The sequence below is a fragment of the Kitasatospora sp. NPDC023120 genome (assembly GCF_055560835.1).
The window spans coordinates 57672-173014 of sequence record NZ_JBVHHY010000008.1 but is presented as its reverse complement, the minus strand read 5'-3'; the positions used below and the strand labels follow the sequence as shown (position 1 = coordinate 173014).

Here is a 115343-nt window from a genome sequence, read left to right as displayed (position 1 = left end):
ATCTCCGCGTCCCGGGAGGCGTCGAGCGCGGCGAGGATCGCCTTCGCCACGGACTCCGGCTCGATCCAGCGGGCGGCCTCGTACTCCTTGCCCTCCTGCTGGTGCACCTTGGCCTGCATCGCGGTGGCGGTACGGCCCGGGTAGACCGAGGTGACCCGGACGCCGTTCGCGTGCTCCTCCTGGCGCAGCGAGTCGGCGAGCGCCTTGAGGCCGTGCTTGCTGGCCGCGTACGCCGACCAGTCGGCGTGGGCGGTGAGACCGGCACCGGAGTTGACGAAGACCACGTGCCCCTTGGTGAAGCGCAGCGAGGGCAGCAGGAGGCGGGTCAGCTCGGCGGGGGCGATCAGGTTGACGTTCAGCGTCTCCTGCCAGGCCTTCACCGGCAGCTCGCCGACCGTACCCAGCTCGACCACGCCCGCGACGTGCAGCAGCGAGTCGAGGGAGACGGGCAGCGCCTGGTGCCCGAAGGCCCAGGACAGCTTCGCCGGGTCCCCGAGGTCGCCGACGAGGGTCTTCGCCCCGGGGAAGCGCTCCCGCAGCTCGGCGGCGCGGCGGGCGTCGCGGGCCAGCAGCCAGAGTTCGTCCCCGCGCTCGGCGAGCTTCCCGGCCAGGACGGCGCCGATGCCGGAGCCGGCGCCGGTGATCAGATGTGCAGCCATGGGTTCGATCCTCTCAGGCCTTGAGCTGCGCAAACACCTCGGCGGGCGTGTCGGCGAAGGTGATCAGCTCGGTGAGCGGCCGGGGCAGGAAGCCCTCGGCGTCCATCCGCTCCAGCTGGGTCCGCAGGCCCGAGTAGAAGCCCTCGGTGTCCAGCACGACCACCGGCTTCTCGAACATCCCGTGCTTCTTGAGCTCCAGCACCTCGGTGACCTCGTCCATCGTGCCCAGCCCGCCGACCAGCACGACGATCGCGTCCGCGCGGGCCGCCAGCTCCGCCTTCCGCTCGGCGAGGTCGCGGGTCATCACCAGCTCGTCCGCGCCGACGTACCCCTTGTGCCGCAGCATCTCGACCATGATGCCGACCAGCTTCCCGCCGGCCGCCTTCACCCCGTCGGCGAGCAGGCCCATCAGCCCGGCGTTGGAACCGCCCCAGACGAGGGTGTGACCACCTTCGCCCAGGAGCCGCGCGAACTCCTCGGCGGGGGCGGAGTAGCGGTCGTCGAGCGAGTACGCGGAGCAGAAGACACAGATGTTCATAGTGCTGATTGGTCTATCACGTCCCACGGGTCGGTCTCACCGGCATTACGCGCTGCCACCGGCAGCCCCTACGCTGCTGCGCGTGCACCACCTTGAGATATCCGACCTGATCACGGCCGTGGACCCGCACGACGGCCGTCGGCTCCCGGTCCGTCGCGCCGAGGTCGTCCGGCAGCTGCGCGAGAACGGGGACGAACGCGCCGCCCGGATCGTCGGCGGGCTGCCCGTCGACCGGGAGGGCACGCTCGACCCCGACGCCGTCGACCGCCTGCTCGTCAGCGTGCACACCGAACTCCAGCGGCTGAGCGAGGAACTGAGCATCGGCAACCGCCTGGTCCACCTGCTCGGCCCGCTCTTCACCGCGATCCGGGCGGACGGCGGACACCCCGGGCCGTACCGCCTGGTCGACATCGGCTGCGGCCTCGGCTACCTGGTCCGCTGGCTCGCCGCCACCGGCGCCCTCGGCCCCGACGTCGAACTCGTCGGCGTCGACCTCAACGCCGCACTGGTCGGCGAAGCGGACCGCCTCGCCCAGGCGGAACGGCTCGACTGCCGCTTCGCCCACGGCAACGCCTTCGAACTGCCGGAAGCCGCAACGGTCTACGTCTCCACCGGAGTGCTGCACCACTTCAGCGCATCCGCGCTGCGGGTTCTTCCAGGCGCAGGCCGCCTCCCCCGCACTCGCCTTCTGCCACTACGACATCGCCGCGACCGGCCTCGCGCCCATCGGCGCCTGGGTCTTCCACCGCGCCCGGATGCGCCACCCCCTCGGCCGCCACGACGGCGTCGCCTCCGCCCTGCGCGCACACCCCGACGAGGTCCTCCTGCGGGCGGCATCGGTGCCCGGCATGCGCGCGCTGGTGTACGAACCGCGCGGCCGCTCCAACCCGTTCTGCACCACGCTGCGCCCGGTCCTCGGAGTACGCCCGCAGCTGGAGGCGCCGCTGCGCCAGGCCCTCGGACGGGCGTCGCGCCGGCTCGTCGGGTCCGAGCACCTGGGCGGGGCCGCGCGATGACGCCCGCGATACCGCTGCTGCTGCTCGGCCTGGTCGACTCGGCCTTCAGCGGCTTCCGTGCCTACACCGGACGCGACGCCCGCATCCGCAAGCACCGGCGCAACCTCCGGGCCGCGCTGCGCGGGCTGGCCGTCGGGGCCGCCCTGCTGCTCGCCCCCGCGTCGGCGGCCGGCCTCCTGCTGGCGGCGTCCTCCGACCCCGCGCAGACGTACGCCGCCCTGACCGCCGGCGGCTGGGGCTACCTGCTCCCGCCGGCCCTCTACGCCGCCGCCGTCCTGCTCTCCCTCGCCGCCTACTTCACCCTGCCGTTCCGCGCCGCCACCCTGGCGATGGTCATCGGCCTCGGCCCGCTCACGCTGCTGCGGCCGGTCGCCGTCGCCACCGCCTGCCTCGCCGCCCACCTCAACGGCGGCGGCACACCCGCCCTGCTGGTCGGCGTGGTCGCAGGCGCGGCGGTGCTCTGCGTCGAGCCCCTGGTCCACCGGCGCTGGTACCGCGAGGTGCAGTAGAGCCGGGCTCCGGAGCATCAGTCCTTGTACGGAACCAGCTTCGACAGGCTCAGCTCGAAGCCGAAGGGCTCCGGGATGGTGATCGCGTCGCCGAACTTCCGGTCGCTGCCGGCGTGTTGGACGGCGGCGCCTGCATGATCAGCGTGTCTCCGGACCATGCGATCCGGACGCCGTCCGGGGCGATCCGCTCCAGCTCCTCGATGAAGTCGCGGTGCTTCTCGTAGAAGGTCATGCCGTCCTCGCCGGAGGATGTGCCTCGGGCATCGTAGCCGCCGGGCTCGTCACGCGGGTGAACGCACGGCGGTAGGAGCGGGGTGGGACTCCTCGGCGGCGGACGAACTGTTCGCGCAGGACGGACGCGCTGCCGTAGCCCACCCGGCGGGCGACCTCCTCGACCGGCAGGTCCGTCGTCTCCAGCAGTTCCTCGGCGCCGCTCAGCCGCAGCTCCCGCAGCCAGGCGTGCGGGGTGGTGCCGGTGGCCGCGGCGAACCGGCGGGCGAAGGAACGCTTGCTCATCACCGCCCGCCGGGCCAACTCGGCCACCGGCAGCGGCTCGTGGAGGTGCTCGCGGGCCCAGGCCAGCACCTCGGCGAGGCGTTCGTCCTCGCCGTCCTCCGGGACGGGCGCCGCCAGGTACTGCGCCTGCCCGCCGTCCCGGTGCGACGGCAGCACCATGTCCCGGGCGATGTGGTTGGCCAGCGCCGTCCCGTGCTCCCGGCGGATCAGGTGCAGGCACAGGTCGAAGCCGGCGGCGGCGCCCGCGCCCGTGGTGATCCGCCCCTCGTCCAGGTAGAGCGCGTCGGGCTCGACCACCACACCGGGGTAGGTACGGGCCAGCAGGTCGGCGAACCGCCAGTGCGTGGTCGCCCGACGGCCGTCGAGCAGCCCGGCGGCGGCCAGCGCGAACGCGCCGACGCAGTGCGCCGCCACCCGCGCACCCCGCTCGTGGGCGGCCGACAGCGCGTCGAGCACGGCGGGCGGGGGCGGGGTGCGGAACTCCGCCCCCGGCAGGGCGAGCACCAGGTCCGCGGCGGCCAGCCGGTCGAGGTCGTGCTCGACCGTCAGCGGCACCCCGAGGTCGGTCGTGACGCTCCCCGGCCGGTCCGAACAGAGCGCGAAGTCGAAGCCCGGCGCCGCCTGCCCGTGCGGGCCGAACGTCTCGGCGACGATGCCCACGGCCAGCATGCCGACACCGGGCGGGACGTACGCGGCGACGGTGGTGAAAGGTGTCAGAGGTGCCATGGGTGGATGCTGGCACATTTCCTGCGATCAGTGGCATCCGTGCCACTCGTCGGGGGCCGCGCGGTTCGACAAGATCGAGACATGAACGACGCACCCCTCGGCCGCAGCGCCAAGTACCAGGTCCTGACCACCGGCTACGTCGGCTCCACCGGCCCCGGAGTCGCCGCCACCGTGTCCTACGTGGCGGACGCCGGACGCCACGTGATCTTCGACCCGGGCATGGTCGCCAGCCACGACGACATCCTCGGCCCGCTCGCCGAACTGGGCCTCGGTCCCGACGACATCACCGACGTGGTGCTCAGCCACCACCACCCCGACAACACCATGAACGTCGGCCTCTTCGGCAAGGCCCGGGTGCACGACCACAAGGTCGAGTACCAGGGCCACCACTGGACCAACCGGGACGCCGAGGGCTACCAGCTCACCCCCTCGCTGAAGCTCATCCGCACCCCCGGCCACAGCCACGAGGACATCACGCTGCTGGCCGGAACGGAGTCCGGTGTGGTCGCCTTCGCCGGCGACCTGTGGTGGCACCGGCACGGCCCCGCCGACGACCCGGTCGCCCCCGACCGCGAGGTCCTGCGCGCCTCCCGCCGCCGGGTGCTGGCCGCAGCCGACGTGATCGTCCCCGGCCACGGCGCCCCGTTCGGGTCCGGCGAAGACGCCCCGCTCTAACCGTGCCGGGCTTCAGCGAAGACCCCACCTGCCCGGCGGCCTGCTGGCCCAGCAGGCCGCCGGGCAGATCAAGGACCATCACGTCATGCCGCGCCGCGCCCTCCCAAGGGATCGCCGACCCGACGCGCCGGTATCCCCACGCCCGGGAGGACGCCTGGGCGGCCATTGCCTCCGGTCGGCTGTTCAGCAGGCTCCTCGCCGTAGGGCGGCTCCACGAACGCCTCGGCGAACACCTGCCTCAGCTGGCCTTCCAGCGCCGCCGTCTGTCCACCGTCCGATGATCGAATCATCATGATCACACCGTAGTCACCCACCTGCCGACCGCTCGTGCAGCACTGGACGGAGCAGGTCCAGGACGTGAGTCCAGCTGTACTTGTCGCGGCCGCCACCGGACTTCGGCTTGTGGGGCACGTAGTCACCGATCAGCACGCCCATCGACCGAAGGCGGGCCAGGCTCTCCGGGTAGGCCGGATGGGCAGCCTGAGCGGAGTTGACATAGGGCTGGACGGCTACAGGGATGCCGAACCCGTACGCCTCGCAGAGGATGCCGAGCGCGAGCGTGTCGGATATGCCTGCGGCCCACTTGTTGACTGTGTTGAACGTGGCCGGCGCAACGGCGATGGCGTCGGCCGGAGGCAACGGCTGCGGGATGTTCGGCGTGCGCCAGGCCGAGCGGATCGGATATCCGGTCTGGGCCTCAATGGCTTCCTGGTCTATGAAACCGAGGGCACTGGGCGTGGCGATCACACCAGTCCTCCAGCCTTCGGCATGGACGGCGGCAATCAGTTCACCGACGCCGTCGGCGATGCCTGAAGCGCAGACGACGATGTAGAGGAACGGCTCTCGATGCTCAGTCAAACCTGAACCCCAACTGCTCACAGAAACGGCGAAGTTCCGGGACGGTGCCGCGACGGTCGCGCGCCGCCATGTCACCGGCCAGCTCCAGCACACTGGGGCGGCGGCGAATGTCCTCCGACGCACAGCTCTCCGCGAGACGAAGCGCTCGGTACCCCTCGGCCAGTCTGCCTTGTTGGCTGTAGGCGCGTGCGGCATCCACCCAGAGTGCAGCCCGGCGCTCCGGGACGGGGATGCGGCGACGCATCAGGGGTTGGGCAGCCTCCAAGGCCACGCCCGCATCACCCAGAACGACAGCCGAGCTGACCGCGTGAAGTGCGACGTTGGTCGGGCTGAAGTTCGCCCAGGAATTCGGGTCGTCGAGATCGGCGTAGCGCGCGACATCCCGGGCCTCGGCAAGGAATTCCGCAGCCACTGCACGGTCTCCGCCCACGCTCGCCGCGGTCACACCACGGAGAAGCATGAGCCCGAATGCGGCGAGGTACCGGGGCGATCTCCGGTCATAGCTTCCGGCAAGTTGGTCAGCGGTATGGCGGATGAGGCCGATGGCCGCTGCCGCGTGCCGATCGCGAGCAAGGACATGCGCCTGAACGCGGATGCTCGAAGCCATCACGACAGGATCACCACTCCGCTCGGCCTCGGTCATGGCTCGACCGACCGCAAGCCAGGCATTCCCCTGATCACCAAGCTTGAGCAATAGGCTCACCGCAGTCTGGTAGGCCGTGGCAAGCATGCCCGAAAGAGCTTCGACGTCCCCTTGGGTTGACTGCTGGGCGTGCCGGAGGTCGGCGATCAACCGTGGCAGACCTACTTCGAGTTCAGCGTACTGGCAGGAGTAGAACTGCCCACGCGCTCGGGAAAGCTGAGCTGCAAGTGCGACCGGCGTCTGCGGCGGGCGGTCGGAGAAAGCCGGTCCAGGCAGCAGCGACTGAACCAGTTCCATCCCCACGCGCGGATGACCTGCGGGAGCCACCAGCGCGGCGACACTCGCGGCCAGGAAGTTCCGACGGTGCATGTCCTCCGTCCCGCTGTCCGAACCGATCGGGGATGCGAGGCCGAAGCTCGCCAGGGGGATGTCCAGCACGGCCGCGACAGCCCGCAAGACTTCCATGTCCTGGGTCCCCTTGCCACTCTCCAGCCGACTGATCTTCGACTGGTGATAGCCCAGCTCAGAGGCCACATCCGCCTGGGACCGGCCGCGGAGCACTCTTGCCCGGCGAATCACCTCGCCGGGCAAGAGTGCTGAGGTAGGTCCGTTGGTCGTGCGCGACCTGGCTTCTCCTGCTGGTGCTGATCACACCCGATATGCCGAGCGTAGCCGGGCGAAAACAGTTTGTGATGCGCGATCCGCATAAGTCATGCGCAGTGGGCTTGCGCCCAGCCACACGGCATCGAAGTGCAGTTGCCTATTCGTCAGCAGGCACGATCCCGGTCGCCAAGGAGAAGCGCTGATGACCCCCCTCTCGGACGTTGCGAGCAGCGCCATCGCGCTGTGGCCGGATCCGGGCGTCGGCGCCCGCCCGGACACCGGGCCGGCGAGTCTCTGCCTGCCCTACCAGCCCGAATCGGTGGGCGCGGCACGGCGGTTCGTCTGCGGGAAGTTGGCGGAGTGGGGGCTGAACGACCTGGTGGACGACGCCTCGCTGATCGTCAGCGAGCTGGTCACCAACTCCGTGAAGACCGGGTGCCAGACCCGTATGGTCGTCGCCGCTCGGCGGCCGAGTGACCGGGTCGTCCGCATCCTCGTCGGGGACGGGTCCCGTGTGATGCCCGTGATGATCCGGGCCGGGACGGCCGCGACCTCCGGGCGGGGGCTCGCCATGGTCCACCGGCTCACGCGCGGCCGCTGGGGCGTCACTCTTCTCCCGTTCGGAAAAGTCGTCCACGCCGACCTCTCGGTGGCCGCGACGGCCTGCGGGTGAACCAGCGTCCCGAACCCGAGCGCGATCCGCGACCGGCTCCCGACCCCGCCCGGGTCTGGGCCGCCGTCGGGGTGTCCGCCGCTGCCGGGCTGCACCTCCTCGCCGCGGCGCTGGTGCTGATCAAGCGCGCCCACTGACCCCCGCCCGCGCCGCCGGCCCGGCGGCGCGGGCGGGACCCCAACCCGTCTCCCCCTCACCGCGAAAGGAGCACCGGCCCGGCCGTCCGTGCCGGACGGCCGGGCTCGGAAGAGCACTACGCGGTGACGGCCGGGCGCTCGGTGGTGGCGATGGTGGCCGAGCCGACGACTCGGGTTCCGTCGTAGAGGACCACGGCCTGGCCGGGGGCGATGCCGCGGACCGGGGTGTCGAGCTGCACCCGGAGCTCGCCGTCGACCACCGACGCGGACACCGGCACCTCCTCGCCGTGGGCGCGGAGCTGGGCGGTGTAGCGGCCGTCGGCCAGGGGCTCGGTGCCGCACCAGCGGGGGCGGATGGCGGTGAGCCCGGTGACGTCCAGGCCCTCGACCGGGCCGACCGTCACGGTGTTGTTCACCGGGGAGATGTCCAGCACGTACCGTGGCTTGCCGTCCGCCGCCGGGCGGCCGATCCGCAGGCCCTTGCGCTGGCCGATGGTGAAGCCGTACGCGCCGTCGTGCTCGCCCAGCTTGGTGCCGTCGACGTCGAGGATGTCGCCGGTCGCCGTGCCGAGGTGCTTGGCGAGGAAGCCCTGGGTGTCGCCGTCCGCGATGAAGCAGATGTCGTGGCTGTCCGGCTTCTTCGCCACCGCGAGGCCCCGGCGCTCGGCCTCCTCGCGGATGGCTTCCTTGGTGGTGTCGCCGAGCGGGAAGAGGGAGTGGGCGAGCTGGTCCGCGTCGAGCACGCCCAGCACGTAGGACTGATCCTTCGCGGCGTCCACCGCCCGGTGAAGCTCGCGCGAGCCGTCCGGCAGGTCGACGATCCGGGCGTAGTGGCCGGTGCAGACGGCGTCGAAGCCGAGCGCGATCGCCTTGTCCAGCAGCGCGGCGAACTTGATCTTCTCGTTGCAGCGCAGGCACGGGTTGGGCGTACGGCCGGCCGCGTACTCGGCGACGAAGTCGTCGATGACGTCCTCGCGGAAGCGCTCGGCGAGGTCCCACACGTAGAACGGGATGCCGATCACGTCGGCCGCCCGCCAGGCGTCCCGGGAGTCCTCGATGGTGCAGCAGCCGCGCGCGCCCGTGCGGAAGGACTGCGGGTTGGCGGACAGCGCCAGGTGGACGCCGGTCACCTCGTGCCCCGCCTCGACGGCGCGGGCGGCGGCGACGGCGGAGTCGACTCCGCCGGACATCGCCGCGAGCACGCGCAGGCGGCCGGTGGACGGAGTGGTCGGGGCACCCGGGAAGTCAGTCATGATGCCAGTAAGCGTACGTGCTCGGTCGGCTGTTCCCCGAGCCGAGATCAGCGCCGCACCGACGCCAGCCCGGCGTTCCGCGCCCGCTGGACGACCGGCCCGATCGCCTCCGCGAGCGCCGTGACGTCCTCCCGCACCGAGGTGTGCCCGAGCGAGAAGCGCAGCGACGCGCGTGCCAGCAGCGGGTCGACGCCCATGGCGAGCAGCACGTGGCTGGGCTGCGGCACCCCGGCCGTGCACGCCGAGCCGGTCGAGCACTCGATGCCGGCCGCGTCGAGCAGCATCAGCAGCGCGTCGCCCTCGCAGCCGGGGAAGGAGAAGTGGGCGTTGGCGGGCAGTCGGCCCTCGGCGGACGGGTCGCCGTTGAGCACCGCGTCGGGCACGGCGGCGAGCACCGCCGAGACCAACGAGTCGCGCAGGGCCCCGAGCGTCACCGCGTGCTCCGCCCGCTTCGCCACGGCCACCGCGGCCGCGGCCGCGAAGCCGGCGGCACCGGGGGCGTCGAGGGTGCCGGAGCGGACGTCGCGCTCCTGGCCGCCGCCGTGCAGCAGCGGTACGGGCGTGGCGCCCCGGGAGAGCAGCAGCGCGCCGATGCCGAACGGGCCGCCGATCTTGTGCCCGGTGACGGTGAGTGCGGTGAGCCCCGACTCGGCGAAGGAGACCGGGACCTGACCGAGCGCCTGCACCGCGTCGGCGTGCATCGGGATGCCGTACTCGGCGGCCACGGCGGCGAGTTCGCGCACCGGCTGGACGGTGCCGACCTCGTTGTTGGCCCACATCACGGTGACCAGCGCCACCGACGCCGGATCCCGCTCGATGGCGGCGCGCAGCGCCGCCGGGTGCACCCGCCCGTACGCGTCCACCGGCAGGTAGTCGACCGAGGCGCCCTCGTGCTCGGAGAGCCAGTGCACCGCGTCCAGCACCGCGTGGTGCTCGACGGGGCTGCACAGCACCCGGGTGCGGGCCGGCTCGGCGTCCCGGCGGGCCCAGTAGAGGCCCTTGACGGCCAGGTTGTCGGACTCGGTGCCGCCGCCGGTGAACACGATCTCGCTCGGGCGGGCGCCCAGCGACTCGGCCAGCGACTCGCGGGACTCCTCGACCACCCGGCGGGCCCGGCGGCCGGCCGCGTGCAGGGCCGAGGCGTTGCCGACCACCCCCAGGTGCGCCGTCATCGCGGCGATCGCCTCGGGCAGCATCGGCGTGGTCGCCGCATGGTCCAGGTATGGCATAACCATCCGATTGTAGAGGGCGTCCGGGCACCACGATCCAGGCCTGCGCATCGATCCGGCCACCTCACCCGCACCCCGGCCGCGCACCGCCCTCACCCCCGCCCGGGTACCGGCGTCCGGCACTGGTTTGTACCACTGTGCCCCCCAGCGGTTAGCCTGGCGGACGTTTCTCAGCCGGATCCAGGGGGGCGCCATGTCGCAGTCGGTCGACCGCGCGCTGACCCTGCTCGACGCGCTCGGCGAGGCACCGCTCTCGCTGGAGCAGGCGGCGAGCAGCCTGGGCGTGCACAAGTCCACCGCGCTGCGGCTGCTGCGCACCCTGGAGGAGCGCGGCTTCGCCCGGCGCCAGCCCGACCTGCGCTACCGGCTCGGCGGCCGGGTGCTGTCGCTGGCCCACCGCGCGCTGGAGGACTTCGACGTGCGGCAGGTCGCCGCGCCGTACCTGGCCGCGCTCAACGCCCGCTGCGGCTACACCGTCCGGCTCGCCGTGCTGCACGACGGCGAGGTGCTGTACCTGGACGAGGTGGCCGGGCCGTCGGCGGCCGAGCCGTCCCGGATCGGGCGGCGCGCCCCGGTGACGGGTACGGCGGTCGGCCGGGTGCTGCTCGCCGGGCTGTCCGGAGACGGGCTGTCCGCGGACGGCGCCCCGGAGGAGCCCGAGCTGGTGGCGGTGCGCCGCCGGGGCTGGGCGGCGGAGTCCGCCGAGCACCGGGAGCCGGTGACCTGCGTGGCCGCGCCGGTCGCGGGCAGCGGCGGGCGGACGGTCGCGGCCTGCGCGCTGAGCGCCCCGGCCGGGCAGGTGCCCCCGGCCGAGCTGGCCCGGATGGTGCCGGAACTGCTGTGCACGGCGGAGGCGATCTCGCTGGCGTACGGCGGCTCGCCTACTCCTCGCTGGTGCGAGAACCGTTGCGGTGCCAGGCCCGCGGGGCGCGCCAGCCGTACTTCAGGGCGAGCATCCGCAGGCCGAAGGCGGTGAGCGCGGCGGCGGTGCCGGTCAGGCCGGTGAGCCGATCCGCGCCGATCAGCAGGGCGACCAGCGCGGCGCCGACCAGGGCCGGGACGGCGTAGATCTCGCGGTCCCAGCGCAGCAGCGAGGGGATCTCCCCGGCGAGCACGTCGCGGATCACGCCGCCGCCGGCCGCGGTCACCATGCCGAGGGCGATCGCGGCGACCGCGCCGAGCCCGTAGTCGTGCGCCTTGGCGGTGCCGGTGACGCAGAACAGTCCGAGCCCGAGGGCGTCCAGGGTCTGCACCGCGCGGTTGATCCGCTCGACCTCGGGGTGCAGGAAGAACACCACCAGCGCGGCGGCGAGCGGGGTCACGAAGTAGCCGAGGTTGGTGAAGGCGGCGACCGGGGTCGCCCCGATCACCAGGTCGCGCATCACCCCGCCGCCGAGGGCCGTGACCTCGGCCAGCACACAGATGCCGAAGATGTCCATGTTCTTGCGGACGGCGAGCAGGCCCCCGGAGAGGGCGAAGACGAAGATGCCGACGAGGTCCAGCGACTGCTGCACGTCGGAGGGGAAGATCTGCGAGGTCACCCCACAACTATGACCTGTGCGGAACCTTTCCCTCCGCGTATCCTCCCGGACCTTCGCACCCCCCCGGCCGCCCCGACCCGGCGCCACCCTTACCACACAGACTTGACGTGAGCACGGAATTTCGACATATTCGCGAAATTCTGCACGCCGCCTGATATCGGGAACGAATTCACGCCACCCTTTCCGGATTTCGCGCACCCTTTGCCCGGATTGGCTGATTTGGGAAATTGATCCCGGAAATTGACTCGTAGACGGACTCGAATGTCGGTGGTAGTTTCATTTCCATCGAGAGAAGCACTCGGGCTTCGAACACGAGAAACCGGAGAGGAGCCTTCCGTGCGTTACAACGACTGAAATCCCTGATGCCGCTTGTACCGGCATCCCTGCTGTCCATATGTCGACCGTCCGCGCCGATGGCCGGGCCATTGAAATCAGGTAGGTGAATTTCCATGCGTTACAACGACTAATTTTATCGCCCGAACCGAGGCAGTGCCCGGTATCGAAGGCGGAATTTGGCGCCGGACCCGGACCCGTCCGGGTCCGGCGCACGCTCTTGGGCCCAGCAGGAGCATGGGCCTCATAGGTCGGTTCAAGAATCCTAGGAATTGTCCATGAAACTCCCGGTTCGCTATGACCCTCTCGACAGTTCGACTCTCGCCGATCCCTATCCGGTCTACGCGGAGCTCCGCGCGTCGGAACCCGTGCACTGGCACGAGAAGATGCAGAGCTGGGTGCTGACCCGATACCGCGACTGCCAGCAGGTGCTGCAGAACCCGGAGGTCTTCGCGACGGACTGGCGGCGCGCCGGCGAGTCGGTCTCCGAGCCCTGGCTGAGCCTGCAGACCCTGGACCCGCCGGACCACGGCCCACTCCGCAGCCTCTTCATGAACGCCCTCCGCGCCCAGGACCTGGAGGCTGTCGGCGAGCACGGCGAGGCCCTCGTCGGGTCGCTGCTCGACGGCCTGGAGGGCAGGGCGGAGTTCGATCTCATGTCGGAGGTCGTCGAGCCGCTCGCGTTGGCGACCATTTCGGAGCTCATGGGCATCGACCAGCCGGACGTCAGGACCTTCGCCGCGATATCGGATGCCATCGTGCGGAGCATGGACGCCGGATTGGCGCCCGAGACCGCCGAGGACGGAATCGAGACCGGAGCAGAACTCAGGAAACTCGGCATCGAGGCGCGCGGCCGGCTCAGCGAAATGGTCGAGTCGTGGTTCACGGCCAACCCGAGCCCCGGTCTGCTGACCCATGTCGCCGGAAATCGCGACAATGTGGCCGTCGCCGATTCCTTCGTCCGGAACACGGTACGCGTGGTCTTCCAGTCCGGGTACAGCTCGATCGTCGCGGGTGCCGGAAATGCCATGCTGGCCCTGCTGGAGCACCCCGACAAATTCGAGGCGATGCGCAGCCCGGAGCTGCTGTCGAGCGGCTTCGACGAGCTCATGCGATATGACGCCTCGGTGCAGGGGACCAGCCGCATTGTCACCGAGCCCACCGCAATCGGAGACGTCCAGCTCAAGCGCGGTGATGTCGTCGTGGTGCTTTTCGGCGCGGCCAACCGCGATCCCGAGAAATTCCCCCGACCTGACGAGCTCATTCTGGACCGTACCCCGAATCAGCACATGGCATTCGGCCGGGGCCCGCACACCTGTGTCGGGAACCTGTTCACCCAGGTGACGTTGCAGGCGCTGATCAGGGCCGTTCTGCAGCGCCCCACGCGCCTGCGGATGGCCAGCGAGCCACTGCGCCAGCGCACCGCGACCATGCGTTACCTGGCCACGCTGCCGGTCACCTTCCAGACTGCCGGCCCCGCGTGACGGAAACGGATACGGCGGCTCCCCCGTCCCGGACGAGCGCCGCCAGGCTGGCCCTCGCCAAGGCGGTTCCTCCGGCCGGGCCGGTGCGAGGACTGACCCTTTCCACGTTCCTGACCACCCTCGGAGACGGCCTGTTCGTCACCGTCAGCGTGCTCTTCTTCACGCGGGTGGTGGGTCTGCGGACCGTGGACGTGGGCATCGGGCTCACGGTCGCCAGCCTGGCCGGCCTGCTCGCGGCCCTGCCGATCGGCCACCTCGCCGACCGCATCGGGCCGCGGCGAGTCCTGCTCGTCCTCACCGTCACCGCGGGGCCGGCGGTGCTGTGTTACCTGGCGGTCGGTTCGTTCTGGCCGTTCGCCGTCACGGCGTGCGCGGTCGGCATCGTGCAGCGGGGCTGCCGCACGGTCCTGCCCGCCCTGGTCGCCTTGATCGCCTCGTCCGAGGAGCGGGTGACCGCACGCGCGCACCAGCAGGTCGTGAGCAACATCGGGATCTCGCTGGGTGCGGGAGCCGCCGGCGCGGCCCTGTACCTGGACACCCGGGCCGCGTACCAGGCGTTGGTGGTCGGTGCGGCGCTGGCCTACGCGGGGTCAGCTCTCGTGCTGAACCGGATTCCCGTGCGGCAGCAGCCTCCCGCGCACATCGGGAAGCAGCCGCTCGGGGCAGCGCTCAAGGACCTCCGGTACCTGCGGTTCACCGGGCTGAACGCCGTGCTGTCACTGAACGGCGCCCTCATGGAGATCGCCCTTCCGCTGTGGCTGGTCACCCACACCAAGGCGCCCGCCTGGCTGTTCAGCGTCCTGATCGTGCTGAACACGGTTCTGGTGGTGTTCTTCCAGGTCCACATCAGCTCCAAGGGCAACGACACCACCCCGGGCCTGTGGGGACGGATCTCGCGCCTCGGCGGGTTCTTCCTCGGCTGCGCCTGCCTGTTGTACGGCGCCGCCGGATGGGGGAACGTCCTGGTCGCAACCGGCCTCCTCGGGCTGGGGATGATCGCCCACACCTGGGGGGAGATGTACCAGGTCTCCGGCGAATGGGGGCTCAGCTTCCAGCTCGCCCCCGAACACGCCACCGGCCAGTACCAGGGGGTCCTGGCCATCGGCCGTGGAGCCACCAATGTGGCCGCGCCCGTCGCGCTGGTCACGGTCGTCGGGGCCGGCCAGTACGGCTGGGCGGCGCTGGCGGCCGTCTTCCTCGCCGCCGGGCTCGCGATGCCCGCGGCGACCCGGCTGCCCGTCGGCGCGGATCCCGCACCTGATACCTGACATCCGATCGGACCTGCTGCGCCCCAACCGGGATGCGAGTCCCGGGCAGCACGATGCGCCGCACTGGAAGGCCGTTCTCGGCCGTCCGGTGCGGCGCATCGCTTCGTCGGAAGCTCGTCCACGGGTGGACGTGACGCCGGCCCTGCCCCGAGCAGCGCGCGGGGAGGCGCCGGTCGTTCCTCTCGCCCTGCTCGGGGCAGGCCTAGTCGTTCCCCTCCCCTGCTCGGGGCAGGACTAGTCGTTCCCCTCGCCCTGCTCGGGGAAGTGGCACGCCACCTGGTGCCCGGTCTTCAGCGCCGTCAGCGGCGGCTCCTGGCCGGCGCAGATGTCCTGTGCCTTCCAGCAGCGGGTGCGGAAGCGGCAGCCGCTGGGCGGGTTGATCGGGGACGGGACGTCGCCGGTGAGCAGGATCCGCTCGCGCCCGGCGCGCTGGCGGCGGCGCGGGTCGGGGACCGGCACGGCGGACATCAGCGCGTTGGTGTACGGGTGCATCGGGGTGCGGTAGAGCGAGTCCCGGTCGGCGATCTCCACGACCTTGCCGAGGTACATCACCGCGACCCGGTCCGAGACGTGCCGGACCACCGAGAGGTCGTGCGCGATGATCAGGTAGGTCAGGCCGAGTTCCTGCTGGAGGTCGTCCAGCAGGTTGACCACCTGCGCCTGGATCGAGACGTCCAGCGCCGAGACCGGCTCGTCCGCGACGATCATCTTCGGCTTCAGCGCGAGCGCCCGGGCGATGCCGATGCGCTGGCGCTGGCCGCCGGAGAACTCGTGCGGGTAGCGGTTGTAGTGCTCGGGGCTGAGGCCGCACAGCTCCAGCAGCTCCTGGACGGCCTTCTTGAGCCCGCCCTCCGGCACCGCGTTCTGCAGCTTGAACGGCGCGCCGACGATGGTGCCGACGGTGTGCCGCGGGTTCAGCGAGGAGTACGGGTCCTGGAAGATCATCTGGATGTCGCGGCGCAGCGGCCGCATCGCCCCGACGCTCAGGTGGGTGATGTCGGTGCCCTCGAACTCGATCTTCCCGCCGGTCGGTTCGTCGAGCCGGGTGACCAGTCGGCCCATGGTCGACTTGCCGCAGCCGGACTCGCCGACGACGCCGAGCGTCTCGCCGGCGTTGACGGTGAAGTCGATGCCGTCGACGGCCCGGACCGCGCCGGTCTGGCGTCGCAGCAGTCCGCTGCGGATCGGGAAGTGCCGGGTCAGGCCGGTCACCTTCAGCAGCGGCTCGCGGTCGGAGGCGGGTGCCGGCGACGGGATCGGTGCCGCCTGAGTGTCCGTCATCGGTTCTCTCCAGAAAAGTGGTACGAGGCCGGGCTCACAGCCGGGGCGCGATCTCTTCGGCGAAGATGCGGTGCCGCTCGTCGGCCGGCAGGTGGCAGGCCGCGAAGTGCCCGGGGGCGGCCTCGGCCAGCACCGGGACCTCGCTCGTGGAGCGCCCGTCGGTCAGGGCGGCGTACGGGCAGCGCGGGTGGAAGGCGCAGCCCGTCGGCACGTTGATCAGGCTGGGCGGGGTGCCCTTGACCGGGACGAGCCGGTCCTGCAGCTCCCGGTCCAGGCGCGGCATCGAACCCAACAGGCCCCAGGTGTAGGGGTGTTCGGGCGCGTCGAAGAGGGTCTCGGCGGGTCCGCGCTCGATGCACTTGCCGCCGTACATGACCAGGATGTCGTCGGCCAGCTCGGCGACGACCCCGAGGTCGTGGGTGATGATGATGACGGCGGAGCCGAACTCCTCCTGGAGGTCGCGGATGAGGTCCAGGATCTGCGCCTGGACGGTGACGTCCAGGGCGGTGGTGGGCTCGTCGGCGATCAGCAGCGAGGGGTCGTTGACCAGGGCCATGGCGATCATCGCGCGCTGGCGCATGCCGCCGGAGAACTGGTGCGGGTAGTCGTCCACCCGGCGGTCGGGCTGCGGGATGCCGACGCGGTCGAGCATCTCGATCGCGCGGGCCCGGGCCTGCTTCTTGTTCGCCTCGGGGTGGTGGACCCGGTAGGCCTCGACGATCTGCTGCCCCACCGTGTAGTAGGGGTGCATCGCGGTCAGCGGGTCCTGGAAGATCATCGCCAGTTCGCGGCCGCGCAGTTGGCGCACCCGGTCCGGGCCGGCCGCGATCAGGTCCTCGCCGTTCAGCCGGATCTCGCCGCTGATCCGGGCCCGCTTGGAGCGGTGCAGGCCCATGATGCCGAGCGAGGTGACGGACTTGCCGGAGCCGGACTCGCCGACGATGCCGAGGGTGCGTCCCTTGTGCAGGTCGAAGCTGACCCCGTCCACCGAGCGGACCAGGCCGTCGTCGGTGTCGAAGTGGATCCGCAGGTCGCGCACGGACAGGAACGGGTCTCCGGACGGGGCCGAATCGGAAGCGGCGGCTGCCGTGGTCTTCTGGAGCTCGGTCACGAGAGCCTCACCCGGGGGTCGACGAGGGCGTACAGGAGGTCGACCACGAGGTTGCAGACGACGATGAAGAAGGCGGCCAGCAGGGTGACGCCGAGGATCTTGGGCAGGTCGTTGTCGGAGATCGCCTGGACGGCGAACTGGCCGACGCCCTGCAGCGAGAAGACCTGCTCGGTGATCAGCGCACCGCCGAGCAGCAGGCCGATGTCCATACCGAAGATGGTGACGATCGGGGTGAGCGCGGCGCGCAGCCCGTGCCGGGTGACGACCTTGCGCTCGGCCAGGCCCTTGGCCCGGGCGGTGCGGATGTAGTCCTCGCTCATGGTCTCCAGCATCCCGGCGCGGGTGAGCCGGGCGTAGAGCGCGGAGTAGAGGAAGGCCAGCGAGATCCAGGGGAGGATCAGGTTGCGGGCCCACATCAGCGGGTTGTCGGTGAAGTCGACGTACTGCAGGTTGTCCAGGATCGGCCACTCGTAGCTGAACAGCGTGAGCAGCAGCGCACCGGTGAAGAAGACCGGCAGCGAGACGCCGGCGAGGGCGACGCCCATGGAGAGCCGGTCGAAGATCGACCGCGGCTTGAGGGCGGAGACGACACCGGTGGCGACGCCGGAGACCAGCCAGAGCAGGGCCGCGCCGATGGCGAGCGAGATGGTGATCGGGATCCGCTTGGACAGCTCGGGCCAGACCTCCAGGTGGTTCTTGAAGGAGTAGCCGAAGCAGGGCACGTGGCAGGTCGCCGGTTCCGGCCCGAACTTGTACTCGGCGCCGCTGACCAGGCCCTTGAGGAAGTTCCAGTACTGGGCGTACAGCGGCTGGTCGAGGCCGAGGTTCTGCTTGACCGCCGCGATCGCCTCCGGGGAGGGGTTCTTCCCGATGTACTGGGCGGCCAGTTGGTCGGCCGTCTCGCCGGCGACGCGCGGGAGCAGGAAGAAGATCGCGAAGGTGACCGCGCTGACGACCAGCAGCAGAATCACCGCCGCGAAGATCCTGCGGATGATGTAGGCAAACACAGTTGGGCGGCTCCGGCGGCCCGCCGCCGTCCGGGATCCTCCGGACGGCGGCGGGCGCCGCTGCCTTCACCTGCCTTCAGGGATGCGGAGCCAGGCTCTTACTTGGTGGTGCCGATGTTCAGGTAGTCGTACTGGCCCGAGAACGCCGGGTTGGAGCCCACGTTGGTGGCGCTGTCCGGGCGGTACAGGAAGACCTTGAAGTAGGTCAGCGGGACGATGACCGCCTGCTCCATGACCTTCTTGTCGATGTCCGCGTAGATCTTCTCGCGGGCGGCCTTGTCCGGGTTGACGGCGGCGTCGTCGATCAGCTTGTTGACCGCCGGGTCGTTCAGCTGGGACAGGTTGCTGTTGCCGGAGGCCTTGATCGCGCGGCCGTCGACGACCTGCTGCAGGAAGCCGTAGCCGGTCGGCCAGTCCGCGGCCCACTGCATCATCATCAGGCCGATGTTGTGGTCCTGGGTGAACTGCGGGGCGCCGGCGCTGTCGGTCAGGTACTTGCCCTGCGGGTACTGCTGGATCTCGGCGTTGATGCCGACCTTCTTCAGCGCGGCCTGGATCGAGGTGGCGGCGGCGACCTCGGTGGCGCGCTCCGTGCGGGCGGAGATGACGGTGTTGATGCTGTCCTTGCCGCAGGCCTTCAGGGCGTCCTTGGCCTTGGCCTCGTCACCCTTGTTGTCCTTGGTCTCGAACAGGTTGAAGTCCTGGTGGCCCGGGATGTCCGGCGGGAGCACCGTGTTGGCGACGGCGCCGCGGATCGGGCCGCCCTCGGCGGTCTGCACCGAGACCTTGTCGATCGCGAACTGGACGGCCTTGCGGCAGTCGACGTTGTCGAACGGCGCGACCTTGGTGTTGATCGCCAGGTAGGCCAGGCGGCCGCCGTAGGCGTTGTCGGTGCTGGCCTTCAGCTTCGGGTTCTGCAGGATCTGCGCCTGGGTCTGCGGGTCGACGCCCTGGCCCACCAGGTCGACCTGGGCGTTGCCGGCCAGCAGGTCCTTGTCGATGGTGGCCTGGTCGATGTTCATCTTGAGCACGATCTTGTCCGGAAGCTGCTTCCGGATCGGGTCGGTGCTCTTGTCCCAGTTGGTGTTCGGCACCAGGACGGCCTGCTTGCCGTCCTCGTAGGACTCGAACTTGAAGGAGCCCGAGGACACGATGTGCTTCACGTAGTCGGCACCGGTGTCCTTGGCCTGCGGGACCGGCGCGGTCTGCGGGGCGCTGACCAGGTAGTCGAAGTCCGCGAACGGGTGCTGCAGGTGGAAGACGATCGTGGTCTCGTCCGGGGTCTCGATGGACTTGAGGTCGCCCTCCTTGTCCTTGTACGGGCCCGCGTACGGCGTCGGGTTGTCGACCAGCAGGTCGTGGAAGTAGGTCGGGCCGTTGGAGTTCACGTCCGGCGCGAAGTTGGAGCGCTCGATGGCGTACTTGACGTCCTTCGAGGTGATCGGGGTGCCGTCGTCGTACTTCAGGCCCTTGCGCAGCTTGTACGTCCACGTCAGGCCGTCCGCGCTGGGCTGGCCCATCGACTCCGCGAGGTCCGGGACGAGCTTGTTGCCCTCCTCGCCGGCGGCCGGGTTGAAGGTGGTCAGCGGCCGCGCGTACAGGCGCGAGAAGTTGTAGATGTACGCGTAGTACGTGTTGCCCGGGTCGAGCGAGTCCGGGGTGCCCTTCATCTCGAAGGTGACCGTCCCGCCCTTCTTGTCCGAGGCGTTGACGATGTTCTTGGTGGCCGCGTCGGCGCCGGCGCCCGAAGCGGAGGACGACGAGGAGCCGCCCTTCGACGAGCTGTTGCAGCCGGTGACGACCAGGACCGCGGCGGCGGCCGCCGCGGTCAGGGCGACGGTACGGGACCTACGCATGGGTGAGATCAACCCCTTGGGGATGTGGAGGAGGGAGGGTCCTGACGACGCGTCAGTTGCTCTTGGGATCGAGGGCGTCGCGGAGCCCGTCGCCGAGCAGGTTGAAGGCGAGCACGGTGATGAAGATCGCCAGACCGGGGACCACCATGTACTGGGGGTCCACCTGGTAGTACCGGATCGCGTCCTGGAGCATCCCGCCCCAGGAGGCCTGCGGAGGCTGGATGCCGACGCCGAGGAAGCTCAGCCCCGCCTCGAAGAGGATGTTGGTCGGGATCAGCAGGGTCGAGTAGACCAGGATCGGACCGACCAGGTTGGGCAGCAGTTCCTTGAACAGGATGAACGGGCCGCGGGCCCCGAGGCTGCGGGCCGCGTGGACGAACTCGCGCTCGCGCAGCGAGAGCGTCTGGCCGCGCACGATCCGGCCCATGTAGGGCCAGTTGAAGAAGCCGATCACGAAGATCAGCACCATGATGTGCAGCGGGAGGCCGTGCAGGCCGAACGCGCCGCCCTGCAGCGAGGTCGAGATCGCGATCGCGAACAGCAGCAGCGGGAAGGCGAGGAAGACGTCCATGACGCGGCTGATCAGCGTGTCCACCCAGCCGCCGTAGTAGCCGGCCATGACGCCGAGCACGGTGCCGATGGTGTTGGACAGCACGGTCGCGCCGAATGCGACCAGCAGGGAGACCCAGGAGCCCTCGATGACGCGGGTCAGCAGGTCGCGGCCCTGCAGCGGGTCGACGCCGAGCGGGTGGTCCAGGCTCATGCCGCCCCAGTCGCCGAACGGCAGACCTCCGAGGTTGGCGTCCAGCAGGTCCTGGTTGAGGGCGTCCGGGTCGAGCCCGAACATCGCCTCGATCGGCTTGGCCAGCAGGGCGAGCAGGATCAGCAGGATCACCACGACGCCGCCGGCGACGGCGGCCTTGTCCCGCTTGAAGCGGGTCCAGGCGATCTGGCCGAGGGAGCGGCCCTCGATCTTCTTGGCCGGGCCGGCGGGGGCTGCTGCCTCCGGTTCGTTCCCGGCGGTGGTCACGGATGCGGTCATGGTGTCAGTTGGTCCCCTCGCCGACGGTGGCCGGCCCACGGGTGCCGGTCGCCGGCTTCGGCGGTGCGGCTGCGGACGTGCGAAAGGTGCTAGGAGGAGCGGGTGTTCGCGGCAGTGCGTCGTGCACAGGCACTGCCGCCACGCGGGATGGGCTTCGCGTGGACGAGCGGGTCGGCGTGCGCGCTCACCTTTGTGGGGTTCCAATGCGCGGTGCGTTGCGCAGAACTCTCTGCCATGCGACTTGTCTTACGCCAGACCTGACAACCGACAGATGCCCAACTGTGATCTGCAGGCATGCACCTCACCTGTCACCGGCATATCACTCTTCACATGGCTGTAACAGGCATGTCAAGATAACCGGACGCCCACACTCGGAAATTCGCCCCGAAAGCATCGAAGCCGACTTGACGGACAATCAAGTCGGCTTCGCGGTGGGATTTAGGCGAGAAGGAGCGCGGCAATCAACGCCCGGGGTAGCCGGGCCACGGCCGCTGGGCGTGCTGGGGCTGCTGCTGCCAGCCCGGCGCGGGCGGCTGCGTGCCGTACGCCCACCCCGGTGTCGGCTGCCCCGGCATCGACTGCCCCGGGTACGCGGGCGGCGGCACCGGCGGGTACGGACCGGTCGCCGGGCGTCCGGCCTCCCGGTCGAAGAACGGCCGCGAGTTGGCGCGCATCCACAGCGCCACCGGGTCGTACTCGTCCGACATCGCCACGGTGGACACCGCGAGCCCCTCCGGGGCCACCGCGATCGCCCGCTGCATCAGCGCGCGCACCGCCTCCACCGCCGGCGGCGAGCTCTCGTACAGGTCCAGACCGATCGCCAGGTACGGCTCCCCCACCGCCGGCTGCACCCAGGCCCGGCGCAGCGCCCGTACCGCGCGCACCTCGCCGGCCTGCCGCTCCAGCAGCGCGAAGAACTGCTGGGCGTTGAGCTGCGGCTCGCTCAGCTTCAGCGGACCGGCGGGCAGCCGGTCCAGGCCCGCGGCGATCCGCCGCAGGTCCGCCCAGGGCACGCCGACGCCGCCGCCGGGGGCGTGCGGGTTGAGCCACAGGCCCCAGCGGGTGCGGTACAGCGAAGCGGCGATCTCACGGCCGGAGATGACCTCGTGGGCCCGTGCCCAGCCGGAGGCGGCCAGCTGCTCGGGCGAGGTGACGGCCGGCGCGTAGCCGTGGCCGCTGATCTCCATGTTCCCGTACTGTGCCTCCGGGCTGCCCGGCGTGCCGTGCCAGAGCAGCATCCAGACCCGGCCGTCCGCCAGCGCGTGCAGCAGCCGCTCGTACGCGTCGTAGCGCTCGGGCGCGACCTCGCGCAGGGCGTGCTCCAGCACGCCCGGATCCGCTCCCGGGCGCCCGGCCGGTGCCTGGCCCCAGGGCCCGCCCGCTCCCGTTCCCGCACTCATGCGCCCACCTCGCCGCGCCTCTTTCCTCGAACCCGCCGGCCCGTCGGCCGTCTGCACGCACCCTATGGCGCGGCACCGGCCACCGCCACGGCGACGTGCCTCTGATACGAACCCGCTCACACCCGCGTGTAGAAAGGCATTACCCGGGTGAGCAGCCACTCGACCACCGGGTCGTCGGCGAGGTCGAGCAGTACGAGGTGGACGCCGCCCGGCAGCGGCGCGGTTCCCAGCGCCCGGCCGAGCGCGTCGTTCACCGCGGCCGGGTCGGCCGGGGCCGCCGGATCCAACTGGACGCCCACGAACATCACGGTCGGCTCGCCCTCGATGCTGGCCAGCGCCCGGCGGGCGGTCAACACCCCGGGAAGGGCCGACAGTTCGGCCCGGCAGGCGGCCAGGAAGTGTTCCGGGTCCTCGCCCGCCACGGGCTCGCGCAGCGCCACCCGACCGCCGGTCGGCGCCGCCTGGTCCTCGGCTCCGTCCCAGCGGTCGTCCCGCGGACCGCGGCGCAGCTCGGCCACACCCTGCGGCGGCACCGGGATGCCCACCGGCGCCTCCGGGTTCACCGCGATGCCCACGCCCAGCGGCAGCCCGCGGGCGAACTCCCAGACCGGCGCGATCGCGAAGGCCATCCCGGGCGCCTGCTGCAGGAACACCTCCTGCGAGGAGAACACCGGCACGTACGGGTCACCGGCCAGCTCGATGGTCGGCAGGTCCAGCGACTGCCCCTGCGGGTCCGCCCCGGCGGGCAGCGGCACCCACACCTGGCTGCGGGCCAGCACCTCGATCACCCGCGGCGTCGCGCCCGGGTCGCCCAGGGCCGCGGTCAGCACCTGCTCCAGCTCGTTGGCCGGCCACGAGCCGCCCGCCGGCGCCGCCTCCGGACCGCCCCACCCCTGCTGCTGTTCCACCGGGTACCCCATGCGCCGCCGATCCCGCCCTCTGCCGCTCGGCCGCCCTCTGCTGCGCCGACGCGGAGCAGTCTAGGGCCCGAGGAGGCTCTCCCTAGGGCTCGTGTTCGGTCCCGAGCCGTGTGACCGGGTCCCCCCTCCCCTCCTCGCCCGGGACGTGCCATGATGTCCGCGTCCGACGGCATGCGCCGCGGGCCCCCACAACTCCATACCGGCCGCTCGAACCCGCGCGGGAGAGCCCGGAGTGCCGCACCAGCGGCACAGCCGGCGCCGAAGGAGCAAGTCCTCCCCGGAATCTCTCAGGCCCCCCTACCGCACGGGTTAGGCACATCTGGAAAGCGGCGCACGGCCCTGTCGCGCGCCCACCCACGGTGCAAGCCGCCATGCTGTCCTCCAAGCTGGAAACAGCTGCGGGCCGGCGGCGGTGAAGCTCTCAGGTTCGACGACAGATGGGGAGACCCACGCCGCCGCATGCCCGCGCGCAGGGTCGGCCCCGAGCGGGACCGGTCCGGCGCGTGCACCCCTGAGTGCCCCGACCGAGGAGTTCCTGGCCATGTCGTCCCTCCGCCTGACCGCGCTCGACGCGCTGCACCGCGCCCTCGGCGCGACCATGACCGACTTCGCCGGCTGGGACATGCCGCTGCGCTACGGCAGCGAGCGCGAGGAGCACCTCGCCGTCCGCACCAAGGCCGGTCTGTTCGACCTCTCCCACATGGGCGAGATCACCGTCACCGGCCCGCAGGCCGGCGAGATGCTGGACCACGCGCTGGTCGGCTTCGTCTCCGCGCTGGGCGTGCTGCGCGCCCGCTACACCATGATCTGCGCCGAGGACGGCGGCATCCTGGACGACCTGATCGTCTACCGCCTGCGCGAGGACGCCTTCCTGGTCGTCGCCAACGCCTCCAACGCCCAGCTGGTCCTCGACGAGCTGATCGCCCGCGCCAAGGGCTTCGACGCCGTCGTCACCGACGACCGCGACACCTACGCGCTGATCGCCGTCCAGGGCCCGGAGTCCACCGCGATCCTGGCCGAGACCACCGACGCGGACCTGCCCGGCCTGAAGTACTACGCGATCCTCCCGGCCCAGGTGGCCGGCCGCGACGTGCTGCTCGCCCGCACCGGCTACACCGGCGAGGACGGCTTCGAGATCTTCTGCCACCCGGTCGACGCCGAGCCGATCTGGCAGGCCCTGACCGCCGCCGGCGAGGGCCGCGGCCTGATCCCGTGCGGCCTGTCCTGCCGCGACACGCTGCGCCTGGAGGCGGGCATGCCGCTGTACGGGCACGAGCTGTCCACCGACCTCACCCCGTTCGACGCCGGCCTGGGCCGGGTCGTCCGCTTCGACAAGACCACCAACGGCGGCGCCTTCATCGGCCGCAAGGCGCTGGAGCAGGCCGCCGCCGCGGCCGAGACCAACCCGCCGCGGGTGCTGGTCGGCCTGGTCTCCGAGGGCAAGCGCGTCCCGCGCGCCGAGTACACCGTGGTCTCCGCCGACGGCGCCCCGATCGGCCGGATCACCTCCGGCGCGCCCTCCCCGACGCTGGGGCAGCCGATCGCGATGGCCTACGTCGACGCGGCCCACGCCACCCCCGGCACCACCGTCGCGGTGGACGTGCGCGGCAAGCACGAGCCGGTCCAGGTCGTGGCGCTGCCGTTCTACAAGCGCGCCCGCTGACCGAGCGCGCACCCGCCTTTCCCCCATATCCGCACGTCGAAGCCGTCCGAGCGGCGGCCCGCTTCGTCGTACCCGCTTCCCATCCTGGAGAATGACGCCATGAGCAACCCCCAGCACCTGCAGTACACCGAAGAGCACGAGTGGCTGACCACCGCCGCCGCGGGCGAGACCGCGACCGTCGGTATCACCCAGCACGCCGCGGACGCGCTCGGTGACATCGTCTACGTGCAGCTGCCCGAGGTCGGCGACGAGGTGACCGCCGGCGAGACCTGTGGCGAGCTGGAGTCGACCAAGTCGGTCAGCGACCTGTACTCCCCGGTGACCGGTGAGGTCGTCGAGGTCAACCAGGACGTCCTGGACGACAACAGCCTGGTCAACAGCGCCCCCTTCGAGGGCGGCTGGCTGTTCAAGGTGCGTGTGGCGTCCGCCGGCAAGCTGCTCAGCGCGGACGAGTACAACACCTTCATCAAGGCCTGACCCGCTGGTGACCGGGCGGGCCGCGCGCGCGTCGGCCCGCCCCCACCGTGGCCCCCTTTCCTCCTCCACCGGGAAGAACACACCATGACGGTTCTCAACCAGTCCCTGCACGCCCTCGACCCGGAGATCGCCGCCGCGGTCGACGCCGAGCTGCACCGCCAGCAGACCACCCTGGAGATGATCGCCTCCGAGAACTTCGCCCCGGTGGCGGTCATGGAGGCCCAGGGCTCGGTGCTCACCAACAAGTACGCCGAGGGCTACCCCGGCCGCCGCTACTACGGCGGCTGCGAGCACGTCGACGTGGTCGAGCAGATCGCGATCGACCGCATCAAGGCCCTGTTCGGTGCCGAGCACGCCAACGTCCAGCCGCACTCCGGCGCGCAGGCCAACGCCGCCGCGATGTTCGCGCTGATCCAGCCGGGCGACACCATCCTGGGCCTGAACCTGGCCCACGGCGGTCACCTGACCCACGGCATGAAGATCAACTTCTCCGGCAAGCTCTACAACGTGGTCGCGTACCACGTGGACGAGAAGACCGGCCAGGTCGACATGGCCGAGGTCGAGCGCCTCGCCAAGGAGCACCAGCCGAAGCTGATCATCGCCGGCTGGTCCGCCTACCCGCGCCAGCTGGACTTCGCCGAGTTCCGCCGGGTCGCCGACGAGGTCGGCGCGCTGCTCATGGTGGACATGGCGCACTTCGCCGGCCTGGTGGCCGCCGGGCTGCACCCCAACCCGGTGCCCTACGCGGACGTGGTCACCACCACCACCCACAAGACCCTGGGCGGCCCGCGCGGCGGCGTCATCCTGTCCAAGGCCGAGTACGCCAAGAAGATCAACTCCGCGGTCTTCCCCGGTCAGCAGGGCGGCCCGCTGGAGCACGTGATCGCCGGCAAGGCGGTCGCCTTCAAGGTCGCGGCCTCGGAGGAGTTCAAGGAGCGCCAGCAGCGCACCCTGGAGGGCGCGCGCATCCTGGCCGAGCGCCTGCTGCAGGAGGACGTCGCCGAGGCCGGCGCGTCCGTGCTGTCCGGCGGCACCGACGTCCACCTGGTCCTGGTCGACCTGCGCAACAGCCAGCTCGACGGCCAGCAGGCCGAGGACCGGCTGCACGAGGTCGGCATCACGGTCAACCGCAACGCCATCCCGAACGACCCCCGCCCGCCGATGGTCACCTCGGGCCTGCGCATCGGCACCCCGGCCCTGGCCACCCGCGGCTTCCAGGCCGAGGACTTCCGCGAGGTCGCCGACATCATCGCCGAGGCGCTCAAGCCCGCCTTCGACGAGACCGTCGCCTCCGCGCTGAAGGCCCGCGTCACCGCGCTGGCCGAGAAGTACCCGCTGTACCCCAACCTCTGATCACTCCCGTGATCGTCCGGGCGGAGTGACCGGCCTCACCCCGCCACGGCAGCTGGGACCCCGGGGCACCGCGCACACTTGGTAGTGCGCGCGGTGCCCCGACCCGTGTCGGCCCCCCGCCCGCCCGTTCCTCCACGAGACCAGACAAGGACGTCCTCCGTGGCCATCAGTGTCTTCGACCTCTTCTCCATCGGCATCGGCCCGTCGAGCTCCCACACCGTGGGCCCGATGCGCGCCGCCCGCATGTTCGCCCGCCGACTGCGGTCCGAAGGCCTGCTGGCCCAGGTGACAGCCGTGCGCGCCGAGCTGTACGGCTCGCTCGGCGCCACCGGCCACGGCCACGGCACGCCGAAGGCCGTCCTGCTCGGCCTGGAGAACAACTCACCCCGCACCGTCGACGTCGACCAGGCCGACAAGGACGTCGAGCGGATCACCGCCGAGAAGAGGATCAACCTGCTCGGCGAGCACCCCATCGGCTTCGACCCCGACAGCCAGCTGGTGCTGCACCGCCGCCGCTCGCTGCCGTACCACGCCAACGGGATGACCCTCTGGGCCTTCGCCGCCGACGGCTCCACGCTGCTGGAGAAGACCTACTACTCGGTCGGCGGCGGCTTCGTCGTCGACGAGGACGCGATCGGCGCCGACCGGGTCAAGCCGGACGACACCGCGCTGCGCTACCCCTTCCGCACCGGCGAGGAGCTGCTGCGGCTCACCCGCGAGACCGGGCTGTCGATCTCCGGCCTGATGCTGGAGAACGAGAAGGCCTGGCGCAGTGAGGAGGAGATCCGCACCGGGCTGCTGGAGATCTGGTCCGTGATGCAGGAGTGCGTGCGGGCCGGCATGACCCGCGAGGGCATCCTGCCGGGCGGTCTCAAGGTCCGCCGCCGGGCGGCCGCGGCCGCGCGGACGCTGCGTGCCGAGGGCATCGGGCCCGCCAACGCGATGGAGTGGGTGACCCTCTACGCGATGGCGGTCAACGAGGAGAACGCCTCCGGCCGCCGGGTGGTCACCGCACCGACCAACGGCGCGGCGGGGATCATCCCGGCCGTACTGCACTACTACCTGAACTTCATCCCGGGCGCCGACGACGAGGGCATCGTCCGCTTCCTCCTCGCGGCCGGCGCCATCGGCATGCTGTTCAAGGAGAACGCCTCCATCTCCGGCGCCGAGGTCGGCTGCCAGGGCGAGGTCGGCTCGGCCTGCTCGATGGCCGCGGGCGGCCTCGCCGAGGTCCTCGGCGGCACCCCCGAGCAGGTCGAGAACGCCGCCGAGATCGGTATCGAGCACAACCTCGGCCTCACCTGCGACCCGGTCGGCGGCCTGGTCCAGATCCCCTGCATCGAGCGCAACGGCATGGCGTCGGTCAAGGCCGTCACCGCGGCCCGGATGGCGCTGCGCGGCGACGGGCGGCACCACGTCTCGCTGGACAAGGCGATCAAGACGATGAAGGAGACCGGCGCCGACATGAAGATCAAGTACAAGGAGACCTCGCGCGGCGGCCTCGCCGTGAACGTCATCGAGTGCTGACCAGGCACGGAACCGGACACCGGACCGTGCGCTGACCGTGCGCCGGTCCGGTGCGCCCCGGCCCCCGGGTGGAGCTCCCCTCCGCCCGGGGGCTTTCGCATTTTTACCTTCCGACGGCCCGTCAGGGGGTCCATAATCTCGGCCAGTCGGTTCACGCCAGAGGGGGAGGCGGATGACCTTTCAGCCCGGGCCGGTGCGGCCCGCCGAGCCGCCCGTACCGTCCACCGAGCCGTCTCCGCCGCCACCACCGACCTCGCCGTTCGAGAAGTCCGAGGCCACCCGGCTGCTCTGCGCCGGGGTGTACCTCGACCCGGACTACCGGCGGCGCGTCATCACCGAACTGGTCGAGCACGACGAGCGGTCCGTCCCGCCGTCCCTGGGCTTCGACCTGGTCACCGTCCTCGCGCACGCCCTCCGGGCCCGGGCGCTGGAGCTCCGCACCGGCGCGCTGCTCGCCGCGATCTGGCTCGGCTTCCTCTACGCCGAGTACCAGCCACTGATCGACGACCCGCCGTCCGGCAGCTACTGGTCGTCGTACGCGGACCGGCTCAGCGGCGGGTACTCGCTCGGTGCGTACGGACGGGCGACGGTGACCGAGGTCGTGTTCGGCACGATCGCCCACTTCCTCACACCGTTCGCGGCGAACTTCGCCTTCCTCTACGTCCTGGTCAGCCTGCTGTCCTGGTACACCAAGCCCGCGGAGGTCCGGGACCACGCGCTCTACGCCCCCGCCTCGCACACGACAGCCGCGGCGCCCCAGGCGTCCAGGGCCTCCGGCGATCCCCAGGAGGCCGGCGCCCGCCGTGCCGCCACGGGGCTCCTCTCCGCGCTCGCCGCGCTCGCCCAGATCCTCTACTGGGTCGTGGCGCTGCTCGCGCTGAAGGAGTCGAGGACAGCGGGCGTGCTGTTCCCGCTGGCGCTCGCCGCGACGGTCGGCGGGCACCGCCTGCTGGTCGCCCAGACCATCCGCAAGGAGCTGACCCGCGACGAGTTCCGGCGGCAGCCCACCCGCCGACTGCCCGCCCGGGCGCGCTACCAGCGGCTGCGGCAGTCCATCGGCGGCGAGCAGTACTCGCAGCTCGTGGTCTACGACCCGGCCGACCCCTTCCTCGGCTTCGGGTTCCCCTTCAGCATCTGGTCGTTCACCCTGGAGCTGAAGCGGCGCAAGACCGGTCCGGTGGCCCCCGAGGGCGGTCTCACCGGCCGGGCCGTCCTCGACCTGGTCATCCCACGCCTGGCGGCCCTGCGACAGGCCGCCGGCGAGACCAGCCTGGACCGGCTGAAGGACCTGGAGATCGAGCACGTCGTCTACCTCCCGTGCGGTCCGGCGCGCGGCGAGGTCCTGCGCACGCCCGAGGAGGTCGCCCGGCACATCGCCGAGGCGGTGGACGAGGGCGGCGAGCGGCGCCGGCACTTCCTGCGGGTGCGGGTCGGCGCCTGGGACGAGCAGCTGGTGCTGACCGTGCAGTTGCGGGTGCACACCCAGGGGAACCTGCTGATGGTCGAGGTCGTCCCGCACGTGCTCGGGCCGGTCCTCCGCGAGTACGAGCTGCTCGCGGACGCGGTGGCCCAGCAGGGCGCCCGACCGGGCCGCCGTGCCCCGGCGACGTCCGCGTTCACCGCCGGACCGGCCGCGCTCCGCTCGCTGCTGCACCCGGGAGGCGGCCGGGCGGCGGGCGGCACCGCCGAGGACGACCTGCTGCTGGTGGCCGCCCGGCCGGTCGTCTCGCTGCGCGAGGTCGCCACCTCGTCGACCGTGTCGATCTTCCAGGAGCTGGACGTCAGCCGGTACCTGAAGTCGATCGAGGAACGGATCCTCGAGGGCGTGCGCGTCGCACTCGAGCAGACCGGGTACGAGACCGACCGCTTCGAGCAGACCGTGATCCAGGTGATGCAGGGCGGGATCCACATCGGCTCGATGAGCGGCGGCGCCGTCGCCACCAACGGGGGCACCGCGCAGTCGGGCGGCGCCCCGGCGGCACCGCCCGCCGGAGGCAAGCCCTCCTAGGCGGGCGGTGGATCCGCCGACAGGAACAGGGAGTCGGGACTTCGGATGAACGAGGAGCAGAACATGCGGCACGACGAGGAGGAGACTCCCCCGGCACCGCCCGGCGGCGGGGTGTCGATCGGCGCGATGACCGGCGGAGCCGTCGCCTCGGGCGCCGGTGCCCGCGCGGAGGACCGCTCGCAGCGGGCCGGGGTGTCCGAACCGCTGCCGGACCTGAGCGGCCTGACGGTGCCCGCCCCGGCACCCGGCGGGGTGTCGATCGGTGCGATGACCGGCGGGGCGGTCGCCGCCGGGGAGCACGCGACGGCCGTCGACGCCTCGACCCGCCTCACCGCCCCGGCCCGCGAACTCCTGGCAGCGGTCCGCGAGTTGCGGGGTCAGCTGCCGATGTTCACCCGGGCCGAGGGTAACGGGGTGGCCGAGGTGGAACGGGAGCTGGACGCCGTCGACACCGCCCTCGAACAGACCGGCTCGGCGCCCCGGACCAGGCTGGAACGACTCCGCGATCTCCTGCGGAGCTCGACCACGGTAGTCTCCGGACTCGCCTCGGCACTGGCGGTCGTCCAAGCGATCGAGCAGTTCCTGGGCTGAACGCGATCGGTAACCACGGGGGGAACGGCCATGACCGGCAAGTACTGGGACAAGAACAGCCAGCAGTGGGTGAGCCACCCACCGGCGGGCAGCGCGGCACCGCCGCCCCCGGCGACTCCCCCCGCGACGCCTCCGGTGACGCCCCCGCCGCCGTCCGCCCCGCCCCTTCCCCCGCCGCCCCCGGTGGCCCCTCCGCTGATCACGCCGCGCGCGCCCCGGCCGGAGGGTCCGCCGCCCACCGGGGAGCGGCGCTCCCGGCGGGTGCTGGTCGCCGCCCTCGGCGGGGCGCTCGTCGGCGTGCTCGCGGGCGGCGGCGGGTACCTGCTGACGCGCCACGAGGGCGGCACCAAGCCGGTCGGCGCCGCCGCCGTGACGGGCGCGCCCACCCACCCGGCATCCGGCTCCCACTCCTCCTCTCCGTCCCCCACGGCCACCGGATCGCCCTCCCCCACGGCCACCACCCCGGCACCCACGCCGACCCCCACCGGACCGCACTTCAACCGGGTCCAGGACCTGAACGGCTTCACCCTCCTCGTCCCGGACGGCTGGCAGCGGAGGGAGCAGAACGGCTCCACGTTCTACGAGACCCCGGACCAGTCCAGCCTGGTCCAGGTGTTCTCCATGACCACCCAGTCCCCGTACGAGCAGGCCAAGTCGATCGACGCCAGCCTCGCGGAGACCAAGGCCTCCGCGGGCTACCGCCGTCTCCGGCTGGAGCAGACCGCCAACGGCACCGCCGAGCTGGAGTACTCCTACAACCACGCCGAGACCGGCACCGTCCGGCGGGCGGTCGACCACATCCTGGTCGGCCCGAACGGCGTCGCCTATTCCGTCATCGTGGCCGGCCCGGAGGGCGAGTGGACCACCCGCCTCCAGGCCCTCCGCGACGCGGAGCTCACCGGCTTCTGCTTCACCGCCCAGTGCCCGGCGGCCACCGGCTGACCCCCGTCCGGCCGCCGGGCCTCCTCCCGGCGAGGGGTTCAGCCCCGCCGGCGGGCCGGCAGGGCCAGGAAGGCCAGCCCGCCGGCCAGGACGACGAGGCCGCACCAGGAGACGGCGGGCAGCCGCTCGCGCAGGGCTGCCACCCCCAGGACGGCGGCGACGGCGGGCTCGGCGAGCGTCAGGGTGGTGGCCGTCTGGGCGGTGGTGTGCCGCAGGCCGTGGCCGAACAGCCGGTACGCGAGGAACGTGGTGATCACCGCCAGGTGCAGGACCACGCCCGCCCCGCGCACCGAGGCCAGCCACGCCGGGTCACCGGTGAGCAGCACCGGCAGGACCAGCAGCACCCCGCCGCCGAACATCGCGCCCATCACCCCGCCGGACGGCCGCCCGGCCGCGATCAACCGCCCGCCGATCAGCGAGTACACGGCGTACGAGAGCCCCGAGAGCGCCGCCAGCAGCACCCCGAGCAGGTCCACCGCCGCGCCGCGCCCGGCGAGTTCGGGGCCCAGCACCAGGACGGCACAGCCGAGCACGGCCAGCGCGGTGGCCCCGGCCCAGCGCCCACCCGGCCGCCCCTGCCGGGCGAGCCACCCGAGCAGCCCGGTGAACACCGGCGCGCTGCCCAGTGCGATCACCGTCGCGACCGCCACCCCGGTGCGGGTCACCGCCGGGTAGAAGGTCAGCGGGTACCCGGCGACCGCGACCGCGCCGAGCACGAGCAACCGCCGGTCGCGCGGGCCGCAGGAGCGGGGCAGCTCACGGGCGGAGCGGTCGGTGAGGAACAGCAGCAGCCCGCCGAGCACCAGGGCGGCGGCCCCGATCCCAGCCGCCGGGGCGCCGCCGGGCGCCAGCGAACTCGCGGTCCCGGTGGTGCCCCAGAGGACGGCGGCGATCAGGATCGGCACCGCGCCGCCGCGCGGGCGGTGGTGGAGAGCAGGGGCGGCCGGGCGGGCAGGCGAGGACAAGCGATTCGGCACAGTCGTGAACTTCCGTCGTCGAAGACCGTCGGGAACTGGTTCCGAGAACGGACGCACGCCACCGGCCCACGGCGGCCGCCATCAGGCCGAGCCGGGGTCGCAGGGGATCAAGCCACCGAAGCGCGCGCCCGTCAGGCGCTGAGCGGTGGCAGCACGGCGTGCCAGTACAGGTTCACGGGTCGATCGTACCGACCCGTCAAGGCTGTGCCTCACCGCCTCCGATGGCGAGCGCGAGCTTCCACATGCCGGTGGAGGGATTGACCTCGTGCTCGCTCCCCGGTTCAGCCAGCAGCTTGAGTCGCTGCCTCGACTCCCGCTGCCCCGCCTGGCTGGTCAGCGAGGTGTCAAAACAGGGACGCTTGCGTCCGCTCGGCTTGGCAGCCCTTGCCATCATTGTCCCCCCGCGCCGCCACGGCGCTGGCAAAGTTGTCGTCGATGTACGGCACACCGCCGTAGCTCCCGCTGAGATACCGGCGCTCGCGGTTCTCCTCCTGGCGTGGCTTGAATTCAGCGAGGGCGAACAATTCGGTCTCGCCGTACTCGTTCTTCTCCACGAACCAGACCTGATCCCGACGCAGGATCTCATCACCGTCGGCTCGGCCGAGCAGGCTGGCATCATGGGAGGTGAAGATCAGCTGAGCACCGTTCGGGTTGGTCGCTGAATTCTGGAAGAGCCCGATCAGGCGCGCGGTCAGAATGGGGTGGAGGCTCGAATCGATTTCATCCACCACGAAGGTCCCGCCCCATCGGAGCACCGACATGAAGCGGGGCGCCTGCCGCAGCAGAGCCTGCGTTCCCTCGGACTCGTCGGACAGATCCATCCTGACGATCCCGTCACGCCCGCGATGCCCTATCCACGGGCGCACGACCTCACGCGGTCCTCGCTCCTCAAGCTCCGCCAGCATGCGCGGTGGGATGCGCGAACCGTACCGCTTCCGCAACTCCTCCTCATCAAGCAGCACACGCTCCGTACCGCATTCCGCGATTCCGAGGTCCGCGGCCTGCAGCAGGCTGACGAGCTCGGGGTGCCGGTCCAGGTTCTCAAGGATCCGCGCTGTGCCGAGCATGCCCATGCGCCGGCTGAAGAGGAGGCTACGGGCGAACCAGTCGTACACCGGCCGGAAGTCCTGCTGCCGTGAGCGCGCCGCGAGGGACATGAAGAGGACGTTGGGCTCCGTGATGTTCTCGACCAGCTCAAGCTCTCGCCGGTGCTGTGAGTCGCCGATTTCCACGCCGTCGACCGAACGCTCGAAGATCTTGCGCTTCCTGCCATGGGGGAAGCTGTGGAGCCATTCGTCGACCACCCGGTCGTCATCCACGCTGAACCCGTAGGCGTAGCGGATTCCATCGATCAGCAGGTCCGCCACGTACCAGGACGGTTCGCTGCGCGCGGCCGCGTCGAGGCGGGCTGCCATCACCTGCGCGGGAAGTCGGCCGGGCCGACTTCCGGCGCAGGTGGTGGGGGGCGGTCAGTCGTGCGGGTTGGCCGGGGTGGGGAGGGCGAGTTCGCACCAGGTGGTCTTGCCGATGTAGCCCTCACCCCGGGCGTGGGAGCCCCAGGAGGTGGCGAGCGCCGCGACGAGTTCGAGGCCCCGGCCGGACTCGTCGTCGAGGGCCGCCTGGCGGAGGGTCGGGAGCTCGGGGTTCGCGTCGGAGACCTCGATCCGGAGCAGGGAGCAGGTGGGGAGGAGAACGCGCACGCCGATCATCCGGTCACGCGGGGAGCGGGCATGGCGGCAGGCGTTGGAGACGAGCTCACTGAGGAGGATCAGCGCGGTCTCCGCCGATTCGACGGGCACCTCCCATTCGAAGGCCATCCGGAGGAAGCGGATCCGGGCACGGCCGGCACTGCGGGGCAGGCGGGGGAACATCCACTCGACGGCGTCGACGGGCTGAGTGAGCATCAGAGTCCTTGGAGGGGTATACGGACGGCTTCACTCACAAGGGCTGAGTTCGGCCATTTCACCCTTCAAGGGTCGGCGGGCGGGCATAGCCTCAGCAGTTACACCGCTGGTACAGCGAGAGCTTGAACCGCCCTGTGACCAGGGCAGGGAGGGGCACCGGGCCGTGAGCACTCCGAAGGAAAACCCGATGTCGTGGAAGTACTGCGGCGACCAGCTCAAGCGGTGGCGTGCCCAAGCGGGCGTGACCCGGGAGCAGTTGAGTGCGGCGGCCTGCTACGACATCGAGAGCGTGCGGTCGATGGAGGCGGGGAGGCGAAAGCCGTCGCTCAAGTTGCTTCAGGTGGCAGATGAGTTGTGCAATGCGAAGGGGATGTTGGCAGCAGCCCACCCGTACCTCCTACCGGAGGTCAGGCCAGCGCGCAGTGATGCCTTCTTTGATGTCGAGAAGGAGGCAGCTGCCTGCTACTTCTACGAAGCCCTTCACATTCCAGGCTTGTTGCAGACCGAGAACTATGCCAGGACTCTTCTCAGCCACCACATGCCACCCGTGGGCAGTGCCATCATTGAGGAGCGCCTGGCGTTTCGCCTCAATCGACAAGAGCGGCTCATGGAGCCCGAGGTGCTGTTCAGCTTCACCATCTACGAAGCGGCCCTCCATGTTTCCATCGGCGGCAAGGAGGTCATGAAGGAGCAGCTCCACCGGCTGCTTGAGTTCGAGGACTCACGCAACATCCGGATCCAGATCGTACCTATCGCGCAGGTGAGCCCTTCCGGACTGCCGGGATCGCTCACAATCTTGGAAACGATCAACAATGAGCAGTATGCGTACGTTGAGACGCACATGACGAACGCCCTCCACTCCGAACCGCAACTCGTGGGCGCGCTCAGCCGACGCCACGCAATGATCCGCTCCCAGGCCCTGAACCCACGGGAGTCAGCACAGCTCATCCGAAAGACACTGGAGCAACTATGAACGTCGCCATGCCGTGGTTCCGTTCCAGCCACAGCGACCTCGATAGTGGCAACTGCGTCGAGGTCGCCCACTCCCCCTCCGCCGTCCACGTCCGGGACTCCAAGGACAAGGCCGGCCCGAGCCTCACCTTCTCCCCCGAGGCGTGGTCCGCCTTCGTCGCCTTCGCGCCCGAAGCTCAAGCCACCAAGCCCGAGTGACCCCTTAGTGGAATGGATGGGTAACCACCTTCCAACCACCCTTGCACGCAGCAGATATGACTAATCGTCACGACTTCACCATGGCTCGTCGCGCCGTGTAGCGTGCGCACCAACGAAACAACCCCCGCCGGTGCTACCAACACCGAACGGGGGTCTGACCGACACGATCGAATGCGAGTCGATCCTGTGGCTACCCACGACTGTACCGCCATGGCCGCGCCCGGGTACGGCAAGCAGTCCGCCCCGGACCAACACCCCCGCGCCGCGAGCGACTTCACCCACCTCCCGGCGCGCGAGGCGTACCTCGCCTCGCTCGTCGACCACCTGCCCGACGGCGCCGCCATGGACGTCAAAACGCTCGCCGCCCTCCAGCCCCACTACGGGCAGATGGCGTGCCGTACGGCCCTCAACAACCTCTCCGCCGCAGGTCACCTGCGCCGTGTCCGGGAGCGCATCAGCTCCAAGGACTGCCGATGGGTGTTCCGCACCTACTTCTCCCGCACCCCTCGCTCCGACGCCTGGTGGGGGCGCTTCCTCGCCACGGGCGAGGCGTCAACGGCCACCGCGCCGGATCCCCCGCAGGAGCGAACGCTCAACCGCACGCCCCCCGCCTCGGCCGCCTATGCCGCCCTCGCCGGCCTCGGCGTCGCGGACACCCGCCTCGCCCTCTCGGCCGCCGACTGCGCGGCCCTCGAACCGCTCGCCGCCGAGTGGCTGGCCCGGGGCGCCACGTCCGCCCTCTTCACGGCCGCGCTCACCGCAGGCCTGCCGCCGGACGGCGTCCACAGCCCGCTCGGCTTCACCCGTCACCGCCTGCTCGACAAGATGCCCCCGGAGCGCCCGCTCCCTCAGCAGCAGCCCATCCGGATCATCGAGTGCACCGGCTGCCGGGCCCCCTGCCGCCCGCACGCCCTCCTGGGCGGCCTCTGCCGCGCCTGCCGTGGCACCCCCAAGGCCCCACCGACCCGCCGGGGGCTCTCGCCGGCCACCGTCCGGGCACACGCCGCCCGCGCCCGCGAAGCGGTGATCACATCTCCGAGATCGTGAATATTCACAGGTAGCGGCGTTAACGTATGCAAAATCCAAAGGTGAAGTAGGTTACAAACCTTGCAATCCAAGCCGCCCGGTTTGCCCACATGCTGAGATCCGTGCAATAGTCAAGGCATCGAACTTCGGCGGGCCCGACCTGGCACTGCCGACGCCCATCGCGCGACACGCACCCCCTTGGCCGCGCGATGACTTGCAGGGGCCCCCTCCGCCGGACCACGGCGAATCCGGGGGCCCTGCGTGTTTTCCGGGCCGGACGGCCCGTGCCGCTCAGTGCCGCTCGCGCACCTTGAGCTCGAACCAGACCCCCTTGCCCCGCGGCAGCAGGTCCGCGCCCCAGCGGTCGGCGAGGTCGTCGACGATCCTCAGCCCGCGCCCGCGCTCGTTGACCGGCCTGGGCTCGGCGAGGATCATGCAGGGCAGCGCCCGGGAGGAGTCCCGGACCTCGATCCGCAGCCAGCCCGGCTTGCGGCTGACGTGCAGACCGATGGTGCGCCCCGCGGCGTGCCGTACCGCGTTGGACACCAGCTCACTGGTGAGCAACTCCCCGGCCTCCAGGTACTGGTGGAGGTCCCAGGACTCCAGGACGGACAGCACCAGCCGCCGGGCCACTGGGCCCGACTCCGGCCGGGACGGCAGCCGGACCTCACTCGGCGAGGACTGGTCGCACAGCCTGCCGGAATACAGCTCCTGCAGCTCCTCGGAGCTGAGCCGCTCCAGCGCCGAGAGCGCTCCCTGGACGTCGATCCAGGACGCCTCGGCGACCGTGCCGGCCCCGGGAACCGATGACTGATCTGTTTCGCCCCAACCCGCCATGCGGACCATCATTGCGGAACGCAAGCAGCCGCGTACGGACAATGAGCAAACGATCTCCCCCGGGTCGGCATATGCCGGAAGCAAGGAGGGGGTCGCCCCGGGCCGAGCTCCGTCAAGCCCGAGTTGACCCCCGGCCGTCCTACCAGGCGCTCCACGGGAGGGTCCAGCCGCTCAGCCCGTTCGAGGGGTCGAGCTTCTCCTTCTTGATGGAGTTCTTGACGATCACCACGTCCCCGATGATCGAGCTCTCGTAGAACTTGCCCATCGACGTGGAGTCCCCGCCGCCCTCGACGTCCTTGAGGCCGACGCAGCCGTGGCTGACGTTGTCGCCACCGAAGATGCTGTTCCTGGCCCACCAGTTGCCGTGCACGTACGTGCCGGAGGTGGTGAGACGCATCGAGTGCGGCACCTGGAGGTCGTAGGGCGCGCCGGTCATGCCGGGCAGGGTGCTGGACTGCATCCGCACCGTGCCCTCCTTGGACATGACGGTCATGGTGCCGTTCCAGGTGGGGTGGTCGTCCGAGCCGGAGGTGATGTCGATGTCGGAGCTCTGGCCGTCCCGCACGACGGTCATCTTGTGCGCGGCGGCGTCAACCGTCGAGATCTGGGATCGCCCGATCGTGAAGGGCTCGTCCCGGTCCGAGCCGCCGTAGACGCCCGGAGCGATCTCCACGCTCTTCAGCCGGTAGTGCACGTTCACCTTGGTGCCCGGCTTCCAGTAGCCCTCGGGACGGAAGTCCACCCGGCGGTCGCCGAACCAGTGGCCCTTCACCACGGTGCCGTTGTCGGTCTCGAAGGTGATGCCCTTGGCGACCGCTTCCTTGTTCTTGACGTCCTTGGTGAACTCCACCGAGACGATCATGCCGACGCCGTACGTCGCGTTGTTGTCGACGTTGTCGGAAGCCTTGGCCTGGGCCTCCGGCGTCAGCGTGGTGAAGCTGCTGTCCGCCTCGGCGACCACGCCGTTGGCGTCCGCCGCCATCGCGCTGACCTGGTAGGCGGTGCCCACCGAGAGACCGACCGACGGGGTCCAGCTCGCACCGTCCGCGGCGATGGTGCCGGGCACCTCCTTGCCGGCCTTGTCGCTCACCTTGACGGTGGTGAGCTTGCCGCCCGTCGCACCGACCTTGAGCGCGCTCGGCGCCACGTCCACCGCGCCGGTCTTGGGCTCGATGTTCACCACGGCCTGCGACACCTTCGGCACCGCGCTGGTGGGCGCCGCCGCCGGCGGCTGGGAGGTGGCCGCGCCGGCCCCCAGGTCGGCCTTGGCCGCGCTGCCGCCGCCCCCGCCGTCACCGCCACCGCAGGCGGCCGTCAGCACCATCGCTCCGCCGACCAGGCCGGCGGCCACCACTCTGCGTATCGACCTCACGTCGATCCCTCCCTGTACTCCCCGAACCCCCGTGGACCCGCGACGAGCCCGACCGGATACACGCACCCGGCCACCGGAAAGGTTGCGCCATATGAGGGGCTGCACGCCCCGGAAACCCGAGCGGTCCGACCCCAACGGGTGAGGATCGGACCGCTCGGTGAGAACTCGCCGAAGTGCCCGGTTGCCCGGGCTCGGCTCCGGGTAGGGCCTACCAGTTGGCCCAGTCGACGTTCCAGCCGCCGAGCCCGTTGGAGGGCGCGACCGTCTTCTCCTTGGTGTTCACGATCTTGATCGGGTCGCCGACCATCGAGTCGTTGAAGAACTTGCCCGCCACCGAGGTGTCGCTGCCGCCCTTCACGTCCTGCATCGAGATGCAGCCGTGGCTGGCGTTGGTCTTGCCGAACGGGTTCGCCCAGTAGTTGCCGTGCACGAAGGTGCCGGAGGTGGTCAGCCGCATCGCGTGCGGGACGTCCTGGATGTCGTACTCGCCGCCGAGACCGACGGTCTGCGAGTTCATCCGGGTGACCTTCTCCTTGGACATGACCACCATGGTCCCGCCCCAGGACGGCGTGGCGTCCGCGCCCAGGGTGACCGGCACGGTGGTGCTCTGGCCGCCCCGCTCGATGGTCATCTGGTGCGACTTGGCGTCCGCGGTGGCGACCTGCGAGCGGCCGATGGTGAACGGCTCGTCCTTGTCCACGTCGCCGTAGATGCCCGGGGCGACCTCGACGTTCTTCAGCCGGTACTTGATGGTCACCTTGGTGTCGGGCGCCCAGTACTGCTCCGGACGGAAGTCCACCCGGGTGTCGCCGAACCAGTGGCCCTTCACGACGGTGCCGTTGCTGGTCTCGAAGGTGATGCCGTTGACGACGGCTTCCTTGTTCTTGACCGCCTTGTTGAACTCCACCGAGACGATCATGCCGACGCCGTAGGTGGCGCCGTCGCTGATGTTGTCGTTGGTGGAGATCTTCTTCTCCGGCGTCAGGGTGGTGAACGAGGTGGTGGACGCGGCCACCAGGCCCTCGGCGTCCTTGGCCTGCGCGTTCACCTTGTACAGCATGCCGACGGTGAGCGCCCCCGCGGGCTTCCAGCCGGTGCCGTCCGGGCTGATCGCCCCCTGGACCGGCTTCCCGTCCTTGTCGGTCACCTCGACCGTGCTGAGCTTGCCGTTGGAGACGGACACCTGCAGCCCGTTCGGCTGGACGTTCTGGGCGCCGTCCTTCGGCTCGACGGCGATCACCGCGGCCGAGGTCTTCGGCGTCCCCGAGCCCCCCGCGTCCGCCGAAGCCGGCGCACTGGCGGCGCTGCCCCCACCGGACCCACCGGTACCGCCGGAGCCGTTGCCCTTGTCGTCGTTGCAGGCCGCAGTGAGCAGCAGCACCCCACCCATGACCAGCGCCATCGCCCCCCTGCGCCCGTAGCGGTTGGTGGTGCGTATCGCGGTGCCGGCCGTCTTACCCGTCTTCACGGTTTCTCCCCTCCCGGTATTCACTCTCTTGACGCATTGAGTGCCCCCATGAGTTGCACCGGGCGTCGATCTTTCGCGCCTGGCAGACGCGTCGGAGCAGGATAACCGGGACGTTCGAACGGATCCGCAGCGGCTAGCGCAACGCGCTCCCGCCCACCCACTGCTCCCAGGGCACGTTCCAGCCGTTCAGGCCGTTCGGCGGCGGCACGAAGTCCCCGGCCGAGGCCTTCACCTCCACCACGTCCCCCGGGATGGTGTGTTCGAACAGCCAGCCCGCCGGGCTGTCCTTGCTCGCCCCGCCCTTGGCGTCGGCCAGCCCGAGGCAGCCGTGGCTGGTGTTGGCGGTGCCGAACACCTTCGGGTCCGTCCAGTAGTTGCCGTGCAGGAAGGTGCCGGAGGTGGTCAGCCGCATCGCGTGCGGGACGTCCTTGATGTCGTACTCGTCGCCCATCCCGACGGTCTGCGAGTTCATCCGGGTCACCTTGTACTTCTCCGACACCACCATCACCCCCCGGTAGGTGGAGTGCTCGGGGCTGCCGCCGGACACCTTGAGCACCCGCACCACCTTGCCGCCCCGGCCGTCCCGGACGGTCAGGGTGTGCGCGTCCAGGTCGACGGTGGAGACCTGCGCCCGGCCGACGGTGAAGTGCAGGTCACGGCTCTGGGTGCCGAACTCGCCCGGCGCGCCCTGCACGTCCTTCAGCCGCAGCGCCACCGCCACCTTCGTCCCCGCCGCCCAGTACTGCTTCGGGCGGAAGTCCAGCCGCTGGTTGCCGAACCAGTGCGCGGCCACCGGCACCGGCGGGTCCGCGGTCACCTGGACGGCCCGCTCCACCGCCGCCCGGTCGGCGATCGGACGGCTGAAGCGCAGCGATACCGGCATCCCGACACCGACCGTGGAACCGTCCTCCGGCGTGAAGAAGGCCACGAAGGTGTGCGCCCGGGCCATGGTGGAGAACGCCGAGTGCTGAGCCGCCTTCTGCCCCTGCTCGTCCTCGGCGACGGCGTCCAGGGTGAACGCGGTCCCCAACGGCAACGGCCCGTCGGGCACCCACCCGGCGCCGTCCGCCCCGATCGTGCCCGGCACCTCGGTGCCCTTCGCATCCGCCAGCCGCACCGACACCAACCGCCCCTGCGCGGCACCCACCCGCACCGCCCCCTCGGGCAGCACGTCCTGCGCCCCGTCGGCCGGCACCACCGTGACGACCGCCCGGGACGGCACCTGAGGCGCACCCCGCTCCCCCGACTCCACCGCATCCCCGCCGACCACGGCCGGGGACCCCCCACTGCCACAGCCCGTGAGGACCGCAAGACAGCAGGCCACCGCCGCCGCCCCCCGTGCCCACACCCGTCCTCGGCGCCGCATCCCGGGGCCTCCCACTGTTCGCGTCCGACGCCCGGAACAACGACCCCCATCGACGAGGGGACACGCCGAACCCCCCGAACCCCACCCCGCCATCCGCCGGTAAGCCCCCGTTCAGCCGCTTCCGATCTGCCCAATCCGGGAAAGAGAGAGTGAACGGGGTCCGGGACACCCCGCCCAGGGAGGGCACGACCATGGCGGCAGGGCAGGAGCTGGACCCCGGGGTACGGCCCGGCAGCTGGCAGCCGCTCGGCGCCCGCTTCCGTACCGGCCAACTCGGCGACCAGGGCACCAACTTCGCACTGTGGGCAGCCGGCGCCGAGGCCGTCGAGCTGTGCCTCTTCGACGAGGACGGCCGGGAGAGCCGCCACCGCCTCACCGAGCAGGACTTCCAGATCTGGCACGGCTTCCTCCCGGGCGTGCGCCCCGGCACCCGCTACGGCTTCCGCGTCCACGGCCGCTGGGACCCGTGGACGGGCGCCCGCTGGAACCCCGCCAAGCTGCTGCTGGACCCGTACGCCCGCGCCGTCGACGGCTGTTACACCTCCCACGACGCCGCCTGCGCCGCCGTCCGCAACTGGCCGGAGGCCGATGTCGCCGACACCGTCCGGGACAACCGCGACTCCGCCCCCTTCGTGCCCAGATCCGTGGTCGTCCACGACGACGACGACTGGTACGACGACCACCGCCCGAAGACCCCGTGGTCCGAGACGGTCCTCTACGAGCTGCACGTGCGCGGCTTCACCATGCGCCACCCCGACATCCCGCCGCAGCTGCGCGGCACCTACGCCGGCCTCGCCCACCCCGCCGCGATCGCCCACCTCACCCGCCTCGGCGTGACCGCCGTCGAGCTGCTGCCGGTCCACCAGCACGCCAGCGAGGACCACCTGCAGGCGCGCGGCCTGGTCAACTACTGGGGCTACAACACGGTCGCCTACTTCGCCCCGCACGCCGGCTACTCGGCCTCCGGCTCGCGCGGCGGCCAGGTCGGCGAGTTCAAGCGGATGGTCCGCGCCCTGCACGCCGCCGGGATCGAGGTGATCCTCGACGTCGTCTTCAACCACACCGCCGAGGGCTCCGAACTCGGGCCGACGCTCTCGCTGCGCGGCGTCGACAACGCCGCCTACTACCGCCTGCCGCCGAACCGCCCGCGCGGCTACGCCGACTACACCGGCTGCGGCAACACCCTGGACACCCGCCGCCCGCAGGTGATCCGGCTGATCACCGACGCGCTGCGCTACTGGGTCACCGAGATGGGCGTGGACGGCTTCCGCTTCGACCTCGCCGCCGCCCTCGCCCGCGGCGGACCGGGCGGCGGCCCCGGCGGCGACGCCGTGGACATGGACCACCCCTTCCTCGCCGCCGTCGCCCAGGACCCCCTCCTCAGCCGGGTGAAGCTGATCGCCGAGCCCTGGGACGTCGGCCCGGGCGGCTACCAGGTCGGCGGCTTCCCCCCGCTGTGGGCCGAGTGGAACGACAAGTACCGCGACACCGTACGGGACTTCTGGCGCGGCGCCCGTCCGGACGTGCGCGAGCTCGGCTACCGCCTCTCCGGCTCCTCCGACCTCTACCAGCGCGGCGGCCGCCGCCCGTACGCCTCGGTCAACTACGTGACCGCGCACGACGGTTTCACCCTGCGCGACCTGGTCACGTACGACCGCAAGCACAACGAGGCCAACGGCGAGGACAACAGGGACGGCACCGAGGACAACCGCTCCTGGAACCACGGCACCGAGGGCGAGACCACGGACCGCGAGGTCAACGCGCTGCGGCTGCGCCAACTGCGCAACCTGCTCGCCACCCTGCTGCTCTCGGCCGGGGTCCCGATGCTCACCGCCGGGGACGAGCTGGGCCGCACCCAGGGCGGCAACAACAACGCCTACTGCCAGGACAACGAGGTCAGCTGGCTGGACTGGTCGCTGCTCCGGGAGCCCGGCTGGCAGGGGCTGTGCGAGCTGACCGCCACCCTGGTCCGGCTGCGCCGCGCCCACCCGGTGCTGCGGCAGCGGGCGTTCTTCTCGGGGCGGGCCGCGACCCCCGGCGGCCAGCCCGACCTGGCCTGGTTCACCCCGCTGGGCAAGGAGATGACCGAGGCCGACTGGTACACGCCGACCGGCTGCCTCGGCATGCTGCTGTCCGGCACCGCGATGTCCGAACGGGACGACGCCGGGCGGCCGTTGCGGGACGACAGCTTCCTGCTGCTGCTCAACGCGGGCCACCAGGCGGCGCTGTTCACCCTGCCCGGCGAGCCCTGGGCGGCGCCTGAGGCCCCGTACGAGACGGTGGTCGACACGGCCGAGGCGGGCACCGGCGAGCCGTACCCGCGCGGCACCGTCGTCCTGGCCGGGCGCTCGCTGCAGCTGCTGCGCGCGCCCGCCCCGAACGCCTAGGGTCCGGCCTCAGCCCCGGGCGTGTCCGAGCTCAGGAGATCCATCGGCCGATCGGCCGGAGCTCGCAAGTGGCGCACGGCGCACTCGTCCCTGCACGAACCGCCGCGCGCGCCCCACCGTCGACCCGCGCACCACCCGTCCGGGTGGCCGGTTCTCGCCGGACGGCACCGACAGGGGCGAAAAACCGGATGAGAAGTGACCGGCTCTCTGCCTACCCTCACCGAGATGGCCGAGAACAGACAAGACGACGACTCCATGACCGTGCCGCGCCGCTCCACGGCCCGCTCGCTGCTGCGCCTGTGGCCGTACGCGCGCGCCGTCCGCGGTCGGCTGGCCGTCTCGGTGTCGGCAGCCACGCTCGGCATGCTGAGCACGCTCGCCGTCCCGGTGATCCTCGGCCGGATCGTGGACGGCCCGCTCGCCACCCACGACCTGGCCGCCCTCTGGCCGCTGGTCGGCCTGCTGCTACTCGTGGGCCTCGTCGAGGCCGGGCTGTTCTTCACCCGCCGGGTGGTGCTGGCCCGCCCGCTGGCCGGACTGGAGACGGCGATGCGCGGCGACCTCTTCGCCAAGCTCCAGCGGCTGCCGGTCGCCTTCCACGACCGCTGGGGCTCCGGCCAGCTGCTCTCCCGGGCCACCGCCGACATGTACACCATGCGGCTGTTCCTGGCCTTCCCGCTGGTCTTCCTGATCGTCAACTCGGTGATGTTCCTGACCGGCACGGTGGTGATGTTCACCCAGGACTGGCGGCTCGCGCTGATCGCCCTGGTGCCCGTCGTCCCGCTGTTCCTGCTCACCCGGAGCTTCGAGGCCGGCTACTCCGGCGCCTCCCGCCTCGCCCAGGACCAGAACGGCGACCTCGCCACCATGGTCGAGGAGTCCGTCCTCGGCATCCGGATCCTCAAGGCCTTCGGCCGCCACCGCTCGATGGCCGAGCGCTTCCGCGCCCAGGCCCACGAGCTGCGCCGCACCGAGCTGCACAAGGCTCACCTGCTCGCCAACCTGTGGGCCGTCATCGTCGGCCTGCCGGAGATCGTCCTCGGCTGCGCCCTCGCCGTCGGCGCCTACCTGGTCGCCCACGACGAGCTGAGCGCCGGCACCCTGGTCGCCTTCCTCTCCACCGCGCTCGCGATGCGCTGGCCGGTCGAGTCGCTCGGCTGGCTGCTCGCCTACGCCAACGAGGCCGCCACCGCCACCGACCGCTTCTTCGAGGTGCTGGACGAGCCGGACACCCCGGACCAGGGCACCGCCACCGGGCTCGACGCCCCGGACGGCATCCGCTTCACCGGTGTCCGCTTCCGCTACCCCGACGCCCCCGACGGCACCCCCGACCTGCTGGCCGGCATCGACCTGCACGTCCGCAGCGGCGAGACGATGGCCCTGGTCGGCGCCACCGGCAGCGGCAAGACCACGCTCACCGCGCTGCTCCCCCGGCTGTACGAGGCCACCGCAGGCACCGTCACGCTGGACGGCCGGGACATCCGCGACCTGCCCCGGGAGCGGCTGCGCGAACTCGTCGCGGTCGCCTTCGAGGAGCCCACCCTGTTCTCCGCCACCGTCCGGGAGAACGTCCTGATGGGCGCCCCCGGCGCGAGCGCGGAGCAGCTGCACTCCGCCCTCGCCACCGCCCAGGCCGGCTTCGTGGACAAGCTCCCCGAGGGCGTGGACACCGAGGTCGGCGAGCAGGGCCTGAGCCTGTCCGGCGGCCAGCGCCAGCGCCTGGCGCTGGCCCGCGCGGTGGTCGGCGACCCGGCCTTCCTGGTGCTGGACGACCCGCTCTCCGCCCTGGACGTGCACACCGAGGCCCTGGTCGAGCGGGCGCTGCGCGAGGTCCTCGGCACCACCACCGCCCTGGTGGTCGCCCACCGCCCCAGCACCGTGCTGCTCGCCGACCGGGTCGCGGTGCTGGCGGACGGCCGGATCGAGGCCGTCGGCACCCACCAGGAGCTGCTGCGCGACTGCGCGCACTACCGCGAACTGATGTCCGGCGAGGCCGCCCTCGTGCCCGAAGGAAGTGCGACCCCGTGACCACCACCGCCGAACCCACCAAGGCCGGCCCCACGAAGGCCGCGGGCGCCGGTCCCGCCGAGGAGGAGCTGCCCCCGCCGCCGGCCGACGAGGAGGACATCCCCGTCCCGCCCGGCGCGCCCCGGGCGCTGCTGCGCTCGCTGCTCGGCCCGCACCGGGCCCGGATCGCCGTCGCGATGGTGGTGATCCTGGTCCAGCAGGCCGCCCTGCAGTCCGGCCCGCTGCTGGTCGCGGTGGCGATGGACCGCGCCATCCCGGCGCTGCGCGAGCACGACTCCGGTCCGCTGGTCGCGGTCATCGCCGGCTACCTGTTCTGCGCGCTGCTCAGCCCGGTGCTGCAGTGGGCGTTCATCAAGATCAGTGCCCGGGTCAACCAGGACATCCTGCTGGAGCTGCGCGGCCGGATCTTCCGGCACGCCCAGCGGCTGAGCCTGGACTTCCACGAGCGCTACACCTCGGGCCGGATCATCTCCCGGGCCACCAGCGACATCGACGCGCTGCGCGAGCTGCTCTCCGAGGGCCTGCAGGAGCTGCTGACGGTCTTCCTGTCGGTCTGCTACATCTCGGTGCTGCTGCTGGTGCTGGACTGGCGGCTCGGCCTGGTCTCGCTGGCCTCCGGAGTGCCGCTGGCACTGATCGCCCGCTCCTTCCGCCGCCGCTCGCGCCGGGTCTACCGGCGCTCCCGCACCTCGGCCGCCTCACTGATCGTCCGCTTCACCGAGACCATGAACGGCATCCGCCCGGTGCAGGCGTTCCGCCGCGAGAAGGCCAACGACGCCGCCTTCGCCGTGGTCAACCGGCAGTCCGCCACCGCGACGGCGGACGGCCTGCTGGAGATCGCCCGCTACGTCGGCCTCTCCCGGGCCACCGCCAACCTGTGGATCACCGGCGTGGTGCTGTTCGGCGCCTACCTGGTCGTCGACGACTCGTTGGAGCTGGGCGTGCTCACCGCCTTCGCGCTCTACCTGCGCCGGCTCTACGACCCGATCGACCAGCTGGCGATGTTCCTGAACAGCTACCAGTCGGCGGCCGCCGCCCTGGAGAAGATCGCCGGCCTGCTCGCCCACGAGCCGACCGTCGCCGAGCCCGCCGAGCCGAAGGACCTGCCGCAGGCCGCCGGGAAGGGCCGCGAGGTCTCCTTCGAGAAGACCCGCTTCGCCTACCGCACCGGCAAGGAGGTGCTGCCGGCCTTCGACCTGCTGATCCCGGCCGGGCAGACGGTCGCGGTGGTCGGCGCGACCGGCGCGGGCAAGTCGACGGTCGCCAAGCTGCTGGCCCGTTTCTACGACCCGACCGACGGCCGGATCCGGCTGGACGGCGTGGACCTGCGCGAGCTGGCCACCCCCGAACTGCGGCGCGGGGTGGTGATGGTGACCCAGGAGTCCTTCCTGTTCTCCGGCACCGTCGCCGAGAACATCGCGATCGGCCGCCCCGGCGCCACCCGCGAGGAGGTCGAGCAGGCCGCCCGCGACATCGGCGCGTACGAGTTCATCGCCGCGCTGCCGGACGGCTTCGACACCGACGTGCGCAAGCGCGGCGGCCGGATCTCGGCCGGTCAGCGCCAGCTGGTGGCCTTCGCCCGCGCCCTGCTGGCCGACCCGGCGGTGCTGATCCTGGACGAGGCGACCAGCTCGCTGGACGTCCCGGGCGAGCAGGCCGTCCAGCGGGCGATGCGCACGGTGCTGGCCGGGCGGACGGCGGTGATCATCGCGCACCGGCTCTCCACCGTGGAGATCGCCGACCGCGTCCTGGTGATGGACCAGGGCCGGATCGTGGAGGACGGCTCCCCGCAGGAGCTGATCGACGGCTCCGGCCGCTTCGCCGCCCTCCACCGGGCCTGGCGGGACAGCCTGGTCTAGGGCGTGCCCGATCCGCCCGAACCCGAGAATGTGCCCGTCCGGGTGCGCCGTCACGCACCCGGCCGGGCCACCCCCCTCCTGTCCGTGGCGCGGCGCGGCGTCAGCGCAGCAGCCCCGCGTCCATCCCGGTCGACTCGGCCGGCAGGGCGACCAGCCCCGGTTCGGCCGGGGAGGCCAGCCGCGGGTGCGCGGGCAGCACACGGACGGTGTAGCCGAACGGGCCGGTCCGGCACAGCTCCAGCGCGCCCTCGTAGCGGGTGCGCCCGTCCAGGTCGGGCCCGCCGACCGGTTTGAGGGCGAGCAGGCAGGCGTCCGAGATGCCGTCCGACTCGTCCACCCGGCCGGAGACCACCTGGACCTCGACGTCGCCCGGATCCAGCGTGCCGAGCGCGACCTGGACCCGCAGCGCCAGCGAGCTGCCCAGCTCCTGGGCCTCGGCCGGGCAGTCCGCCTCGACGTGCTCGACCCGGACGACCGGCCAGGCCTCCCGGACCTTCGCCTTCCAGGCCGCCAGCTCCCGCGCCGGGAGCCCCGCCAGCTCCCGCTGGGCCAGCGCCGCCGGGGCGTACAGCCGTTCGACGTACTCGCGGACCATCCGCCCGGCCAGCACCTTGGGCCCGAGGGTGACCAGGGTGTGCCGGACCATGGCGATCCAGTGCTGCGGCAGCCCCTCCGCGTCCCGGTCGTAGAACCGGCCGGCGACCTGGCCCTCGATCAGGTCGTAGAGCGCGGCCGCCTCGATGTCGTCGCGCCGCTCGGCCTCGCCGCTGTCCGGGTCGAGCACCCCGTCGCCCTCGTCGGCGGTGGGGATCGCCCAGCCGTTGCGGCCGTCGTACCACTCGTCCCACCAGCCGTCCAGCACGGACAGGTTGAGGCAGCCGTTGAGCGCGGCCTTCATCCCGGACGTGCCGCAGGCCTCCAGCGGGCGCAGCGGGTTGTTCAGCCAGACGTCGCAGCCCGGGTAGAGGTGCCGGGCCATCGCCATGTCGTAGTCCGGCAGGAAGACGATCCGGTGCCGGACGGTCGGGTCGTCGGCGAAGGCGACCATCTGCTGGATCAGCCGCTTGCCGCCGTCGTCCGCCGGGTGGGCCTTGCCCGCCACCACGATCTGCACCGGCCGGGTGGGGTGCAGCAGCAGGGCGCGCAGCCGCTCCGGGTCGCGGAGCATCAGGGTGAGCCGCTTGTACGAGGGCACCCGGCGGGCGAAGCCGATGGTGAGCACGTCGGGGTCGAGCGCGGAGGAGACCCAGCCGAGTTCGGCCTCGCCGGCCCCGCGCTGGCGCCAGGAGGCGCGCAGCCGGCGGCGGGCCTCGTCGACCAGCTGGGCCCGCAGGACGCGGCGCAGCTCCCAGATCTCGGTGTTGCCGATCGCCTCCAGGCCGGTCCAGCGGGTGGTCTCGCCGGTGGTCATCGCCTCCTCGGCGCGTTCGGCGCCGATCTCGGCGGCGCCGAGCCGGACGACCGCCGGGTCGATCCAGGTGGCGGCGTGCACGCCGTTGGTGACCGAGGTGATCGGCACTTCGGAGGGGTCGAAGCCGGGCCAGAGGCCGTTGAACATCGAGCGGCTGACCTCGCCGTGCAGGGTGGAGACCCCGTTGGCGCGCTGGGCCAGCCGCAGGCCCATGGCGGCCATGTTGAAGAGCTTCGGGTCCCCGCCGCGCCAGGTCTCGGCGCCGAGGGCGAGCACCTGGTCGACCGGCACGCCGGGCAGCGCCGCGTCACCGCCGAAGTGACGGGCGACCAGCTCGCGGTCGAAGCGGTCGATGCCGGCCGGGACGGGCGTGTGGGTGGTGAAGAGGGTGCCGGCCCGGACGGACTCCAGGGCGGCGGCGAAGTCGAGGCCCACGGTGTCCGGGCCCGCCGGGCCCTCGGCGACCAGCTCGCGGATCCGTTCGACGCCGAGGAAGCCGGCGTGGCCCTCGTTGGTGTGGAAGACCTCGGGGGCGGGGTGCCCGGTGAGCCGGCAGTAGGCGCGCACCGCCCGTACGCCGCCGATGCCGAGCAGCATCTCCTGCAGTAGCCGGTGCTCGCTGCCGCCGCCGTACAGCCGGTCGGTGACCTCGCGTTCGGCAGGCGAGTTGGCCTCGATGTCGGAGTCGAGCAGCAGCAGCGGCACCCGCCCGACCTGGGCCTTCCAGATCCGGGCGGCCAGGGTGCGGCCGCCGGGCAGGGCGAGGTCGACCCGGCTGGGGGTGCCGTCGGCCTCCCGCAGCAGGCTGACGGCGAGCTCGTCGGGGTCGAGCAGCGGGTAGCGCTCCTGCTGCCAGCCGTCCCGGCCGAGGGACTGCCGGAAGTAGCCGTGCCGGTAGAACAGCCCGACGCCGACGACCGGGACGCCGAGGTCGCTGGCGGCCTTGAGGTGGTCGCCGGCCAGGATGCCGAGCCCGCCGGAGTACTGGGGCAGGGTGGCGGCGATGCCGTACTCGGGCGAGAAGTAGGCGATCGCGGCGGGCAGCGGGGCGGCTTCGGCCTCCTGCCGGGTCTGGTACCAGCGCGGGCCGGTCAGGTAGTCGCGCAGGTCGTCGGCGAGGTTGCCGAGTCTGCGCAGGAACCGCCGGTCGGCGGCGAGCGCGGCGAGCCGGACGGCCGGGACCTCCCCGAGCAGCCGCACCGGGTCCTCGCCGGTCGCGGCCCAGACCTCCGGGTCCACGGACCGGAACAGGTCCCTGGTCTCGGGGTGCCAGGACCAGCGCAGGTTGAGGGCCAGCTCGTGCAACGGCTGGAGTTGTTCGGGCAGGACGGTGCGGACGGTGAATCTGCGGATTGCCTTCACGGCGTGAAGCGTAGCCTCGGCGGTCGGTCCGACAGTGGGTCAAGTGGGCTATTGGGCATCCGTTCGGCCTATTGATGAGATCGCATTCGGCGCATTGGTCTGCACGGGGGGCGCGCGGGGCGCACATTTCGGGGGGTCGCGCTACCAATACGTGAACTCTGCGGTACGGATCCATTTCCGACGGCGCATCGGCTCGGGAGCAGACCCGAAACTACTGTCGTACCGCTGCAAAAACCTTGTCGCCGATGCGAGGATGGCCGAAGGTCGTTGATGCTGTGGGGAGTGCGGCGACGGGTGGCGTCCCCCTCGAAGCAGCACGTCCGAATCCTTTTCGCGTTGGCCGTTCCCGTTCTTCTTAGCCCATTCGGCGCTCACCGCGCACCGACGCGTGTCCTTGCGCCCGGCTTGCTCGTTCACGGGTGGACCGGGCCGCCCAGGGGCGCGCCGCCGGAGGCGTGCGCCGGGACGCGCACGGGTTCCGGGGCGTCCCGCCACCGGCTCGGCGGGCGCCGGGCGGTTGCCGGGGACAGCGGCGCGGGCAGGCTCCGGTCGCACGTCCTCCCCACCCAGCAGTCCTCCGGCTACTCCCCTGGCCCGACACCCCGGCCCGCGGGAGCTGCCGCCGATCTCGGGCAGGAGTTTGGCATGCACGGCGACACGCGGGACCAGTCCACACCAGTGGCCGAAACCCTCGACGCAGCGGTCGCGGAATCGGCCGGACGGATGGATTCTGACACTCGGACAGATCCGCCGATGCCTGCGCCCAGGACCTCCGGGGCGGCCGGTGCCGGATCCTCCGAAGCCCGACCCGCGGCGACGGCGACACAGCCCACCGCGGCGCAGTCCTCCACAGCGCAGTCCCCCGCAGCACAGCCCTCCGCAGCGGCCCGGCAACCCGGGGCCGAGGAGAACCGGGCCGCGGCACCCCGCAGGCGCACCACCACCACGCGCCGCACCACCGCCACCGCGTCGGCCACCACCCCCGGGGCCGATGCCGGGGCCGAGCCCTCGCCGCGCCGGGCGACCGCCGCGAAGAAGGCGGCCGCCCCGAAGACGCCCGCCGCGAAGACGCCTGCCGCGAAAACCGGCACCAAGCCGGCCGCCAAGCCCTCCGCCAAGCCCTCAGCCCGCAAGACAGAGAGCGACACCGTGATCGGCCGCATCCCCGTCCTGGACGTCAGTCCCCTCGTCGACTCCGGCCGCCGCCCGGCCAAGGCCGTCGTCGGCGAGACCTTCCTGGTGACCGCGACCGTCTTCCGCGAGGGCCACGACGCCGTCAACGCCAACGTGGTGCTGCGCGACCCGCGCGGCCGCAGCGGCCCCTGGACACCGATGCGCGAACTCGCCGAGGGCACCGACCGCTGGGGCGCGTACGTCACCCCGACCGCACCCGGCCGCTGGTCGTACCTGGTGGAGGCGTGGAGCGACCCGATCGCCACCTGGCGCAGGACCGCCTCGGTGAAGCTGCCCGCCGGGATCGACACCGCGCTGGTCCTGGAGGAGGGCGCCCGGCTGTTCGAACAGGCGGCGGCCGGCGTGCCGAAGAAGGAGGGCCGCGCCGACGTCCTGGCCGCCGCCGACGCGCTGCGCGACCCGGGCTTGCCACCGCTGTCCCGGCTGGCCGCCGCGCTCGCCCCCGAGGTGCTGGAGCTGCTGGCCCGCTACCCGCTGCGCGAACTGCTCAGCGCCTCCCGCCCGCTGCCGCTGCAGGTGGACCGCGAGCGCGCGCTGTTCGGCTCCTGGTACGAGTTCTTCCCCCGTTCGGAGGGCGCCGTGGTGGATCCGAGCGGCGTCGAGCCGCCGCGCCCGGGCACCCTGCGCACCGCCGCCGAGCGGCTGCCGGCCGTCGCCGCGATGGGCTTCGACGTGGTCTACCTGCCGCCGGTCCACCCGATCGGCCGAGCCTTCCGCAAGGGACCGGACAACACCCTGACGGCCGGTCCGCACGACGTCGGCTCACCCTGGGCGATCGGCTCCCCCGAGGGCGGCCACGACTCGGTCCACCCGGACCTCGGCACCATCGAGGACTTCGACCACTTCGTCACCGAGGCCCGCGAGCTGAACCTGGAGGTGGCGCTCGACTTCGCCCTCCAGTGCTCCCCCGACCACCCCTGGGTGAACAAGCACCCGGAGTGGTTCAGCCACCGCGCGGACGGCACCATCGCCTACGCCGAGAACCCGCCGAAGAAGTACCAGGACATCTATCCGATCAACTTCGACCAGGACATGGATGGAATCGTCAAGGAAACCATCAGGATCCTCCGGTTCTGGATGTCCCACGGCGTGCGGATCTTCCGGGTCGACAACCCGCACACCAAGCCGGTGCTGTTCTGGGAGAAGGTGCTCTCCGACGTCGCCCGCACCGACCCGGATGTCGTGTTCCTGGCGGAGGCCTTCACCCGCCCGGCGATGATGCACACCCTGGCGAAGATCGGCTTCCACCAGTCGTACACGTACTTCACCTGGCGCACCACCAAACCGGAACTCACCGATTACCTCACCGAACTCACCGGTGACGCGGCCGCCTACATGCGCCCCAACTTCTTCGCCAACACCCCGGACATCCTGCACGCCTACCTCCAGCACGGCGGCCGCGCCGCCTTCGCCGTCCGCGCGGTGCTCGCCGCCACCCTCTCCCCCAGCTACGGCGTCTACGCCGGCTACGAGCTGTACGAGAACGAGCCGGCCCACCCGGGCTCCGAGGAGTACCTGCACTCGGAGAAGTACGAGCTGCGCCCGCGCGACTGGAGCCGCACCGACACCCTCGCCCCGCTGCTGACCGTGCTGAACCGGCTGCGCCGGCGTCACCCCGCCCTGCAGCAGCTGCGCAACCTGCGCTTCCACCCCACCGACAACGACCAGGTGCTCGCCTACTCCAAGACCGCGACCACCCCCGAGGGCCTCACCGACCAGGTCATCACCGTGGTGAACCTCGACCCGCACCACGTCCAGGAGGCCACCGTCACGCTCGACGGCGAGGGCCCGTTCGCGGTGCACGACGAGCTCACCGGCGCCGTCTACACCTGGGGCCGGCACAACTACGTCCGGCTCGATCCCTCAGCCGAGCCGGCTCACCTCCTCACGGTTCGGAGGAACCCAGCGTGACAGTGAACGAGCCCGTCCCCGACACCTTCCCCGAGACCTCGAAGAAGAACCTGGACCCGGAGTGGTTCAAGCGTGCGGTCTTCTACGAGGTGCTGGTGCGGTCCTTCCAGGACAGCAACGGCGACGGGGTCGGGGACCTCAAGGGGCTCACGGCCAAGCTCGACTACCTCCAGTGGCTCGGGATCGACTGCCTCTGGCTCCCCCCGTTCTTCGCCTCGCCGCTGCGCGACGGCGGGTACGACGTGTCCGACTACACCTCGGTGCTGCCGGAGTTCGGCGACCTCGCCGACTTCATGGAGTTCACCGACGCCGCCCACGCCCGCGGCATGCGCGTGATCATCGACTTCGTCATGAACCACACCAGCGACCAGCACCCGTGGTTCCAGGCCTCCCGGGAGGACCCGGACGGGCCGTACGGCGACTTCTACATGTGGGCCGACGACGACAAGCAGTACCCGGACGCCCGGATCATCTTCGTCGACACCGAGACCTCCAACTGGACCTACGACCCGGTCCGCAAGCAGTACTACTGGCACCGCTTCTTCTCGCACCAGCCGGACCTCAACTACGACAACCCCCGGGTCCAGGACGAGATGATCGCCGGACTGCGGTTCTGGCTCGACCTCGGCATCGACGGCTTCCGGCTGGACGCGGTGCCCTACCTGTTCGCCCGCGAGGGCACCAACTGCGAGAACCTCCAGGAGACCCACGAGTTCCTCAAGCGGGTCCGCAAGGAGATCGACGCCGACTACCCCGACACCGTGCTGCTCGCCGAGGCCAACCAGTGGCCGGAGGACGTCGTCGACTACTTCGGCGACTTCACCTCGGGCGGCGACGAGTGCCACATGGCGTTCCACTTCCCGGTGATGCCGCGGATCTTCATGGCGGTGCGCCGCGAGTCCCGCTACCCGGTGTCCGAGATCCTCGCCAAGACCCCGCGGATCCCCGGCGGCTGCCAGTGGGGCATCTTCCTGCGCAACCACGACGAGCTGACCCTGGAAATGGTCACCGACGAGGAGCGCGACTACATGTACGCGGAGTACGCCAAGGACCCCCGGATGCGCGCCAACGTGGGCATCCGCCGCCGGCTCGCCCCGCTGCTCGAGAACGACCGCAACCAGATCGAGCTGTTCACCGCCCTGCTGCTCTCCCTGCCCGGCTCGCCGGTGCTCTACTACGGGGACGAGATCGGCATGGGCGACAACATCTGGCTCGGCGACCGGGACGGCGTGCGCACGCCGATGCAGTGGACCCCGGACCGCAACGCGGGTTTCTCCTCCGCCGACCCGGGCAGGCTCAGTCTGCCGCCCATCATGGACCCGGTGTACGGCTACCAGGTGACCAACGTCGAGGCGCAGCAGAGCAGTTCGAGTTCGCTGCTGCACTGGACGCGTCGCATGATCGAGATCCGCAAGCTCAATCCGGCGTTCGGCCTCGGCAGCTACGCCGAACTGCCGTCCAGCAACCCCGCCGTGCTGGCCTTCGTGCGCGAGTACGAGGGGGACCTGGTCATGTGCGTGAACAACTTCTCGCGGTTCGCGCAGCCGACCGAGCTGGACCTGCGGCAGTACGGCGGGCGGTACCCGGTCGAGCTGATCGGCGGGGTTCGCTTCCCGTCGATCGGCGAGTGGCCCTACCTGCTCACCCTGGCCGGGCACGGCTTCTACTGGTTCCAGCTCCGGCAGCCCCCGCGCCTGAGCGGGACCAGGCGGTCGAAGTAACGATCCGCCGCACCCGGCCGCACGCGCCACGACAGCACCACCGAACCCTCCGGGGGCGCCAGTTGCACGCCAGCGCCCCCGGAGTTCTCTGCACCACCGCGTACCACCGCGTACGGAGAACAGCCCAACGGCCACCCACACGAAGGCGTGACACCCGAGCCACGCTCGCGTGCCGCGACCGCCGCGCCGCCGAAATCCGGAAGACTGACGGACCCGGCCACGACCCGTCGGGCCGTCCGCGTGCTTCCGGGGAAAGGGAGTCATGTCCGAAACCTCCCGCTCTCAAGCCCATGCGCAGCACGACGCCCCGGCCGGCTCCACCGCGCCGGCCGGCGCGCGGGGCTCCGGGGTCCGGAGAACCGCCCTGGGGGTCAGCGAACTCGTCCAGGCGGCGCTGCCGCTGATCGCCGCGTGGCTGCCCACCCAGCGCTGGTACGCCGGGAAGGGGCGGCCCATCACCGGCCTCACCCCGGTGGTCGGCACCCCGCTGCAGGTCGGCGACCCCGCCCTGCTGCACCTGCTGCTGCGGGTCGAGCACGCCACCACGGCCGGCGCGCCGCACGGCGACATCTACCAACTGCTGCTCGGCATCCGCTCGCAGGGGCTCGGGGACATCGGACCGGGCGCGGTGCTCGGCCGGCTCAACCAGGGCCAGTACGACGGCGCGACCCTCTACGACGCGGTGCACGACCCCGAACTCACCGGGCGCCTGCTCGAACACCTCGCCACCGGCGACCGCTTCGGCTCGCTGTCCTTCCGCCGCACCCCCGGCTCCGGCCTGCCCGCCAATCTCCCCGGCCGCGCCTCCACCGCCGAGCAGTCCAACAGCTCGGTCATCTACGGCACCTCGTACATCCTCAAGCTGTTCCGCCGCATCCACCCCGGCACAAACCCCGACCTCGAACTCTCGCTCGCCCTCTCCCGGGCCGGCTCCACCCGGATCCCCCGGGTCGCCGCCTGGTTCGAGAGCCGGATGGAACGCGCCGAACCCGCCACCCTCGGACTGCTCCAGCGCTACCTGCCGGACGCCGAGGACGGCTGGGAGCTCGCCCTCGACCAGGTCGGCCGGCTCAAGGGCGACCGCTCCCCCGGCAACTTCGCCATCGAGGCGCACCGGCTCGGCCGGGCCACCGCCGAGGTGCACCGGGTGCTGGCCCGCTCGATGCCGGTCGCCCGGCTCGACCGCACCCAGACCGGGCGGCTCGCCACCGCGATGGCCGACCGGCTGGACAGCGCCGTCGCCGCCGTCCCCGGACTGCTGCGCTTCCGGGCCGCGCTGCGCACCGCCTTCCAGCAGCTCGCCGACGCCCACCCGGACGGGCTGCCGGTCCAGCGCATCCACGGCGACCTGCACCTCGGGCAGGCGATGCGGACCCCGCACGGCTGGGTGCTGCTGGACTTCGAGGGCGAGCCCGCCAAGTCGGTCAACGAGCGCCGCGAGCCGCAGCCCGCCCTGCGCGACGTCGCCGCGATGCTCCGCTCCTTCGACTACGCGGCCGCCCACCTGCTGGCCGGCGGCCCCGTCGACCCGGAACTGGCCCACCTCGCCGCCGCCTGGGCCCAGCGCAACCGCACCGCCTTCTGCGCCGGCTACACCGCCGGGGGCGGCGCCGACCCGGCCGCCTCCCCGGAGCTGATGCGGGCGCTGGAGATCGACAAGGCGGTGTACGAGGTGGTGTACGAGGCCCGGCACCGACCGAGCTGGCTGCCGATCCCGCTGGCCGCGATCAACCGGCTCGCCCTGTCCGTCTGATCCCGCGCTCCCCCGTCCCGCCCGCCACGAGTTCGCCCACCCCCCGCCGCAGGAGGACCACGCCGTGACGCCGCTCGACCCGACCGGCCGCCCCACCCGCCCCGTTCCGGCCACCTTCCTGGTCGGGCCGCCCCCTGCGGATCCCGAGACTCCCGAGGCCCCGGCCCGTACGGAACCTCCATCAGGCGCCCTGCGGCTCCCCGAGGCGCCGCTGCCGCCAGCCGAGGTGGACCGGCTGGTGAGCGGGCAGCACCACGACCCGCACGCGCTGCTCGGCGCGCACCCGGTGCACGGCGGCACGGCGATCCGGGTGCTGCGCCCGTTCGCCGAGCGGGTGGTCGTCGAGACCCCCCAGGGCCCGGCCGAACTCACCCACCAGCAGGGCGGGTTGTTCACCGGGCTGGTGGCCGGCGGCGAACTCCCCGACTACACCCTGCTGGTGACCTACCCGGGCGGCGAGCCGCTGCGCCAGCGGGACGGCTACCGCACCCCGCCCACCCTCGGCGACCTCGACCTGCACCTGATCTCCGAGGGCCGGCACGAGCAGCTGTGGCGGGCGCTCGGCTCGCACGTGCGCACCGTCGACGGCGTGGCCGGCACCGCGTTCGCGGTCTGGGCGCCCAACGCCGTCGGGGTGCGGCTGATCGGCGACTTCAACCACTGGGACGGCACCGGGCACCCGATGCGCTCGCTCGGCTCGTCCGGGATCTGGGAGCTGTTCGTCCCGGGCCTCGCCGAGGGCGCCACGTACAAGTACGAGGTGCACACCCGGCAGGGCTGGGTGCTCGACAAGGCCGACCCGCTGGCCCGGGCCGCCCAGTGTCCGCCCGGCACCGCCTCCGTCGTCACCTCCTCCGACTACGCGTGGCAGGACGGCGAGTGGATGGCCCGCCGGGCGCGCGCCGAGCACCACCGGGCACCGATGTCGGTGTACGAGCTGCACCTGCCCTCCTGGCGCCCCGACCTCACCGACTACCGTGCCATCGCCGAGGAACTGCCGCGCTACCTCAAGGAGTTGAACTTCACCCACGTGGAGTTCATGCCGGTGATGGAGCACCCCTTCGGGGGCTCCTGGGGCTACCAGGTATCCGGCTACTACGCCCCCACCGCCCGGCTCGGCGGCCCGGACGACTTCCGGTACCTGGTGGACTCCCTGCACCGGCACGGCATCGGGGTGATCGTCGACTGGGTGCCCGCGCACTTCCCCAAGGACGACTTCGCCCTCGCCCGCTTCGACGGCGAGCCGCTGTACGAGCCCGCCGACCCGCTGCGCGCCGAGCACCCCGACTGGGGGACGCTGGAGTTCGACTACGGGCGCAAGGAGGTGCGCAACTTCCTGGTCGCCAACGCGGTCTACTGGTGCGAGGAGTTCCACATCGACGGCCTGCGGGTGGACGCCGTCGCCTCGATGCTCTACCTCGACTACTCCCGCGAGGGCGGCGCCTGGACGCCCAACCAGTACGGCGGCCGGGAGAACCTGGACGCGGCCTCCTTCCTGCAGGAGATGAACGCCACCGTCTACCGGCGCTGCCCCGGCGTGCTCACCATCGCCGAGGAGTCCACCGCCTGGGAGGGGGTCACCCGCCCCACCGACGCCGGCGGCCTCGGCTTCGGGCTGAAGTGGAACATGGGCTGGATGCACGACTCGCTGGTCTACATGTCCAAGGAGCCGGTGCACCGCAAGTACCACCACAACGAGATCACCTTCTCGATGGTGTACGCCTACTCCGAGAACTACATCCTGCCGATCTCCCACGACGAGGTCGTGCACGGCAAGCAGGCGCTGGTCTCCAAGATGCCCGGCGACTGGTGGCAGCAGCGCGCCAACCACCGCGCCTACCTGGGCTTCATGTGGTCCCACCCGGGCAAGCAACTGCTCTACATGGGGCAGGAGTTCGCCCAGGGCGCGGAGTGGGACCACGAGCAGGGGCCGCAGTGGTGGGTGCTCGACGAGCAGTGGCCGGCCCACGCCGACCACCTCGGGGTGCGCCGCCTGGTCCGCGACCTCAACCGGCACTACCTCGACACCCCGGCCCTGTGGGAGCTGGACACCACCCCGGACGGCTTCCGCTGGCTCGACGGCGGCGCCGCCGACGACAACCTGCTCTCCTACGTCCGCTACGCCGCCGACGGCACCCCGCTGGTCGCGGTCTGCAACTTCTCCCCGGTCGTCCGGCACGGCCGCCGGGTCGGCCTGCCCCGCCTCGCGGGCCGCGACCAGCTCTGGGAGGAACTGCTCAACACCGACGCCGAGGAGTACGGCGGCAGCGGCGTCGGCAACTCCCACCCGGTCAAGGCCGACCCGGTGGAGTGGGACGGCCAGCCCCGCTCCGCCGAACTGATCCTCCCCCCGCTCGCCACCGTCTGGCTGCGCCCGGCCCGCTGAGCCCCGAGTGCCCGCCCGCCCCCGCGGGCGGGCACTCACCCGGGAGCCGTGACGGGGAACCGCCCACCTTAGGCCGTTCGTCCCTTGCCCGGCCTGGCCGCTTCTGCTCGCGGACAGGCGTTCGTGATGCGAAGGTATGGTCGATGTGACCACCTTCCGAGACGACGGGACGGAGACATCCGCGTGGCGCGCAGCGTGTACGTGACCGGGATCGACCGGGGGGACGGCCGACAGGCGGTCGAACTCGGGGTCATGGAACTGCTCACCCGCCAGGTGGACCGGGTCGGGGTCTTCCGTCCGCTGGTGCACGCCGCCGCGCCCGGGCAGCCGGGGGCGGACCACGTGGTCGAGCTGCTGCGCGGCCGCTACCGGATCGACCTGCCGAGCTCCGAGCTGTACGGCCTCACCTACGAGGAGGCCGCCGCGCTGCAGGCCGCCCGGGGGCAGGACGAGCTGGTCTCCGTCCTGGTCGACCGGTTCCGCGCGGTGGAGCGGCGCTGCCAGGCGGTGCTGGTGCTCGGCACCGACTTCGCCGACACCAACATTCCGGACGAGCTGGCCTTCAACGCCCGCCTGGCCAATGAGTTCGGCGCCGCCGTGCTGCCGGTGGTCGGCGGGCACGCCGAGGATCCGGAGGCGGTGATCACCGAGGTGCGCAACGCCCACCGGGCGTACACCGACCTCGGCTGCGAGACCCTGGCGATGATCGCCAACCGGGTCGCGCCGGGCGGCAAGCAGCGGATCCAGCGCAAACTCACCGAGAAGCTGCCGATCCCCGCGTACGTCATCCCGGAGGAGCCGGCGCTGGCCGCGCCGACCGTCGCCCAGCTGGTCGAGGCGACCGGCGCCGAGGTGCTGCTCGGGGACGCGGCGGGCCTGGCCCGGGACGTGCGCGGCTACGTGTTCGGCGGCGCGATGCTGCCGACCTTCCTGGACGCGCTGACCGAGGGCGCGCTGATCGTCACCCCTGGGGACCGCGCCGACCTGGTGATCGGCTCGCTGGCCGCGCACGCCGCCGGCGCTCCACCGATCGCCGGCGTGCTGCTGACGCTCGGCCAGCACCCCGGCCCGAACGTGATGGCGCTCGCCGCCCGGCTCGCCCCCGGCACCCCGGTCGCGGTCGTCCCCGAGGGCAGCTGGCCGACCGCCGCCACCCTGACCCACCTGGAGGGCAAGCTCACCGCGGCCAGCCCCCGGAAGGCCGAGATCGCCCTCGGCCTGTTCGAACTGCACGTCGACACCGTCGAGTTGACCAACCGGATCGAGGTCGGCCGGTCCGAGCGGGTCACCCCGATGATGTTCGAGCACGAGCTGCTGGAGCGCGCCCGGGCCGGCCGCCGGCACGTCGTCCTGCCCGAGGGCACCGAGGAGCGGGTGCTGCGCGCGGCCGAGATCCTGCTGCGCCGCAACATCTGCGACCTCACCCTGCTGGGCGAGCCGGACGCGGTGCGCCGCAAGGCCGCCGGCCTCGGCATCGAGCTGCCGCACGAGGTTCCGGGCGCCGACCGCGCGCAGGTCCGGATCGTCGACCCGGCCACCAGCCCGCTGCGCCGCCAGTTCGCCGAGCTGTACGCGAAGCTGCGGGCGCACAAGGGGATGACCGTCGAGCTGGCCCTGGACGTGGTCACCGACGTCTCCTACTTCGGCACCCTGATGGTCCAGGAGGGCATCGCGGACGGCATGGTGTCCGGCGCGGTGCACTCCACCGCGGCGACCATCCGGCCCGCCTTCGAGGTGATCAAGACCTCGCCGGGCGCGTCCATCGTGTCGAGCGTCTTCTTCATGTGCCTGGCCGACAAGGTGCTGGTGTACGGCGACTGCGCGGTCAACCCCGACCCGGACGCCCAGCAGCTGGCCGACATCGCGATCCAGGCCGCCGCCACCGCCGCCCAGTTCGGGGTGGAGCCGCGGGTCGCGATGCTCTCGTACTCGACCGGCACCTCCGGCTCCGGCGCGGACGTCGACAAGGTGCGCAAGGCCACCGAGCTGGTCCGCGAGCTGCGCCCGGACATCCTGGTCGAGGGCCCGATCCAGTACGACGCGGCGGTGGACGAGCACGTCGCGGCCACCAAGCTGCCGGGCTCGCCGGTGGCCGGGCGGGCGACGGTGCTGATCTTCCCGGACCTCAACACCGGCAACAACACCTACAAGGCCGTACAGCGCTCGGCCGGCGCGGTCGCGGTCGGCCCGGTGCTGCAGGGGCTGCGCAAGCCCGTCAACGACCTCTCGCGCGGGGCGCTGGTGCAGGACATCGTCAACACCGTCGCGATCACCGCCATCCAGTCCCAGGACCGCACGCAGGACCGCAAGGAGCCGCAGGCATGAGTGAAGGTACCCGTGTCCTCGTTCTGAACGCCGGCTCCTCCTCGGTGAAGTACCAGCTGATCGACATGCTGGACGGCGACCGGCTGGCCTCCGGGCTGGTCGAGCGGATCGGCGAGGCGGGCGGCCGCCTGGTGCACACCCCGCGCGGGGGCGAGCGGCGCGAGGCGCTGCAGGTCTTCCCCGACCACTCCGCCGCGCTGAAGGCGGTCGCCGAGGAGCTGGCCGTCGACGGCCTCGGGCTGGACTCCCCCGATCTGGCCGCGATCGGGCACCGGGTGGTGCACGGCGGCAAGCGGTTCACCGAGCCGACCGTGATCACCGACGAGGTGCTCAAGGAGGTCCGCCGGCTGATCCCGGTCGCCCCGCTGCACAACCCGGCCAACATCACCGGCATCGAGGTGGCCCGGGCGCTGCGCCCCGACCTCCCCCAGGTGGCCGTGTTCGACACCGCCTTCCACGCCTCGATGCCCGAGTCCGCGGCGCGGTACGCGATCGACAAGGACGTCGCCGACGAGCACCGGGTGCGCCGCTACGGCTTCCACGGCACCTCGCACCAGTACGTCTCGCGGGCCACCGCCCGGCTGCTCGGCAAGGACCCGGCCGAGGTCAACGTGATCGTGCTGCACCTGGGCAACGGCGCCTCCGCCTCGGCGGTCTCGGGCGGCCGCTGCGTGGACACCTCGATGGGCCTGACCCCGCTGGAGGGCCTGGTCATGGGCACCCGCTCGGGCGACATCGACGCCGGGGTGGTGTTCCACCTGCACCGGGTCGGCGGGATGTCGATCGACGAGATCGACGACCTGCTCAACCGGCGCAGCGGCCTGCGCGGCCTGTGCGGAGAGAACGACATGCGCGAGATCATGCGCCGGGCGGACGAGGGGGACGCGGACGCCGTGCTCGCCTTCGACGCGTACGTCCACCGGCTGCGCAAGTACATCGGCGGCTACTACGCGGTGCTCGGCCGGGTGGACGCGATCGCGTTCACCGCGGGGGTCGGGGAGAACGCGGCGCCGGTGCGCGCGGCGGCCACCGCGGGGCTGGAGGAGCTGGGCATCGCCGTGGACCCGGAGCTGAACTCGGTGCGCTCCGGCGAGGCCCGGATCATCTCGCCCGCGTACGCCCGGGTGGCGGTCGCGGTGGTGCCCACCGACGAGGAGCTGGAGATCGCCCGCCAGGCCTTCGCACTGGTGCACCGGGAACAGCGGATGTCCGAGGACTGACACGGAATCGTCTCGCTCCTCGGAATCATTCGTCGGCGATTCCTCCCGGTCCGTGCCGAATGCGGCCATAACCCGAACGGATAGACTGATCCATATGCGCCGAGCGAAAATTGTCTGCACCCTGGGTCCGGCGACGGACTCCTACGAACAGCTGAAGGCCATCGTCGAGGCGGGCATGAACGTCGCCCGACTGAACATGAGCCACGGCAACCACGCGGACCACGAGGAGCGGTACCGCAAGGTCCGCCAGGTCTCGGAGGACACCGGCAAGGCCATCGGCGTCCTGGCCGACCTCCAGGGTCCGAAGATCCGTCTGGCGACCTTCGCCAACGGCCCGGTGACCGTCGACAACGGCGACGAGTTCACCATCACCACCGAGGACGTCCCCGGTGACCAGCACATCTGCGGTACCACCTACAAGGGCCTGCCCGGCGACGTGAAGCCCGGCGACCCGATCCTGATCAACGACGGCGTCATCGCCCTGGAGGTCGTCAGCGTCGACGGCCCGCGGGTGAAGACCGTGGTGGTCGAGGGCGGCGTGCTCTCGAACAACAAGGGCATCAACCTGCCCGGCGCGGCCGTGAACGTGCCCGCCCTGTCCGAGAAGGACAAGGAGGACCTGCGCTTCGCGCTGCGCCTGGGCGTCGACATGATCGCCCTGTCCTTCGTCCGCAACGCGGAGGACATCAAGGACGTCCACGAGGTCATGGACGAGGTCGGCATCCGGGTGCCGGTCATCGCCAAGATCGAGAAGCCGCAGGCCGTCGAGGCCATGGAGGAGATCGTCCTCGCCTTCGACGCGATCATGGTCGCCCGCGGCGACCTCGCCGTGGAGTACCCGCTGGAGCGGGTGCCGCTGGTCCAGAAGCAGCTGATCACGCTGGCCCGCCGCAACGCCAAGCCGGTCATCGTCGCCACCCAGATGATGGAGTCGATGATCCACGCCTCGCGCCCGACCCGCGCCGAGGTCTCCGACGTCGCCAACGCCATCCTGGACGGCGCCGACGCGGTCATGCTCTCCGCCGAGTCCAGCGTCGGCAAGTACCCGGTCGAGACCGTCCGCACCATGAGCCGGATCTGCGAGAAGGCCGAGGAGGAGCTGGTCTCGCAGGGCCTGCAGCCGCTCAACCCGGGCCGCAAGCCTCGCACCCAGGGCGGTTCGGTCGCCCGCGCCGCGTGCGAGCTGGGCGACTTCCTCGACGGCAAGGCGCTGGTCGCGTTCACCAAGTCCGGCGACACCGCCCGCCGGCTGTCCCGCTACCGCTCGCCGATCCCGGTGATCGCGTTCACCCCGGACTCCGCCACCCGCAACCAGCTCTCGCTGAGCTGGGGCGTCGAGGCGTACGTGACCGAGCAGGTCGCCACCACCGACGCCATGGTCGCCCAGGTCGACCGTGAGCTGCTGCGGATGCGCCGCCTCGACGAGGGCGACACCGTCATCGTCACCGCCGGTGTCCCGGTCGGCATCCCCGGCACCACCAACATGGTGCAGGTGCACCACCTGGGCCCGCAGAGCGCCTGAGCACCCGGCCCGTGAAAACGCCCGTGGGGCGGTCCTCCGATCCGGAGGGCCGCCCCACGGGCGTTTCGGCGTCCGCTGCCCGCCCTACTTGTCGCTGTAGGGCGCGTCGTCGTTGAACAGGTGCATCCCCGGGATGTGCAGGGTGCCGCCGAACTGGCCGGCCTGCTTGGCGGTGACGCCGGTCAGCTCCAGGTCCAGCGGGATCGGGACGGCGCCGATCAGGTCGTACAGCCAGCGCGGCAGGGTGTCCGGGGTGAGGGTGATCTCACCCAGGTCGATCGGGATCGGCAGGCCGAGCACCTTGGAGAGGTGGCCGGACAGCCGCTCCACGTACATGGTGACCGGGCCGTTGCGCATGGTCGAGGTGGACCCCTTGGCGCCCTGGACGTGGAAGGTGACGCCGTTGCCCTCCAGGGTCGACATGTCGAGGTTGTCGATGTCCACGCTGTCGACCACGAACTTCAGCACCCGCTTGCTGCCGGTCGGGGTCTTCACGTCGTAGACGCCGTGGAAGGCCGCACCGTGCAGGGCCAGACGGCTGGTCAGCAGCGTCCAGTTCTGCTCCGGGACGACGTGCCCGGCGGCGGCCGCGCCGGCGGTCAGACTCCGGGTGTCCACATCGCAGTTGGGGTTCGCGGTGGGCGTCGCGGACGGGGTGCCGGTGGCGCTCGCGGTGGGCGAGGCGGTCCCGGACGCCCCCGCGGAGGGTGTCGCCTTGGGGCTCGCCTTCCCGCTCGGCGTCGCGGCGGGCGAGGGCGCGCCGCCGGAGGGCTGGGCGGTCGGCACCGTGCCCTGGGCGGTGCCCTGGGCCTGCGGCTGGGCGGGCCCGGGCTGGGCCGGGGTGCCCGCGCGCGGGGCCGGGGCGGCCGGGGTGGTGGCCGCCGGGGCCGGGGTGGTGCCCGGCTTGGGGGCCTGGGTCGGGGTCGCGGTCGGGCTCGGCGAACCGGTCGGGTTCAGGATGTGGTTGATGCCGCCGACGATGTCGTCGATCAGCCCGGCCTGGGTCGCCAGGCCCGTACCGGTGCCCGGGCTGCTGCCGGCGCCCGGCTGGACCGTGCTCGGCGCGACCGCGTCGGTGCCGGCGGCCGCGGGCTGCGGCTGCGAGGCGGCCTGGGCGGCGGGCGGCTGGGTGGTGGGTGTCGTGACGGTCGGCGGCTTGACCGGCGAGGTCGGCTGCTGGGTGGGCGCGATCGTCGGGGCGTGCGTCGGCACCTGCGTCGGCGCCGGGCTCGGGCCGGTCGAGGGCCCGATGGTGGGCGCCACGGTCGGAGCCTGGGTCGGTGCCGCGGTCGGCGCGGTGGTCGGGCCGGGGGGCGGCTCGGGCAGCTCGCTCTTGGGGACGGGCGTCTCGATCGGCGCGACGTCCGGCACGGCGACCGGCGCGTTGCCGCAGGGCTTGCCCGCCGCGGACTCGGCGAGCGCCGGGTTGGGCGTGTAGGCCGCGGCCATCAGCAGCGCGGTCGGCACCGCGGCCATCGCCAGCGCGCGGCCTCTCAGCCGGGTCCGGACGGGCGTGCGCGGAGCCGCGTGCCGGCCGGAGCGCCGCGCCGGGTCGGCCGTGCCGTCGGCTTGCTCGGCCGGCCCGGTCACCGGGCCCCCTCCGGGTCGGCGGCGCCGGCCTGCTTCGGGACGACGGGCTGGGCGGCGGGCTCGGCTGCGGACTCGGGGGCCGACTCCTGCGGCGCGCCCTGGGCGGGCAGTTGGGCGGTGGGCGCCTCGGCGGCGGGCTGGGCCCCGGCCTCGGCGGCCGCCGACTCGGTGGCGACGCTCTTCGCCGCGACCTCCCCGGCCGCGGTGTTCGCGGCCGCCGCGTCCTCGGCGACCTTGCCCCGACGGCGGCGCCCGCCCTTGGCCGTCGACTCGGTCCTGGGCTCCGGCAGCGGTGCCCAGGAGACCATCAGCCCGCCGCCTATCAGGCCGGGCAGCAGCGCCAGCCCGAAGCCGGCCAGGTTGGAGACCGGGATCGAGACCAGGGTCAGCAGGATGGTCGCGATGCCGCCGAAGACCCGCACCGCGGGCTGGAACCAGGCGGTCAGACCGAGGATGATCATCAGGACGCCGATGATCAGCGACCCGGCGCCGGCCGTGGTCGACATCGCGATGGTCAGGCCGCCGAACGTCAGGTGCGCATAGGGGAAGTAGAGGATCGGGACGCCGGCGATCATGGCCAGCAGGCCGCCCCAGAAGGGCCTGGTGCGGCGGAAATCACGGAAGTGCCGCCAAAGCCACCCGATCGGACTCTGGTGGCCGGTCCGGGGTTCGACCGTTGCGCTGGACATGGTGCAGCTCCTCGATGTCGCTACGAGGGAAGAACAATGGGGGTGGGCCGGGGGTGGCGGTGGTCCGCCGCCCCCGGCCCCGGGTGGACCCGTCGTCCGGGCACGCCGCCCGACGCGCCGTCAGGCGTGCCGGTCGGCCGTGCCGTCAGGCGTTGCTCAGAAGCACTCGTTGCCCGCGCCGTCGCCGCTCTTCAGCGCGAGGCTCAGGCCGTTGAGCTTGAACGTGCCGGCCGAGGTGGCCCGGGCGGTCTGCTGGACACCGCTCAGGTCTGCCTTCTTGGCGGCCTGGGCGAAACCGGTCGGGCCGCTCGGCAGGCCGGCGCCGCCGCCCGCCTTGGTGACGCCCGGGTGCGGGGTCCAGCCCTGGGTGGCCGAGCCGGAGAGGGTGGACGCGTCCTGACCGATGTTGATGTCGGTGAAGGTCGCGTCCGCCTTCAGCTGCTCCAGGTCGATCAGCAGGTTGTCGGCCTGGACGGGCTTGCCCGCCTCGGTGCCGGCGTGCAGCTGCAGGGTGATCTTGCCCAGGCCGAACCCGGTCAGGTCGGTCACCACCGACTGGCACAAGTTGGTGATGTCGGCGTGGTCGAAGGCCGAGACCGCGACCGGATGCGGCTTGCCGTTCGCCTCGATGTCGACCGAGCCGAACTGGGCGAAGTTGGTGCCGTGCAGCTGGTCGGTGCTGACCTTGAACTGCTGGCCGGAAATGCTGAACGAGGCGGCGAGCGCGCTGTTGGCGATCGAGACGCCGACCATCGCGGTGGCCGCGACGCTCGGCACCATCACCAGGGCGAAGCGCTTCCAGCGGGTCTTGCCGTAGGTCTTGGACATGCGAGTCCTCCTTCTAGGACGTACATCTCCGGCTCCCCGGCGGCGCGTCCCGCACCGGTGGGGGCCTGGGATGGGAGAGAGCTACGTCCTCGGTAGCGGAGAGCGCCTTGGGCGTCGTCGGACGCGGGAGCGGCCTGCGAACAGCGGCCCTCCCGGCCAAGCACCGGCCGACCTTGTGGGGCGGCGGGCAGGACCGACGACATCGGCGATCACCCCCGAGCGACAACCAGCGACCGCGCAGGGCCGCGCGGCCGGTCGGAGGACAGGAACCGCCGTGGGACCGCGGATACCCCCCTGCCCTCCCTACCGCCGACCGGAGCCGGCGGATCACCCGGTGGGGATCCCGCGCTCCGCGTGGCCGACGGGCTGTCGGAGGGTGTGGAGTCTGGGACCGGGCGACGCCGATGCTGCTTGAATCCCGGGCGAAGCACAAGAGGTGCCTTACTGACGGGTAATGCAACATCCGGTGTCATCGATCATGAAAATGGCGCGATTTACACCGTGCGTGACGCCCTGGCGGAAAGTCGACGACGAAATCCGCCGGAAACACGGACGAAACACCCGTGGGTGGTCACTGAACGTGACCACCCACGGGTGAAATCAAGATTTGGTAAACCTCTGTCCGGTTGACCGGATTGTCGCCAAATCACCCGGCGACACCGCAGGTCACCCGGCGTGCCAACGGGCCGTGCTCAGAACAGCACGCGCGCCAGCGCCGTACGGGCCGCGGTGACCCGCGGGTCCTCCGCACCGATCACCTCGAACAGCTCCAGCAGGCGCAGCCGGGCGGTGTCCCGGTCCTCGCCGGCAGTCCGCCCGACGGTGTCCACCAGGCGCCCGAAGGCGTCCTCGACGTGACCGCCGACCAGGTCCAGGTCCGCCGCCTGCAGCTGGACCTCGACGTTCTTCGGGTCGGCCGCGGCCGCGGCCCGGACGGCCTGCAGGTCCAGGCCCTCGATCCGCCGCAGCAGCTCGGCCTGGGCCAGGCCCAGCTTGGCCTCGGCGTTGCCGGGCTGCTCGGTCAGCACGTTCTTGTACGCCTGGATGGCGCCGCCCAGGTCACCGGCGTCCAGGGCGTCGTGCGCCGCGGACAGCGCCGGGTCCTCGGGGCGCTGCGGGGCGGCGGCCGGGGCCTCGCCCGGGGTGACCGCGCCGCCGGCCACGCCGAAGCGCTGCTCGGCGACCAGGATCAGCTGGTCCAGGATCTTGCGGATGTTGGCGGCGCTCTCCGCCCCCTGGAACAGCGGCACCAACTGGCCGGCCACCACGGCCATCACGGCCGGGATGCCCTGGATGCCGAACTGCTGGGCGAGCAGCTGGTTGGAGTCCACGTCGATCTTGGCGAGCACGAAGCGGCCGGCGTACTCCTCGGCCAGGCCCTCCAGGATCGGGCTGAGCTGCTTGCAGGGGCCGCACCACTCGGCCCAGAAGTCGATGACGACCGGCACCTCGGTGGAGCGCTGGACGACGTCGGCCTCGAAGGTGTCCTCAGTGACGTCGATGACGAGCTGGTAGGCGCCCTGGGCGGTGGCGGAGCCGTCCGCTTCGGCGGCGGCGGCCTGACGGGCCCGCTCGGCCCGGGCCTGCTCGGCCTTCTGGGCGGCCTCGCCGGCCGCCTTCACTGCGGCGAGGTCGACCGCACCGCGCAGGGCGGAGCTGTTGAGACGCGAATTCCGTGGCTGCATGGCACCATCCTCCCCCGTCCGCGCTGCTCGCGGGCACCATCCTCGGGAAAGTCGCCCCGCGCGGGCTGCGCGGCGCGGGTTCCCGGGTGCGGTGCCCCTCCCCCGGTAGCCTGGACCGTTCGGCGCGGATCCCCATCCGCGCCCGCGCCGCTCCCGTCCCACGGGTCGCGGCGCCTGGTTGTCACTGCTTTCGCTACGAGTCGTAGCGTAACTGGAGCCGGTGCCCCGGCCGCAAGCCCATCCGGCGGTTCCGGGACGTGACCTGCCCCACTTTCCCGGGTGGCCCGACTGCCCGAATCGGCGAACAATCGCTACCGTTACCTGCCCCACCCAAGTTACTTACCAGTAAAGCGCAAGGAGGCCCGGTGCAGGCCGCCCAGCCCCCCGCGAGCCCGGAGGGCACGCTCCCGGCGTGCACGGCCCCGGCGAGCACCGCCCCGGACACCGCGAGCACGGCCCCGGAGGCCGCCGGCGCCGCCCGGGCCAAGGGCCGCCCGCGCAGCGCCGCCGCCGACCGCGCGATCCTCGACGCCACCCGCGAAGCCCTCGCCGAACTCGGCTGGGGCGGATTGACCATGGGCCACGTGGCGAGCCGGGCCGGGGTCGCCAAGACCACCCTCTACCGCCGCTGGCCCTCCAAGAACGAGCTGGTGGTCGACGCCGTCGCCACCCTCTTCGACGAGCTGGTGATGCCCGACCTCGGCAGCCTGCGGGCCGACATCGAGGCCGTGGTGACCCAGTTCGCCGACTTGCTGGCCCGCCCGGAGACCCAGGCCGCGCTGCTCGCGCTGTTCGCCGAGGGCATCCGCGACCGGCAGCTGCACCGCCGGATCCGCGAAGCCATCGTGGACCCGCAGAAGCGGCTGGTCCGCCAGGGCCGGGCGGCCGCCCAGGCGCGCGGCGAGCTGGAGCCGGACACCGACGCCGCCGCGGCCCGCGAGGAGGTCGACATCATCTTCGACACCATCGCCGGCACCGTCGAGCACCGCGTCCTGGTCAGCGGCGAGCCGATCACCGCCGAGTGGACCCGACGCTTCACCGACCTGCTGCTGGGACCGCTCACCACCTGCTGAAACGGCGAAGCCGCCCGTACGGGGATCCGTACGGGCGGCCGCGCACCGGTCAGATGGTCAGACGTCAGGCGGTCAGAACGCCGCGTTCTCCCGGTACGTCCCCCACTCCTCGCGCAGCGCGTTGCAGATCTCGCCCAGCGTCGCCTCGGCGCGCACCGCGTCCAGCATCGGCGGGATCATCGACTCGCCCGAGCGCGCCGCCGCCAGCATGGCGTCCAGCCCGGCCCGCACGGCCGCCTCGTCCCTGGCCGCCTTGCGCTCGGCCAGCACGCGCACCTGCTCGCGCTCGACCTCGTGGCTGACCCGCAGGATCTCCAGCTCCGGGGTGACGCTGCGCGGGTGGCAGTTGACACCGACCACGCGCTTGTCGCCCTTCTCCACCGACTGCTGGTACTGGAAGGCCGCCTCGGCGATCTCGCCGGTGAACCAGCCCTCCTCGATGCCGCGCAGGATGCCGGAGGTGATCGGGCCGATCTCGTGGTCCTCGCGGCCCTTGTCCAGGATCCGCTGGAAGATCGCCTCGGCCTGCTGCTCGATCCGGTCGGTCAGCGCCTCGACGTACCAGGAACCGCCCAGCGGGTCGGCCACGTTGGCGACGCCGGTCTCCTCCATCAGCACCTGCTGGGTGCGCAGGGCGATCTCGGCGGCCTGCTCGGAGGGCAGTGCCAGGGTCTCGTCCAGGGCGTTGGTGTGCAGCGAGTTGGTGCCGCCGAGCACCGCGGCCAGCGCCTCGACGGCGGTGCGGACGACGTTGTTGTACGGCTGCTGCGCGGTGAGCGAGACACCGGCGGTCTGGGTGTGGAAGCGCAGCCACTGCGCCTTGTCGGTCTTGGCGCCGAAGCGGTCGCGCATCCAGCGGGCCCAGATCCGGCGCGCGGCGCGGAACTTGGCGATCTCCTCGAAGAAGTCCAGGTGCGCGTCGAAGAAGAACGACAGGCCGGGCGCGAAGACGTCCACGTCCAGGCCCCGGGACAGGCCCAGCTCGACGTAGCCGAAACCGTCCGCGAGGGTGTACGCGAGCTCCTGCGCGGCCGTCGCCCCGGCCTCGCGGATGTGGTAGCCGGAGACGGACAGCGGCTTGTAGGCGGGGATGCCCTCGGCGCAGTACGCCATCAGGTCGCCGATCAGGCGCAGGTGCGGCTCGGGGGCGAAGAGCCACTCCTTCTGCGCGATGTACTCCTTGAAGATGTCCGTCTGCAGGGTGCCGTTGAGCACCGCCGGGTCGACGCCCTGGCGCTCGGCGGCGACCAGGTACATGCAGAAGATCGGGACGGCCGGGCCGCTGATCGTCATCGAGGTGGTGACCTCGCCGAGCGGGATGCCCTTGAACAGCACCTCCATGTCGGCGGCCGAGTCGATGGCCACGCCGCAGTGGCCGACCTCGCCGAGCGACTTGGGGTCGTCCGAGTCGTAGCCCATGAGGGTGGGCATGTCGAAGGCGACCGAGAGGCCGCCGCCGCCGGCGTCCAGGATCATCCGGTAGCGCTCGTTGGTCTGCTGCGCGTTGCCGAAGCCGGCGAACTGGCGGATGGTCCAGGTGCGGCCGCGGTAGCCGGTCGGGTGCAGGCCGCGGGTGTAGGGGTACTCGCCCGGCCAGCCGATCCGCTCGAAGCCCTCGTAGGGCTGCCCGACGGGCGGGCCGTAGACCGGCTCGACCTCGTCGCCGGAGAGCGTGGTGAAGTCCGCGTCCCGCTTGCGGGCCTTGTCGTACCGCTGCTGCCAGCGCTGCCGTCCGCGCTCGATCTCCTCGGCGTCCATGGGCCGAACTCCGCTCCGTACGGCCGCCACGGCGACGGGGCGGCACAGCTATTAGGACGTCCTACTAATTTACTCGGACGTCCTAGTACTTGTCGACGGCAACCCGCGGGCAACGCGAGAGGGCCCCTCCCCCGGTCGTGGGGAAGGGGCCCTCGTACGGGCTTCCGGCTCAGGCGCCGACCGGCTCGCGGGCGCCGTCGCCCGCCGTCAGCTTCTCGGCGGCCTCGCCGGCCACCTTGCGCTCGAAGACGAAGGAGAGGAACGGGATGCAGCCCGCCGCCAGGGTCAGCACCAGTCGGCCGAGCGGCCACTTCAGCTTCTGCCCGAGCAGGAAGGTCACCACGAAGTACCCGATGTACAGGTAGCCGTGCAGCATCGCGACGTACGTGGTCACCTCCTCGGCCTTGCCGAAGCCGTACTTCGCGACCATGAAGCCGCAGAACACGAGCAGCGCCACGCCGGTCGCAATGGCCAGGGCCCGGTACCAGCCCAGCAGGGGGGTCGCCTTCATACTCTTCCTCGCCTCGCTCGGCAGTTTCCGCCGGTACGCCCGGATCCGCGCACCGCTCCCACGAGGGTAGCCGTCCTCACGGCTGCGCCTTCGCAGCCCCCTCGCCCGACCCCTCGTCCGGCTCGGAGAAGTCGCCGGCCGCGACCCGCAGCGGCTTGAGCAGCTCGAAGACCTGGCGGCACTGCTCGGGGCCGTACTCCTCCAGCCCGAACTCCATCGCCATCAGCTCCCGGGTGGCCTCCTCGACCACCTCGCGGCCGCGCTTGGTGATCGCCGCCAGCACGCCGCGGCCGTCCAGCGGGTTGGGGCGGCGGGCGACCAGTCCGGCCCGCTCCAGGCGGTCGACGGTGTTGGTCACGCTGGTCGGGTGGACCATGAGCCGCTCGCCGATCTTGGAGAGCGAGAGCTCCCCGGTCCGACTGAAGGTCAGCAGCACCAGCGCCTCGTAGCGGGCGAAGGTCAGCCCGTACGGCTTGAGCACCGCGTCCACGCGGGAGAGCAGGATCTGGTGGGCGCGCATGATCGAGGTGATCGCCGCCATCGAGGGGACTCCGCCCCAGCGGCGGGTCCACAGCTCGTCGGCGCGGGCGATCGGGTCGAAGTCGAGAGCGAGGGGCTTGGCCACCTCCTTACCGTACCGGCGGACGGTACGGGTGCTACCAGCTGTCCTGATGGTGGACAAGCGCGACGCGTGGCGGGATCCCGCCAATCGGGCGCCCAGGTCCATACCAGGACATTGCGGGGGCATTAACAGACGACAACGAGCTTACGGCAGACGGGGGTTCACCGGCGATCGCCCGAACTCCGCGGGATCAGGCTTCGGTTCGGATGGGAACCCGCTGAAAGACAGGGTGATTCATCCTGTTTGCCCGTCTGTTCACAATCCCCGGCCCTGGCGGGACTTGGCCAATCCATGAGCAAGACCTGTCATTTCGTTTGCTCGATTGTCATGCTTTCCGCCAACCCCGTCCGGTAGCCACCACACCCCACCCGCGGTGGCAGGCCGCTCGAACCGTTCGGGGTCCCCGTACGTCAGCGCCCGTTCCGCCCCTCAGGTGCCGCCCCCGGCCCCCGGGACGAGGTGCGACCGCGCCCACACGCGGTTTCCCCGGAAGGACTCGTCCGTGAAGCGAAAGCTCGCCGCAGTCGCCGTACTCTCCGCCACCGCACTGCTCACCGGTGTCGTCCAGGTGAGCACCGCCGCCCAGGCCGCCCCTTCCCCGACCGCCCAGGCCGCCCAGAAGAAGGCCGACCTGATCGCGCTGGCGAACGGCCAGGCCGGCAAGGTCTCGCACGCCCTGGCCCTCGGCGGCCAGGAGGCGCTGGTGGCCAAGGACGCCGTGGTGGACGCCGACGGCACCCGCCACCTGCGCTACGAGCGCACCTTCGCCGGGCTCCCCGTCCTCGGCGGCGACCTGGTGGTGCACCAGAAGGCCGACGGCACGGTGATATCCGTGGACAAGGCCACCGGCGCGCAGATCGCCGTGCCGAGCCTCACCCCGCAGATCCCCGCCGACAAGGCCGCCGCCCAGGCGACCGGCGCCGTGCAGTCCACCATCGGCATCGCCGCCGACGAGGACGAGTCGCCGCTGACGGAGGTCCACCAGACCGGCGCCGCCAAGCTGGTGGTCTGGGCCACCGACGGCGCGCCGCGCCTGGCCTACCAGACCACCGTCGAGGGCCTGCGCGCCGACGGCACCCCGAGCAGCCAGCTGCTGGTCACCGACGCCGCCACCGGCCAGGTGCTCTCCACCCACGAGCAGGTCCGGACCGCCTCCGGCACCGGCAACGGCGTCTTCGTCGGCACCGTCCCGCTGACCACCACCGCCGTCACCGGCGGCTTCTCGCTGAAGGACGCCTCCCGCGGCGGCCAGTCCACCAGCGACCTCAAGGGCCGCACCTCCGGCTCGGGCACGCTGTACACCGACACGGACAACGTCTGGGGCACCGGCACCGTCTCCAGCGGCCAGTCCGCCGCCGTGGACGCCCAGTACGGCGCCGCCGCCACCTGGGACTTCTACAAGAACACCTTCGGCCGCAGCGGCATCCGCAACGACGGTGTCGGCGCCGCCAGCCGGGTCCACTACGGCAAGAACTACGTCAACGCGTTCTGGTCCGACCAGTGCTTCTGCATGTCGTACGGTGACGGCACGAGCAACACCCACCCGCTGACCGAGATCGACGTGGCCGGCCACGAGATGACCCACGGCGTCACCGCCAACACGGCCAACCTGAACTACTCGGGCGAGTCCGGCGGCCTGAACGAGGGCACCTCGGACATCTTCGGCACCATGGTCGAGTGGTACGCCAACCTGGCCACCGACAAGCCGGACTACCTCATCGGCGAGGAGATCGACCTCAACGGCAACGGCACGCCGCTGCGCTACATGGACCAGCCGTCCAAGGACGGCCGCTCGGCCGACTACTGGTCCTCCTCGGTCGGCAGCCTGGACGTCCACTACTCCTCCGGCGTCGCCAACCACTTCTTCTACCTGCTCGCCGAGGGCAGCGGCGCCAAGACCATCAACGGCGTCAACTACAACAGCCCGACCTACAACGGCTCGACCCTGGCCGGCATCGGCCGGGACAAGGCCGCGCAGGTCTGGTACAAGGCGCTGACCACGTACATGACCTCGACCACCAACTACGCGGCCGCCCGCACGGCGACCCTGAAGGCCGCCACCGACCTGTACGGCGCCGGCAGCGTCGAGTACAACGCGGTCGCCGCGACCTGGGCCGCCGTCAACGTCAACTGACGTACGGCACGACCTGATCGGACGCCCGAGGCCTCGTTGGAGGGAAGGCCTCGGGCGTTCGCCCATGTCCGGGCGCCTCTCATCGCCGTCCGGGCGTCAAGGCCGTCCGGCTGGCGGAGTCCCGCCAGGAGGGACGAACCGGTCATACCGGTCAACCGGCGACAACCGCACCATCCGTACCGGGACTGGCGGTTCCTGGCCAATCCCCGGACGCGGCCTGTCCATTCCTGCCAGCGATTGTCATGCTTCTGACCAAGCCCCGTCCGACCTCCGCCGCCCCCACCCCTCCGGCGGAGCGTCAGGAACCGCACGGGAGCAGCACGCCCGCGCCCTACCGCCCCAACGGCGTCAACCCCGGCGCCCCGGTACGCGGCGCACCCGCACGCACCCGCGGGTCTCGTGGAAGGAACCCCCGTCCATGAAGCGAAAGCTGACTGTCGGAGCCGTACTCTCCGCCACCGCCCTGCTGGCCGGCGTCGTCCAGATCGCCGCCGTCCCCGCCGCCCAGGCCGCCGCCCCCGCCCCCGCGCAGCAGCAGTCCGCGCTGCTCGCGCTCGGCGCCGCACAGAGCGCCCCGGTCGCCCAGGCCCTCGCCCTCGGCGGCCAGGAGAAGCTGGTGGCCAAGGACGTGGTGGTGGACCGGGACGGCACCCGCCACCTCCGGTACGAGCGGACCTACGCCGGCCTGCCGGTGATCGGTGGCGACCTGGTCGTCCACCAGAAGGCCGACGGCACGGTGGGCTCGGTCGACCGCGCCTTCGCCGGCCGGCTGTCCGTGCCCAGCCTGACCCCGGGCCTCGCCGCGGGCCAGGCCGCCGAGCAGGCCACCGCCGCGGTGCGCGCGACCGTCGGCATCGCCGCCGACGAGGACGAGGCGGCGCTGAGCCGGGTCGACGGCGCCGGCGCGGCCGAGCTAGTGGTCTGGGCGGCCGACGGCGCCCCGCGGCTGGCCCACCGCACGGTGGTCACGGGCGAGCGGGCGGACGGCACCCCGAGCAGCCAGCAGGTCGTCACCGACGCGGCCACCGGCCAGGTGCTCTCCACCCACGAGGAGTTCCAGACCGCGACCGGCACCGGCAAGGGCGTCAACGTCGGCACCGTCACGCTGACCACCACCCAGAGCGGCTCCAGCTACCAGCTCAAGGACGCGGGCCGGGGCAACCAGTCCACCACCGACCTCAAGGGCGGCACCTCGGGCAGCGGCACGCTGTTCAGCAACACCACCAACTCCTGGGGCAACGGCCTGGCCTCCAACCGCGAGTCCGCCGCCGTGGACGCCCAGTACGGCGCCGCCGCCACCTGGGACTACTACAAGAACACCTTCGGTCGCAACGGCATCAAGAACAACGGCGTCGGCGCGGCGAGCCGGGTCCACTACGGCTCCAACTACGTCAACGCGTTCTGGAACGACTCCTGCTTCTGCATGACCTACGGCGACGGCTCGAGCAACACCCACCCGCTGACCGCCATCGACGTCTCCGGCCACGAGATGAGCCACGGCGTCACCTCCGCCACCGCCGGCCTGATCTACTCCGGCGAGTCCGGCGGCCTCAACGAGGCCACCTCGGACATCTTCGGCACCATGGTCGAGTGGTCGGCCAACCTGCCCGCCGACCCGCCGGACTACCTGATCGGCGAGAAGCTCAACCTGTACGGCAACGGCAAGCCGCTGCGCTACATGGACAAGCCCTCCCAGGACGGCCAGTCCGCGGACTCCTGGTACTCGGGCGTCGGCAACAAGGACGTCCACTACTCCTCCGGCGTCGCCAACCACTTCTTCTACCTGCTCGCCGAGGGCAGCGGCGCCAAGGTGATCAACGGCGTCAACTACAACAGCCCGACCTCCAACGGTTCGACGGTGACCGGCATCGGCCGGACCAAGGCGGCGGCCATCTGGTACCGCGCGCTGACCGTCTACATGACCTCCACCACCAACTACAAGGCCGCCCGCACGGCGACCCTGAAGGCCGCCACCGACCTGTACGGCGCGACCAGCACCGAGTACAAGACCGTGGCGGCGGCCTGGAGCGCCGTGAACGTCAACTAGCCGCCACCGGCGCGAGCCACCCCCGGTAAGAAACGGCGACAGGCTGCCGCGGCCCTTTGGGAGAGGAGGCCGCGGCAGCCTGTCGGCCGTCCGCGCCGCGGGGCCGGCGGCGGCCGGCGGGGCCAGCGTCAGGCGGTGGCGGGCTCGAGCTCGCCGCGCTCCTCGCGGCCGAGCATCCGCTCGGCGAAGAAGCCGCCGGTGGGCACCACCGCGAGGACGAACAGCAGGACGCCGCGCTTGGCGTCCCACTTCTGCGCCTGCCAGGCCTGGATCCAGAAGACCACGTACAGGATGAACAGGATCCCGTGGACCATGCCCATCACCGGGACGGCGTCGAACGAGGTGGTCCGCTTCAGCACCGAGCAGATCAGCAGCAGGATGAAGGAGACCCCTTCGGGGCCGGAGACCAGGCGCAGGCGGTGGACGGCGCTGCTGTTCACGTTGGATACCTCAATACGGGGGTCGGAGGCGCGGGCGCGCTTGTGAAGCGACTCACAAGCCTTCCGGCCATTATCACCGAGCACACGTCCGAGCCCCCGGCCGGGGGTGGGCTCCGTGCCCGACGTCACACCGCCCGCCCGGGTTGTCACAGCTGCGCCCCAGATCGCCCCGGCACCCGGCGGGCCGTCGCCCCCAACCCCTATCCTGCTGCCCGCGCGCCCACCCGATCCGGGCGCCCGGAGCACCACACCACGGGGGGTAGTCACCACATGTTCAAGCGCGACTGGGACCGCAGGACCTGCGCCAAGCGCGGCCACATCACCTACGCGCCGACCGAGCCCGAGCTGGCCTCCCGGCTGCACGCCGCCACCGCCCTCGGCGACGCCTGGCGCTGCCTGCGCTGCGGCGACTTCGCGCTGGGCGCCCCGCACGGCTCCGGCCCCGCCGAGGACGCGCCGCTGGTGCCCCGCGGCAAGGCGCTGCGGGACCTCTTCCTCCTGCGCTTCCTCGCCGTCGAGCGGGTGCTGCGCGGGCTGCTGATCATCGTGGTCGCCTGGGCCGTGTGGAAGTTCTCCAACAGCCAGGACGCGGTGCACCGGGTCTTCGACGAGAACCTGACGGTCTTCAAGCCGGTCACCGACCACTTCCACTGGGACCTCGAACACGCGCCGATCGTCGAGACGATCCGCAAGACGTTCGACTTCAAGAAGAGCACCCTGCTGATCGCCGCGGGCGCGCTGCTGGCCTACGCCGTGATCGAGATCGTCGAGGCGGTCGGCCTCTGGCTGAACAAGCGCTGGGCCGAGTACCTGACGGTGGTCGCCACCGCGGCCTTCCTGCCGCTGGAGGGCTACGAGCTGAGCCACCACGTCAGCGCGGTGAAGATCTGCACCCTGGTGCTGAACATCGCGGCGGTCCTCTGGATCATGCTCTCCAAGCGCCTGTTCGGGCTGCGCGGCGGCGTGGTGGCCTTCGAGGCGGAGCGCCACTCGGCCTCGCTGCTGGAGGTCGAGCAGGCGGCCGGCACGGTCCCGCACCCCGGGCACGGGGCGCACGCGCGGAGCTGACCGGCGTGTCCGCCCCCGGGCGTACGGCGAGGGGCACGGGCCTGACCGGCACTTTTGTCGCAGCCCCGTACCAGTTGGGCCCCGCACCCTCCCCGGGCCACGGCCGCAGCGGCTAGATTGCGGCCGTGGCACAGTTCAGACTCCAGGGATCGCGAGTGCTCGCCGTCGACTTGGGCGGGGACGCCGTCAAGGCCAGACACGGCTCCATGGTCGCCTACACCGGGCAGATGACCTTCAAGAAGCTGACCGGTGGTGGGGACGGCCTGCGCGGCATGGTCGCCCGTCGGCTGACCGGCGAGAAGATGACCGTCATGGAGGTGAAGGGCCAGGGCACCTGCTACTTCGCCGACAAGGCCACCGAGATCAACCTCGTCCGGTTGAACGGCGAGGCGCTGTACGTCGAGGCGGACAACCTGCTCTGCACCGAGGCCTCCCTGCACACCGGCACCAGCTTCACCGGCCTGAACGGCGTGTCCTCCGGCAACGGCCTGTTCACCACCAAGGTGGAGGGGCACGGCTGGGCCGCCGTCACCTCCAACGGGCCCGCCATCATCCTGCGGGTCGACAAGAGCATGCCGCTGCGCGTGGACCCGGGCGCGTACGTGGCGCACACCGGCAGCCTGCACCGCAGCCTGAAGTCGGGCGCGGGCTGGACCACGGTGATCGGCGAGGGCGGCGGCGAGGCCGTCCAGGTCGAGTTCACCGGCGAGGGCCTGGTGTACGTGCAGCCCTCCGAGAAGATCACCATCGGGGGTGACGTCTGATGGGCTTCACGAAGATCAACGGGAAAATGGTCGAGGCCCAGGTGCTGCCCGGGCAGCGGCTGTTCAGCCAGCGCGGCGCGATGCTCGCGTACAGCGGCGACGTCCGCTTCACGCCGAACATCACCGGCGGGCAGGGCGGCGTGATGTCGATGATCGGCCGCCGGGTGGCCAACGAGGACACTCCGCTGATGACCGTCGAGGGCCAGGGCCGGGTGATGTTCGGCCACGGCGGCCACCACGTCCACGTGATCGACCTGTTCGGCGACACCCTGTACGTCGAGGCGGACCGGCTGCTCGCCTTCGAGGGCACGCTGCGGCAGTCCACCATGTTCATGGGCTCGCAGGGCGGGGTGATGGGTATGGTCCGCGGCCAGGTCACCGGGCAGGGCCTGTTCACCACCAAGCTGGAGGGCAACGGCTCGGTCGCGGTGATGGCCCACGGCGGCGTCTTCGAGCTGCCGATCGTCCCCGGCCAGGAGGTGCACGTCGACCCGCAGGCGTACGTGGCGCACCGCGGCGACGTGCGCAACAAGCTGTCCACCGCGCTCGGCTGGCGCGACATGATCGGCCGCGGCTCGGGCGAGGCGTTCCAGCTGGAGCTGTCCGGGCAGGGTGCGGTGTACGTCCAGGCGAGCGAGGAGAAGCTCTGATGTCCTACCCGCCGCAGCCCCCGTACGGGTCGCCGCACGACCAGCCGACCCAGCCCGGGTTCGCCGTCCCGCAGGGCGGGTACCCGCCGCCGCCGTCGGCGCACCCCCAGCAGGGCGGGTACCCGACGCCCCCGCCCGCCCACCAGCCTCCGCCGCCGCCCCAGCAACAGCCGTACGCGCAGGAGCAGTTCGGTGGCCCGGTCGCCCCGCTGCCGACCGCCCAGGGCGGCGCCGGCCCGGTGGTGCACGACGTGTACAGCCTGCCGGTCAACGACAACGTCAACCCGTACGCCTTCTCGGTTGAGCTGAACGGGTCCTACTTCCTGCAGAAGGGCAAGATGGTCGCCTACTACGGCGACATCACCTTCAAGGGCGTCGGCGCCGGCGCGATCGACCGGATGCTCGGGCAGCACTTCAACTCGCCGATGCACGCCTCGGACTGGGTGGTCGCCGAGGGCCGGGGCAAACTGCTGCTCGCCGACCGGGCGTTCGACCTCAATTCGTACGACCTGGACGACGGCAACCTGACCGTCCGCTCCGGCAACCTGCTCGCCTTCGACCCGACGCTGCGGCTCAAGCAGTCGATCATCCCGGGCTTCCTGACCCTGATCGGCACCGGCCGCTTCGTCGCCGCCTCCAACGGGCCGGTGCACTTCGTCGAGCCGCCGATCCGGGTGGACCCGCAGGCGCTGGTCGGCTGGGCGGACTGCCCGGCGCCGTGCCACCACTACGACCACGACTACATGCACGGGCTGATCGGCGGCATCCGGCGGCTGACCGGCTTCGGCGGCGCCTCCGGCGAGGAGCACCAGTTCGAGTTCATCGGCGCCGGGCAGGTACTGCTGCAGTCCAGCGAGAAGCTGATGGCCGAGCGGTCGGTCGGTGTGGTCGGCGCCGAGGCGGGCGTGCCGATGGGCGGCGTGCCGTCCCAGTCGGGCACGGCCGGCCACGGCGGCGGGAACCCCAACATCCCGGGGCTGGGTAACCTGGGCGACCTGGGTCGGCGTTTCGGCCTGTAAACTCGTACAAGATTGAACTAAATCGGTTATGCTGGATCCCATGGATACGCACACGGTCGGCACTGCGGACACCCCTCCGTCGCAGCCCGAGGAGGAGACTCCCTGGCTGACCGCCAGGGAGCAGCGGATGTGGCGCGCCCATCTGGAGGTCGCCAAGCTGCTGGAGTACCAGCTCGGCCGCGAACTCCAGCCGCACAACCTGGCCATCAACGACTACGAGATCCTGGTCGTGCTCTCCGAGGCCCCGGACCGCCGGATGCGGATGACCGACCTCGCGACCGCCACGCTGCAGTCGAAGAGCCGGCTCTCCCACCAGATCACCCGGATGGAGAACGCCGGCCTGGTACTCCGCCAGGAGTGCCCCGGCGACCGCCGCGGCCTCTACGCCCACCTCACCGAGCAGGGCTGGAAGACCATGCAGCGGGTCGCGCCGGACCACGTCCGCAGCGTCCGGGCCCACTTCATCGACCGCTTCACCCCGGAACAGCTCGACGCCATGTTCGACGCCCTCGCCCCGATCGCCGAACACCTCCGAGGCCTCCGCGGCAAGCCGTAGGCGCCGACCGCAGTCTCCTCCCCCGCCCCGCCGCGACCCCGTTCGCGCCGGGGCGGCCCGCATTCCGGGCCCGCCCACTCACCCCCTCCGCACAGGAAGTCGAGTCGGCCGACTTCTCGCGCAGGGGGCGGTACACGCCGTCGCCGCTTCGGCGGTACCGAAGCGGTGACGGGGTGACGGGGTGACGGGGTGTCTCAGCCGGTGGTGAGGCCGGCGACGAGGGTGTCGGCGGCGGTGTAGGGGTCGAGGTCGCCGGCGGCGACGCGTTCGGCGAGGGCGGCGAGGTGGCGGTCGCCGCGGAGGTCGCCGATGCGGGCGCGGAGTTCGGCGAGGGCGATGGCCTCGATCTCCTCGGCCGCGCGGCGGCGGCGGCGGACGGCGAGCTCGCCGTGCTCCTCCAGCCAGGCGCGGTGCTTCTCCAGGGCCTCGACCACCTCGTCGACGCCCTCGCCGCGGGCGGCGACGGTCTTCACGATGGGCGGGCGCCAGTCCCCCGGCTCGCGGGCCTCGCCGAGGCCGAGCATGTGGTTGAGCTCCCGCGCGGTGGCGTCGGCGCCGTCCCGGTCGGCCTTGTTGACCACGAAGAGGTCGCCGATCTCCAGGATCCCGGCCTTGGCGGCCTGGATCCCGTCGCCCATCCCGGGGGCGAGCAGGACGACGGTGGTGTCGGCCTGGGCGGCGATCTCGACCTCGGACTGGCCGACGCCGACGGTCTCGACCAGGATCACCTCGCAACCGGCCGCGTCCAGCACCCGCAGGGCCTGCGGCGCCGCCCAGGAGAGCCCGCCGAGGTGGCCGCGGGTGGCCATCGAGCGGATGAACACCTCGGGGTCGGTGGCGTGGTCCTGCATCCGGACCCGGTCGCCCAGCAGCGCGCCGCCGGAGAACGGCGAGGACGGGTCGACGGCGAGCACTCCGACGCGCTTGCCGAGCCGCCGGTAGGCGGAGACCAGCGCCGAGGTGGAGGTGGACTTGCCGACCCCGGGGGAGCCGGTCAGGCCGATGGTGTAGGCCTGTCCGGTGTACGGCGCGAGCGCGGCCATCGCCTCCCGCAGCTGCGGGGCGGCGTTCTCGACCAGCGTGATCAGCCGGGCGACGGCCCGCGGCCGGCCCTCCCGGGCCTGTGCGACCAGTGTGGCGACATCGATCATCAGGTGCTCCTAGGGTGCGGACGCCGAAGGGGCTGCGGACCGCTTGTGGCGGTCCGCAGCCCCGAAGATCAGATCAGCTGATCAGGCCTTCGGGACGCGCACGATGAGCGCGTCACCCTGGCCACCGCCGCCGCACAGCGCGGCCGCGCCGACCCCGCCGCCGCGGCGCTGCAGCTCCAGCGCGAGGGTCAGCACCACGCGGGCGCCGGACATGCCGATCGGGTGGCCGAGCGCGATCGCGCCGCCGTTGACGTTGACGATGTCCGAGGAGACGCCCAGGTCCTTGCTCGACTGGTACGCGACGGCCGCGAAGGCCTCGTTGATCTCGATCAGGTCGAGGTCGGCGACCTCCAGGCCCTCCTTGGCCAGTGCGTGCTTGATCGCGTTGGACGGCTGCGACTGCAGCGAGTTGTCCGGGCCGGCCACGTTGCCGTGCGCGCCGATCTCGGCGATCCAGCTCAGGCCCAGCTCCTCGGCCTTGGCCTTGCTCATCACGACCACCGCGGCGGCGCCGTCGGAGATCTGCGAGGAGGTGCCGGCGGTGATCGTGCCGTCCTTGGTGAAGGCCGGGCGCAGCTTCGCCAGGCCCTCGACGGTGGTGTCCGCGCGGATGCCCTCGTCCTGGCTGAACAGGACCGGCTCGCCCTTGCGCTGCGGGATGGCGACCGGGACGATCTCGGCGTCGAAGACGCCGTCGGCCTGCGCCTTGGCGGCCCGCTGGTGCGAGGCGGCGGCGATCTCGTCCTGCACCTCGCGCGGGATGCCCAGGCGGGCGTTGTGCTTCTCGGTGGACTCGCCCATCGGGATGTTCTCGTAGGCGTCGGTGAGGCCGTCGTGCGCCATGGCGTCCAGCATCCCGATCGCGCCGTACTTGAAGCCCTCGCGGGACTTCGGCAGCAGGTGCGGGGCGTTGGTCATCGACTCCTGGCCACCGGCCACGATGATGTCGAACTCGCCGGCGCGGATCAGCTGGTCGGCCAGCGCGATGGCGTCCAGGCCGGAGAGGCAGACCTTGTTGATGGTCAGCGCCGGCACGTTCATCGGGATGCCGGCCTTGACGGCGGCCTGACGGGCGGGGATCTGGCCGGCGCCGGCCTGCAGCACCTGGCCCATGATCACGTACTGGACCTGGTCCCCCGTGATGCCGGACCGCTCCAGGGCCGCCTTGATGGCGACGCCGCCGAGGTCGGCACCGGAGAAGCCCTTGAGGGAGCCGAGCAGGCGACCCATCGGGGTCCGCGCACCGGCAACGATCACAGAGGTGGTGTTGGTCATGGGACGGGCCCCTTCGCACGTCGTGGCCAGGTGAGGATGCGCTCAATGTACTGACCTGGTACCCGCCCGTCACCGGAGCGACGGTGTGATCGAGCGCACTGGCACCCTCCAGTCAACACCGTGCCGACGCGGTCCGGGTGAACCCCGGTCCGTGTGAGCAGGCTCGCACGTCCGGCACTGGCGTCCGTCGCGGGCCATGCGCTGCACTTGGTGCCACCCTTGTCCGCAACCACCCGGAGGTCGCCGTGCTGACCCGAATCGACCACATCGGCATCGCCTGCCGAGACCTCGACAAGACCGTCGAGTTCTACCGCGCCACCTACGGCTTCGAGGTCTTCCACTCCGAGGTCAACGAGGAGCAGGGCGTCCGCGAGGCCATGCTGAGGATCAACGGGACCGACGACGGCGGTGCCTCCTACCTCCAGCTGCTGGAGCCCACCCGGCCCGACTCCACCGTCGCCAAGTGGCTGGAGAAGAACGGCGAGGGCGTGCACCACATCGCCTTCGGCACCGCCGACGTGGACGGCGACGCCGAGGCCATCCGCGGCAAGGGCGTCCGCGTCCTCTACGACGAGCCGCGGATCGGCTCGATGGGCTCGCGGATCACCTTCCTGCACCCGAAGGACTGCGGCGGCGTGCTGACCGAGCTGGTCACCTCCGCGCAGAACGCCCACGACGAGCACTGACCGGACACCGACCGGACACCGATCGCGCCGATCCCGTACCGAGAAGGCACCGATCGTGCACTGATCGCACGCCGATCGCACACCGATCACCCACCGGACCGCCGCCAGGGTGCCGCGCACCCCGGCGGCGCCCGACGGTCCGTCGGTCATGACCCGTCAGTAACCTGGTCGGGACAGCCGGAAAACCCCCCTGCGGCCATTCCCCCGCAGTGCGCTCCCACTACAATGCCCAAGTGCGCGAAGACTCCGGGGAACGGAGGCGACGGGCACGGCCGAAGACTGGCCCGTCCGCACCGCTGCGGTCGGCCCGTCGCAAGGGGAGTCCATTACGCGGGCACGGCTGAACAGTCGCTAGACGGATCTGTCACCATTCTCCACAAGGCAAGAGTTCGCCCAGGAGTCCACTCGGACGGGGGAACGCGGTACCCCCGCGCTCCCGCGCCCCGGACTCCGACGACCGCGGCGGGCGGCCCCGACTTGGCAAGGGGTCGTCCACCTGCTGCGGATGCAAGGACCAGTCGGACCGGCACCCGGGAAACGGGAGCACGGAACCGGCCGGGTCGAGGACGCGACCAGGAGATGGATGGGACCGCGGAGTGCGGGGCAACGACCGCTACGAGGCTGACGATCACCTCTCCCAGTTCGAGGCCGAGATGGGTCGGACTCGGAAGGAGCGGGACAAGGCAGTCGAGCATGCCGAGGACCTCGCCTATCAGGTGGAGGTGCTCCGGGCGAAGCTGCACGAGTCCCGTCGCATGCTCGCCCAGCCGCGCGCCTTCGACGCCGTCTCCGGCCAGGCCGAGCAGATGCTCCGCACGGCCGAGATGCAGGCCCAGCAGCTGCGCGCGGACGCCGAGCGTCAGCTGCGCGACTCCCAGGCCGCCACCCAGCGGATCATGGCCGAGGCCGCCGAGCGCACCGCCCGGCTGGAGGCCGAGCTCACCGCCCGCCGCCGCCAGCTCGAGGACGAGCTCACCGAGCTGCGCCGCACCGCCGAGCAGCACGTCAACGGCTGGGCCGAGCAGACCCGGGCCGGCTCCGAGCAGGAGGCACAGCGCCTCCTGCAGGAGGCCCGCGCCGAGGCCGAGCGGATGGTCGCCGCCGCCCGCGCGGAGGCCGTCGCCCTCGCCGACCAGGCCCGCGCCCAGACCGCCGCCGACGTGAACGCCGCCCGCGGCGAGGCCCACGCCGCCGCCGAGGCCGCCCTCCAGCGCGCCCAGAGCGACGCCGAGCGCCTGCTGCGCGCTGCCTCCGAGCAGGCCCAGCAGGCCGGCGCCCAGGCCGCCGCGGACGTCGACGCCGCCCGTGGCGAGGCCCAGCAGCAGCTCGCCGCCGCCCACGCCGCCGCCGAGCGCCAGCTCGCCGCCGCGCAGGGCGAGATCGACCAGCTCAAGGCGCAGGCCGCCGCCGAGCAGGCCCGGGCGGAGCAGCAGCTCGCCGCCGCCAAGGCCGAGATAGAGCGGCTGCGCGCCGAGGCCATCGCCGAGGCGGAGCGCACCCGGCAGGAGGCCTCCGAGCTACGCGCCCAGGCCGAGCAGGCCGCCGAGCAGCTCCAGGCCGACGCCGAGGCCGCCGCCGTCCGCAAGGTCGCCGACGGCGAGGCCGCCAACGAGCAGCGTTCGCAGACCGCCCGGGCCGAGATCGCCCGGCTGGTCGCCAAGGCCACCAAGGAGTCCGAGGCCATCCGTGCCGAGGCCGAGGCGATCCGGGCCGCGGCCGCCACCCGGCAGGCCGAGGCGGACGCCGCCAAGGCCGCCGCCGCCGAGGAGAGCGAGCGCCTGCGGGCCACCGCCGAGTCGGTCGCCGCGGAGCTGCGCGGCGAGGCCGAGGCAGCGATCGCCGAGCTGCGCGCCCAGGCCGAGCGGGACGTCGCCGAGCTGCGGGCGCAGGCCGAGGCCGACGCCCGGCGGCTGCGCGGCGAGGCCGAGGAGGCGGGCCGGGCGGCCGCCGCCAAGGACGCCGCCGTCCAGCTCGCCAAGGCCGCCAAGACCGCCGAGGAGGTGCTCGGCCGGGCCAACCAGGACGCCGAGACCGCCCGGACCGCGGCCGCCGCCGAGGCCGAGCGGATCCGCACCGAGGCCGCCGCCGAGGCGCAGCGGCTGCGCGAGCAGGCACAGGCCGCCGTCGAGCAGGCCCAGAACGCCGCGCTGGACGACGCCGCCGCGATCCGCGAGCGGATCGAGCAGATGCAGGACGAGGCGGCCCGGCTGCGCGCCGAGGCCGAGGAGCTGCGCGCCCAGGCCGCCGCCGAGGCCGACCGGGTCCGCGGCGAGGCCCGCCGCCAGGCGGTGCTGCAGATCGAGGAGTCGGCGAAGAACGCCGAGGAGCTGCTCACCAAGGCCAAGGCCGACGCGGACGAGCTGCGCGCGGGCGCCGCGGGCGAGATCGAGCGGCTGCGCGAGCAGGCCCAGGAGCAGGCCGCCGAGACCCAGGGACGGGCCGAGCAGACCCTGACCCGGGCCCGCGCCGAGGCCGAGAAGATCACCGCCGCCGCCGAGCAGCAGGGCCAGGACGCCCTCGCCGCCGCCAAGGCCGCGGCCGCCGAGAACCGCGCCGCCGCCGAGCGCGAGACCGCCGAACTGCGGCGCGAGGCAACCGAGTTCGACCAGCGGGTGCGCTCCGAGGCGAACGCCGCCGCGGAGGCCGTGACCGCCGACGCGCAGGCCGAGGCGAACGCGGTGCGCGACGCCGCGGTCGCCGACGCCGAGCGGGTGCGCACCGAGGCCGACACCGAGGCCGCCCGTACCCGGGCCGAGGCCGAGGCCGCCGCGAACGCGCTGCGCGAGGAGAGCCGCCGCGAGCGCGAGGAGGCCTCCGCCGGGCTGCTCCGCGAGCGCGAGGAGACCGCCGACCAGCTGGCCGCCGCCAAGGCCGCGCGCACGCACGCCGAGCAGTCCGCCGCCGAGGTCCGCGAGGCCGCCGACGCCCACGCCGCGGAGGTACGGGCGGAGGCCGAGCAGGCCGCCGGCGAACTGCGCGCCCTCGCCCAGCACGAGACCACCCAGCAGCGCGAAGCCGCCGAGGCCTACGCCGACCGCGTCCGCACCGAGGCCGAACAGCACGCCGCCGACCTCACCGAACGCACCGCGGCCGAGACCGCCGAGCAGCGCGAGGCGGCCGACAAGTACAGCGCCGAGCAGCGCGAGGCGGCCGACAAGTACAGCGCCGAGCAGCGCACCGCCGCCGACACCTACGCCGCGGAGGTACGGGCGGAGGCCGAGCAGGCCGCCGGCGAACTGCGCGCCCTCGCCCAGCACGAGACCACCCAGCAGCGCGAAGCCGCCGAAGCCTACGCCGACCGCGTCCGCACCGAGGCCGAACAGCACGCCGCCGACCTCACCGAACGCACCGCGGCCGAGACCGCCGAGCAGCGCGAGGCCGCCGACCGGCACGCCACCGAGGTCCGCACCGCCGCCGAGACCTACGCCGCCGACGCCCGCGAGGTCGCCGACGGCTACACCGCCGAGCAGCGCGCGGCCGCCGACGAGCTGCTGGAGCGCGCCGAGGCCACCGCCGAGCAGCGTCGGGCGGAGGCCGCCAAGGACGCCAAGGCCACCCGTGAGAAGGCCGCCGCCGAGCTGGCGCTGGCCCACGAGCAGGCCGAGACCGTCCGCGCCGAGGCCGGCCGCGAGCTGTCCGAGGCCCGCGCCACCGCCGACAGCATCCGCGCCGAGGCGACAGCCGAGCTGGAGCAGGCGAAGGCCGACCGTGCCGAGCTGATCGCCGCCGCGAGGGCGGAGGGCGCCGAGCTGGTCGCCGTCGCCGAGGAGGAGGCCGCCGAGGTCCGCCAGTCGGTGGCCGGCATGCACGAGGCCGCCGCCGAGCAGATCGCCGCGCTCAAGGCCACCGCCGAGCAGGAGGTCGCCGAGGTCCGCGAGGCCGCCGAGCAGGCCGCGACCGAGCTGCGCGAACTCGCCGAGCACGAGACCGCCCAGCAGCGTGCGACAGCCGACCGGGAGACTGCCGAGCAGCGCACCGCGGCCGAGGAGTACAGCGCCGAGCAGCGTGCGGCAGCCGACGCGTACGCCGCCGAGGTCCGCGACCTCGCCGACCGCGAGACCACCGCACTGCGCGAGCAGACCGAGCTGGAGCTGGCCGCCGAGCGCGAGGCCGTCGAGGCCGAGCTCGACCGGCAGCGCGCCGAGGCCCGGGCCTACGACGAGCAGCTGCGCACCGACGCCGAGGCCGAGCTGCGCGCCGCCCAGGAGGCCGCCGAGCAGCTGCGCGCCGACGCCGAGGCGCAGGCCGCCCGTACCGTGGCCGAGGCCGAGGCGCAGGGCGCCCGTACGGTCGCCGACGCCGAGGAGCTGGCCGCCGGGCTGCGCGGCGAGGCCGAGGAGTACGCCCTCGCCACCCGCACCCTGGCCGACGAGTACGACAGCGCCACCCGCACCCGCGCCGACGCGTACGACGCGGAGACCCGGGAGGCCGCCGAGCAGTTCGACAAGGCCACCCGCGAGCACGCCAAGTCGGTCCTGGAGAAGGCCTTCGCCGACGCCGAGGCGCTCGGCGAGGATGCCCAGACCACCGCGCTGGCCACCACCGCCGCCGCCGAGGAGCAGGCGGACGCGATGGTCGCCGCCGCCCGCAAGGAGGCCGACCGGCTGGTCGCCGCGGGCGAGGCGGCCGGTCAGGGCGAGGTCGAGAAGGGTCGCTCCGACGCCGACGCGCTGCTCGCCGAGGCCCGCCGGGACGCCACCGCGATCCGCGAGCGCGCCGAGGAGCTGCGCGAGCGCACCGACGCCGAGGTGGAGGCGCTGCACGAGCGCGCCCGCAAGGAGAACGCGGCGGCCATGAAGTCGGCTGGCGAGCGGGTGGACGCGCTGGTGACGGCCGCCCAGGAGCAGCTGACCGAGGCCGAGGAGCAGGCGATGGCCACCGTCGCCGAGGCCGAGGACCGCGCCGCGGCCCTGGTCGCCGCCGCCGAGGACCGCGCGAGCGAGCTCACCTCGGAGGCCTCGGCCGAGGCCAGCAAGGTCCGCCTGTCGGCGGTCCGCAAGGCCGAGGGCCTGCTCAAGGAGGCGGAGACCAAGCTCGCCAACTCCACCGACCGCGCCGAGGCGCTGATCGAGAAGGCCGAGGCGAAGCTGCAGTCGGCCGAGGCCGAGGCGGAGGAGCGGCTGGACAAGGCGGCGACCGAGGCGGAGAAGCGCCTGCGGGACGCCGACCGGACGGCGGACGAGCAGATCGAGCTGGCGAAGGCGGAGGCCGAGCGGCTGCTCGCCGAGGCCAAGGCGGAGGCGAAGCGGGTCACCGACGAGGGCCGGCGCGAGCTGGACGAGCTGGTGCGCCGCCGCAAGGACATCAACACCGAGATCTCCAGGGTGCAGGACGTGCTGTCCGCGCTGGAGGCATTCGAGGCACCGTCACCGGTCGCCCAGGCCAACGGGGGAAGTACCAAGAAGGACGGGGGCGCCAAGGCCGGTGCCGGAGTTGGCTCCCCCCGGTCGGGTGGCAATCGCTCCAAGAGCGCACCACCCGATTGAGCGGACATTGTCCGCGAGAGAACGGCATTTCGCCGTCGACACTCCGGTACCGTGTCAGGATTCCCTCAACCACCTCAGCGGTTTGACGACAGGAAGCCCAGAACCCCATGAGCGACAGTCACTCCCCTCACGGCTTCGACCTGGTGCGCCGTGGGTACGAGCGCGCCCAGGTCGACGAGCGGATCACCAAGCTGGTGGCCGACCGTGACAGTGCCTTGACCCGGATCAGTGCGCTGGAGAAGCGCATCGAGGAACTCCACCTGGAGACCCAGACCGCCCAGGCGGCGGTCGTCGAGCAGGAGCCCTCGTACGCCGGTCTCGGTGCCCGCGTCGAGAAGATCCTGCGGCTCGCCGAGGAGGAGGCCAAGGACCTGCGCGACGAGGCGCACCGCGCCGCCGAGCAGCACCGCGAGCTCGCCGAGGCCGCCGCCCAGCAGGTCCGCACCGAGGCCGAGAACTACGCCAAGGACCGCAAGGCCAAGGCGGAGGACGAGGGCCTGCGGATCGTCGACAAGGCCAAGAGCGACGCCGCCCAGCTGCGTGCCGAGGCCAACAAGGACGCCCAGAACAAGCGCGAGGAGGCGGACGCCCTCTTCGAGGAGACCCGCACCAAGGCCGCCCAGGCGGCGCTGGAGTTCGAGACCAACCTGGCCAAGCGCCGCGAGCAGTCCGAGCGCGACCTGGCGGCCCGTCAGGCCAAGGCCGAGAAGCGCCTGGCCGAGATCGAGCACCGGGCCGAGCAGCTGCGCCTGGAGGCCGAGAAGCTGCGCACCGACGCCGAGCGCCGCGCCCGCCAGACCGTCGAGACGGCCCAGCGCCAGTCCGAGGACATCGTGGCGGACGCCAACGCCAAGGCCGACCGCATCCGCAGCGAATCCGAGCGCGAGCTGGCGGCGCTCACCAACCGCCGCGACAGCATCAACGCCCAGCTGACCAACGTCCGCGAGATGCTGGCGACGCTGACCGGGGCGGCCGTGGCCGCCGCCTCGCTGCCGAACGACGACACCATGGGCGTGCCCGCCCAGCAGTCGCGCTGACGCCCCCGCCGCACGTGCCCCTGTCTCGTGCGCGGTGACCGCGGCAGCACCGCAGCACCGCAGGCCCTCACCCTCCCGGGTGAGGGCCTGTCGGCTTTCTCCGCGTCACTACCTCGGGTACGCCCCGTCCGGCCGCTGGTGCCCGCTGCTGAGCTGGTTGCCCTCGTCGTCGGAGACGGTGCCGAACCAGGAGGTGCACCAGACCGACACCGAGTCGGGCCAGTACTGCACCTCGAAGGGGTGGCCGGATCCGTAGTCGCCGTACGAGGTGACGATGAAGGTCTCCCCCGGGCGCATCCAGTAGTCCTCGCCGAGCGGTTCCAGGGTGAGCTCGACCAACACCTCGCTCCGGTTGGTCACGGGCATCCGGCCGGTCACCTCCAGGGCCGAGAAGTCCCAGGAGGCCGCGTCCTCGCTCATCCGGCGGCCACCCGCCGCAGCAGGGACCGGACGGCGGTGTCGAAGGCCTCGGGCGCCTCCAGGGCGCTCAGGTGCCCCACCCCGGGAACGACGGTCAGCTCGGCGTCCGGGCGGGCCCGGAGCATCCGTTCGGCCTCCTCCGGCGCCACCAGGGAGTCCTGGGCGCCCGCCACGACCGCGACCGGCACCCGCAGCCCGGCCAGCACGTCCAGGGAGTCCGGTCGGGCCGCCATGGCCCGCTGGGCCCAGGCGACGGCGGCCGGCGACGCGGCAGCGACCATCGACTGCACCCGCTCCACGAGGTGCTGCGAGTCCGGTCCGAGCTGCCCGGCCGCGACGTGCTCGTCCAGCAGCAGCTGCACGCTGTCCCGCGCGGTGACGGCGGCGGCGATCCGCTCCCGGTTGGTCCGTACGGCGTCGGTGTCGGCGGTGGCGCGGGTGTTGGCCAGCAGCAGGCCGGACAGCCGCCCGGGGTGGCGGCGGGCGAAGGCCAGCGCCACGTAGCCGCCCATGGAGAGCCCGGCGACCACGGCCCGCTCGATCCCGGCGGCGTCCAGCAGCAGTGCGAGGTCGTCCGCGGCGTGGTCCAGCGAGGGCTCGTCGGCGCCCAGCTCGGTGCCGCCGAACCCCCTCTGGTCGGGGGCGAGCACCCGGGCGCCGTCCCCGGTCAGGCCGGGCAGCGCGTCCAGCTGGGACGACCACATCGAGGCGTTCAACGGAAAGGCGTGCAGCAGCACGAGGGGTGTTCCGGTACCGCTCTCGCGGACCGACACTGCGGATGGGAGCTGCGTCATGCGCCCAACCTATTCCGGCGCACCCGATGAACCCACTCAGCGGGCCCCGATATCCCCTTTGTCCTAGCCTGACAAGGAGTAAGGGAGTGCGAATGATCGAGTTGCACGAGCTGACGAAACGTTACGGCAAGACGCTCGCGGTGGACCGGCTCAGCTTCACCGTCCCCCGGGGCGTGGTGACCGGCTTCCTCGGCCCGAACGGCGCGGGCAAGTCCACCACCATGCGCATGATCCTCGACCTCGACCGGCCCACCGGCGGCCGGGTCACCATCGACGGCAAGCGCTACGGACAGCTCAGCGAGCCGCTCAAGTACATCGGCGCGCTGCTGGAGGCCAAGGCCGTCCACCCCGGCCGCACCGCCCGCGACCACCTGCTCTGGCTCGCCCAGAGCAACCGCATCCCGGAGCGCCGGGTGGACGAGGTGCTCGCCCTGGTCGGTCTCACCCCGGTGGCGCGCAAGCGGGCCCGCGGCTTCTCGCTCGGCATGGGCCAGCGCCTGGGCATCGCCTCCGCGCTGCTCGGCGACCCGGAGATCGTCATGTTCGACGAGCCGGTCAACGGCCTGGACCCGGAGGGCATCCTCTGGATCCGCAACCTGATGAAGCGCCTCGCCGCCGAGGGCCGGACGGTCTTCGTCTCCTCCCACCTGATGAGCGAGATGGCCGTCACCGCCGACCACCTGGTGGTCATCGGCAGGGGCCGGCTGCTCGCCGACCTGCCGATGCCGGAGTTCATCCGGCGCAACTCCCGCTCCGCCGTACGGCTGCGCAGCCCGGAGCCCGAGCGGCTGCTCGACGTGCTGACCGGCGCCGGACTGCGGCACGAACCCGGCCCGGACGGCTCCTGGGAGGTGGTCGACGGCGACCTCGCCCGGCTCGGCGAGCTGGCCGCTGCGCACCGCCTGGTGCTGCACGAACTCAGCCCGCAGCAGGCCTCGTTGGAGGAGGCGTTCATGCAGATGACGGCCGACTCGGTGGAGTACCACTCGGGCGACGGACCGGGCCGGGACGCGGCCGGCGCACCCGGCGCCTGGGGCGCCGGCTGGAAGACGGACGGCGCCCGGCAGTCCGCCGCGGCACGGCAGGAGGAGAACTGAGATGGCGTCCTTCCCCGCGGTCCTGCGCTCCGAGTGGACGAAGATCCGCAGCGTCCGCTCGACGGTCTGGACGCTCGCGCTGACCTTCGTCGTCACCGTCGGCATCGGCGCGCTGCTGTCCCTGCTCACCAACAACAACTTCACCGAGTTCCGCCGCAACGAGCAGACCCCGTTCGACGCCACCGGGACGGCCTTCGCCGGCATCATGCTCGGCGAACTGGCCATCATCGTCTTCGGAGTGCTGGCGATCGGCAACGAGTACAGCAGCGGCATGATCCGGGTCACCCTGGCCGCCGTCCCGCAGCGCGCCACCCTGCTCGGCGGCAAGGCGGCGGTGCTCGGCGCGCTCGCCCTGGTGGTCTCGCTGGTGACGGCCTTCGTCACCTTCTTCGTCGGCCAGGCGCTGCTCGGCTCGCACTCCACCACGCTCGGCGAACCGCACGTGCTGCGCGCGGTGTTCGGCGCCGCGCTGTACCTGACGATGCTCTGCCTGTTCTCGGCGGGCGTCACCACGATGCTGCACAACCAGACGCTCGCGCTCGGCGTGCTGGTGCCTTTCTTCTTCCTGCTCTCGCCGATCCTCTCGGCGGTGCCGAAGGTCAAGACCCTGGCCCACTACTTCCCCGACTACGCGGGCTCGCGGATGCTGCTGGTGTACGAGCAGCACGGCCAGCCGTACGGGCCGTGGGCCGGCTTCCTCATCTGCCTCGCCTGGACGGCCGCGGCCCTCGTCGGCGGCGCGCTGGTGCTCAAGAAGCGCGACGCGTAGGGGAGTTCGACGGGTCGGGCGGCACCGGTCCTCAGTACCGCGGAGCGCCGCGGCCCCGCAGGACGTTGGAGGCCCGGCGCTCCCGCGCGCCCCAGCACGCCCGGTGCCAGTGCCGCCGGTCGTCCACGCCCGCGCCGTGCATCGGCCAGGCCACCACGTGGCCCACCCCCGGCGGGATCTCCTGGTCGCAGCCGGGGCATCGGTAGGGCCGTCCCGAGGTCCCGGCGACCATCTGCACCACCCAGTCGTCGCCCTGGTAGCTCTCGGTGCGGCGCAACGAGCCGCCGAGCGGGGCGGCCGGCTCGGCGCTCTCGCGGGGGGCGGCGCTCTTGATCCGGTTGCGGCGCGGCGACACGGCGGACTGCCTCTCTTCCGGGGGCTCTGGGCCGTTCCAGCCTACGGCCGGTCAGCCCTCCGAATGGCCACTATCACGGCTCCGTCCGTCGCTCCGGTGTTTTTGCCGAGATCCACCCGATCATCGGGGAAATTCGGGACTCCGCGTGCCATTGGCACATGACATCGGATACCCACAAGGGGTAGAGGCGGGGCCCGCAGACCCTGCGCGCACCCGAGGAGGCCCAAGGATGACCAAGACCGGCGCCCATGCCGAGACCCGCCGACCCGTCGGGGTCCGGCCGCCCGCCCCCGGCCCGACGCAGGCCGCCGTCCCCCCGGTGACGGCCGTCGCGGGCGAGCCGCTGCCCTTGGCGCAGCGCGCGGGGGCGCTGCCGGCGGACACCGCGCCGGTGCGGGTCGGACTGTTCCTGCTGTCCGCGCAGTTCCCCGGGCAGAGCCACGGCGAGGCGCTGGAGCGCACCGTCCGGTCCGCCGTGGAGGCGGAACGGGCGGGCCTGGACAGCGTCTGGCTGGCCGAGCACCACTTCGTCCCGTACGGGGTCTGTCCCGACGCCGCGACGCTGGCCGCGATGCTGCTCGGCCGCACCCGCCGGATCGGCGTCGGCACGGCGGTCAGCGTGCTCTCCACCCGTCACCCGGTGGCGCTCGGCGAGCAGGCCGCACTGCTGCACCTGACCTCCGGCGGGCGCTTCACGCTGGGGGTCGGCCGCGGCGGGCCGTGGATCGACCTGGACGTCTTCGGCGACGGCCTCGGCGCCTTCGAGAACGGCTTCCCGGAGCGGCTGGACCTGCTGCTGCGCTGGCTGCGCGGCTCCCGGGTGGGCGCGGACGGCCCGCAGTTCGGCTTCCCCGAGGTGGCAGTGGTGCCGCGGGCCACCGAACCGGTGCGGCGGCCCGGCCTGAGCAGCTGGCTCGGCCTCGGCGAGCAGTCCGGCCGGGTGCGCTTCCCGCGCCAGCGGCAGGACGACGAGGGCCTCGGCGAGGAGCTGACCGTCACCGGACGCCCGGCGGCCGGTCCGCCGGTGGTGGTCGCCTGCACCTCGCCGAGCGGGGTGAAACTGGCCGCCGAGCGCGGTCTGCCGATGCTGCTCGGCATGCACTCCGGGGACGAGGACAAGCTGCGGATGCTGGAGCTGTACCGCAGCGCCTGGCTGGCCGCCGGGCGCAGCGAGGAGCAGCTGCGCCGGGTCGGCCGCCGGCATGTGGCGGCCGGGGTGGCCCAGGTCGACGACCGTGCCGCGGCGGCCCGCTCCACCCTGCTGAACGCGATGCCCGGCTGGTTCGAGTACGGGCTCGGCGCCCACCGCACCGTGGACGGCCGCGAGCGCAAGATGCGCGACCCGCGCGAGTACACCGAGCTCCTCTGCGACCTGCACGCGGTGGGCACCCCGCGGCAGTGCGCGGACCGGCTGCTGGCCACCGCCGAGCGGACCGGCATCCGCCGGTTCGCCCTGCTCGCCGAGGGCAGCGGCGACCACGAGGCGACCCTGCACAACATCGCCCGGCTCGGCGCCGAGGTGCTGCCGCAGCTGGGCTGAACGACCTGCACCCGGGCCGACCGAACCCGGGCCGCCACCCCTCCCCCCGGAGCGGGGGACGGGGCGGTCGGCGCCGCGGCGGCACCCGGACCGGTCGGATGCCGGGCGCTCAGCAGTCCCGCAGTTCCTCGGACTGGTTGAGCAGCTGCTCCCGGACGGAGGTGAAGCGCGTGATCCGCGCCTCATTGGCCTCCGACGGCAGGAACACCGCCACCCGGTGACAGTTCTGGAACGCCAGCCGCACGCCGAAGTGGCGCTGCAGGGCGCCCCGGATGGCATCGCTGGCGAGCGCGCGCAGCAGCTGGCCGCGGGCCTGCTCGCTGGGCGGCGGTACCTGGTTGTCGGCGAAGTCGGTGCCGTCGACCTTCGCCTGGGCGACCAGCGAGCTGATCAGGTCCCAGGCGTACGGCAGGGAGACGCGGACGCAGTCGACGAATTCCCGCTCGTCGACCTCGCCCCGCTCGGCCTTTTCCAGCAGGGCCGGTGAGACGTCGAGCGACATGGATTCTCCTCTCGCGGTCCACCCGCGCGGCGCCCGGGTGGTCATGCGTAGTCCAAGCTCAGATGAGGGTGCGCGACATCGCGTGTGGCGTCCGGAACACCGTGGGACGGGGGTTTCCGGCACCTTCGCGATCAGCGGCGACGGCACGGGACGTGACGTCCCGAACACCGACCGCGCTCAGAACAGCGTGGCAGTCAACGGCGGAGCAGGCCGGTCATTCCTGCGGATTGCTTGGGAAATACGCCATGGTGCACCAGATTGGCCGGATCCTGTCGGATCGTTCATCTGAAGTCTCCATCCCCGTTGACAGCGATCCCGCAAGCGTGCCGTCACACACAGTAGGGGCCTGATGGAGCGGGCGCCAGACCTCGACGGGACGGGAGCGCAATCGCGGAACCTCAATGTTCGCGGGGTTCGCGCTTTCTTCACCCCGTCGTCGCGGAATCGCATCAACTGGCCCCGGTGGGCTAGCGTGGTCGACCGTGCGTCTCGTAATTGCCCGCTGCTCAGTCGACTATGCCGGTCGGCTCTCCGCCCATCTGCCCTCCGCCACCAGGCTCATCCTGGTCAAGGCCGACGGCAGCGTCAGCATCCACGCCGACGACCGCGCCTACAAGCCGCTCAACTGGATGTCCCCGCCGTGCGCCCTCAAGGAGGCCGACGGGGTCTGGACGGTGGAGAACAAGGCCGGCGAGAAGCTCATCATCACGCTGGAGGAGGTGCTGCACGACTCGTCCCACGAACTCGGGGTGGACCCGGGGCTGATCAAGGACGGCGTCGAGGCACACCTCCAGGAGCTGCTCGCGGACCGGATGGAGGTGCTCGGCACCGGCTGGTCGCTGATCCGCCGCGAGTACCCGACCGCAATCGGCCCGGTCGACATCCTCTGCCGCGACGCCGACGGTGCCACGGTGGCCGTCGAGATCAAGCGCCGCGGCGAGATCGACGGCGTCGAGCAGCTCACCCGCTACCTCGAACTCCTCAACCGGGACCCGCTGTTGGCCCCGGTCAAGGGCGTCTTCGCCGCGCAGGAGATCAAGCCCCAGGCCCGCGTCCTGGCCACCGACCGCGGCATCGGCTGCGTGGTGCTGGACTACGACGAGCTGCGCGGCATCGACGACGACAAGCTCAAGCTGTTCTGACCGGTCAGGTCGGCCCCTGGGTCGGAGTAGCCGTACCGGTCGGGGTCGTCGGCGACGCTGAGGGCGACGTCGGCGGGCTGCTCGGAGGCGTCGCCGGCGGCGTCGTGGGGTGGCTCGGCACCGTCTTCGTCGGCTGCGGCTGGGTCGGCTGAGGCTGCCCCGGCTGCGGTGCCGGCGGCTGCGGCTGTCCCGGTACGGGCGGCTGCGGCTGCTGCGGGGCCTGCGACTCGGAGGCCCCCGGCGAGGAGCTCGGCTTCTTCGACGACGAGGCGCTCGCCGAGTGCGACGCGCTGCCGCTGACCGTCGGCTCCGGGCTGCCGCTCTGCGTCGCCGGGCTGCCCGGCGCCGTACCGGACGGGCTCGGGGAGGCGCTGCCGGAGGGCTGCGGGAACGGCGCGTCCTGGGTGCCGCTGCCCTGGTCCAGCCGCCCGCTGTGCGGGTCCTTGGGCTTGTGCTCGTCCGGCCCGGTGAGGCTCATCGCCACCGCCGTCCCGAGCACCCCGATGGTCAGTACGGCCGTGGCGACCACGGCCACCCGACGACGCCGGCTGGACTTCAGCCGGCGCGGCACCCTGGCCGCGATCTTGCGGATGACCGGCGCGCGGCTGGGCACCGGCGCGGCGGCCGGCAGCTGCCGCCCGTCGGCGCGCAGCAGGTCGAGCATCCGGCGCGCTGCGGCCACCCCGCGCTGCTCCCCCGCGGTCGCCCGCAGGGTGAGCGCGGTCTCCAGCTCCGCGACGGCCCGGGACGGCTGCTGGACGCAGATCGCGTGCACGCCCGCCTCGTGGTGGAACCAGGCCTGGTCGCTCGGCGAGCCGACCCGGCGGGCGGCCTCCAGGCCGAGCTGCAGCACCCGCTCCCAGGCGCCCCAATGCAGTGCCAGCGCCAGCGCGGGCGCCGCGGCCCGGGCGAGCCGGACCACCGCCTCGTGGCGTCCGGCGGTCCGGTCGGCGAGCAGCACGCCGATCACCACCTCGGCCTCGGCGGCGATCTGCTCCAGCGTCACCGAGCTGTGCCCGACCCACCAGGCGAAGTGCTGGGCGGCACCGTCCACGCAGCCGCGGGCCGGCCAGTGCGGCACGAGCAGTTCGAGCGCGCCGGCGGTCAGCCGGTGGTGCCCGCCGATGGACACCGTCAGCCCGGCGTCGGCGAGTTCGGCGAGGGCGGCCTCGCCCTGGCCGACGTCGATCAGCGCGGGGAGGTGCGGCGCGGTGGGGCACTCCCCGCCGAGCGCGACGGCGAGCCGCAGCACGGCCTGTGCGGGCTCGCTCAGCCCCTCGGCGAGCCGCACCGCGGGCGAGGCGGTCTCGGGGACCGAGGGCAGCGGGACGGTGTGGCGCAGCGCGTTCTCGCGGATCGCCGGGTCGGGGTCGCGGACGGGCCCCTCGACCGCGCCGAAGACGTCCATCCGGTCGTCCTCGGCGGCGACCAGCGCGTCCACCGCGACGTCCCGCTGGCGCAGCAGCGCGGCGGCCTGGACGAAGCGCAGCGGCAGTCCCTCGGACTCGAACCAGAGGTCGACCGCCCAGGCCTTCTCGGTGACGTCCAGGGGCCGCCCGGCCAGCCGGGCGGTGAGGGCGAGGCAGGCGGGGCGGGAGAGCCCGGCGACGAGGTGGTCGCGCATCCGGAAGCCTTCCGCGGGCGGCGGGCTGTCCGGGGCGACCGCGACCAGGAAAGCACAGCCGGGGGCGGCGGCGAGCAGCTGCTCCAGCTCGTCGCCGGAGAGGGTGGCGGCGTCGATCACCACGACCGCGCGGACCTCGGCGAGGTGGGCGGCCAGCTGCCCGGGGTCGGGCCGGTAGCCGGGGGCGTGGTGGGTGGCCGCGAAGAGGTCCTGGAGGAGGTCCGCGACGGTACGGCGGTGGCCGCAGAGCTGGACGACGCCGCCGGGGGCGAGGTCGGCGGCGGACTCCGCGACGGCCGACAGCAGCGCGCTGCGACCGGAGCCGGCCTGGCCGACCAGGCGTATCGAGCGCCCTTCGGCGAGCAGGCCGAGCAGTTCGGCGATGTCCGCCTCGCGGTCCAGCAGCGGCAGGTCGGCGGGCCCGGCGCCGAGCGCGAGCGGGCCGACCGCGCGGCCGACACCGCCGACCGGACCGCGGGCGGGCTCGCTGCGCTCGATCCGGCGCGGGCGGGGCCGCCACTCCTCGGGGCAGGGCCGGGCCTCGGATCCGTCGGGCGCGCCGACGCCCACCAGCAGGCCGCCGGAGACCAGTTCGCCGCTGCGGGCGCGGACGGCCTCCTGCCGGAACTCCCCGGATGGCTGTGCCACGTTCTGCTCCGCATCGTGCTCGGCCGCCGGCGTCCCGCGCCGACCGGCTGACGTTCCGGTCGCGGCCGCGGGCGGTCCCAGTACCTTCCGGCGGCCGTCTTCTGACGGGCAGACTCTTGCACATCCCGGCCCGCCCGTGCAGGGCGGTCCGGGGCCGACGGCCCTACGGGAGCGCTGACCAGCAGCGTTGCGGCCTGAGTTGCGGCGCGGGTTGCGGCCGGAGTCGCGTCGTGCGTTGCGGTGCGAGTCGCGTCGTGCGTTGCGGTGCGAGTTGCCGGGCGCGCTACAGCGCCATGCCGTGCGCCTCGGCGATCCCGCCGTCGACGGCCAGGATGCGGTGCAGCTTGGTGGCGACCAGCAGCCGCTGCAGCTGGGCCGGGACGGAGCGCAGCACCAGTCGGCGGCCGATCCGGCCGGCCCGCCGGTGGGTACCCATGATCACGCCGAGGCCGGTGGCGTCCCAGAACTCCAGTCGGGCGAGGTCGAGCACGAGGTCGCCGAGGCCGCCGTCAACCGCCTGGTGCAGCCGGGCCCGCGCGTCGGCGGCGGTGCGCACGTCGAGGCGGCCTTCGATGGCCAGCGCCCTGTGGTCGCCGGTGATGCGCACGCTCTCCTCCTTCGCCTGGACGGCCTGGTGCGGGGTGGGACTGCCCCGGCCGTACCGGGTGCGGGAGCTGGGTGTGCGTCCGGGCGGGCCGCAGCCCCACGCCCGGACCCGGTCGGAATGCCGGGTTCCCTCATCTGACGGCGAACCTGCTCCGCAGGTTGCTGGTTCCGGCCAGATCTGAAGCAACTTCACTCGTCCGAGGGAATATACGCAGGAAGTCTCCACACCTACGCTCGATTACCGCCCAAATCACCCGTCTGCGGCACCCGGCGTGAGGAAACTCACCCGACCCGGCGGAGCGGGCCGTGCGATGCTCCGATCGCACGGCCCGCCGGGTCGTTCAGCCCTGTCGGTTCACTTGCCTTCGTACGGGTAGAAACCGCGGCCGCTCTTGCGGCCCAGGTCGCCGGCGGTAACCATGCGGGCCATGATCTCCGGGGCGGCGAACTTCTCGTCCTGGGTCTCGGTGTAGATGTTGCGGGCGGCGTGCAGCAGGATGTCCACGCCGGTCAGGTCGGCGGTCTGCAGCGGGCCCATCGCGTGGCCGAAGCCGAGCCGGCAGGCGGTGTCGATGTCCTCGGCGGTGGCGACGCCCGACTCGTACAGCTTGGCGGCCTCGACGACCAGCGCGGTGATCAGGCGGGTGGTGATGAAGCCGGCCACGTCGCGGTTGACCACCACGACCTCCTTGCCGACGCCCTCGGCGTAGGCGCGGGCGGCGGCCAGCGTCTCGTCGCTGGTCTTGTAGCCGCGGACCAGCTCGACCAGCTTCATCATCGGGACGGGCGAGAAGAAGTGGACGCCGACGACCGACTCCGGGCGCTGGGTGACGGCGGCGATCCGGGTGATCGGGATGGCGGAGGTGTTGGAGGCCAGCACGGCGCCGTCCTTGGCGAGCTTGTCCAGCTCGCGGAAGACGCCCTCCTTGACCTCCAGGTTCTCGAACACGGCCTCGACCACGATGTCGGCCTCGGCGACGGCGCCCAGGTCGGTGGTGGTGGTGATCCGGCCCAGCGCGGCCTCGGCGTCCTCGGCGCTCAGCTTGCCCTTGGCGACGAACTTCTCGTACGAGGCGCGGATGCCGGCGAGGCCGCGCTGCAGCGCCTCCTCGGTGACGTCCCGCAGCACCACCGGGTGCCCGGCCTGCGCCGACACCTGGGCGATGCCGGCGCCCATCAGGCCGGCACCGATCACGGCGATCTGCTTGCTGGACGCATTGCTCATGGCTGGGTCTCCCGATGCCGTCGCCGCCCCGCGGGCGGGCCCTGAAGGCGGCTCAGGGCAGGGGTCACCGCCACGGAGCCGCGTCGCTCGTCGGGACTCTAATGCCCGAATGCCCCGTGCAGTAGCAATCGGGAGTGTGATCTGCAACCGACCTGGTCAGCCGCCCAAGTGGCGGATCGGACGGTCGGCCGGACGGCCGGGCGGCCGGGTGGTCAGGCGGTCCGGCGGTCCGGTCAGGCGGTCAGACGGTCAGACGGTCAGCCCGAGGTCCTGGGCCAGGATCGCCGCCTGCACCCGGCTGCGCAGCCGCAGCTTCGCCAGGATCCGGCTGACGTGTGTCTTGGTGGTCGCCTCCGCCATCGCCAGCCGGGCCGCGATCTCCCCGTTGGACAGCCCCGCTCCGATGCAGGCCAGCACCTCCCGCTCACGGGCGGTCAGCCCGGCCACCGCTTCCCGGGCCTCGGGCCCGACCGGCCGCTCCGGGCGGGCGAAGGTTCCGATCAGCCGCCTGGTCACCGAGGGCGCCAGCATGCCGTCCCCGCGCGCCACCGTGCGGATGCCCTCGACCAGGGTGTCCGCCTCCAGGTCCTTGAGCAGGAACCCGGCGGCGCCCGCCCGCAGCGCGCCGTAGACGTACTCGTCCAGGTCGAAGGTGGTCAGCACGAGCACCTGGGCGGCCCCGGCGGCGACCACCTCGCGGGTCGCCGAGACGCCGTCCAGCCGGGGCATCTGCACGTCCATCAGCACCACGTCCGGCCGCAGCTCCAACGCCAGCCGGACCGCCTCCTCGCCGTCGGCGGCCTGCCCGACCACCTCGAACTCCGGCTCGGCGCGCAGGATCATCACCAGCGCCGCCCGTACCGTCGCCTGGTCCTCCGCCACCAGCACCCGGATCGTCATGTCCGCCCCTCGCTCCCCTGCGCGCGCGGCAGCACCGCGCGCACGCTCCAGTACCCGACCTTCGGCCCGGCCTCGAAGCTGCCACCGAGCAGTCCGGCCCGCTCCGCCATGCCCACCAGTCCGGCCCGGGCGCCGGGCAGTCCGCGGCCCGGCTCGCCCCGGTACGGGCTGTCGACGGCGATCCGCAGCTCCTCCGGCCCGAACTCCAGCCGCAGCCGGACCAGTCCGGGCCCGGCGTGCTTGAGCGCGTTGGTCAGCGACTCCTGGACGATCCGGTACGCGGCCAGTCCGACCGGCACCGGTACGTCCCCGCGCTCGCCGTGCTCCGCCAGCTCGAAGTCCAGCCCGACGTCCTGGCCGGCCGCCCGGGCCTTGGCCAGCAGGGTGTCCACCGCGGCCAGGTCGGGTGCCGCGTACGACTCGTCGGCCTCTCCGCCGCCGCTGTCCCGGAGCAGTCCGATCATGCGACGCATTTCGGCCAATCCCTGGACGCTGTTCTCCCGGATCACCGCCAGCACCTCCACCAGCGGGTCGTCCGCGGGCAGGCTCCGGCGCTTCGCGACGGACTGCGCACCGGTGGCGTGGATCGCGATCGCCGACAGGTGGTTGGCCACCACGTCGTGCAACTCCCGTGCCATCCGCGCCCGTTCGGCACCGACCGCCTCGCGGCGGTCCATCTCCGAGAGCAGCGCGGTCTGTTCGGCCCGAAGCCGCTCGGCCTCCGCCTCCTGCCGGTGCTTGCGCACCACCTCGCCGGTCCACACCGGCGCCAGGAAGACCAGCGCGCTGAGCACCGCGATCAGCAGCCCGGCCGGGATGCCGCCGGCGTACCAGGCCAGGCTGGAGAGCACCAGCACGGTCGACCCGCCGGTCAGGTGCAGTACCCGCGACATCCGGGGGTTGCCGTAGATCACCGCCGCGTACAGCAGATCGGTGTACATGATCAGCGTCGCCACGAGGCTACCGGTGAACAGGCTGGCCGCGAAGGCCACCCCGCCGACCGAGACGGCGAGCACCGGCCTGGTCCGCCGGCACAGCTCCAGTCCGGCCATCACCGACATCGGCAGCACCACCGCCCACAGCGGCAGGCGGTCGGCGTTGTCGTACACCCGGAAGACGATCAGCACGGTGCCGCCGAGCAGCCCGCAGAGGGCGATCAGCCGGTCGAGGCGGTGCGGCGGGAGGGACGGAACGGGCACTCCCCCATCTCACCATCCCGGCGGGCCCGCCCGATTCCGGTCCACGGAGGAGCCCGCTACATCGAAAGGTGCAGGCCGGGACGGCACCGCACGACGACGACACCGGCGCACCCGCGTACGAGGCTCGATACACCGCCGAACACCCGGGAGCAGAACGTGATCGTCACCCTCATCGTCGCAGCCGAGATCTCCTGGTGGATCGTGCTCGGCCTGGCCCTCTCCGCCCGCTACCTGCTGCGGTGGCGCCGCACCAGCACCGTGCTGCTGCTCGGCCTCCCGGCGGTCGACCTCGCCCTGTACGCCCTCACCGTGCTCGACCTGCGGGGCGGCGCCGAGGCGAGCTGGACGCACGCGCTCGCCGCGAGCTACGCCGGCTTCTCCGTCGGCTACGGGCCCTCGCTGGTCCGCTGGGCCGACCGGCACTTCCTGCACCGCTTCGCCGGCGGCCCCAAGCCGCTGCCCTCGCCGAAGTACGGCCCGGAGCGGACCAGGTACGAGTGGCAGATCGCCGGCCGCACCGTCGTCTCCGCCGCGATCACACTCGGCCTGATCAGCCTGCTCGTCCCGCTCTCCGCGGGCGCCGCCCACTACGGCACCTTCGCCCAGTGGTACTGGCGGCTCGGCATCGCGGCCGTCGTGAACGTGGTCGTGGCCGGCTGCTTCTCCCGCTGGCCCAAGGAGGCGCCCGCCGGCGTGCTGGTGGAGAACGGCCGCGTGGTCGAGCAGGAGAAGAGCCCGGCCGAGCGGGTCTGAGACGGGCCCTAGCGGTTCTCCCCCGGCACCCAGAGCACGTCGCCGCGCTCCTTGTTGGCCACCCGGGCCAGGATGAACAGCAGGTCGGACAGCCGGTTGAGGTACTTCGCGGTCAGCGGGTTGACGGTGTCCCCGTGCTCCGCGATCGCCGCCCAGGTGGAGCGCTCCGCCCGCCGCACCACGGTGCAGGCCAGGTGCAGGTGGGCCGCGCCGGGCGTGCCGCCGGGCAGGATGAAGCTGCGCAGCTTCTCCACCTTCTCCAGGTAGTGGTCGCAGTCCCCCTCCAGCCGGTCGATGTAGGACTGCAGCACCCGCAGCGGCGGGTACTTCGGGTCCTCGACCACCGGGGTGGACAGGTCGGCGCCGACGTCGAACAGGTCGTTCTGGACCCGGACCAGCACCGCCGCCACGTCCTCGGACAGCGCCCCGACCGCGAGGGCCACCCCGATCGCCGCGTTCGCCTCGTTGGCGTCGGCGTACGCGATCAGCCGCGGATCGGTCTTGGTGGTCCGGCTCATGTCGCCGAGCGCGGTGGTGCCGTCGTCGCCGGTACGGGTGTAGATGCGCGTCAGATTGACCATGCGGCCACCCTAGCCCGGCAGGTTAGGCGCCGTTAACCCCACGAGCCGCCGCTACGCGACATTGACCCTCTGCCCGGGCGGGGCCGCCTCCAGCCAGGCCAGGAAGCCGGTCAGCGCGTCCTCGCTCATCGCCAGCTCCAGCGGCGCCCCGTTGTGCAGGCAGCGCAGCACCACCGAGCCGGAGAGCAGCGCCAGCTCCTCCTGGCCCTCCGGGTAGCGCCGGCCGAGCACCTCGATCTCCCGGCGCGGCAGCACCTTGCGCGGGCGCGGGGCGTACGAGAAGACCCGGAACCACTCGATGGAGTCGCCGCTGTACCGGCCGATACCAAAAACCCACCCCTTGCCGTCGGTCGGGGGGACCGGGGCCGAGGTGGGTTTGCCGTTCTCGTCGAGGTCGGGCTGCGTCGAGGCGTCGGCGGGCATTTTGAGCCGGTAACTGCAGTCGAACGTGCCGCCCACCCGCTGGATCAGGCGGCGGCGGACGGCGAAGGCCATCAGGCCGATCACACCCAGCGCCACGACCGCCGCACACACCACAAGCGCGAGGACCATGCTCACCTACCTCCTCGCTACCCGCGTTCCCCGTAGCGGTCGTATCAAGCGACCGCGCTGACCTACCAACTACGACGACAGTCCCGGGGTCACGCTCACGCGTCCCCGGGACCGTCGGTCGACCCCGCTAAGCCGGGGTCCGGCGCACTCAGGCGTGGGCCTTGAGGCCGCGCGCCGCGAACAGACGGACCTCGGCGCGACGCTCGGCGTGCGCGTCCAGGTCCGACTTGGCCTGCTCCAGTGCGCGCTCGGCACGCGCGACGTCGATCTCGTCCGCCAGCTCGGCGATCTCCGCGAGCAGAGACAGCTTGTTGTCGGCGAAGGAGATGAAGCCGCCGTGCACCGCGGCGATGACGGTCCCGCCGTCCACCGTGCGAATGGTGACCGGGCCGGTCTCCAGCACGCTCAGCACCGGGGTGTGGCCCGGCATGATGCCGGTGTCACCGGAGGCCGTACGGGCGACGACGATGGTGGCCGCACCGGACCACACCTTGCGGTCGGCTGCGACCAGCTCGACGTGCAGCTCAGCCAACGTGGGCTCCTAGGCTCATGCAACGCCCGATTACTCGGGAGTTTCGGTAAGAATAACGGCCCCGCACCTCCGGCATGAAACCGGCGGCACGGATTTGACCGGAATCACAGCCGATGCGACGCGAGGGGTGGGTCCCAGGGTTGGGGCCCACCCCTCACGGTCACTCAGCTGCTACCGGCCGCGATTACTTCTTCGCCAGCTCGGCGGCGTTCTTCTCGAGGTCCTCGATGCCACCGCACATGAAGAAGGCCTGCTCCGGGACGGAGTCGTACTTGCCGTCCGCGATCGAGTTGAAGGCCTCGATGGTCTCCGACAGCGGCACGGTCGAACCCTCGACACCGGTGAACTGCTTCGCCACGTAGGTGTTCTGCGAGAGGAAGCGCTCGATGCGACGGGCGCGGTGCACCGTGATCTTGTCCTCTTCGGACAGCTCGTCCATACCGAGGATGGCGATGATGTCCTGGAGGTCCTTGTACTTCTGCAGGATCCCCTTGATACGGACGGCCGTGTCGTAGTGGGTCTGCGTGATGTACCGCGGGTCGAGGATGCGGGACGTGGAGTCCAGCGGGTCGACGGCCGGGTAGATGCCCTTCTCCGAGATCGGGCGCGACAGAACGGTGGTCGCGTCCAGGTGGGCGAAGGTGGTGGCCGGGGCCGGGTCGGTCAGGTCGTCCGCGGGGACGTAGATCGCCTGCATCGAGGTGATCGAGTGACCGCGGGTCGAGGTGATGCGCTCCTGCAGGAGGCCCATCTCGTCGGCCAGGTTCGGCTGGTAGCCCACCGCGGAGGGCATGCGGCCGAGCAGGGTCGACACCTCGGAACCGGCCTGGGTGAACCGGAAGATGTTGTCGATGAAGAGGAGCACGTCCTGCTTCTCGACGTCACGGAAGTACTCCGCCATGGTCAGCGCGGACAGCGCGACGCGCAGACGGGTGCCCGGCGGCTCGTCCATCTGGCCGAAGACCAGCGCGGTCTTGTCCAGAACGCCCGAGTCGACCATCTCGTCGATGAGGTCGTTGCCCTCACGGGTGCGCTCGCCGACGCCGGCGAACACCGACACACCACCGAAGTTCTCGGCGACGCGGTAGATCATCTCCTGGATCAGAACGGTCTTGCCGACACCGGCACCACCGAACAGACCGATCTTGCCACCCTGGACGTACGGGGTGAGCAGGTCGATGACCTTGATGCCGGTCTCGAACATCTCGGTCTTGGACTCGAGGTCCTTGAAGTCGGGGGCCTTGCGGTGGATCGGCCACCGGACCTCGACCTGGGAGTCGAACTCCGCCTGGTCGACGTTCAGCACGTCGCCGAGGGCGTTGAAGACCTTGCCCTTGGTGATCTGGCCGACCGGCACGGAGATCGCGGCACCGGTGTCGGTGACCTGCGAACCGCGGACCAGGCCGTCGGTCGGCTGCATCGAGATGCCGCGGACCAGGCCGTCGCCGAGGTGCTGGGCAACCTCGAGGGTCAGGGTCTTCTTGCCCGTGCCGTCGGGGTTGTCCACCTCGACGTGCAGGGCGTTGTACATCTCCGGGATCGCGTCGACGGGGAACTCCACGTCGACGACCGGGCCGATGACCCGCGCGACGCGGCCCGTCGCCGTGGTCGGCTCAACAGTGGTGGTCATACTCATTCGCTCCCGCGGCTCGCGTCAGCGAGCGCGTTGGCGCCACCGACGATCTCGCTGATTTCCTGGGTGATCTCGGCCTGACGGGCCGAGTTGGCAAGCCGCGTGAGCGACTTGATGAGCTCGCCGGCGTTGTCCGTCGCGCTCTTCATCGCGCGGCGGCGGGCGGCGTGCTCGGAAGCGGCCGACTGCAGCAGCGCGTTGTAGATCCTGCTCTCGACGTACCGCGGCAGGAGTGCGTCGAGGACGCCCTCCGCCGACGGCTCGAAGTCGTACAGCGGGAAGATCTCCGACTTGGCCGGCGTCTGGTCGCTGAGCTGGACCTCGTCCAGCTTCAGCGGCAGCAGCCGGGCCTCCACCGCGTCCTGCGTCAGCATGGACACGAACTCGGTCGAGACCACGTGGAGCTCGTCCACGCCGCCGGTCTCGGCCGTGAAGGCCTCGATCAGCTCGGCCGCGACGGCCTTCGCGTCACCGTAGGTCGGCTTGTCCGAGAAGCCCGTCCACGAGTTCCCCACCGTCAGGTTGCGGAAGGTGTAGTACGACAGACCCTTCCGACCGACGATGTAGGTCACGACGTCCTTGCCCTCGCCGCGCAGGCGCTCGGTGAGCGTCAGCGAGGCCTTGATGGCGTTGGACGAGTAACCGCCCGCCAGACCGCGGTCCGCCGTGATCAGCAGGACCGCGGCACGCGAGGCGTTCGGGTTCTCGGTGGTGAGCGGGTGCTTGGCGTTGGACCGGGTGGCCACCGCCGTCACCGCCCGGGTGAGCTCATCGGCGTACGGAGCGGAGGCGGCCACCGCGCGCTGCGCCTTGCCGATGCGCGCCGCGGAGATCATCTCCATCGCCTTGGTGATCTTCTTCGTCGCGGTGACAGAGCGGATCCGGCGCTTGTAGACCCGAAGCTGTGCTCCCATGGGTCGTTACGTCCTTTCCCTCGCTACCGGACTCAGGCCTGCTCGGAGAGCAGCTTGCCGTCAGCGGTCTGGTAACCCTGCTTGAAGGCATCGATCGCGCTGGTCAGCGCGTCGACGGTGCCGTCGGCCAGCAGGCCGGTCTCGACGATGCCGGCGAGCAGGTCCTTGTGCTGCAGGCGGACGTAGTCCAGGAACTCGCGCTCGAAGCGGCGGATCTCGGCGACCGGGACGTCGTCCAGCTTGCCGGTGGTGCCGGCCCAGATGGAGACGACCTGCTCCTCGACCGGGAACGGCTGGTACTGGCCCTGCTTCAGCAGCTCGACCATGCGCGCACCGCGCTCCAGCTGGGCCTTGGAGGCCGCGTCCAGGTCGGAGCCGAAGCCGGCGAAGGCCTCCAGCTCGCGGTACTGGGCGAGGTCCAGACGCAGACGGCCGGCGACCGAGCGCATGGCCTTGATCTGGGCGGAGCCACCGACGCGGGAGACCGAGATACCGACGTTCACGGCCGGGCGGATGCCGGCGTTGAACAGGTCGGACTCCAGGAAGCACTGGCCGTCGGTGATGGAGATGACGTTGGTCGGGATGTACGCCGAGACGTCGTTGGCCTTGGTCTCGATGATCGGCAGACCGGTCATCGAGCCGCCGCCGAGGGCGTCGTTCAGCTTGGCGCAGCGCTCCAGCAGGCGGGAGTGCAGGTAGAAGACGTCACCCGGGTAGGCCTCGCGGCCCGGCGGGCGGCGCAGCAGCAGGGAGACGGAGCGGTAGGCCTCGGCCTGCTTCGACAGGTCGTCGAAGATGATCAGGACGTGCTTGCCGTCGTACATCCACTCCTGGCCGATGGCCGAACCGGTGTACGGGGCGAGGTACTTGAAGCCGGCCGGGTCGGAGGCGGGAGCAGCCACGATGGTGGTGTACTCCAGCGCGCCGGCCTCCTCCAGGGCGCCGCGGACGGACGCGATGGTGGAGCCCTTCTGGCCCACGGCGACGTAGATGCAGCGGACCTGCTTCTCCGGGTCGCCCGAGCGCCAGTTGTCACGCTGGTTGATGATCGTGTCGACGGCCACCGCGGTCTTGCCGGTCTGGCGGTCGCCGATGATCAGCTGACGCTGGCCGCGGCCGATCGGGGTCATCGCGTCGATGGCCTTGATGCCGGTCTGCAGCGGCTGCTTGACCGACTTGCGGGCCATGACGCCGGGGGCCTGCAGCTCCAGGGCGCGACGGCCGCTGGCAGCGATCTCGCCGAGGCCGTCGATCGGGTTGCCCAGCGGGTCCACGACGCGGCCGAGGTAGCCGTCGCCGACCGGAACCGAGAGGACCTCGCCGGTGCGGCGCACGGTCTGGCCCTCTTCGATGCCGCCGAACTCACCGAGGACGACCACACCGATCTCACGGGTGTCGAGGTTCAGCGCGAGGCCGAGCGTGCCGTCCTCGAACTTCAGCAGCTCGTTCGCCATGACCGAGGGCAGGCCCTCGACATGCGCGATGCCGTCCGCCGCGTCAGTGACCGTGCCGACCTCTTCCACAGAAGCGGCGTCCGGCTGGTACGACTGGACAAAGTCGGCCAGCGCGTCCCGGATCTCCTCCGGACGGATCGTAAGCTCCGCCATCAGGCTTCCCTGCTCTCCTAGTTTGCGATCCTCGGCCCGCCATTGAGGGCCGCAAGTATTCGACTCTCGGCCGGGTCTTCCGAACCGGCCGTACGATTTGCCGGCTCCTTGGGGAGCCGGTTTCCCGACCGAGGGTCGGATGTGCTGCTTCGGTGCTCAGCCTTCGAGCGACTGGCGAGCGCCCTCGAGGCGGCTCGACACGGTGCCGTCGATGATCTCGTCGCCGATCTGCACCCGGACGCCGCCGACGACCTCGGGGTCGACGTCGATGTTCAGGTGGACCTGGCGGCCGTACATCCGGCCCAGAGCACCGGACAGGCGCTCCTTCTGGGTGTCCGACAGCGGCACCGAGGTGGTGACCAGGGCCACCACGCGGCCGCGGCGCGCGGCGGCGAGCTTCGAGTAGGACTCGAGGCCCTGCTCCAGGCTACGGCCACGCGGCACGTTGACGAGGGCCGTGACCAGCCGGACGGTGCCGGCGTTGGCGCGGCCGCCGAGCAGCTTCTTGATCAGCTCGGCCTTCGCGACGGCACCGGCCTTCGGCTCGGTCAGCGCGGCGCGCAGCTCGTGCGAGCCGCTCACCACCCGGCCGAAGCGGAAGAGCTCGTCCTCGACGTCGTCCAGGGAGCCGGCCTTGTCCGCGGCGATGATCTCGGCGTAAGCGGCGAGCTCCTCGGTCGCGTCCACCAGGTCGCGCGAGCCCGACCAGCGGGAGCGGACCAGACCGGAGACCAGGTCGACGGCCTCGCCGGAGACCTGACCGGTCAGCAGCGAGGTGACCAGCTGGGCCTTGTCCTGGCCCGACCGGGACGGGTCGGTCAGGACTCGGCGCAGCGACACCTCACGGTCCAGCACAGCCGTGACGGCGGTGAGCTCCTCGGCGAGCTTGGCCGCGTCCACCGAGGTGGAGTCGGTCAGGCTCTCCAGGTTCTGCCGGCCCGCGGCGAGAGCCTCGCGGCTGGCGCCGATCACTTGGCCGCACCCTGAGCAACGGTGGCCTTGGCCTCCAGCTCGTCCAGGAAGCGGTCGATCACACCGCTCTGCCGGGCGTGGTCCTCAAGGGACTCACCCACGATGCGGGACGCCAGCTGGGTGGCCAGCGAGCCCACGTCCTGGCGCAGGGCGGCAGTCGCCTGCTTCTTGTCCGCCTCGATCTGGGCGTGACCCGCTGCGACGATGGCCTCGCGCTGGCGCTGGCCCTCCTCGCGCATCTCCGCGAGCTGGGCGGCGCCCTGCTCGCGAGCCTGCTCGACAATGCGGGCGGCCTCGTGGCGCGCCTCGGCAAGCTCGGCACGGTACTGCTCAAGCACGGCCTGGGCCTCGGCCTGAGCGGCCTCGGCGCGCTCCATGCCGCCCTCGATGGCGTCCCGGCGCTCCGACAGCACCTTCTCGATGCTGGGAAGGAGCTTCTTGCCGAGCAGACCGAAGACGATGAAGAAGCAGAGCAGGCCGATGATGATCTCGGGCCAGTTGGGGAGGAGAGGGTTCATCTTCTCCTCGGCCGCGAGCTGAGCCGCGATGCTCATATCTGGACCTTCCTCGAAAGGGTCTGCGGCAGGGTTACTTGTTGCCGAAGACGAACGGCATGACGATGCCGATGAGGGCGAGCGCCTCGGTCAGCGCGAAGCCGATGAACATGTTGGAACGGATGAGACCGGCGGCCTCGGGCTGACGGGCCATGGCCTGGACACCGTTACCGAAGATGAGACCGACGCCGATGCCGGGGCCGATGGCGGCGAGGCCGTAGCCGATGGAGGCGACGGAACCGTAGACAGTGCCCTCAGCGAGGATGCTCATTGACGTTGTCCTTTGCAGGGTGGTGAACCGGTGGTGATTGGCCACCGGGCGATCCGGGAGGTGGTTCGGGGCGGGGGCGGAGCCCCCGGGCTCAGTGCGACTCTTCCAGGGCACCGGCGATGTAGCTGCTGGCCAGCATCACGAAGATGTAGGCCTGCAGGAACTGGACCAGCAGCTCGAAGGCGGTCAGGGCAACGGCGACGACGAACGAGGCCGAGCCGTACAGCGCACCCAGGGTCGGGCTGAGCAGGTACCAGGAGGCGATGGAGAACATCACGATCAGCAGGTGGCCGGCGAACATGTTCGCGAAGGCTCGGACCGCGAGCGTGAAGGGGCGCACGAAGATGTTCGAGAAGAACTCGATCGGCACCAGGATGAACATGACCCAACCGGGGATGCCCGAGGGCCAGCACAGGTTCTTCATGCCGCCGACGAAGCCGTGCTTCTTGAAGGTCAGCGTCATGTAGGTGACCCACACGACCGCCGCGAGGCCGGCCGGGAACGCGATCGCCGCCGTCACCGGGAACTGCGCAAACGGGATGATCGACATGATGTTCATCAACCAGATGAAGAAGAACATCGAGACCAGCATCGGGACGTACTTCTCGCCCTTCTTGCCGATCGTCTCCAGCACGATGGAGCGCTTGACGAAGTCGTAGCCGATCTCGCCGACCAGCTGCAGCTTGCCGGGGACCAGGCGGGGCTTGGCGAACGAGGCCCAGAAGAAGACGACCACCAGCACTGCGACGATCATCGACAGCAGCATCGGCTTGTTGAAGTAGAAGCTGCCGATCTGGAAGATCGGCTTGAAGTCGAACTCGTTCAGACCCGGGGCCGGGAAGCCGCAGCCAGCATCCCCGAAGTGGCAACCGCCTGAGGCGAGGGACGTGAGGTCAGAACTCACCACGGACTCCTTCGTCGTGACGCATGGATACGGCAACCTCGGTGTGTCGGCGTGGCCTGAGGCCACGGAGCGGCACTGGAACTTGATGGGTTTCTCGCCGACCCCGCGCGGCAGTGGACTGCACCACAGCGGGATCATCGAAGACTGCGCGGATCCGGGGGGCGATCCGTCCGCTACTCGGACAGACCAGGCCTCTTCCCGTACTCCGTTGTTGCGACGGACGATAGCAGCCCGTCAGTGCGGCATAAACACCGCCCCCCTCGTTGGGGGGACAGTGAGGCCTCGTCACTGTTGACGCCCCTTGTCGGAGGGCTTGTCGTCCTTGTTTTCCGAGGCGTCGGTGTCGACGTAGAAGGTCTTGGCCTTGAGCGCGCCGCGCACCTGGAAGCCCGTCCAGATCAGGGCGCAGCCGAGCAGCGTGAAGGCGAACGCCTGTCGGTTGAACAGTTCGGTGTTCTTGAACACCGCGAGCACGATGCCGACCAGCAGGATCTGCGTGGTGTAGACGAGCAGCCCCGCGGCCATCATCATCTGCGGGTTCGACCTGGTCAGCCGGTCGAGCGCGATCTGGCCGAAGCTGAAGAAGGCCATCACGAGCACCGCGCCGAACAGGGCGCCGAGCAGCCCCTTCCCCTGGGCGACGGCATAGGAGATCGCCATGGCGATGATCCCGGCGACCGCAGTGGGAATCGCGGCGCCTCGGAGGATCCGGGCGTCGTTGGACGGCATGTCGGCAGCTCCGGCGGCATGTCGATGTGGCAGGGGACGGGCACAGCGGTGGCAAGTGACACCGACCGAGGCATCGCCGCCGGGCCGCCCGCGGGGGACGGCGGGCCGGTCGAGGGACACCGACAGGGACGGACGTCATCCACCTGTCAGGTCTTTCGGCGTGTTCTCGGTACTCGTGAACGGTATCACAAACTATTTGATGAGAGCTTTACCATGAATGTGTGGCACCTGTCACACCGACGGCGCAGCGAATCCGCCGTACGGGTGAAGCCAATTGACCGATCGTCAACTCACCTGCCAGCGGCGGACGTCAGCGACGGCCCCCGGCCGGACCGTGGTCGGCGGGCTCGGACGAGTCCCGGCTGGCTTCACCCAGGAGTTGCTTGTCCTTCGCCGAGAGTTCGGCCATCGGA

At 71.8% G+C, this 115343-nt stretch carries 99 protein-coding genes, 1 pseudogene and 1 riboswitch (2 of these 101 cut by a window edge); of the genes and pseudogenes, 45 read left to right on the top strand and 55 right to left on the bottom strand.

What is annotated here, in order from left to right; translation table 11 throughout:
- Positions 1-659, bottom strand: the 5' portion of a protein-coding gene (locus ACZ3TI_RS14175; protein ID WP_465726477.1) for an SDR family oxidoreductase. The gene continues 31 nt to the left of window position 1, outside the view; 659 of the gene's 690 nt are visible here — the first part of the coding sequence; it begins with the start codon at positions 657-659; the stop codon falls past the left edge of the window.
- A gap of 13 nt (positions 660-672) precedes the next feature.
- The gene (locus ACZ3TI_RS14170; RefSeq protein ID WP_465726476.1) at positions 673-1197 is read right to left on the bottom strand and encodes an LOG family protein; all 525 of its coding nucleotides are present in this window, start codon (positions 1195-1197) and stop codon (positions 673-675) included.
- Here ACZ3TI_RS14170 and ACZ3TI_RS14165 point away from each other — a divergent pair.
- The 3 genes and pseudogenes from ACZ3TI_RS14165 to ACZ3TI_RS14155 all read left to right on the top strand — a co-directional run.
- A pseudogene (locus ACZ3TI_RS14165) lies at positions 1190-1789 on the top strand (class I SAM-dependent methyltransferase); the annotation flags it as partial. The gene ACZ3TI_RS14170 and the pseudogene ACZ3TI_RS14165 overlap by 8 nt on opposite strands.
- Positions 1790-1952: 163 nt before the next feature.
- Positions 1953-2213, top strand: a complete 261-nt coding sequence (locus ACZ3TI_RS14160) for a hypothetical protein (RefSeq protein ID WP_465726578.1) — start codon at positions 1953-1955, stop codon at positions 2211-2213.
- Entirely contained in the window at positions 2210-2722 is a 513-nt protein-coding gene (locus tag ACZ3TI_RS14155; protein ID WP_465726571.1) for a hypothetical protein, read from the top strand. The genes ACZ3TI_RS14160 and ACZ3TI_RS14155 overlap by 4 nt, the downstream gene beginning before the upstream one ends.
- A 49-nt stretch (positions 2723-2771) precedes the next feature.
- On the opposite strand, the gene ACZ3TI_RS14150 is transcribed toward ACZ3TI_RS14155, so the two are convergent.
- Together ACZ3TI_RS14150 and ACZ3TI_RS14145 are read right to left on the bottom strand one after the other, a co-directional pair.
- Positions 2772-2954, bottom strand: a complete 183-nt coding sequence (locus ACZ3TI_RS14150; protein WP_465726475.1) for a hypothetical protein — start codon at positions 2952-2954, stop codon at positions 2772-2774.
- Positions 2951-3964: a GlxA family transcriptional regulator gene (locus tag ACZ3TI_RS14145; protein ID WP_465726474.1), complete on the bottom strand. Its 1014-nt coding sequence runs from the start codon at positions 3962-3964 to the stop codon at positions 2951-2953. Before ACZ3TI_RS14145 ends, ACZ3TI_RS14150 begins: the two co-directional genes overlap by 4 nt.
- 81 nt (positions 3965-4045) lie before the next feature.
- Between ACZ3TI_RS14145 and ACZ3TI_RS14140 the strand changes: the two genes are divergently transcribed.
- Positions 4046-4639: an MBL fold metallo-hydrolase gene (locus ACZ3TI_RS14140; protein WP_465726473.1), complete on the top strand. Its 594-nt coding sequence runs from the start codon at positions 4046-4048 to the stop codon at positions 4637-4639.
- Positions 4640-4945: 306 nt separating this feature from the next.
- Here the strand turns inward: ACZ3TI_RS14140 and ACZ3TI_RS14135 are convergent, their stop codons facing one another.
- Complete coding sequence (locus ACZ3TI_RS14135; protein WP_465726472.1) at positions 4946-5497, bottom strand: flavoprotein; 552 nt, start codon at positions 5495-5497, stop codon at positions 4946-4948.
- On the bottom strand, positions 5490-6731 hold the full coding sequence (locus tag ACZ3TI_RS14130) for a helix-turn-helix domain-containing protein (RefSeq protein ID WP_465726471.1): 1242 nt from the start codon (positions 6729-6731) through the stop codon (positions 5490-5492). The genes ACZ3TI_RS14135 and ACZ3TI_RS14130 overlap by 8 nt, the downstream gene beginning before the upstream one ends.
- Before the next feature lie 214 nt (positions 6732-6945).
- Between ACZ3TI_RS14130 and ACZ3TI_RS14125 the strand changes: the two genes are divergently transcribed.
- Positions 6946-7416 (top strand): ATP-binding protein, encoded by a 471-nt coding sequence (locus ACZ3TI_RS14125; protein WP_465726470.1) that lies wholly within the window; start codon positions 6946-6948, stop codon positions 7414-7416.
- On the top strand, positions 7413-7553 hold the full coding sequence (locus ACZ3TI_RS14120; protein ID WP_465726469.1) for a hypothetical protein: 141 nt from the start codon (positions 7413-7415) through the stop codon (positions 7551-7553). The genes ACZ3TI_RS14125 and ACZ3TI_RS14120 overlap by 4 nt, the downstream gene beginning before the upstream one ends.
- A gap of 116 nt (positions 7554-7669) precedes the next feature.
- Here the strand turns inward: ACZ3TI_RS14120 and mnmA are convergent, their stop codons facing one another.
- Together mnmA and ACZ3TI_RS14110 are read right to left on the bottom strand one after the other, a co-directional pair.
- Positions 7670-8806 carry a tRNA 2-thiouridine(34) synthase MnmA gene (mnmA, locus tag ACZ3TI_RS14115; RefSeq protein WP_465726468.1) on the bottom strand — a complete coding sequence of 379 codons (1137 nt, stop codon included), beginning with the start codon at positions 8804-8806 and terminating at the stop codon, positions 7670-7672.
- Positions 8807-8853: 47 nt separating this feature from the next.
- Positions 8854-10035, bottom strand: coding sequence for a cysteine desulfurase family protein (locus tag ACZ3TI_RS14110; RefSeq protein WP_465726467.1), 1182 nt, complete (start codon positions 10033-10035; stop codon positions 8854-8856).
- Positions 10036-10228: 193 nt separating this feature from the next.
- Between ACZ3TI_RS14110 and ACZ3TI_RS14105 the strand changes: the two genes are divergently transcribed.
- Positions 10229-11011: an IclR family transcriptional regulator gene (locus tag ACZ3TI_RS14105; protein WP_465726466.1), complete on the top strand. Its 783-nt coding sequence runs from the start codon at positions 10229-10231 to the stop codon at positions 11009-11011.
- Here ACZ3TI_RS14105 and ACZ3TI_RS14100 read toward each other — a convergent pair.
- On the bottom strand, positions 10917-11576 hold the full coding sequence (locus tag ACZ3TI_RS14100) for a trimeric intracellular cation channel family protein (RefSeq protein ID WP_465726465.1): 660 nt from the start codon (positions 11574-11576) through the stop codon (positions 10917-10919). The two genes, ACZ3TI_RS14105 and ACZ3TI_RS14100, sit on opposite strands and share 95 nt — an antisense overlap.
- A gap of 611 nt (positions 11577-12187) precedes the next feature.
- Here ACZ3TI_RS14100 and ACZ3TI_RS14095 point away from each other — a divergent pair.
- Positions 12188-13393 carry a cytochrome P450 gene (locus ACZ3TI_RS14095; RefSeq protein WP_465726464.1) on the top strand — a complete coding sequence of 402 codons (1206 nt, stop codon included), beginning with the start codon at positions 12188-12190 and terminating at the stop codon, positions 13391-13393.
- Positions 13390-14661 (top strand): MFS transporter, encoded by a 1272-nt coding sequence (locus tag ACZ3TI_RS14090; protein WP_465726463.1) that lies wholly within the window; start codon positions 13390-13392, stop codon positions 14659-14661. The genes ACZ3TI_RS14095 and ACZ3TI_RS14090 overlap by 4 nt, the downstream gene beginning before the upstream one ends.
- Positions 14662-14895: 234 nt before the next feature.
- Here the strand turns inward: ACZ3TI_RS14090 and ACZ3TI_RS14085 are convergent, their stop codons facing one another.
- The 7 genes from ACZ3TI_RS14085 to ACZ3TI_RS14055 all read right to left on the bottom strand — a co-directional run bounded on the left by ACZ3TI_RS14085 (position 14896) and on the right by ACZ3TI_RS14055 (position 23278).
- Complete coding sequence (locus ACZ3TI_RS14085; protein WP_465726462.1) at positions 14896-15942, bottom strand: ABC transporter ATP-binding protein; 1047 nt, start codon at positions 15940-15942, stop codon at positions 14896-14898.
- Positions 15943-15976: 34 nt separating this feature from the next.
- A complete protein-coding gene (locus ACZ3TI_RS14080; protein WP_465726461.1) occupies positions 15977-17053 on the bottom strand; it encodes an ABC transporter ATP-binding protein in 1077 nt (358 codons plus the stop codon).
- Entirely contained in the window at positions 17050-18060 is a 1011-nt protein-coding gene (locus tag ACZ3TI_RS14075) for an ABC transporter permease (protein ID WP_465726460.1), read from the bottom strand. The genes ACZ3TI_RS14080 and ACZ3TI_RS14075 overlap by 4 nt, the downstream gene beginning before the upstream one ends.
- Positions 18061-18158: 98 nt before the next feature.
- Positions 18159-19916, bottom strand: a complete 1758-nt coding sequence (locus ACZ3TI_RS14070; RefSeq protein WP_465726459.1) for an ABC transporter substrate-binding protein — start codon at positions 19914-19916, stop codon at positions 18159-18161.
- 52 nt (positions 19917-19968) lie between these two features.
- Positions 19969-20958 (bottom strand): ABC transporter permease, encoded by a 990-nt coding sequence (locus tag ACZ3TI_RS14065; protein WP_465726458.1) that lies wholly within the window; start codon positions 20956-20958, stop codon positions 19969-19971.
- Positions 20959-21419: 461 nt separating this feature from the next.
- On the bottom strand, positions 21420-22358 hold the full coding sequence (locus ACZ3TI_RS14060) for an enhanced serine sensitivity protein SseB C-terminal domain-containing protein (protein ID WP_465726457.1): 939 nt from the start codon (positions 22356-22358) through the stop codon (positions 21420-21422).
- 116 nt (positions 22359-22474) lie between these two features.
- Positions 22475-23278 carry an enhanced serine sensitivity protein SseB C-terminal domain-containing protein gene (locus ACZ3TI_RS14055; RefSeq protein WP_465726456.1) on the bottom strand — a complete coding sequence of 268 codons (804 nt, stop codon included), beginning with the start codon at positions 23276-23278 and terminating at the stop codon, positions 22475-22477.
- 208 nt (positions 23279-23486) lie between these two features.
- Positions 23487-23591: riboswitch (glycine riboswitch) on the top strand.
- 228 nt (positions 23592-23819) lie between these two features.
- Here ACZ3TI_RS14055 and gcvT point away from each other — a divergent pair.
- The 7 genes from gcvT to ACZ3TI_RS14020 all read left to right on the top strand — a co-directional run bounded on the left by gcvT (position 23820) and on the right by ACZ3TI_RS14020 (position 31839).
- The gene (gcvT, locus tag ACZ3TI_RS14050) at positions 23820-24941 is read left to right on the top strand and encodes a glycine cleavage system aminomethyltransferase GcvT (protein ID WP_465726455.1); all 1122 of its coding nucleotides are present in this window, start codon (positions 23820-23822) and stop codon (positions 24939-24941) included.
- Positions 24942-25040: 99 nt separating this feature from the next.
- Positions 25041-25418 (top strand): glycine cleavage system protein GcvH, encoded by a 378-nt coding sequence (gene gcvH, locus ACZ3TI_RS14045; protein WP_465726454.1) that lies wholly within the window; start codon positions 25041-25043, stop codon positions 25416-25418.
- Positions 25419-25502: 84 nt separating this feature from the next.
- Positions 25503-26771: a serine hydroxymethyltransferase gene (glyA, locus tag ACZ3TI_RS14040; RefSeq protein WP_465726453.1), complete on the top strand. Its 1269-nt coding sequence runs from the start codon at positions 25503-25505 to the stop codon at positions 26769-26771.
- A gap of 159 nt (positions 26772-26930) precedes the next feature.
- Positions 26931-28298, top strand: coding sequence for an L-serine ammonia-lyase (locus ACZ3TI_RS14035; protein ID WP_465726452.1), 1368 nt, complete (start codon positions 26931-26933; stop codon positions 28296-28298).
- 172 nt (positions 28299-28470) lie between these two features.
- Positions 28471-30306 carry a hypothetical protein gene (locus ACZ3TI_RS14030; RefSeq protein WP_465726451.1) on the top strand — a complete coding sequence of 612 codons (1836 nt, stop codon included), beginning with the start codon at positions 28471-28473 and terminating at the stop codon, positions 30304-30306.
- Positions 30307-30351: 45 nt separating this feature from the next.
- Entirely contained in the window at positions 30352-30897 is a 546-nt protein-coding gene (locus tag ACZ3TI_RS14025; protein ID WP_465726450.1) for a hypothetical protein, read from the top strand.
- Positions 30898-30927: 30 nt separating this feature from the next.
- Complete coding sequence (locus tag ACZ3TI_RS14020; RefSeq protein WP_465726449.1) at positions 30928-31839, top strand: hypothetical protein; 912 nt, start codon at positions 30928-30930, stop codon at positions 31837-31839.
- A gap of 38 nt (positions 31840-31877) precedes the next feature.
- On the opposite strand, the gene ACZ3TI_RS14015 is transcribed toward ACZ3TI_RS14020, so the two are convergent.
- The 3 genes from ACZ3TI_RS14015 to ACZ3TI_RS14005 form a co-directional block, all read right to left on the bottom strand.
- Positions 31878-32816 (bottom strand): DMT family transporter, encoded by a 939-nt coding sequence (locus ACZ3TI_RS14015; RefSeq protein ID WP_465726448.1) that lies wholly within the window; start codon positions 32814-32816, stop codon positions 31878-31880.
- 344 nt (positions 32817-33160) lie between these two features.
- Positions 33161-34231, bottom strand: a complete 1071-nt coding sequence (locus ACZ3TI_RS14010; protein ID WP_465726447.1) for an AAA family ATPase — start codon at positions 34229-34231, stop codon at positions 33161-33163.
- 54 nt (positions 34232-34285) lie between these two features.
- Positions 34286-34720 (bottom strand): ATP-binding protein, encoded by a 435-nt coding sequence (locus ACZ3TI_RS14005; RefSeq protein ID WP_465726446.1) that lies wholly within the window; start codon positions 34718-34720, stop codon positions 34286-34288.
- A gap of 163 nt (positions 34721-34883) precedes the next feature.
- Between ACZ3TI_RS14005 and ACZ3TI_RS14000 the strand changes: the two genes are divergently transcribed.
- From ACZ3TI_RS14000 to ACZ3TI_RS13990, 3 genes are all read left to right on the top strand, one after another.
- Positions 34884-35693, top strand: a complete 810-nt coding sequence (locus ACZ3TI_RS14000) for a helix-turn-helix domain-containing protein (RefSeq protein ID WP_465726445.1) — start codon at positions 34884-34886, stop codon at positions 35691-35693.
- Positions 35690-35890 (top strand): DUF397 domain-containing protein, encoded by a 201-nt coding sequence (locus ACZ3TI_RS13995; protein ID WP_465726444.1) that lies wholly within the window; start codon positions 35690-35692, stop codon positions 35888-35890. The genes ACZ3TI_RS14000 and ACZ3TI_RS13995 overlap by 4 nt, the downstream gene beginning before the upstream one ends.
- Before the next feature lie 210 nt (positions 35891-36100).
- The gene (locus ACZ3TI_RS13990; protein WP_465726443.1) at positions 36101-36937 is read left to right on the top strand and encodes a hypothetical protein; all 837 of its coding nucleotides are present in this window, start codon (positions 36101-36103) and stop codon (positions 36935-36937) included.
- 270 nt (positions 36938-37207) lie between these two features.
- Here the strand turns inward: ACZ3TI_RS13990 and ACZ3TI_RS13985 are convergent, their stop codons facing one another.
- The 4 genes from ACZ3TI_RS13985 to ACZ3TI_RS13970 all read right to left on the bottom strand — a co-directional run bounded on the left by ACZ3TI_RS13985 (position 37208) and on the right by ACZ3TI_RS13970 (position 41959).
- Positions 37208-37753 (bottom strand): ATP-binding protein, encoded by a 546-nt coding sequence (locus tag ACZ3TI_RS13985; RefSeq protein WP_465726442.1) that lies wholly within the window; start codon positions 37751-37753, stop codon positions 37208-37210.
- A gap of 139 nt (positions 37754-37892) precedes the next feature.
- Positions 37893-39125: a L,D-transpeptidase gene (locus tag ACZ3TI_RS13980; RefSeq protein WP_465726441.1), complete on the bottom strand. Its 1233-nt coding sequence runs from the start codon at positions 39123-39125 to the stop codon at positions 37893-37895.
- 208 nt (positions 39126-39333) lie between these two features.
- Positions 39334-40593, bottom strand: a complete 1260-nt coding sequence (locus tag ACZ3TI_RS13975; protein WP_465726440.1) for a L,D-transpeptidase — start codon at positions 40591-40593, stop codon at positions 39334-39336.
- Between the two features lie 133 nt (positions 40594-40726).
- Positions 40727-41959 (bottom strand): L,D-transpeptidase, encoded by a 1233-nt coding sequence (locus tag ACZ3TI_RS13970; RefSeq protein WP_465726439.1) that lies wholly within the window; start codon positions 41957-41959, stop codon positions 40727-40729.
- A gap of 191 nt (positions 41960-42150) precedes the next feature.
- On the opposite strand from ACZ3TI_RS13970, the gene glgX reads away from it, so the two are divergent.
- From glgX to ACZ3TI_RS13955, 3 genes are all read left to right on the top strand, one after another.
- Entirely contained in the window at positions 42151-44346 is a 2196-nt protein-coding gene (gene glgX, locus ACZ3TI_RS13965) for a glycogen debranching protein GlgX (protein ID WP_465726438.1), read from the top strand.
- A gap of 225 nt (positions 44347-44571) precedes the next feature.
- Positions 44572-46374 carry an ABC transporter ATP-binding protein gene (locus ACZ3TI_RS13960; RefSeq protein WP_465726437.1) on the top strand — a complete coding sequence of 601 codons (1803 nt, stop codon included), beginning with the start codon at positions 44572-44574 and terminating at the stop codon, positions 46372-46374.
- On the top strand, positions 46371-48233 hold the full coding sequence (locus tag ACZ3TI_RS13955) for an ABC transporter ATP-binding protein (protein WP_465726436.1): 1863 nt from the start codon (positions 46371-46373) through the stop codon (positions 48231-48233). Before ACZ3TI_RS13960 ends, ACZ3TI_RS13955 begins: the two co-directional genes overlap by 4 nt.
- A gap of 100 nt (positions 48234-48333) precedes the next feature.
- Here the strand turns inward: ACZ3TI_RS13955 and glgP are convergent, their stop codons facing one another.
- Positions 48334-51006, bottom strand: coding sequence for an alpha-glucan family phosphorylase (gene glgP, locus ACZ3TI_RS13950; RefSeq protein ID WP_465726435.1), 2673 nt, complete (start codon positions 51004-51006; stop codon positions 48334-48336).
- 1149 nt (positions 51007-52155) lie between these two features.
- On the opposite strand from glgP, the gene ACZ3TI_RS13945 reads away from it, so the two are divergent.
- From ACZ3TI_RS13945 to pyk, 7 genes are all read left to right on the top strand, one after another.
- Positions 52156-54111, top strand: coding sequence for an alpha-1,4-glucan--maltose-1-phosphate maltosyltransferase (locus ACZ3TI_RS13945; protein ID WP_465726570.1), 1956 nt, complete (start codon positions 52156-52158; stop codon positions 54109-54111).
- Entirely contained in the window at positions 54108-55832 is a 1725-nt protein-coding gene (gene treS / locus ACZ3TI_RS13940) for a maltose alpha-D-glucosyltransferase (RefSeq protein WP_465726434.1), read from the top strand. The genes ACZ3TI_RS13945 and treS overlap by 4 nt, the downstream gene beginning before the upstream one ends.
- A gap of 262 nt (positions 55833-56094) precedes the next feature.
- Positions 56095-57585 carry a maltokinase N-terminal cap-like domain-containing protein gene (locus ACZ3TI_RS13935; RefSeq protein ID WP_465726433.1) on the top strand — a complete coding sequence of 497 codons (1491 nt, stop codon included), beginning with the start codon at positions 56095-56097 and terminating at the stop codon, positions 57583-57585.
- Between the two features lie 64 nt (positions 57586-57649).
- A complete protein-coding gene (gene glgB / locus ACZ3TI_RS13930) occupies positions 57650-59971 on the top strand; it encodes a 1,4-alpha-glucan branching protein GlgB (protein ID WP_465726432.1) in 2322 nt (773 codons plus the stop codon).
- A 183-nt stretch (positions 59972-60154) separates the two neighbouring features.
- On the top strand, positions 60155-62296 hold the full coding sequence (gene pta / locus ACZ3TI_RS13925) for a phosphate acetyltransferase (protein WP_465726431.1): 2142 nt from the start codon (positions 60155-60157) through the stop codon (positions 62294-62296).
- A complete protein-coding gene (locus tag ACZ3TI_RS13920; RefSeq protein WP_465726430.1) occupies positions 62293-63516 on the top strand; it encodes an acetate kinase in 1224 nt (407 codons plus the stop codon). Before pta ends, ACZ3TI_RS13920 begins: the two co-directional genes overlap by 4 nt.
- A 94-nt stretch (positions 63517-63610) precedes the next feature.
- A complete protein-coding gene (pyk, locus tag ACZ3TI_RS13915) occupies positions 63611-65038 on the top strand; it encodes a pyruvate kinase (protein WP_465726429.1) in 1428 nt (475 codons plus the stop codon).
- An 84-nt stretch (positions 65039-65122) separates the two neighbouring features.
- On the opposite strand, the gene ACZ3TI_RS13910 is transcribed toward pyk, so the two are convergent.
- From ACZ3TI_RS13910 to ACZ3TI_RS13895, 4 genes are all read right to left on the bottom strand, one after another.
- Complete coding sequence (locus tag ACZ3TI_RS13910) at positions 65123-66628, bottom strand: hypothetical protein (RefSeq protein ID WP_465726428.1); 1506 nt, start codon at positions 66626-66628, stop codon at positions 65123-65125.
- A complete protein-coding gene (locus ACZ3TI_RS13905; protein WP_465726427.1) occupies positions 66625-67317 on the bottom strand; it encodes a DUF6114 domain-containing protein in 693 nt (230 codons plus the stop codon). Before ACZ3TI_RS13905 ends, ACZ3TI_RS13910 begins: the two co-directional genes overlap by 4 nt.
- Before the next feature lie 156 nt (positions 67318-67473).
- Complete coding sequence (locus ACZ3TI_RS13900; RefSeq protein ID WP_465726426.1) at positions 67474-68145, bottom strand: DUF6230 family protein; 672 nt, start codon at positions 68143-68145, stop codon at positions 67474-67476.
- Between the two features lie 692 nt (positions 68146-68837).
- On the bottom strand, positions 68838-69830 hold the full coding sequence (locus ACZ3TI_RS13895) for a tetratricopeptide repeat protein (protein WP_465726425.1): 993 nt from the start codon (positions 69828-69830) through the stop codon (positions 68838-68840).
- A gap of 365 nt (positions 69831-70195) precedes the next feature.
- Between ACZ3TI_RS13895 and ACZ3TI_RS13890 the strand changes: the two genes are divergently transcribed.
- Positions 70196-70903 (top strand): TetR/AcrR family transcriptional regulator, encoded by a 708-nt coding sequence (locus ACZ3TI_RS13890; RefSeq protein ID WP_465726424.1) that lies wholly within the window; start codon positions 70196-70198, stop codon positions 70901-70903.
- Positions 70904-70975: 72 nt separating this feature from the next.
- On the opposite strand, the gene ACZ3TI_RS13885 is transcribed toward ACZ3TI_RS13890, so the two are convergent.
- The 3 genes from ACZ3TI_RS13885 to ACZ3TI_RS13875 all read right to left on the bottom strand — a co-directional run bounded on the left by ACZ3TI_RS13885 (position 70976) and on the right by ACZ3TI_RS13875 (position 73797).
- Positions 70976-72661 carry an acyl-CoA mutase large subunit family protein gene (locus tag ACZ3TI_RS13885; protein WP_465726423.1) on the bottom strand — a complete coding sequence of 562 codons (1686 nt, stop codon included), beginning with the start codon at positions 72659-72661 and terminating at the stop codon, positions 70976-70978.
- 169 nt (positions 72662-72830) lie between these two features.
- The gene (locus ACZ3TI_RS13880; protein WP_465726422.1) at positions 72831-73172 is read right to left on the bottom strand and encodes a DUF3817 domain-containing protein; all 342 of its coding nucleotides are present in this window, start codon (positions 73170-73172) and stop codon (positions 72831-72833) included.
- A 76-nt stretch (positions 73173-73248) separates the two neighbouring features.
- On the bottom strand, positions 73249-73797 hold the full coding sequence (locus tag ACZ3TI_RS13875) for a MarR family winged helix-turn-helix transcriptional regulator (protein ID WP_465726421.1): 549 nt from the start codon (positions 73795-73797) through the stop codon (positions 73249-73251).
- A 499-nt stretch (positions 73798-74296) separates the two neighbouring features.
- Here ACZ3TI_RS13875 and ACZ3TI_RS13870 point away from each other — a divergent pair, with 499 nt between their 5' ends.
- Together ACZ3TI_RS13870 and ACZ3TI_RS13865 are read left to right on the top strand one after the other, a co-directional pair.
- Positions 74297-75928, top strand: coding sequence for a M4 family metallopeptidase (locus ACZ3TI_RS13870; protein WP_465726420.1), 1632 nt, complete (start codon positions 74297-74299; stop codon positions 75926-75928).
- Between the two features lie 418 nt (positions 75929-76346).
- Positions 76347-77975 (top strand): M4 family metallopeptidase, encoded by a 1629-nt coding sequence (locus ACZ3TI_RS13865; protein ID WP_465726419.1) that lies wholly within the window; start codon positions 76347-76349, stop codon positions 77973-77975.
- A gap of 128 nt (positions 77976-78103) precedes the next feature.
- On the opposite strand, the gene ACZ3TI_RS13860 is transcribed toward ACZ3TI_RS13865, so the two are convergent.
- Positions 78104-78415, bottom strand: coding sequence for a DUF3817 domain-containing protein (locus ACZ3TI_RS13860; protein WP_465726418.1), 312 nt, complete (start codon positions 78413-78415; stop codon positions 78104-78106).
- A 270-nt stretch (positions 78416-78685) separates the two neighbouring features.
- Between ACZ3TI_RS13860 and ACZ3TI_RS13855 the strand changes: the two genes are divergently transcribed.
- From ACZ3TI_RS13855 to ACZ3TI_RS13835, 5 genes are all read left to right on the top strand, one after another.
- Positions 78686-79483, top strand: a complete 798-nt coding sequence (locus tag ACZ3TI_RS13855) for a DUF2127 domain-containing protein (protein ID WP_465726417.1) — start codon at positions 78686-78688, stop codon at positions 79481-79483.
- A 125-nt stretch (positions 79484-79608) separates the two neighbouring features.
- Complete coding sequence (locus ACZ3TI_RS13850) at positions 79609-80247, top strand: AIM24 family protein (RefSeq protein ID WP_465726416.1); 639 nt, start codon at positions 79609-79611, stop codon at positions 80245-80247.
- Entirely contained in the window at positions 80247-80897 is a 651-nt protein-coding gene (locus tag ACZ3TI_RS13845) for an AIM24 family protein (protein WP_465726415.1), read from the top strand. Before ACZ3TI_RS13850 ends, ACZ3TI_RS13845 begins: the two co-directional genes overlap by 1 nt.
- Before the next feature lie 209 nt (positions 80898-81106).
- Positions 81107-81916 (top strand): AIM24 family protein, encoded by an 810-nt coding sequence (locus tag ACZ3TI_RS13840; RefSeq protein ID WP_465726569.1) that lies wholly within the window; start codon positions 81107-81109, stop codon positions 81914-81916.
- 40 nt (positions 81917-81956) lie between these two features.
- Positions 81957-82472 carry a MarR family winged helix-turn-helix transcriptional regulator gene (locus ACZ3TI_RS13835; protein ID WP_465726414.1) on the top strand — a complete coding sequence of 172 codons (516 nt, stop codon included), beginning with the start codon at positions 81957-81959 and terminating at the stop codon, positions 82470-82472.
- Positions 82473-82666: 194 nt separating this feature from the next.
- On the opposite strand, the gene meaB is transcribed toward ACZ3TI_RS13835, so the two are convergent.
- Together meaB and ACZ3TI_RS13825 are read right to left on the bottom strand one after the other, a co-directional pair.
- Entirely contained in the window at positions 82667-83623 is a 957-nt protein-coding gene (meaB, locus tag ACZ3TI_RS13830) for a methylmalonyl Co-A mutase-associated GTPase MeaB (protein ID WP_465726413.1), read from the bottom strand.
- Between the two features lie 81 nt (positions 83624-83704).
- A complete protein-coding gene (locus tag ACZ3TI_RS13825; RefSeq protein WP_465726412.1) occupies positions 83705-84898 on the bottom strand; it encodes an acetyl-CoA C-acetyltransferase in 1194 nt (397 codons plus the stop codon).
- A 245-nt stretch (positions 84899-85143) separates the two neighbouring features.
- Here ACZ3TI_RS13825 and mce point away from each other — a divergent pair, with 245 nt between their 5' ends.
- From mce to ACZ3TI_RS13810, 3 genes are all read left to right on the top strand, one after another.
- Complete coding sequence (mce, locus tag ACZ3TI_RS13820; protein ID WP_350633430.1) at positions 85144-85584, top strand: methylmalonyl-CoA epimerase; 441 nt, start codon at positions 85144-85146, stop codon at positions 85582-85584.
- 596 nt (positions 85585-86180) lie between these two features.
- Positions 86181-91070: a hypothetical protein gene (locus tag ACZ3TI_RS13815; RefSeq protein ID WP_465726411.1), complete on the top strand. Its 4890-nt coding sequence runs from the start codon at positions 86181-86183 to the stop codon at positions 91068-91070.
- Between the two features lie 107 nt (positions 91071-91177).
- Positions 91178-92107, top strand: a complete 930-nt coding sequence (locus ACZ3TI_RS13810) for a coiled-coil domain-containing protein (protein WP_030057505.1) — start codon at positions 91178-91180, stop codon at positions 92105-92107.
- 108 nt (positions 92108-92215) lie between these two features.
- On the opposite strand, the gene ACZ3TI_RS13805 is transcribed toward ACZ3TI_RS13810, so the two are convergent.
- Complete coding sequence (locus ACZ3TI_RS13805; RefSeq protein WP_465726410.1) at positions 92216-92527, bottom strand: hypothetical protein; 312 nt, start codon at positions 92525-92527, stop codon at positions 92216-92218.
- Entirely contained in the window at positions 92524-93321 is a 798-nt protein-coding gene (locus tag ACZ3TI_RS13800; protein ID WP_465726409.1) for an alpha/beta fold hydrolase, read from the bottom strand. Before ACZ3TI_RS13800 ends, ACZ3TI_RS13805 begins: the two co-directional genes overlap by 4 nt.
- 92 nt (positions 93322-93413) lie before the next feature.
- Here ACZ3TI_RS13800 and ACZ3TI_RS13795 point away from each other — a divergent pair, with 92 nt between their 5' ends.
- Both ACZ3TI_RS13795 and ACZ3TI_RS13790 read left to right on the top strand, forming a co-directional pair.
- Entirely contained in the window at positions 93414-94418 is a 1005-nt protein-coding gene (locus ACZ3TI_RS13795; protein ID WP_465726408.1) for an ABC transporter ATP-binding protein, read from the top strand.
- A gap of 1 nt (position 94419) precedes the next feature.
- Positions 94420-95187 (top strand): ABC transporter permease, encoded by a 768-nt coding sequence (locus tag ACZ3TI_RS13790; protein ID WP_465726407.1) that lies wholly within the window; start codon positions 94420-94422, stop codon positions 95185-95187.
- A 31-nt stretch (positions 95188-95218) separates the two neighbouring features.
- Here the strand turns inward: ACZ3TI_RS13790 and ACZ3TI_RS13785 are convergent, their stop codons facing one another.
- Positions 95219-95542, bottom strand: coding sequence for an ATP/GTP-binding protein (locus ACZ3TI_RS13785; RefSeq protein WP_465726406.1), 324 nt, complete (start codon positions 95540-95542; stop codon positions 95219-95221).
- 391 nt (positions 95543-95933) lie between these two features.
- Between ACZ3TI_RS13785 and ACZ3TI_RS13780 the strand changes: the two genes are divergently transcribed.
- Positions 95934-97082, top strand: coding sequence for an LLM class flavin-dependent oxidoreductase (locus ACZ3TI_RS13780; protein ID WP_465726568.1), 1149 nt, complete (start codon positions 95934-95936; stop codon positions 97080-97082).
- 109 nt (positions 97083-97191) lie between these two features.
- Here ACZ3TI_RS13780 and ACZ3TI_RS13775 read toward each other — a convergent pair whose 3' ends face one another.
- The gene (locus tag ACZ3TI_RS13775) at positions 97192-97584 is read right to left on the bottom strand and encodes an SCO5389 family protein (RefSeq protein WP_350575982.1); all 393 of its coding nucleotides are present in this window, start codon (positions 97582-97584) and stop codon (positions 97192-97194) included.
- Positions 97585-98066: 482 nt separating this feature from the next.
- Here ACZ3TI_RS13775 and nucS point away from each other — a divergent pair, with 482 nt between their 5' ends.
- Positions 98067-98726, top strand: a complete 660-nt coding sequence (nucS, locus tag ACZ3TI_RS13770; protein ID WP_030235828.1) for an endonuclease NucS — start codon at positions 98067-98069, stop codon at positions 98724-98726.
- 4 nt (positions 98727-98730) lie between these two features.
- Here nucS and ACZ3TI_RS13765 read toward each other — a convergent pair whose 3' ends face one another.
- The 5 genes from ACZ3TI_RS13765 to ACZ3TI_RS13745 form a co-directional block, all read right to left on the bottom strand.
- A complete protein-coding gene (locus tag ACZ3TI_RS13765) occupies positions 98731-100998 on the bottom strand; it encodes an ATP-binding protein (protein WP_465726405.1) in 2268 nt (755 codons plus the stop codon).
- Between the two features lie 283 nt (positions 100999-101281).
- On the bottom strand, positions 101282-101605 hold the full coding sequence (locus ACZ3TI_RS13760) for an STAS domain-containing protein (protein WP_465726404.1): 324 nt from the start codon (positions 101603-101605) through the stop codon (positions 101282-101284).
- A gap of 354 nt (positions 101606-101959) precedes the next feature.
- Positions 101960-102829 (bottom strand): 3-hydroxyacyl-CoA dehydrogenase family protein, encoded by an 870-nt coding sequence (locus ACZ3TI_RS13755; protein WP_465726403.1) that lies wholly within the window; start codon positions 102827-102829, stop codon positions 101960-101962.
- 249 nt (positions 102830-103078) lie between these two features.
- A complete protein-coding gene (locus tag ACZ3TI_RS13750; protein WP_465726402.1) occupies positions 103079-103729 on the bottom strand; it encodes a response regulator in 651 nt (216 codons plus the stop codon).
- Positions 103726-104928, bottom strand: coding sequence for a sensor histidine kinase (locus ACZ3TI_RS13745; protein ID WP_465726401.1), 1203 nt, complete (start codon positions 104926-104928; stop codon positions 103726-103728). Before ACZ3TI_RS13745 ends, ACZ3TI_RS13750 begins: the two co-directional genes overlap by 4 nt.
- Before the next feature lie 156 nt (positions 104929-105084).
- Here ACZ3TI_RS13745 and ACZ3TI_RS13740 point away from each other — a divergent pair, with 156 nt between their 5' ends.
- The gene (locus tag ACZ3TI_RS13740; RefSeq protein WP_465726400.1) at positions 105085-105681 is read left to right on the top strand and encodes a hypothetical protein; all 597 of its coding nucleotides are present in this window, start codon (positions 105085-105087) and stop codon (positions 105679-105681) included.
- Positions 105682-105689: 8 nt separating this feature from the next.
- Here the strand turns inward: ACZ3TI_RS13740 and ACZ3TI_RS13735 are convergent, their stop codons facing one another.
- The 12 genes from ACZ3TI_RS13735 to ACZ3TI_RS13680 form a co-directional block, all read right to left on the bottom strand.
- Complete coding sequence (locus tag ACZ3TI_RS13735) at positions 105690-106262, bottom strand: cob(I)yrinic acid a,c-diamide adenosyltransferase (RefSeq protein WP_465726399.1); 573 nt, start codon at positions 106260-106262, stop codon at positions 105690-105692.
- A gap of 51 nt (positions 106263-106313) precedes the next feature.
- On the bottom strand, positions 106314-106814 hold the full coding sequence (locus tag ACZ3TI_RS13730) for a DUF2550 domain-containing protein (RefSeq protein WP_030057523.1): 501 nt from the start codon (positions 106812-106814) through the stop codon (positions 106314-106316).
- Positions 106815-106962: 148 nt separating this feature from the next.
- A complete protein-coding gene (locus ACZ3TI_RS13725) occupies positions 106963-107346 on the bottom strand; it encodes a F0F1 ATP synthase subunit epsilon (RefSeq protein ID WP_030282045.1) in 384 nt (127 codons plus the stop codon).
- 184 nt (positions 107347-107530) lie between these two features.
- Complete coding sequence (gene atpD / locus ACZ3TI_RS13720; protein ID WP_465726398.1) at positions 107531-108976, bottom strand: F0F1 ATP synthase subunit beta; 1446 nt, start codon at positions 108974-108976, stop codon at positions 107531-107533.
- Positions 108977-108978: 2 nt separating this feature from the next.
- Positions 108979-109893, bottom strand: a complete 915-nt coding sequence (locus ACZ3TI_RS13715; RefSeq protein WP_465726397.1) for a F0F1 ATP synthase subunit gamma — start codon at positions 109891-109893, stop codon at positions 108979-108981.
- Positions 109894-109925: 32 nt separating this feature from the next.
- A complete protein-coding gene (gene atpA / locus ACZ3TI_RS13710) occupies positions 109926-111500 on the bottom strand; it encodes a F0F1 ATP synthase subunit alpha (RefSeq protein ID WP_465726396.1) in 1575 nt (524 codons plus the stop codon).
- A 156-nt stretch (positions 111501-111656) separates the two neighbouring features.
- Positions 111657-112472, bottom strand: a complete 816-nt coding sequence (locus tag ACZ3TI_RS13705) for a F0F1 ATP synthase subunit delta (protein ID WP_465726395.1) — start codon at positions 112470-112472, stop codon at positions 111657-111659.
- Entirely contained in the window at positions 112469-113026 is a 558-nt protein-coding gene (locus tag ACZ3TI_RS13700) for a F0F1 ATP synthase subunit B (protein ID WP_465726394.1), read from the bottom strand. The genes ACZ3TI_RS13705 and ACZ3TI_RS13700 overlap by 4 nt, the downstream gene beginning before the upstream one ends.
- Positions 113027-113060: 34 nt before the next feature.
- Entirely contained in the window at positions 113061-113297 is a 237-nt protein-coding gene (gene atpE / locus ACZ3TI_RS13695) for an ATP synthase F0 subunit C (protein WP_030282059.1), read from the bottom strand.
- Positions 113298-113388: 91 nt separating this feature from the next.
- Positions 113389-114201, bottom strand: a complete 813-nt coding sequence (atpB, locus tag ACZ3TI_RS13690; protein ID WP_465726393.1) for a F0F1 ATP synthase subunit A — start codon at positions 114199-114201, stop codon at positions 113389-113391.
- A gap of 285 nt (positions 114202-114486) precedes the next feature.
- Positions 114487-114930 carry a hypothetical protein gene (locus ACZ3TI_RS13685; protein WP_097236236.1) on the bottom strand — a complete coding sequence of 148 codons (444 nt, stop codon included), beginning with the start codon at positions 114928-114930 and terminating at the stop codon, positions 114487-114489.
- Positions 114931-115240: 310 nt separating this feature from the next.
- On the bottom strand, positions 115241-115343 hold the end of the coding sequence (locus tag ACZ3TI_RS13680; protein WP_465726392.1) for an MraY family glycosyltransferase. 1175 nt of this gene lie beyond the right edge of the window; only the last 103 of its 1278 coding nucleotides appear in the window; its start codon lies off the right edge, out of view — the gene reads right to left on this strand; the stop codon is at positions 115241-115243.

Coding starts and splice junctions, on each gene's coding strand:
- ACZ3TI_RS14170 (WP_465726476.1), bottom strand. CDS start 1,197: ATGAACATCTGTGTCTTCTGCTCCGCGTACTCGCTCGACGACCGCTAC.
- ACZ3TI_RS14160 (WP_465726578.1), top strand. CDS start 1,953: ATGCGCCACCCCCTCGGCCGCCACGACGGCGTCGCCTCCGCCCTGCGC.
- ACZ3TI_RS14155 (WP_465726571.1), top strand. CDS start 2,210: ATGACGCCCGCGATACCGCTGCTGCTGCTCGGCCTGGTCGACTCGGCC.
- ACZ3TI_RS14150 (WP_465726475.1), bottom strand. CDS start 2,954: ATGACCTTCTACGAGAAGCACCGCGACTTCATCGAGGAGCTGGAGCGG.
- ACZ3TI_RS14145 (WP_465726474.1), bottom strand. CDS start 3,964: ATGGCACCTCTGACACCTTTCACCACCGTCGCCGCGTACGTCCCGCCC.
- ACZ3TI_RS14140 (WP_465726473.1), top strand. CDS start 4,046: ATGAACGACGCACCCCTCGGCCGCAGCGCCAAGTACCAGGTCCTGACC.
- ACZ3TI_RS14125 (WP_465726470.1), top strand. CDS start 6,946: ATGACCCCCCTCTCGGACGTTGCGAGCAGCGCCATCGCGCTGTGGCCG.
- mnmA (WP_465726468.1), bottom strand. CDS start 8,806: ATGACTGACTTCCCGGGTGCCCCGACCACTCCGTCCACCGGCCGCCTG.
- ACZ3TI_RS14110 (WP_465726467.1), bottom strand. CDS start 10,035: ATGCCATACCTGGACCATGCGGCGACCACGCCGATGCTGCCCGAGGCG.
- ACZ3TI_RS14105 (WP_465726466.1), top strand. CDS start 10,229: ATGTCGCAGTCGGTCGACCGCGCGCTGACCCTGCTCGACGCGCTCGGC.
- ACZ3TI_RS14095 (WP_465726464.1), top strand. CDS start 12,188: ATGAAACTCCCGGTTCGCTATGACCCTCTCGACAGTTCGACTCTCGCC.
- ACZ3TI_RS14085 (WP_465726462.1), bottom strand. CDS start 15,942: ATGACGGACACTCAGGCGGCACCGATCCCGTCGCCGGCACCCGCCTCC.
- ACZ3TI_RS14070 (WP_465726459.1), bottom strand. CDS start 19,916: ATGCGTAGGTCCCGTACCGTCGCCCTGACCGCGGCGGCCGCCGCCGCG.
- ACZ3TI_RS14065 (WP_465726458.1), bottom strand. CDS start 20,958: ATGACCGCATCCGTGACCACCGCCGGGAACGAACCGGAGGCAGCAGCC.
- ACZ3TI_RS14060 (WP_465726457.1), bottom strand. CDS start 22,358: ATGAGTGCGGGAACGGGAGCGGGCGGGCCCTGGGGCCAGGCACCGGCC.
- ACZ3TI_RS14055 (WP_465726456.1), bottom strand. CDS start 23,278: ATGGGGTACCCGGTGGAACAGCAGCAGGGGTGGGGCGGTCCGGAGGCG.
- gcvT (WP_465726455.1), top strand. CDS start 23,820: ATGTCGTCCCTCCGCCTGACCGCGCTCGACGCGCTGCACCGCGCCCTC.
- gcvH (WP_465726454.1), top strand. CDS start 25,041: ATGAGCAACCCCCAGCACCTGCAGTACACCGAAGAGCACGAGTGGCTG.
- glyA (WP_465726453.1), top strand. CDS start 25,503: ATGACGGTTCTCAACCAGTCCCTGCACGCCCTCGACCCGGAGATCGCC.
- ACZ3TI_RS14030 (WP_465726451.1), top strand. CDS start 28,471: ATGACCTTTCAGCCCGGGCCGGTGCGGCCCGCCGAGCCGCCCGTACCG.
- ACZ3TI_RS14025 (WP_465726450.1), top strand. CDS start 30,352: ATGAACGAGGAGCAGAACATGCGGCACGACGAGGAGGAGACTCCCCCG.
- ACZ3TI_RS14020 (WP_465726449.1), top strand. CDS start 30,928: ATGACCGGCAAGTACTGGGACAAGAACAGCCAGCAGTGGGTGAGCCAC.
- ACZ3TI_RS14010 (WP_465726447.1), bottom strand. CDS start 34,231: ATGGCAGCCCGCCTCGACGCGGCCGCGCGCAGCGAACCGTCCTGGTAC.
- ACZ3TI_RS14005 (WP_465726446.1), bottom strand. CDS start 34,720: ATGCTCACTCAGCCCGTCGACGCCGTCGAGTGGATGTTCCCCCGCCTG.
- ACZ3TI_RS13995 (WP_465726444.1), top strand. CDS start 35,690: ATGAACGTCGCCATGCCGTGGTTCCGTTCCAGCCACAGCGACCTCGAT.
- ACZ3TI_RS13990 (WP_465726443.1), top strand. CDS start 36,101: ATGGCCGCGCCCGGGTACGGCAAGCAGTCCGCCCCGGACCAACACCCC.
- ACZ3TI_RS13985 (WP_465726442.1), bottom strand. CDS start 37,753: ATGGCGGGTTGGGGCGAAACAGATCAGTCATCGGTTCCCGGGGCCGGC.
- ACZ3TI_RS13970 (WP_465726439.1), bottom strand. CDS start 41,959: ATGCGGCGCCGAGGACGGGTGTGGGCACGGGGGGCGGCGGCGGTGGCC.
- glgX (WP_465726438.1), top strand. CDS start 42,151: ATGGCGGCAGGGCAGGAGCTGGACCCCGGGGTACGGCCCGGCAGCTGG.
- ACZ3TI_RS13960 (WP_465726437.1), top strand. CDS start 44,572: ATGGCCGAGAACAGACAAGACGACGACTCCATGACCGTGCCGCGCCGC.
- ACZ3TI_RS13935 (WP_465726433.1), top strand. CDS start 56,095: ATGTCCGAAACCTCCCGCTCTCAAGCCCATGCGCAGCACGACGCCCCG.
- ACZ3TI_RS13920 (WP_465726430.1), top strand. CDS start 62,293: ATGAGTGAAGGTACCCGTGTCCTCGTTCTGAACGCCGGCTCCTCCTCG.
- pyk (WP_465726429.1), top strand. CDS start 63,611: ATGCGCCGAGCGAAAATTGTCTGCACCCTGGGTCCGGCGACGGACTCC.
- ACZ3TI_RS13905 (WP_465726427.1), bottom strand. CDS start 67,317: ATGTCCAGCGCAACGGTCGAACCCCGGACCGGCCACCAGAGTCCGATC.
- ACZ3TI_RS13900 (WP_465726426.1), bottom strand. CDS start 68,145: ATGTCCAAGACCTACGGCAAGACCCGCTGGAAGCGCTTCGCCCTGGTG.
- ACZ3TI_RS13895 (WP_465726425.1), bottom strand. CDS start 69,830: ATGCAGCCACGGAATTCGCGTCTCAACAGCTCCGCCCTGCGCGGTGCG.
- ACZ3TI_RS13885 (WP_465726423.1), bottom strand. CDS start 72,661: ATGGACGCCGAGGAGATCGAGCGCGGACGGCAGCGCTGGCAGCAGCGG.
- ACZ3TI_RS13880 (WP_465726422.1), bottom strand. CDS start 73,172: ATGAAGGCGACCCCCCTGCTGGGCTGGTACCGGGCCCTGGCCATTGCG.
- ACZ3TI_RS13865 (WP_465726419.1), top strand. CDS start 76,347: ATGAAGCGAAAGCTGACTGTCGGAGCCGTACTCTCCGCCACCGCCCTG.
- ACZ3TI_RS13855 (WP_465726417.1), top strand. CDS start 78,686: ATGTTCAAGCGCGACTGGGACCGCAGGACCTGCGCCAAGCGCGGCCAC.
- ACZ3TI_RS13845 (WP_465726415.1), top strand. CDS start 80,247: ATGGGCTTCACGAAGATCAACGGGAAAATGGTCGAGGCCCAGGTGCTG.
- ACZ3TI_RS13835 (WP_465726414.1), top strand. CDS start 81,957: ATGGATACGCACACGGTCGGCACTGCGGACACCCCTCCGTCGCAGCCC.
- meaB (WP_465726413.1), bottom strand. CDS start 83,623: ATGATCGATGTCGCCACACTGGTCGCACAGGCCCGGGAGGGCCGGCCG.
- ACZ3TI_RS13825 (WP_465726412.1), bottom strand. CDS start 84,898: ATGACCAACACCACCTCTGTGATCGTTGCCGGTGCGCGGACCCCGATG.
- ACZ3TI_RS13810 (WP_030057505.1), top strand. CDS start 91,178: ATGAGCGACAGTCACTCCCCTCACGGCTTCGACCTGGTGCGCCGTGGG.
- ACZ3TI_RS13805 (WP_465726410.1), bottom strand. CDS start 92,527: ATGAGCGAGGACGCGGCCTCCTGGGACTTCTCGGCCCTGGAGGTGACC.
- ACZ3TI_RS13800 (WP_465726409.1), bottom strand. CDS start 93,321: ATGACGCAGCTCCCATCCGCAGTGTCGGTCCGCGAGAGCGGTACCGGA.
- ACZ3TI_RS13795 (WP_465726408.1), top strand. CDS start 93,414: ATGATCGAGTTGCACGAGCTGACGAAACGTTACGGCAAGACGCTCGCG.
- ACZ3TI_RS13790 (WP_465726407.1), top strand. CDS start 94,420: ATGGCGTCCTTCCCCGCGGTCCTGCGCTCCGAGTGGACGAAGATCCGC.
- ACZ3TI_RS13775 (WP_350575982.1), bottom strand. CDS start 97,584: ATGTCGCTCGACGTCTCACCGGCCCTGCTGGAAAAGGCCGAGCGGGGC.
- ACZ3TI_RS13755 (WP_465726403.1), bottom strand. CDS start 102,829: ATGAGCAATGCGTCCAGCAAGCAGATCGCCGTGATCGGTGCCGGCCTG.
- ACZ3TI_RS13750 (WP_465726402.1), bottom strand. CDS start 103,729: ATGACGATCCGGGTGCTGGTGGCGGAGGACCAGGCGACGGTACGGGCG.
- ACZ3TI_RS13735 (WP_465726399.1), bottom strand. CDS start 106,262: ATGGTCAATCTGACGCGCATCTACACCCGTACCGGCGACGACGGCACC.
- ACZ3TI_RS13730 (WP_030057523.1), bottom strand. CDS start 106,814: ATGGTCCTCGCGCTTGTGGTGTGTGCGGCGGTCGTGGCGCTGGGTGTG.
- atpD (WP_465726398.1), bottom strand. CDS start 108,976: ATGACCACCACTGTTGAGCCGACCACGGCGACGGGCCGCGTCGCGCGG.
- ACZ3TI_RS13715 (WP_465726397.1), bottom strand. CDS start 109,893: ATGGGAGCACAGCTTCGGGTCTACAAGCGCCGGATCCGCTCTGTCACC.
- atpA (WP_465726396.1), bottom strand. CDS start 111,500: ATGGCGGAGCTTACGATCCGTCCGGAGGAGATCCGGGACGCGCTGGCC.
- ACZ3TI_RS13700 (WP_465726394.1), bottom strand. CDS start 113,026: ATGAGCATCGCGGCTCAGCTCGCGGCCGAGGAGAAGATGAACCCTCTC.
- atpE (WP_030282059.1), bottom strand. CDS start 113,297: ATGAGCATCCTCGCTGAGGGCACTGTCTACGGTTCCGTCGCCTCCATC.
- ACZ3TI_RS13685 (WP_097236236.1), bottom strand. CDS start 114,930: ATGCCGTCCAACGACGCCCGGATCCTCCGAGGCGCCGCGATTCCCACT.